This window comes from Streptomyces sp. NRRL S-244 (assembly GCF_000717915.1).
Lineage (GTDB): Bacteria > Actinomycetota > Actinomycetes > Streptomycetales > Streptomycetaceae > Streptomyces.
Genome location: NZ_JOCX01000001.1, coordinates 394,211 through 480,683, shown reverse-complemented (window position 1 = coordinate 480,683; position 86,473 = coordinate 394,211). Strand labels below are relative to the sequence as shown.

Annotated in this window: 76 protein-coding genes, 3 tRNA genes and 1 riboswitch (1 of these 80 only partly in view); of the genes, 38 read left to right on the top strand and 41 right to left on the bottom strand. The window is 71.6% G+C overall.

Going from position 1 to position 86,473, the window contains the following annotated elements:
- Positions 1-92 precede the first annotated feature (92 nt).
- Both IF02_RS0102260 and IF02_RS0102255 read right to left on the bottom strand, forming a co-directional pair.
- Positions 93-165 (bottom strand) — tRNA-Arg (locus IF02_RS0102260).
- A 253-nt stretch (positions 166-418) separates the two neighbouring features.
- Positions 419-509 (bottom strand) — tRNA-Ser (locus IF02_RS0102255).
- A 222-nt stretch (positions 510-731) separates the two neighbouring features.
- Between IF02_RS0102255 and IF02_RS0102250 the strand changes: the two genes are divergently transcribed.
- The 3 genes from IF02_RS0102250 (at position 732) to IF02_RS0102240 (ending at position 5,354) form a co-directional block, all read left to right on the top strand.
- Positions 732-1,178: an SSI family serine proteinase inhibitor gene (locus tag IF02_RS0102250; protein WP_030153349.1), complete on the top strand. Its 447-nt coding sequence runs from the start codon at positions 732-734 to the stop codon at positions 1,176-1,178.
- A gap of 119 nt (positions 1,179-1,297) precedes the next feature.
- A complete protein-coding gene (locus IF02_RS0102245) occupies positions 1,298-4,756 on the top strand; it encodes a PAS domain-containing protein (protein ID WP_030153348.1) in 3,459 nt (1,152 codons plus the stop codon).
- Positions 4,757-4,769: 13 nt separating this feature from the next.
- Positions 4,770-5,354, top strand: coding sequence for an antibiotic biosynthesis monooxygenase (locus IF02_RS0102240; protein ID WP_030153347.1), 585 nt, complete (start codon positions 4,770-4,772; stop codon positions 5,352-5,354).
- A gap of 58 nt (positions 5,355-5,412) precedes the next feature.
- Here the strand turns inward: IF02_RS0102240 and IF02_RS0102235 are convergent, their stop codons facing one another.
- The 9 genes from IF02_RS0102235 to IF02_RS0102195 form a co-directional block, all read right to left on the bottom strand.
- Entirely contained in the window at positions 5,413-7,074 is a 1,662-nt protein-coding gene (locus IF02_RS0102235; protein WP_030153346.1) for a long-chain fatty acid--CoA ligase, read from the bottom strand.
- Positions 7,075-7,235: 161 nt separating this feature from the next.
- On the bottom strand, positions 7,236-7,769 hold the full coding sequence (locus IF02_RS0102230; protein ID WP_030153345.1) for a SigE family RNA polymerase sigma factor: 534 nt from the start codon (positions 7,767-7,769) through the stop codon (positions 7,236-7,238).
- Between the two features lie 191 nt (positions 7,770-7,960).
- Positions 7,961-9,127 (bottom strand): lipid-transfer protein, encoded by a 1,167-nt coding sequence (locus tag IF02_RS0102225; RefSeq protein WP_030153344.1) that lies wholly within the window; start codon positions 9,125-9,127, stop codon positions 7,961-7,963.
- Entirely contained in the window at positions 9,124-9,561 is a 438-nt protein-coding gene (locus tag IF02_RS0102220; protein WP_051695466.1) for a MaoC/PaaZ C-terminal domain-containing protein, read from the bottom strand. The genes IF02_RS0102225 and IF02_RS0102220 overlap by 4 nt, the downstream gene beginning before the upstream one ends.
- Positions 9,558-10,607, bottom strand: coding sequence for an acyl-CoA dehydrogenase family protein (locus IF02_RS0102215; RefSeq protein WP_030153340.1), 1,050 nt, complete (start codon positions 10,605-10,607; stop codon positions 9,558-9,560). The genes IF02_RS0102220 and IF02_RS0102215 overlap by 4 nt, the downstream gene beginning before the upstream one ends.
- Positions 10,607-11,605 (bottom strand): bifunctional MaoC family dehydratase N-terminal/OB-fold nucleic acid binding domain-containing protein, encoded by a 999-nt coding sequence (locus IF02_RS0102210; RefSeq protein ID WP_078621808.1) that lies wholly within the window; start codon positions 11,603-11,605, stop codon positions 10,607-10,609. The genes IF02_RS0102215 and IF02_RS0102210 overlap by 1 nt, the downstream gene beginning before the upstream one ends.
- The gene (locus IF02_RS0102205; RefSeq protein WP_030153336.1) at positions 11,602-12,753 is read right to left on the bottom strand and encodes an acyl-CoA dehydrogenase family protein; all 1,152 of its coding nucleotides are present in this window, start codon (positions 12,751-12,753) and stop codon (positions 11,602-11,604) included. Before IF02_RS0102205 ends, IF02_RS0102210 begins: the two co-directional genes overlap by 4 nt.
- A 184-nt stretch (positions 12,754-12,937) precedes the next feature.
- Entirely contained in the window at positions 12,938-13,243 is a 306-nt protein-coding gene (locus IF02_RS0102200; RefSeq protein WP_030153334.1) for a hypothetical protein, read from the bottom strand.
- Positions 13,244-13,764: 521 nt separating this feature from the next.
- Entirely contained in the window at positions 13,765-14,124 is a 360-nt protein-coding gene (locus tag IF02_RS0102195; RefSeq protein WP_037835372.1) for a DUF6344 domain-containing protein, read from the bottom strand.
- Positions 14,125-14,278: 154 nt separating this feature from the next.
- Here IF02_RS0102195 and IF02_RS0102190 point away from each other — a divergent pair, with 154 nt between their 5' ends.
- Positions 14,279-14,785, top strand: a complete 507-nt coding sequence (locus tag IF02_RS0102190) for a GNAT family N-acetyltransferase (RefSeq protein ID WP_030153330.1) — start codon at positions 14,279-14,281, stop codon at positions 14,783-14,785.
- 164 nt (positions 14,786-14,949) lie between these two features.
- Here the strand turns inward: IF02_RS0102190 and IF02_RS0102185 are convergent.
- The 6 genes from IF02_RS0102185 to IF02_RS0102160 all read right to left on the bottom strand — a co-directional run bounded on the left by IF02_RS0102185 (position 14,950) and on the right by IF02_RS0102160 (position 20,483).
- Positions 14,950-15,034, bottom strand: a tRNA-Ser gene (locus tag IF02_RS0102185).
- Positions 15,035-15,073: 39 nt separating this feature from the next.
- On the bottom strand, positions 15,074-16,033 hold the full coding sequence (locus tag IF02_RS0102180; RefSeq protein WP_030153328.1) for a trypsin-like serine peptidase: 960 nt from the start codon (positions 16,031-16,033) through the stop codon (positions 15,074-15,076).
- A 217-nt stretch (positions 16,034-16,250) separates the two neighbouring features.
- On the bottom strand, positions 16,251-17,309 hold the full coding sequence (locus IF02_RS0102175; RefSeq protein ID WP_030153326.1) for a putative sulfate exporter family transporter: 1,059 nt from the start codon (positions 17,307-17,309) through the stop codon (positions 16,251-16,253).
- Positions 17,309-17,863, bottom strand: a complete 555-nt coding sequence (locus IF02_RS0102170; RefSeq protein ID WP_030153324.1) for a cysteine dioxygenase family protein — start codon at positions 17,861-17,863, stop codon at positions 17,309-17,311. The genes IF02_RS0102175 and IF02_RS0102170 overlap by 1 nt, the downstream gene beginning before the upstream one ends.
- A gap of 99 nt (positions 17,864-17,962) precedes the next feature.
- On the bottom strand, positions 17,963-18,868 hold the full coding sequence (locus IF02_RS0102165; RefSeq protein WP_030153322.1) for a LysR family transcriptional regulator: 906 nt from the start codon (positions 18,866-18,868) through the stop codon (positions 17,963-17,965).
- A gap of 115 nt (positions 18,869-18,983) precedes the next feature.
- Positions 18,984-20,483 carry a S1C family serine protease gene (locus IF02_RS0102160; protein WP_030153320.1) on the bottom strand — a complete coding sequence of 500 codons (1,500 nt, stop codon included), beginning with the start codon at positions 20,481-20,483 and terminating at the stop codon, positions 18,984-18,986.
- A 224-nt stretch (positions 20,484-20,707) separates the two neighbouring features.
- On the opposite strand from IF02_RS0102160, the gene IF02_RS0102155 reads away from it, so the two are divergent.
- From IF02_RS0102155 to IF02_RS0102145, 3 genes are all read left to right on the top strand, one after another.
- Complete coding sequence (locus IF02_RS0102155; protein WP_030153318.1) at positions 20,708-21,505, top strand: glycerophosphodiester phosphodiesterase; 798 nt, start codon at positions 20,708-20,710, stop codon at positions 21,503-21,505.
- A gap of 85 nt (positions 21,506-21,590) precedes the next feature.
- On the top strand, positions 21,591-22,193 hold the full coding sequence (locus IF02_RS0102150) for an ATP-binding protein (RefSeq protein ID WP_078621807.1): 603 nt from the start codon (positions 21,591-21,593) through the stop codon (positions 22,191-22,193).
- A 255-nt stretch (positions 22,194-22,448) separates the two neighbouring features.
- Positions 22,449-23,423 (top strand): DUF5926 family protein, encoded by a 975-nt coding sequence (locus IF02_RS0102145; protein WP_030153314.1) that lies wholly within the window; start codon positions 22,449-22,451, stop codon positions 23,421-23,423.
- 181 nt (positions 23,424-23,604) lie between these two features.
- Here IF02_RS0102145 and IF02_RS0102140 read toward each other — a convergent pair whose 3' ends face one another.
- Positions 23,605-24,228, bottom strand: a complete 624-nt coding sequence (locus IF02_RS0102140; protein ID WP_037835292.1) for a hypothetical protein — start codon at positions 24,226-24,228, stop codon at positions 23,605-23,607.
- Between the two features lie 114 nt (positions 24,229-24,342).
- Positions 24,343-25,041, bottom strand: a complete 699-nt coding sequence (locus IF02_RS0102135; protein WP_030153310.1) for a bifunctional DNA primase/polymerase — start codon at positions 25,039-25,041, stop codon at positions 24,343-24,345.
- 408 nt (positions 25,042-25,449) lie between these two features.
- Between IF02_RS0102135 and IF02_RS32095 the strand changes: the two genes are divergently transcribed.
- Positions 25,450-27,087 (top strand): PP2C family protein-serine/threonine phosphatase, encoded by a 1,638-nt coding sequence (locus tag IF02_RS32095; RefSeq protein ID WP_078621806.1) that lies wholly within the window; start codon positions 25,450-25,452, stop codon positions 27,085-27,087.
- A 105-nt stretch (positions 27,088-27,192) separates the two neighbouring features.
- A complete protein-coding gene (locus tag IF02_RS0102125; RefSeq protein ID WP_030153305.1) occupies positions 27,193-28,659 on the top strand; it encodes an aminopeptidase P family protein in 1,467 nt (488 codons plus the stop codon).
- 156 nt (positions 28,660-28,815) lie between these two features.
- On the opposite strand, the gene IF02_RS0102120 is transcribed toward IF02_RS0102125, so the two are convergent.
- Complete coding sequence (locus IF02_RS0102120; protein ID WP_030153302.1) at positions 28,816-29,307, bottom strand: ATP-binding protein; 492 nt, start codon at positions 29,305-29,307, stop codon at positions 28,816-28,818.
- Positions 29,308-29,526: 219 nt separating this feature from the next.
- Between IF02_RS0102120 and IF02_RS0102115 the strand changes: the two genes are divergently transcribed.
- The 9 genes from IF02_RS0102115 (at position 29,527) to IF02_RS0102075 (ending at position 39,291) form a co-directional block, all read left to right on the top strand.
- A complete protein-coding gene (locus IF02_RS0102115; RefSeq protein WP_030153300.1) occupies positions 29,527-30,351 on the top strand; it encodes a hypothetical protein in 825 nt (274 codons plus the stop codon).
- A 109-nt stretch (positions 30,352-30,460) separates the two neighbouring features.
- Positions 30,461-31,171, top strand: a complete 711-nt coding sequence (locus IF02_RS0102110) for a YcnI family protein (RefSeq protein WP_030153298.1) — start codon at positions 30,461-30,463, stop codon at positions 31,169-31,171.
- A gap of 110 nt (positions 31,172-31,281) precedes the next feature.
- Entirely contained in the window at positions 31,282-31,932 is a 651-nt protein-coding gene (locus IF02_RS0102105) for an SCO family protein (protein WP_030153296.1), read from the top strand.
- Positions 31,929-32,414 carry a copper chaperone PCu(A)C gene (locus tag IF02_RS0102100; RefSeq protein ID WP_030153295.1) on the top strand — a complete coding sequence of 162 codons (486 nt, stop codon included), beginning with the start codon at positions 31,929-31,931 and terminating at the stop codon, positions 32,412-32,414. Before IF02_RS0102105 ends, IF02_RS0102100 begins: the two co-directional genes overlap by 4 nt.
- Positions 32,415-32,436: 22 nt before the next feature.
- Positions 32,437-34,419, top strand: coding sequence for a copper resistance CopC/CopD family protein (locus tag IF02_RS0102095; RefSeq protein WP_030153294.1), 1,983 nt, complete (start codon positions 32,437-32,439; stop codon positions 34,417-34,419).
- Positions 34,416-35,699, top strand: a complete 1,284-nt coding sequence (gene efeB / locus IF02_RS0102090) for an iron uptake transporter deferrochelatase/peroxidase subunit (protein ID WP_106977193.1) — start codon at positions 34,416-34,418, stop codon at positions 35,697-35,699. The genes IF02_RS0102095 and efeB overlap by 4 nt, the downstream gene beginning before the upstream one ends.
- Positions 35,700-35,741: 42 nt before the next feature.
- Entirely contained in the window at positions 35,742-36,677 is a 936-nt protein-coding gene (gene pheA, locus IF02_RS0102085; protein WP_030153292.1) for a prephenate dehydratase, read from the top strand.
- Positions 36,678-37,204: 527 nt separating this feature from the next.
- A complete protein-coding gene (serS, locus tag IF02_RS0102080; protein ID WP_030153291.1) occupies positions 37,205-38,482 on the top strand; it encodes a serine--tRNA ligase in 1,278 nt (425 codons plus the stop codon).
- Entirely contained in the window at positions 38,479-39,291 is an 813-nt protein-coding gene (locus IF02_RS0102075; protein ID WP_030153290.1) for an HAD family hydrolase, read from the top strand. The genes serS and IF02_RS0102075 overlap by 4 nt, the downstream gene beginning before the upstream one ends.
- A gap of 142 nt (positions 39,292-39,433) precedes the next feature.
- Here IF02_RS0102075 and IF02_RS0102070 read toward each other — a convergent pair whose 3' ends face one another.
- From IF02_RS0102070 to IF02_RS0102050, 5 genes are all read right to left on the bottom strand, one after another.
- The gene (locus IF02_RS0102070) at positions 39,434-40,102 is read right to left on the bottom strand and encodes a rhomboid-like protein (protein ID WP_037835291.1); all 669 of its coding nucleotides are present in this window, start codon (positions 40,100-40,102) and stop codon (positions 39,434-39,436) included.
- A gap of 85 nt (positions 40,103-40,187) precedes the next feature.
- Complete coding sequence (locus tag IF02_RS0102065) at positions 40,188-40,907, bottom strand: ABC transporter permease (protein WP_030153286.1); 720 nt, start codon at positions 40,905-40,907, stop codon at positions 40,188-40,190.
- A 14-nt stretch (positions 40,908-40,921) separates the two neighbouring features.
- On the bottom strand, positions 40,922-41,833 hold the full coding sequence (locus tag IF02_RS0102060; RefSeq protein WP_030153284.1) for an ABC transporter ATP-binding protein: 912 nt from the start codon (positions 41,831-41,833) through the stop codon (positions 40,922-40,924).
- Positions 41,830-42,717, bottom strand: coding sequence for an ABC transporter permease subunit (locus IF02_RS0102055; protein WP_030153282.1), 888 nt, complete (start codon positions 42,715-42,717; stop codon positions 41,830-41,832). The genes IF02_RS0102060 and IF02_RS0102055 overlap by 4 nt, the downstream gene beginning before the upstream one ends.
- Complete coding sequence (locus tag IF02_RS0102050; protein ID WP_078621804.1) at positions 42,707-43,690, bottom strand: ABC transporter ATP-binding protein; 984 nt, start codon at positions 43,688-43,690, stop codon at positions 42,707-42,709. The genes IF02_RS0102055 and IF02_RS0102050 overlap by 11 nt, the downstream gene beginning before the upstream one ends.
- A 263-nt stretch (positions 43,691-43,953) precedes the next feature.
- On the opposite strand from IF02_RS0102050, the gene IF02_RS0102045 reads away from it, so the two are divergent.
- The 3 genes from IF02_RS0102045 to IF02_RS0102035 all read left to right on the top strand — a co-directional run bounded on the left by IF02_RS0102045 (position 43,954) and on the right by IF02_RS0102035 (position 47,678).
- The gene (locus IF02_RS0102045; protein ID WP_030153278.1) at positions 43,954-44,811 is read left to right on the top strand and encodes a M24 family metallopeptidase; all 858 of its coding nucleotides are present in this window, start codon (positions 43,954-43,956) and stop codon (positions 44,809-44,811) included.
- 5 nt (positions 44,812-44,816) lie between these two features.
- A complete protein-coding gene (locus tag IF02_RS0102040) occupies positions 44,817-46,598 on the top strand; it encodes an SDR family oxidoreductase (protein ID WP_030153276.1) in 1,782 nt (593 codons plus the stop codon).
- A gap of 165 nt (positions 46,599-46,763) precedes the next feature.
- A complete protein-coding gene (locus IF02_RS0102035) occupies positions 46,764-47,678 on the top strand; it encodes a MerR family transcriptional regulator (RefSeq protein WP_030153274.1) in 915 nt (304 codons plus the stop codon).
- A gap of 138 nt (positions 47,679-47,816) precedes the next feature.
- Here IF02_RS0102035 and IF02_RS0102030 read toward each other — a convergent pair whose 3' ends face one another.
- The gene (locus tag IF02_RS0102030) at positions 47,817-48,605 is read right to left on the bottom strand and encodes an aquaporin (protein WP_078621803.1); all 789 of its coding nucleotides are present in this window, start codon (positions 48,603-48,605) and stop codon (positions 47,817-47,819) included.
- Between the two features lie 144 nt (positions 48,606-48,749).
- Here IF02_RS0102030 and IF02_RS0102025 point away from each other — a divergent pair, with 144 nt between their 5' ends.
- From IF02_RS0102025 to IF02_RS0102015, 3 genes are all read left to right on the top strand, one after another.
- Positions 48,750-49,289, top strand: a complete 540-nt coding sequence (locus IF02_RS0102025; RefSeq protein WP_030153271.1) for an RNA 2'-phosphotransferase — start codon at positions 48,750-48,752, stop codon at positions 49,287-49,289.
- 119 nt (positions 49,290-49,408) lie between these two features.
- The gene (locus IF02_RS0102020) at positions 49,409-51,316 is read left to right on the top strand and encodes an HSP90 family protein (protein WP_030153269.1); all 1,908 of its coding nucleotides are present in this window, start codon (positions 49,409-49,411) and stop codon (positions 51,314-51,316) included.
- On the top strand, positions 51,313-54,351 hold the full coding sequence (locus IF02_RS0102015; RefSeq protein WP_051695458.1) for a hypothetical protein: 3,039 nt from the start codon (positions 51,313-51,315) through the stop codon (positions 54,349-54,351). The genes IF02_RS0102020 and IF02_RS0102015 overlap by 4 nt, the downstream gene beginning before the upstream one ends.
- Before the next feature lie 47 nt (positions 54,352-54,398).
- Here IF02_RS0102015 and IF02_RS0102010 read toward each other — a convergent pair whose 3' ends face one another.
- Positions 54,399-55,304, bottom strand: coding sequence for an LLM class flavin-dependent oxidoreductase (locus tag IF02_RS0102010; RefSeq protein ID WP_030153266.1), 906 nt, complete (start codon positions 55,302-55,304; stop codon positions 54,399-54,401).
- 147 nt (positions 55,305-55,451) lie between these two features.
- Here IF02_RS0102010 and IF02_RS0102005 point away from each other — a divergent pair, with 147 nt between their 5' ends.
- Positions 55,452-56,336 (top strand): Cof-type HAD-IIB family hydrolase, encoded by an 885-nt coding sequence (locus tag IF02_RS0102005; RefSeq protein WP_030153264.1) that lies wholly within the window; start codon positions 55,452-55,454, stop codon positions 56,334-56,336.
- Between the two features lie 71 nt (positions 56,337-56,407).
- Here IF02_RS0102005 and IF02_RS0102000 read toward each other — a convergent pair whose 3' ends face one another.
- The 4 genes from IF02_RS0102000 to IF02_RS0101985 are packed head-to-tail and all read right to left on the bottom strand — an operon-like array spanning position 56,408 to position 64,313.
- Entirely contained in the window at positions 56,408-58,144 is a 1,737-nt protein-coding gene (locus tag IF02_RS0102000) for a GAF domain-containing sensor histidine kinase (protein WP_051695455.1), read from the bottom strand.
- Between the two features lie 24 nt (positions 58,145-58,168).
- The gene (cydD, locus tag IF02_RS0101995) at positions 58,169-61,744 is read right to left on the bottom strand and encodes a thiol reductant ABC exporter subunit CydD (RefSeq protein WP_030153261.1); all 3,576 of its coding nucleotides are present in this window, start codon (positions 61,742-61,744) and stop codon (positions 58,169-58,171) included.
- Between the two features lie 43 nt (positions 61,745-61,787).
- Positions 61,788-62,789 carry a cytochrome d ubiquinol oxidase subunit II gene (gene cydB, locus IF02_RS0101990; protein ID WP_030153259.1) on the bottom strand — a complete coding sequence of 334 codons (1,002 nt, stop codon included), beginning with the start codon at positions 62,787-62,789 and terminating at the stop codon, positions 61,788-61,790.
- An 18-nt stretch (positions 62,790-62,807) separates the two neighbouring features.
- The gene (locus IF02_RS0101985; RefSeq protein ID WP_030153257.1) at positions 62,808-64,313 is read right to left on the bottom strand and encodes a cytochrome ubiquinol oxidase subunit I; all 1,506 of its coding nucleotides are present in this window, start codon (positions 64,311-64,313) and stop codon (positions 62,808-62,810) included.
- 190 nt (positions 64,314-64,503) lie between these two features.
- Here IF02_RS0101985 and IF02_RS0101980 point away from each other — a divergent pair, with 190 nt between their 5' ends.
- Positions 64,504-64,872, top strand: coding sequence for a cyclophilin-like fold protein (locus IF02_RS0101980; protein WP_030153256.1), 369 nt, complete (start codon positions 64,504-64,506; stop codon positions 64,870-64,872).
- A 29-nt stretch (positions 64,873-64,901) separates the two neighbouring features.
- Here the strand turns inward: IF02_RS0101980 and hisC are convergent, their stop codons facing one another.
- Entirely contained in the window at positions 64,902-65,984 is a 1,083-nt protein-coding gene (gene hisC, locus IF02_RS0101975) for a histidinol-phosphate transaminase (RefSeq protein WP_030153254.1), read from the bottom strand.
- Between the two features lie 362 nt (positions 65,985-66,346).
- On the opposite strand from hisC, the gene IF02_RS0101970 reads away from it, so the two are divergent.
- From IF02_RS0101970 to IF02_RS0101960, 3 genes are all read left to right on the top strand, one after another.
- A complete protein-coding gene (locus IF02_RS0101970; protein WP_030153252.1) occupies positions 66,347-67,462 on the top strand; it encodes a LacI family DNA-binding transcriptional regulator in 1,116 nt (371 codons plus the stop codon).
- A gap of 216 nt (positions 67,463-67,678) precedes the next feature.
- Positions 67,679-68,896 (top strand): metallophosphoesterase, encoded by a 1,218-nt coding sequence (locus IF02_RS0101965; RefSeq protein ID WP_030153251.1) that lies wholly within the window; start codon positions 67,679-67,681, stop codon positions 68,894-68,896.
- A gap of 150 nt (positions 68,897-69,046) precedes the next feature.
- On the top strand, positions 69,047-69,874 hold the full coding sequence (locus tag IF02_RS0101960) for a hypothetical protein (protein ID WP_030153249.1): 828 nt from the start codon (positions 69,047-69,049) through the stop codon (positions 69,872-69,874).
- A gap of 140 nt (positions 69,875-70,014) precedes the next feature.
- On the opposite strand, the gene thiC is transcribed toward IF02_RS0101960, so the two are convergent.
- Complete coding sequence (thiC, locus tag IF02_RS0101955; protein WP_030153247.1) at positions 70,015-71,802, bottom strand: phosphomethylpyrimidine synthase ThiC; 1,788 nt, start codon at positions 71,800-71,802, stop codon at positions 70,015-70,017.
- Positions 71,797-71,942, bottom strand: a riboswitch (TPP riboswitch). It overlaps the preceding gene by 6 nt.
- 39 nt (positions 71,943-71,981) lie before the next feature.
- Between thiC and IF02_RS0101950 the strand changes: the two genes are divergently transcribed.
- Positions 71,982-73,424, top strand: coding sequence for a YibE/F family protein (locus tag IF02_RS0101950; protein ID WP_030153246.1), 1,443 nt, complete (start codon positions 71,982-71,984; stop codon positions 73,422-73,424).
- Between the two features lie 89 nt (positions 73,425-73,513).
- On the opposite strand, the gene IF02_RS0101945 is transcribed toward IF02_RS0101950, so the two are convergent.
- The 4 genes from IF02_RS0101945 to IF02_RS0101930 form a co-directional block, all read right to left on the bottom strand.
- On the bottom strand, positions 73,514-73,963 hold the full coding sequence (locus IF02_RS0101945) for an SsgA family sporulation/cell division regulator (RefSeq protein WP_030153244.1): 450 nt from the start codon (positions 73,961-73,963) through the stop codon (positions 73,514-73,516).
- A gap of 97 nt (positions 73,964-74,060) precedes the next feature.
- Positions 74,061-74,798, bottom strand: a complete 738-nt coding sequence (locus IF02_RS0101940; RefSeq protein WP_234318064.1) for an IclR family transcriptional regulator — start codon at positions 74,796-74,798, stop codon at positions 74,061-74,063.
- A gap of 292 nt (positions 74,799-75,090) precedes the next feature.
- A complete protein-coding gene (locus IF02_RS0101935; protein ID WP_199809158.1) occupies positions 75,091-75,318 on the bottom strand; it encodes a DUF5326 family protein in 228 nt (75 codons plus the stop codon).
- A 145-nt stretch (positions 75,319-75,463) separates the two neighbouring features.
- On the bottom strand, positions 75,464-75,781 hold the full coding sequence (locus IF02_RS0101930) for a cupin domain-containing protein (protein ID WP_030153240.1): 318 nt from the start codon (positions 75,779-75,781) through the stop codon (positions 75,464-75,466).
- Between the two features lie 89 nt (positions 75,782-75,870).
- Between IF02_RS0101930 and IF02_RS0101925 the strand changes: the two genes are divergently transcribed.
- The 5 genes from IF02_RS0101925 (at position 75,871) to IF02_RS0101905 (ending at position 79,604) form a co-directional block, all read left to right on the top strand.
- Positions 75,871-76,251, top strand: coding sequence for a phage holin family protein (locus IF02_RS0101925; protein WP_030153238.1), 381 nt, complete (start codon positions 75,871-75,873; stop codon positions 76,249-76,251).
- A 10-nt stretch (positions 76,252-76,261) separates the two neighbouring features.
- Positions 76,262-76,753 (top strand): low molecular weight protein-tyrosine-phosphatase, encoded by a 492-nt coding sequence (locus IF02_RS0101920; protein WP_030153236.1) that lies wholly within the window; start codon positions 76,262-76,264, stop codon positions 76,751-76,753.
- Positions 76,750-77,967, top strand: coding sequence for a cystathionine gamma-lyase (locus IF02_RS0101915; RefSeq protein WP_030153234.1), 1,218 nt, complete (start codon positions 76,750-76,752; stop codon positions 77,965-77,967). The genes IF02_RS0101920 and IF02_RS0101915 overlap by 4 nt, the downstream gene beginning before the upstream one ends.
- Positions 77,968-78,144: 177 nt before the next feature.
- A complete protein-coding gene (locus tag IF02_RS0101910; RefSeq protein WP_030153232.1) occupies positions 78,145-79,050 on the top strand; it encodes a LysR family transcriptional regulator in 906 nt (301 codons plus the stop codon).
- A 74-nt stretch (positions 79,051-79,124) separates the two neighbouring features.
- A complete protein-coding gene (locus IF02_RS0101905; protein WP_030153230.1) occupies positions 79,125-79,604 on the top strand; it encodes an NUDIX domain-containing protein in 480 nt (159 codons plus the stop codon).
- A gap of 69 nt (positions 79,605-79,673) precedes the next feature.
- Here the strand turns inward: IF02_RS0101905 and IF02_RS0101900 are convergent, their stop codons facing one another.
- A complete protein-coding gene (locus IF02_RS0101900; RefSeq protein ID WP_420708072.1) occupies positions 79,674-81,005 on the bottom strand; it encodes a globin domain-containing protein in 1,332 nt (443 codons plus the stop codon).
- On the bottom strand, positions 80,999-81,649 hold the full coding sequence (locus tag IF02_RS0101895; protein ID WP_030153227.1) for an HAD family hydrolase: 651 nt from the start codon (positions 81,647-81,649) through the stop codon (positions 80,999-81,001). Before IF02_RS0101895 ends, IF02_RS0101900 begins: the two co-directional genes overlap by 7 nt.
- Before the next feature lie 208 nt (positions 81,650-81,857).
- Between IF02_RS0101895 and IF02_RS0101890 the strand changes: the two genes are divergently transcribed.
- From IF02_RS0101890 to IF02_RS0101880, 3 genes are read left to right on the top strand one after another with little or no spacing between them, the layout of a single operon-like run.
- Positions 81,858-82,751 carry a GNAT family N-acetyltransferase gene (locus IF02_RS0101890; protein ID WP_030153224.1) on the top strand — a complete coding sequence of 298 codons (894 nt, stop codon included), beginning with the start codon at positions 81,858-81,860 and terminating at the stop codon, positions 82,749-82,751.
- A 29-nt stretch (positions 82,752-82,780) separates the two neighbouring features.
- Positions 82,781-83,242 carry a GNAT family N-acetyltransferase gene (locus tag IF02_RS0101885; RefSeq protein ID WP_030153222.1) on the top strand — a complete coding sequence of 154 codons (462 nt, stop codon included), beginning with the start codon at positions 82,781-82,783 and terminating at the stop codon, positions 83,240-83,242.
- A 54-nt stretch (positions 83,243-83,296) separates the two neighbouring features.
- Positions 83,297-84,472 carry a winged helix DNA-binding domain-containing protein gene (locus IF02_RS0101880; RefSeq protein ID WP_030153221.1) on the top strand — a complete coding sequence of 392 codons (1,176 nt, stop codon included), beginning with the start codon at positions 83,297-83,299 and terminating at the stop codon, positions 84,470-84,472.
- Positions 84,473-84,506: 34 nt separating this feature from the next.
- On the opposite strand, the gene IF02_RS0101875 is transcribed toward IF02_RS0101880, so the two are convergent.
- Complete coding sequence (locus IF02_RS0101875; protein WP_030153219.1) at positions 84,507-85,892, bottom strand: serine hydrolase domain-containing protein; 1,386 nt, start codon at positions 85,890-85,892, stop codon at positions 84,507-84,509.
- A gap of 9 nt (positions 85,893-85,901) precedes the next feature.
- Positions 85,902-86,473, bottom strand: partial view of a replicative DNA helicase gene (gene dnaB, locus IF02_RS0101870; RefSeq protein WP_030153218.1) — the 3' portion only. 892 nt of this gene lie beyond the right edge of the window; the window shows 572 of its 1,464 coding nt (coding positions 893-1,464); the start codon falls outside the window, past its right edge; it ends in the stop codon at positions 85,902-85,904.

The window sequence follows — 86,473 nt, the reverse complement described above, 5'->3', positions numbered from 1 at the left end:
CCCCCGAAGAACCCCGAGACCCCCCTCCCCACCAAGAAGGACACCGGACAACGCAAGAGGCCCCCCGGTGAACCGGGGGGCCTCTTCGGCTGTGCACTCGGCAGGATTCGAACCTGCAACCTTCTGATCCGTAGTCAGATGCTCTATCCGTTAAGCTACGAGTGCTTGGGCTTCTCGGGGTTTTGCGCCCCGTTGGCCTTGCGAGAACAACAATACATGGACCTCGGCGGGACGCGAAATCCATTAGCCAAACCGGTCCTGACCTGCGAAAACGCCCCCGATGAAGATCATCGGGATGGGTTCGCACCGATGTCGGGGCGGGGTTGGGGCGGAGGTCGGCCTGGCCGGAACGCGTCAAAAGCAAGACCCCGGAACGCACCGAAGCCCCGGTCCGTGAGGACCGGGGCTTCGGCAGGTGCGGAGGCGGAGGGATTTGAACCCTCGATGGGCTTTAAGACCCAAACCGCATTAGCAGTGCGGCGCCATAGACCGGACTAGGCGACGCCTCCAGCACACCCCCGCGTACGAGGGTGCGTGCAGATGATGACACAGCCACCGGGCCGCTCACCAATCCGCTCCCACGGTACAAGGACAGCCGCCACCAGAGCAAAGCCTTAAGTCTTCCGGCGCGCGCCCTCCCGCGCACCCGTCCGTACGCCCGCCCGTACGCAACGTCGGCGGCCGCGCGTCGTTGGTCAGGCGTACGACGTACGGACGACCTGGAGTGCCCCATGCTGCGTCTCGCCGCCTTCGCCGTCACCTCCGCCCTGGCCGCCTCGGCGGCCACGGCCGCGGGGCCGCTGCCCCCGCTGGCGCCCCTGCCGCCACTGAGCCGGCTGCTGGCCGCGCCCGACCGCCTGACCATCGCCGTGTCCGCCACCGGCAACCCCCGGGCGAACGGCGAGTACCTGCTGGAGTGCAACCCCGTCGGCGGGAACCACCCCGAGGCGGAGCGGGCCTGCGACCGGCTCGACGTCCTCGCGAAGCAGGACAAGGACCCCTTCGCCCCTGACGCCAAACGGCAGATCTGCACCATGCAGGACGGCGGCCCGGCCACCGCTCACATCACCGGAACCTGGCAAGGCCACAAGGTGGACGCGTCGTTCCGGCGGACCAACGGATGCGAGATCGCCCGCTGGAACAACCTGGAACCTGTGCTTCCGGGTGGGCGCTCCTGACCTGGGAGGATGCGAAGGATGCACGGTATCCACCGGACATCCGCCACCTCAGGCCGGGGCCGTGCCCTTAGACTCCTCCCGTGACATGCCGGTAGTTGTGGTCAGGGAGGAAGCTCGTCGTGAGCAGCAGGCCATCCCGAGGCGCTGCTCGCCTCGCAGCAATACTCGACGCTCTTCCGGACGCGCTGTTGCTCGTCAACGCCAACGGCACGGTCGTCAACGCGAATTCGATCGCCCTCGAGGTGATGGAGAGCCCGGGCACCGGGCTCGTCGGCCGCGGCGTGCTGGACCTCCTCCCCGAGTTCGACTCCAAGCTGATCCCCGGCTCCATGCGCCGGCCCGGCGAGGACGAGGGCGGCCGGGCCAAGCCCAAGCGGATGGTGGCGCGCCGCACCGACGGCACCGAGTTCCCCGTCGAGGTCACCGCAGCCCACCTCGACGGCCGTGACGCCTACCGCGAGCCGCAGCCCGCGTACACGGGTGACGAGCTGCTGATGCTCGTCGTACGCGACCTCTCCGAGACCGTGGACACCGAGGCCGAGCTGGCCCGCTCGCAGCGGCAGACCGAGATGATCCTGCGGGCCGCCGCCGAGGGCGTCGTCGGCACGGACACCGACGGACGGGTCGTCCTCGTCAACCCGGCCGCCGCCCAGATCCTCGGGTACCGCGCCACCGACCTCGGCAACCGCGAGCTGCACGGGCTGATCCAGCACTCGCGCGCCGACGGCTCGCCGTTCCCCTTCGAGGAGTCCCCGCTCGCCGACACCCTGCGCAGCGGCCGCAAGCACCGGGTGCGCGGCCAGGTGCTGTGGAACAAGGCCGGGCAGCCCGTCTCCGTCGACCTGACCACCTCGCCCGTACGGGACGGGGAGCTGCTCGTCGGCGCCGTCATGACCTTCACCGACCGGCGCCCCTACGACGCCCTGGCCGCCCGGCACGCCCAGCTGCTGGCCGTCCTCGGCGAGTCCCTGCGCGGGCCCCTGGAGGAGCTGCGCGGGGAGCTGGCCACGCTGGCCGCCGACGACGCGGGACAGCTGTGGCCCGAGGCCAACCAGCTGCTGCACCACCTGGCCGCCGGATACTCCCGGATGACCGCGCTGGTCGACAACGTGCTCGGCTTCCAGCGGCTCGACGCGGGCGCCGAGAAGCTCAGGAAGAAGAAGGTCCTGATCGACGGGGTCGTCGCGGCCGGCATCGACGGCGCGGTCGAGCTGATCGGCCCGGGCCGCGTGCAGTTCGCCGTCCACGCGCCGACCATCGAGGCCGAGGTGGACGCCGAGCGGATCGCGGGCGCCCTCGCGCACCTGGTCGCGGACGTCGCCGGGGTGGACGCCACGGGCAAGACCCGTCAGGGCAGCGGGTACAGCGACTCGACGATCGTCGTGGCCGCCGCGCAGCGGGGCGAGGTCGTACGGATCGAGGTGCGCGGGCCGTACGAGGGCGGCAACCCGGTGCACGAGCCGATCGTGCGGGGCGTCGTGGCCGCGCACGGGGGTGTGCTGCAGACGGTGGAGGTGCCGGGCGCGCCCGGCGGTGCGTACGTACTGGAGCTGCCGCTGGGCGCGGGAGCCGGAACGGTGACGCTGCCGGAGCCGGAGCCGGAGCCCGAGCCCGCGAAGGAGCCGGCGGCCGCCGAGGGCGCGGGCAAGGGCCCCGCCGGCCGGCGGGCCCGGCGCGGTGTGGACGCGTTCCTGGAAGACGCGGCCGAGGAGTCGAAGGCGAGCGGCGCCGCCGAGGGCGGGAGCGCGCTGGCGCTGCCGTCCGGGCGGCGGCGGGCGGGCGAGGCCGGTGCCGTCGACGCCGCGGCTCCCGAGCTCGCGCAGTCCCCGGTGAACCCGGCGGGCTTGGGCACCGGACGCCGGCGCGGCCGGGACGGCGACGGCAGCGGAACGGGCAGCGGCGAGGGCGGCCCCGGCCGGCCCGTGCCCCCGCAGGGCACCGCCATGCCCGCGCTCCCGCCGGTGCCGCAGGGGCCCGCCGGCTCCGGCCGCGGTCCCGGTGTGGCCCCGATGCCGCCGGGCTCCCCGGTGCAGCCGGGCGCGCCGGTGCCGCCCGTACCGCCGATGCCCGCCGTGCCGCCGGTTCCGGTGACCGAGCATCCCGCCGGGCGGCGGCGCGCCCTGGGTGCGGCCTCCGCGCCGCAACCCGGCGGTCCCGTGCCCGCGACGGGCCTCGGCCCGGCTCCGGCCGCCGCCCCGCAGGCCCCCGTACGGCCCATCGCCCCCGAGGGCGGCTTCGCGCTGCCCGCCGGCCCGACCCCGGCAGCGGCTCCGGCGTCGGCTCCGGCCGCAGCCCCCGCGCAGAGCCCCGCCATGGCCGGTCCGGCCCCCGCTCCCGGTGAGGCCGAGGGCGACGCCCCGGCCGGGCGGCGCGGGCGCCGGGTGCTGGGTGCGCCCGCCGCCGAGCCCTCGGCCCCCGCCGCGCAGCCGGCCGCGGCCGACGAGGAGCCCGTACCGCCGACCGGTCGGCGGCGTGCGCTGCCCGCCACTCCGGCCTGGCCGGTCCCGGCGGCCCGTACCGCTCCCGAGGACGAGGAGGCCGCCGGCCCGGTGGCCGTGCCCGGGGCCCGGCAGCCCAAGGACGCCCCGGCGGAGGCCGCGCAGCCGATCAGCGTGCGCGCCCTCGGCACGCTCGGCCAGGGCATCTCGGTCGACTCCGGAAGCACCAATGGCGCGGGCGGTACGGGTGGCTCCGGCCGCCGTCGCCGGCTCGCCGAGCCCGCGCCCCCGGGACGGGCGTTCGCGATAGGAGCCCCCGAGGCGGGCGCCGACGAAGGCCCCGAGCCGTTGGACGGGCCCGGGGGCGCCGTCGAGGTCGTCAACCGGCCCGTACCGCAGCCCGTGGACGACGAGCTGCCTCCGGAGCCCCTGGACAACCCGCGCCGCCTGCTGGTGTGGCCGGCGCCCGATGTCCAGACCCAGCAGGCGCTCAGCGACCGCGGCTACCGCCCGGTGATCGTGCACTGCCGCGAGGAGGTGGACGCGCAGATCGCCGCGTTCCCCGCGGCGCTGTTCGTGGACCCGCTGACGGGGCCGATCACCCGGACCGCCCTGCAGTCCCTGCGCCAGGCCGCGGTGGCCGCCGAGGTCCCCGTACTGGTCACGGCCGGGCTGGGGCACGCCACGCGCGAGGCGGCGTACGGGGCCGACCCGGCCGTCCTCCTCAAGGCGCTCGCGCCGCGCGACAGCGAGCAGCACCCTTCCCGGGTGCTGCTGATCGAGGAGCACGACGAGATCGCGACGGCGCTGACGGCCGCCCTGGAACGGCGTGGCCTCCAGGTCGCACGGGCGGGCGCGGACACCGACGCGGTGGAGCTGGCGACGCGGATGCGGCCCAACCTGGTGGTCATGGACCTCATGCAGGTCCGGCGCCGGCGGGCCGGGATCGTGGACTGGCTGCGCGCCAACGGGCTGCTCAACCGGACCCCGCTGGTGGTCTACACGGCCACGGGGATCGAGCCGGCCGAACTGCCGCGGCTGGCCTCCGGGGAGAGCGTGCTCTTCCTCGCGGAGCGGGCCACCACGGCGGACGTCCAGGGCCGCATCGTGGATCTGCTCGCCAAGATCGGCACGAACTAGTCATCCTGGCCCGATGGCCATCATCGACACGAGCGAGCAGACCGTCCCCGCCGACAACGGGGAGGTGAACCTGCTCATAGCCCGGCAGGTGGAGCCGGGCCACGAGGAGGCGTTCGAGGCCTGGGCCCACGGCATCCTGGAGACGGCCGCGACCTTCCCCGGGCATCTGGGGTACGGACTGTTCCGTCCGGCGGCGGACGGCGGGCCGTGGTTCCTGGTCCACCGCTTCCGGGACCACGCGGCCTTCCAGCGGTGGCAGGACTCCGCCGAGCGGGCCCAGTGGTTCTCCAACTGCCTGGGCCACCACCACACCGAGATAGCCCGGCGCGAACTCCACGGCATGGAGACCTGGTTCGCCAAGCCGGGTACGACCCGGCCCGCGCCGCCGCGCTGGAAGATGGCGATCAGCTCGGGGCTGGCCATCTTCCCGATCTCGCTCGCCGGCAACGCGGTGCTCGGGCCGTACCTGGTGAACCTGCACTTCGTCCTGCGGACGGCCGCCTTCGCCGTCGTCTTCAGCACGCTGATGACCTACCTGGCGATGCCGGCCGTCAGCAGGCTGCTGCGGCCCTGGCTGACGAAGGCCGGCCAGGGCTGAGCAAGGCTTCGCGCCTCGGTCGAGTCGGCCGCTTCAGCCGAGCTTGGTGACCTTCGCTTCAGCCGAGCTTGGTGACGTCCAGCTCGCCGTCCGCGTACTGCTTCCGTATGACCTTCTTGTCGAACTTGCCGACGCTGGTCTTCGGGACGGCCGCGACGGTCGTCCAGCGCTCGGGCAGCTGCCACTTGGCGATGGACTGGCCGAGGAAGACGCGCAGCCCGTCGTAGTCCACGGTCGCGCCCTCCTTGAGGACGACGGTGGCCAGCGGGCGCTCGCCCCACTTGTCGTCCGGGACGGCGACGACCGCCGCCTCGGCGACCTCGGGGTGCGCCATCAGCGCGTTCTCCAGCTCCACGCTGGAGATCCACTCGCCGCCGGACTTGATGACGTCCTTGGCCCGGTCGGTCAGCGTGAGGAACCCGTCGGGGCTGATCACACCGACGTCGCCGGTCTTGAGCCAGCCGTCCGCGCTGAACTTGTCCTCGGGGCGCAGCGGTTCACCGGCGGCTCCGCCGTAGTAGGAGCCCGCGATCCAGGTACCGCGTACTTCGAGCTCGCCCGCCGACTCGCCGTCCCAGGGCAGGATGTCGCCCCCGGGACCCACCAGACGCGGCTCGACGCCCGCCGGGAAGCGGCCCTGGGTGATCCGGTACGGCCACTGCTCCTCGGCGCTCAGGCCGGCCGGCGGGTGCGCCATGGTGCCCAGCGGGGAGGTCTCGGTCATGCCCCAGGCGTGGCAGAGGCGGACGCCGAGCTTGTCGTAGGCCTCCATCAGGGAGGGCGGACAGGCCGCGCCGCCGATGGTGACCTGCTTCATCGAGGTCAGGTCGCGCGGGTTGGCGGTGACCTCGGCGAGCAGGCCCTGCCAGATGGTGGGGACGGCCGCGGCGTGCGTGGGCTTCTCCCGCTCGATCATCTCTGCGAGCGGGGCGGGCTGGAGGAAGCGGTCCGGCATCAGCATGTTGATGCCGGTCATGAACACCGCGTGCGGCAGGCCCCAGGCGTTGACGTGGAACTGCGGGACCACGACGAGGGTGGTGTCGTGGTCGGTCAGGCCCATCGACTCGGCCATGTTGACCTGCATGGAGTGCAGGTAGATCGAGCGGTGGGAGTAGACGACGCCCTTCGGGTCGCCGGTGGTGCCGGAGGTGTAGCACATGGCGGCGGCCTGGCGCTCGTCCAGCTCCGGCCAGTCGTACGAGGTCGCGCGGTCCGCGATCAGCTCCTCGTAGTCGTGGACGCGGAAGCCGCGCTCCTGCGCGAGGGCTTCGAGGCCGGAGCGGTCACCGATGCCGGAGACGACCACGTGCTCGACGGTCGGCAGGTGCGGCAGCAGCGGGACCAGCAGCGGCAGCAGGGTCCCGTTGACCAGCACGACCCGGTCGACCGCGTGGTTGACGATGAAGACCAGCTGCTCGGGAGGCAGGCGCAGGTTGAGGGTGTGGAGTACGGAACCCATGGAGGGGATCGCGAAGTACGCCTCGACGTGCTCCGCGTTGTTCCACATCAGGGTCGCCACCCGGTCGTCCTGCTGGACGCCCAGTTCGTCGCGCAGGGCGTTGGCGAGGCGGGTGGCGCGGGTACCGATCTCGGCGAAGCTGCGACGGTGCGGCTCGGCCTCCCCGGTCCAGGTCGTGACCTGGGACTTCCCGTGGATCGTCATCCCGTGCTGGAGTATGCGGGTGACGAGGAGCGGTACGTCCTGCATGGTGCTCAGCAAAGCGTCCTCCCGGTGAGCGCTGCGGCGCTGCGGCGGCTACGGATGCTGCCGATTCTGCGCACGTACCGGTCGGCATGTCACTACCCGGGGGTACAAACACGGCAACCAATCGCCGACGTTTCACGTGAAACACCGATGTTTCACGTGAAACATGGGCCGGTTCAGCGGACCGGGGTGAGCTCCGGGTCCTCGCGGAGCTTGACCAGAGCGCGCGAGACGGCGCTCTTGACCGTGCCGATCGAGACCCCGAGGAGTTCGGCGGTCTGGGCCTCGCTCAAGTCCTCGTAGTAGCGCAGGACGACCATCGCGCGCTGCCGGTCGGGGAGCCGGGTCACCGCTCGCCACATCGCGTCGCGCAGCGCCTGCGCCTCGGCGGGGTCGGATGCGGGTGTCTCCTCGGGTTCCGGGAGCTCGTCGCAGGCGAACTCGTCGACCTTGCGCTTGCGCCACTGGGAGGTACGGGTGTTGACCAGGGCCCGCCGGACGTAGCCGTCGAGGGCGCGGTGGTCCTCGATGCGGTCCCACGCGACGTACGTCTTGGCGAGGGCCGTCTGGAGCAGGTCCTCGGCATCGCACGGGTTGGCGGTGAGCGAGCGCGCGGTGCGCATCAGGACCGAGCCGCGGGTCCGGACGTACGCCGAGAACGACGGGTACGGCGTCGGGTTCGAGGCGAGCGTGCACACAGGCGTGGTCATGGCTCCACGCTAGAAGCGCGGTCCGGACCTGGGATCGGCCGCAAGTGCCGAAGCTGGATCCATCTCAGGTTGTAGGCAGGGGGCCTGCCCCACCTCCTGAAGGTGGAGGAGGGGCAGGCCGAAGGCGGCCTTGGGACAGGCCGCGGGTCCCGGCGCCGGGGTCGGCCGGGGACCGGCGCGCGGCTCCGGGCTCAGCCGTCGGCGCCGAGGATCAGTCCGGACGTCGGTACCCCGGTCCCGGCCGTGACCAGGGCACGGGCGGCGCCCGCCACCTGGTTCACGGAGGTGCCGCGCAGCTGGCGGACCGCCTCGGCGATGCCGTTCATGCCGTGCAGGTACGCCTCCCCGAGCTGGCCGCCGTGGGTGTTGAGCGGCAGCGCGTCCGCGGCCACGAACTCGGCGGCCTCGCCGGGCTTGCAGAAGCCGAACTCCTCGAGCTGCATCAGGACGAACGGGGTGAAGTGGTCGTAGAGGATGCCGACGTCGATGTCCGAGGGCCGCAGTCCGCTGGTCCGCCACAGCTGCCGGGCCACCACGTCCATCTCCGGCAGCCCGGTGAGGTCGTCGCGGTAGAAGGAGGTCATGCCCTCCTGACGGCGTCCGGCGCCCTGCGCGGCCGCGGTGATGACGGCGGGCGCGTGGCGCAGGTCCCGGGCGCGCTCGGTGCTGGTGACGATCAGCGCCTGGCCGCCGTCCGTCTCCTGGCAGCAGTCCAGCAGCCGCAGCGGTTCGACGATCCAGCGCGAGGCGGCGTGGTCGGCGAGGGTGATGGGCCTGCCGTGGAAATACGCGGCGGGGTTGTTCGCCGCGTGCCGGCGGTCGGTGACCGCGACGTGGCCGAAGGCCTCGGGGGTCAGGTTGTAGGTGTGCAGATAGCGCTGTGCGGTCATGGCCACCCAGGAGGCGGGGGTCAGCAGCCCCCAGGGCAGCGACCAGCCGAGCGCCGCGCCCTCCGCCGAGGGCTCGCGCTGCTGCACGCCGGAGCCGAAGCGGCGGCCGGAGCGCTCGTTGAAGGCGCGGTAGCAGACCACGACCTCCGCGACCCCGGTGGCGACGGCGAGGGCGGCCTGCTGGACCGTGGCGCAGGCCGCGCCGCCGCCGTAGTGGATGCGGGAGAAGAAGGAGAGGTCCCCGATGCCGGCGGCCTGGGCCACGGTGATCTCGGGGCTGGTGTCCATGGTGAACGTGACCATGCCGTCGACGTCGGCGGGGGACAGCCCGGCGTCGTCGAGGGCTGTGTGGACGGCTTCGACGGCGAGCCGCAGCTCGCTGCGGCCGGAGTCCTTGGAGAACTCGGTCGCGCCGATACCGGCGATGGCGGCGCGCCCGCCGAGCGTGTCGCGGTGCCGGACGCTCATGCCGCCACCTCCGCGGAGGCCGCGGCCGTGCCCGTGGCCGCGCCCGTGCCCATGCCGGTCACCGTGACCGTGACCGTGCCGGTGACGTGGTGGCCGATGCCGTTGGCGCCGACGACCCGGATCTCCACCCGGTCCCCGTCGACGGCGACCACGGTGCCGGTCAGGACCATGGTGTCGCCCGGGTAGTTGGGGGCGCCGAGCCGGATGGCCACCTTGCGCAGGACGGCGCCCGGCCCGAGGCGGTCGGTGATGTACCGGCCGACCAGGCCGTTGGTCGTCAGGATGTTCATGAAGATGTCCGGGGAGCCCTTCTCGCGCGCGAGCGAGGCGTCGTGGTGGACGTCCTGGTAGTCGCGCGAGGCGATCGCGCCCGCGACGATCAGCGTGCGCGTCACCGGTATCTCCAGCGGCGCCAGTGTGTCGCCGACGTTCATGCGTCGTCCCCCTCGGATGCTGCGTGGTCGGACAGGAGCGCGCCCAGCTCGGCCAGCAGCTCGCTGCCGCAGCCCAGGTACGCGTCCAGCTGGCGCCCCCAGAGGAAGTGCCGGTGGACGGGATGGTCCAGGTCGGCGCCCATCCCGCCGTGCAGGTGCTGGCCCGCGTGCACGACCCGTTTGCCCGCCTCCGAGGCCCACCAGGCCGCGGTCAGGGCGTGCTCGCGCGCCGGAAGTCCCTCGTCGATCCGCCAGGCCGCCTCGTACGCGGTGACCCGGATCGCCTCGGTGTCCATGTACGCGTCGGCCGCGCGCAGCATGACCCCCTGGTTCGTGGAGAGCGGCCGGCCGAACTGCTCACGGGTGGAGGTGTACTCGACCGCACGGGCCAGGGAGCCGGCGCAGACCCCCGCCTGGAGCCCGGCGAAGGCGGTGCGGGCGGTGGCCAGGACCTCTTCGTAGGCCCGGCCGTCCCCGAGCCGTTCGGCCTCGGTCCCGGCCAGGGTGAGCCGCCCCGCCGACCAGGGGGCGGTGGTCTCCACCTCGGGCGTCCCGACGCCCGGTGCGTCCGTCCGTACGAGCCACAGGGCCCGGTCGGCGTCCGGGACCAGCACGTGGGTGGCATCGCGCAGCCAGGGCACGACGGGGGCCGTCCCGGTCAGCCGGCCGTCCGGCGAGGCGGTGATGCAGCCGCGGGCCGGGAAGGCGCCGGTGGCCACCGCCTCGCCCGAGCCCAGGGCGGGCAGCAGCCGGGCGCGCTGCTCGGCGCTGCCGTGCGCGGCGACGGGCAGGATCCCGTACGCGCAGGTGGCGGCGTACGGGACCTGCGCGGTGGTGCGGCCCTGCTCCTCCAGCAGCAGCACCAGGCCGAGCAGGCCGACGTCCTCCACCGCGGCGGTCAGTCCGGCGGCGGTGAGGGCCTTCCACAGCTCGGCGTCGCTGCCGGTGCCGACCGCGGCGAGGCGTTCGTGGGTGGCGAGGTCGCGGAAGATCCGGGCGGCGAGCCCGGCCGCCTCGGCCTGCTCCTCGGTGGGGTGGAAGTCCATCAGCCCTCGCTCCCTCGGAAGACCGGCAGTTCCAGCTCCTCGTCGGCCCGCAGGAACTCCAGGTGCACGGGCATCCCGATGCGGACCTTGTCGTACGGGACGCCGGTGATGTTGCTGACCATCCGGACGCCCTCGGCGAGTTCGACGAGCGCCACCGCGTACGGACCCGCCGCGGCAGCGGCATGTTCATGCGCGGTGAAGGCGGGGAAGGGCGGGTGGTGCATGACGACGTAGCTGAACACCGTGCCGGCGCCGGAGGCCTCGACGGTGTCCCAGTCCAGGCTCGCGCAGGTGTTGCAGCCGGGCAGCCAGGGGAAGCGGAGGGTCCCGCAGGCGGTGCAGCGCTGGATCAGCAGCTTGTGGTCCGCGACCCCGTCCCAGAAGCCCTGGTTGTCTCGGTTGACCACGGGGCGGGGGCGCCGGGCCGCGGGCTTCTTCTCGCGCGGGCCGGCGGGCGCGTACTTGAGGATCCGGAAGCGGTGGGTCCCGGCGAGTTCACCGTCCGCGCGGACGTCCATGCGGGTGGTCACGAAGTGGCCGGTGCCCAGCTTGGTCGTCTTGCGCGGGGACACGGACTCGATGACGGCGTCGTAGGTGACCCTGTCGCCGGGGCGCAGCGGGCGCAGGTACTCCTGCTCGCAGTCGGTCGCCACGACGGAGGTGCAGCCCGCGCCGTCGAGCAGGGCGAGGAGCTCGTCGTAGGCGGAGGAGCGGTCGCCGTGCCCGGAGAGCCCGCCCATCGTCCAGGCCTGGAGCATGGTGGGCGGGGCGATGGCGTCCGGGCCGGTGTAGGCGGGGTCGGCATCGCCCATCGCCTCGCACCAGTGGCGGATCATCGGCTGGTTGACCGGGTCCTTGCCCTGGCCCGCGGTGGCGGCGGGCCGCCCTTCGAAGGACGTGAGCAGTGCGTGGAACCGGGCGGCCTCCTCCGCGTCCGCCCCGGCGCCCGCTCCCGTATTCGCTGCCGTGTCCGCTGCCTGCTCCGGCGTGGCGGTCATCGCTTCCTTCCCTTCATGCCGAGCCGCATCATGGCGACGATCTCCCGCTGGACCTCGCTGACCCCGCCGCCGAAGGTGTTGATCTGCGCCGCCCGGTTCATCCGCTCCAGCTCGCCGCCGGCGAAGGCCGCGGGCCCGCGTACGAGCGCCTCCTCGCCCACCACCTCCTGGCACATCCGGTACACCTCGACGGTGGACTCGGTGCCGAGGAACTTCACCCCGCTGGCGTCGCCGGGGGCCAGGGTGCCGGCGCCCACGTCCTGGACGAGGCGCCAGTTGAGGAGGCGTACGGCGGCCAGCCGGGCATGGGCCTCGGCGAGCCGGGACTGCACCCAGGGCCGGTCGGCGGGACGCTCACCGGTGACCGGATCGGGGGTGCGGGCGTGGCGCAGCGCGCTCGTGTAGAAGTCCTCGGCCTGCATGCCGATGGCGGCGAGGGCCACGCGCTCGTGGTTGAGCTGGTTGGTGATCAGTCCCCAGCCGCCGTGCTCGGGGCCGACGAGGTTCCCGGCGGGCACGCGGAGCCCGTCGTAGTACGTCGACGTGGTCGTGAGGCCTCCGACCGTCTCGATCGGGGTCCACGCGAACCCGGGGGCATCGGTGGGCACCAGGATGATCGAGATGCCCTTGTGCTTGGGGGCGTCGGGATCGGTGCGGCAGGCGAGCCAGATCCAGTCGGCGTTCTGGGCGTTGGAGGTGAAGATCTTCTGCCCGTCGACGAGCCAGTCGGCTCCGTCGCGTACGGCGCGGGTGCGCAGAGAGGCCAGGTCGGTGCCCGCCTCGGGCTCCGAGTAGCCGATGGCGAAGACGATCTCGCCGCTGAGGATCCGGGGGAGGAAGTAGTCCTTCTGCTCCGGGGTCCCGTACTTCATCAGGGTCGGGCCGACGGTGTTGAGGGTGACCATGGAGACAGGGGCGCCGGCCCGGTAGGCCTCGTCGAAGAACACGAACTGCTCTTCGGGGCCGCGCCCTTGGCCGCCGTACTCGACGGGCCAGCCGAGGCCGAGCAGTCCGTCGGCGCCGATGCGGCGCAGCAGTGCGCGCTGGGCGGCGGGGTCCTCGGGGGGCCCGTCCGGCAGCAGATCGTGGAAGTACTCCCGCAGTTCGGCGCGCAGCCGCAACTGGCCTTCGGTCGGGGCGAGGTGCACGGCGCTGGCCTCCCGGCATCACATCATCGAGTGAACCTGACTGTCCGTCAGATTCACCGTGGATGTCAAGGTCGGGAGAGTCCACGAGGGGCCGCGCACGGACGCGCGAGGGCGCCTGCCCCACCGGACCCCAGCCGGTCCGGTGGCACAGACGCCCTCAAGACTCAGAGGACTCGGGGAGCGCCTACCACCAGGGGTGGAAGTTGGCCGCGATGTTGCCCTGCTGGATCGCCGTGAAGGCCGAGCCGTTGACCTGCGCGGTGTTGTTCTGGTTGGACGCACCGGAGCCGGTCGCAACCTGCTGGGAAGTCGACGAGTTGCCGCTGTTGTTCCCGCCGACACCGCTGCCGATGATGCTGGCGACGCTCGCATTCGATCCGTCGTTCGCGAAGGAGCCGTTGTCGGCCGAGGCCACACCGCCGAAGAGGGAAACGGCGAGGGGGAGAGCGGCGACGGCGGCGATGACGCGGGCGGTACGGATGCTTGCCATGGTCTGAATCCTCCAGAAAAGCGAAGTGGGGGTTGCTCCAAGGCAGTTGGCCGACCGCCTCGGTCGTTGCGTGGTGACGACGTCGCGACACCAGAGTTGCCCACCGAATCCCCGGCGAACCAGGCCGGAGTCCACGATTCCCTCGCAAGTATGAGCAACATCGGATAAACCTCATTCGCACGCCAACGCCGCTGGTCAGCGCGCCGGAGGCGGCCGAAACCCCCGCCGGATCTGAGCTGAAACGTTCCCTCAAACTCGTGTGCGCCGGACATGCCGAAAAGGGCCGCTCTGTCCGGGAACCCCACCGTCTCCCGGGCCTGCGGCCCTGCAATGTCAGGCTTCACGCCCCCTGCGCGCCCCCGGCGCACGCCGGGGCCATCTCACCGTGCCCCGCTCCGGGGCACATCACCGGCGCGATCCGCGGCCGCGACCTGCCGACCGGGCTCCAGCGCCTACTGCTGCCGTTACTGCTCTCTCGACTGCCTACTGTGCCGTGCCAAGCGCGTGACGCCGTACGGGCGCTACGCGACCAGGTCGAGCTCCTCGCGACCGACTCCGGCGGTGCTGCCGGCCAGGGACGCGGCGGCGGTCGTCGAGCGGCGGACGGACGGGGCCTTGCCGTGCGCCTCGGCGCGGATCCGCTGCTTGATGGTCGGCGGGAGCGAACCGCCCCGCATCATCGCCCGCCAGCTCCGCCGGCCCATCGGCCGGGCCGGCCGACGCACAGCGGCGGTGGCCGCGCGGCGGGAGGGAGCGGGAGCGGCGGCGGTGGAGGCGACGGCCGGCGCGGCCTTGGCGCCGAACCCGAGGGAGGCGAGGAGCGCGACGACGACGGCGACGACTGCGGTCCAGAGCGACGTGACGGTGATGCGGTGAGCCATGACGAGGTCCTTCGTTTCGCGATGTTCCGACGGGCGGATCTGCATACATTCGTCATGATGTGGTCGCAACCGCAGCGCCCCCACAACGCGCGCCGATCTTCCGACAAACACCACTCAAAGGGCCTAGCGGGTGCCTTGCGCCTACCGTGGCGGCATGGACACCCCCCTGGAACTCGCGCCCTGGACAGAAGGCGATTTCTGGCTGCTGCTGCGCAAGAACGAGCCCGTCATGACCGAACATCTCGGCGGCCCGGAGACCGAAGCCAAGCTCAAGGACCGCCATCAGCGGTATCTGGCGCTGAGCGCCCGCGAGCCGGCGGCCGGACGGGTGTTCCGGATCGTCGCCGAGGGCGAGAGCGTGGGCACGATCGCCTTCTGGGAGCGCATATGGAAGGGCGAGGAGGTCTACGAGACCGGGTGGGGCGTCCTCCCCGAGTTCCAGGGCCGAGGCCTCGCCGCGAAGGCGGCCCGCGCGGTCATCGCCCACGCGGCCGCCCACGGCACGCGCCGCCACCTCCACGCCTTCCCGTCCGTCGAACACGGGGCATCCAACGCGGTCTGCCGCACGGCCGGCTTCGTACTGCTCGGCGAGACCCGCTTCGAGTACCCGCCCGGCCAGTGGCACACGAGCAATGACTGGCGGGCGGTGCTGGCCGGGTGAAACAGGCCGCATGACGAGAGAGGCCAAAGCGGCACCAAACGACGCCGGGTCACTACGATCTGCTCCATTTTACGAGCAGGGCCTCAGCGGATGGCGGGACAAGTCCGTTAGCGCCCACGAGAACGGCCCCTGACCGTCTTGGCTGGTCAGGGGCCGCTCATCTGCGGTGGGTGTGGGATTTGAACCCACGGTGACTCGCGCCACGACGGTTTTCAAGACCGTTCCCTTAGGCCGCTCGGGCAACCCACCTGGCCGGTACAGAGTACCGGCAGGTGGGGGGCGGCTGGGTCAGGAATTCTGGGCCTTGTCGTAGGCCGCCTTGGCCTCGTTGCCGAAGTACGGGCCGAACATCCGGTTCGGCAGGAACGTGTAGCCGAAGCTGTTCACCGAGACCTGGGTGCCCAGGCCCGTGGCCTCGTTGAAGTCCTGGAACCAGGGGCCGCCGCTGGAGCCGCCGGTCATGTTGCAGCCCAGGCCGTGGTCCTTGGTCAGCAGGAAGTCCTTGCCGGTGTTCCCGCTGCAGTAGACCAGCTTGGTGCCGTCGTACGGGGCGGCCGCCGGGAACCCGAAGGAGTACATCTTCTTGTTGTAGCCGCCGTTGAACGCGATCCCCTGGGCGCCGACGACCTGGCTGAGCTTCTGGCCGTTCAGCGGGGCCACGACGGCGAGGCCGACGTCCATGTTCATGTCCTCGCTGGCGGCCCACTGGTCCGTCGCGAAGGTCTTGGTGGCCGACCACTGCCCGTAGGGGGCGTTCCCGTTGTCGTACGCGGGTACGAAGATCCAGTTGGTGTGCCAGGCGCCCTGGTACTTCACGCAGTGGCCGGCGGTGATGACCGTGCTGCCGTTGGCACTGGTGATCGAGTCGCCGGAGCAGGACGCCGTGCGGTCGCCGAAGGTGAAGAAGACCCGGCCCGAGGTCTTGACCACCGCCCCGCCGCCCGTCCAGGCGCCGCCCGCCTGCGGGAACGACGTCGGGGAGGCCGCCGCGGCGGATGCCGCCGTCGGGGCGACCAGCGTGGGCCGTGCGGCGGCCGCGACCGGCGCCCGCCCGGTCCCCGGCGCCGCCGTCACGTCCAGCGGGGTGGCGCCGCGCATCCGCTCGGCGGTCCAGAAACCCTGGGTGTGCTGCTGCCTGAACGAGGCCGGGGAGTCGGCTGCGGCCGAGGGGGCGGCGGCCGTCAGCGCGCCCGCGATCAGGGCGCCCGCCGCCATGAGGACCGATGCTGCCGTGCGATGACGATTCACGCAGGACTCCTTCTGCCGTGCCCGGTCCCGTCGGAACGGGCAGGGTGGGGGTGAAGAGCTGTCGGTGCGGATCGGCCGCAGGGTCGCACGTGCGGCACGAGAAGTCAGGAGACGGTCGGAACGTTCGGTCGGTTCCGGCCAGGAATTGGCCAACTCCCTTCGATGCACCGGATGCACCCGATGGACTCGATGGACCACGGGAGCCGGCCCGCTGACGTCATACCGTCAGCAGCACGCCCGCGTACGAGACCCCGGCCACCACCAGCCAGGCCCCGAGCCCCAGTACCGCGGCCCGGCCGCCGGTCCGGGCCAGCCGGGGGAGGTCCACCGCGCTGCCCAGCCCGAACAGGGCCGCAGCCAGCAGCAGTTCCTGCGCCGTGTGTGCCCAGTCGAGTGCCGCTTCGGGCAGCACCCCGGTGGCGCGCAGCGCGGCTGCGGCCAGGAACCCGGCCACGAACAGCGGGACCGGCGCCGGGCGGCGTCCCGAGGGCATGCGCACACCCTGCCGCCGGGCCCGTACGGAGAAGGCCACCGCGGCGACCAGCGGAGCCAGCAGGGCCACCCGCATCAGCTTGACCAGGACGGCCTCGCCGAGTGCGCCCGGGCCTGCGGTCTGGGCGGTGGCCACCACCTGGCCGACGTCGTGGACGCTCGCGCCGACCCAGCGTCCGAAGGCCGGATCCGAGAGCCCCAACGGGCCCTGGAGGAGCGGGAGGACCGCGATGGCCAGTGTCCCGCACAGGGTCACCAGCGCCACCGAGGCGGCCACGTCCTCCTCGTCGCTGCCCGACACCTGGCTCACCGCGCCGATGGCCGAGGCCCCGCAGATCGAGTACCCGGTGGCGATCAGCAGCGGCTGGTCGCCCGGGAGCCCGAGCCTGCGACCCAGCCAGAGGGTGCCGAAGAAGGTGGCGGCGACCACCGCGGCCACCATCGCCACCGTGGCCCAGCCCAGCCGGAGCACCTGGTCCAGCCCCAGGCCGAGGCCCAGCAGGACGATGCCGATCCGCATCAGCCGCCGACCGGCCAGCGAGAGGCCCGGGCGGGCTGCTCCCCGTACGACTTCCCGTATGCCCGGGAGATGGGCCACCGCGATGCCGAGCACCACCGACGCGGTCAGCATGGGTACCGCGGGCACCAGCCGGTGCACGCACCACGCCACCAGCACTCCGGCGGCCGCCATTCCCAACCCCGGCCAGGACGAGGATGTTTCACGTGAAACATGCCCGGCACCCTCGGTATCCGCCCCGCGTACAGGGCGGTTCAGCAGCGCCATCAGTCTGTGGGAAGCGTGTAGACGCGGCGGACGCTGCTGCCCAGGCGGATGACATCGGCTCCGTAGACGTGCAGGGATATCGCCGTGGTGCGACAGGAGTTGTAGACCTTGTGGATATCGCCGGGCGGGGCGAATCCGCAGACGTCACCGGGGCCGTTGACCACGTGCTCGGTCGCCACCAGCCGGGCGCAGCTGTCCCCCGTCGCGGGGGCCAGCCGGTAGCGGAGCTCGCTCTCCTCGCCCTCGTGCACCCCGGCCACGCACCAGGAGACGTGGTCGTGGATGGCGGTCTCCTGGCCGGGCATCCACACCAGCGCGACCACCGAGAAGCTGCCGTCCGGCTCTGCGTGCAGGACGTGCTGCCGGTACCGGTCGGGGTCCCCCTCGCGCTGCTCGGGAGTGAGCAGATCGGGCGTGCCCAGGTGCGGGGCGACGCGCTCGCCGACGAGGTAGGCGGTCAGGTCCGGGGCCAGCCCCCGGTCCACGACCGTACGGATCTCACTGACGAGGGCGGCCATCCTCGCGGTCGTACGGGCCGGCGTGGTGGTGGTCATATGGGCAGCGTCGAGCAGCCGACCCATCACGTCCAACGACAGTTCTCACCTGAAATCCCAAGCACTGCTTATGGATTCGGGGAAGAGACCACCCGGCGGTCAGCAGCCGACGCGGTTCGAAGCCACGTGCTTGAGCGCGTTGAGGACCGCGGAGGTCGCCGGGATGCGCAGATGGTCGCGGTAGACGTACGCGGCGATGTGCCGGCGGGCGGCGGGCTGGAGCGGCCTTCCGCACACCTTGCTCAGGGAGAGGGAGGGCAGCACGAGCGCGGGCATCATCGCCACGCCGAGCCCTTGTCCGACCATGCTCTGCACGACCAGGTTGTCGTCCGTGGCGAACCGGATGTCGGGCACGAAGCCCAGCTCGGCGCACTCGTGCAGCAGGTTCGCCCGGCAGCGCGGGCAGCCGGCGATCCACCGCTCCTCCGCGAGGTCGGCCAGGTGCACGGCCCGCCGCCGGGCCAGCGGGTGCCCGGTCGGGAGCAGCACGGTCAGCTGGTCCTCCAGCAGCCGCACCTCGGCGACCTCCTCCGGGACCTCCTCGTGGAGCCCGGGATAGGTGAAGGCCAGGGTGATGTCGCACTCCCCGCGCTCCAGTCGGCGCAGCGACTCCGGGGGCTCACCCTCCAACAGCTCGACCTGGATGCCCGGATGGTCCTTGGCCAGGTCACTCAGGGCCTCGGGGACCAGGGTGACGTTGGCGCTGGGGAAGCCGCAGAGCCGGACCCGCCCGGTGCGCAGGCGCGCGTACGCCTTGAGCTGCACCTCGGCGGCGGAGAGACTGCCGAGGATGGACTCGGCGTGCCGGGCCATGGACTCGCCGGCCTCGGTGAGCTGCATCTTGCGGCCGACCCGGGTGAAGAGCGGGGTGCCGACGGCGCGTTCGAGCGCCTTCATCTGCTGGGTGATCGCGGGCTGGGTGTACCCCAGAGCACGAGCGGCCGCCGAGTAGGACCCGGAGGCGACCACCTCGTGGAAAGTGCGTATGTGCCGCGAATCGAACACAAGGGAAGCATAAGCGGACGTTGGGAGGGGCCGTAGGCGTATTCGCGCCCACGGCCCCTCCCCATCAAGCCAGCGGTCCCGGTCCCTCGCGTACCGGGGCAGCCGTCGGCCGTCGTTACTTGTCGCCGACCCGCGAGCCGAGGGTGATGTCGACGGTGTTCGGCTTGCCGTCGCGCAGGTAGGTCAGCTTCACCACGTCGCCCGGCTTGTGCGTCCAGATCTCGCTGATGAGGGTCGGGCCGCTGTCGATCGGCTTGTCGCCGAACCGGGTGATGATGTCGCCGGGCTTGAGGCCCGCCTTGCCGGCCGGACCGTTGGGGTCGACCAGGTCGTTGGCGGGCGCGCCCTGCTCGGAGATCTTGGCGCCGTCGGTCTTGGACTGGAGGTCCACGGAGACCGAGATGATCGGGTAGACCGGCTTGCCGGTCTTGATCAGCGACTCGGCGACGTTCTTCGCCTGGTTGACCGGGATGGCGAAGCCGAGGCCGATGGATCCGGCCTGGCCGCCGCCGAAGCCGCCGTTGCCGGCCGACTGGATGGCGGAGTTGATGCCGATGACCGCGCCGTGCCCGTCGAGCAGCGGGCCGCCGGAGTTGCCGGGGTTGATCGAGGCGTCCGTCTGGAGCGCGCTCATGTACGAGTTCTTGCCGCCGGAGGCGTCGCCGGAGGCCACCGGGCGGTTCTTGGCGCTGACGATGCCGGTGGTGACCGTGTTGGACAGGCCGAAGGGGGCGCCGATCGCGATGGTCGAGTCGCCGACCGCGACCTTGTCGGAGTCGCCGAGCGGCAGCGGCTTGAGGCCGGACGGCGGGTTCTTCAGCTTGAGCACGGCCACGTCGTAGCCCTGGGCCCGGCCGACGACCTCGGCCTCGTACTTCTTGCCGTCGGAGAAGGTCGCGGACAGCTTGCCGCCGTTCGCGGCGGAGGCCACCACGTGGTTGTTGGTGAGGATGTGGCCCTGCTGGTCGTAGACGAAGCCGGTGCCGGTGCCGCCCTCGCCGTCGCCGGCCGAGGCCTCGATGGTGACGACGCTGGGCAGCGCGCCGGCGGCCAGGCCCGCGATCGAGCCGGCCTCCCGCTTGAGGTCCTTGGGGGTGTTGCCCGCGGTGACCGTGGTCGAGCCGACGCCGTTCTCGCTGCGCTCGGCGGCCCAGAAGCCGATGCCTCCGCCGACGCCGCCCGCGAGGAGCGCCGCCACGAGCACGGCGGCGATCATGCCGCCCCTGCCCTTCGGCTTGGCGGGCGGGAAGCCGTCGGTGGTCAGGGGCGCGCCCCAGCCGCCGCCGTCGTGGCCACCGCCCGAGCCGTACGCCGGGACCGCGGGCGGCGCGGGCGGCCAGCCCGCGGCGCCGTGAGCGGCCGGGGCCGGGGCCTGCGGCGCGGGAGCCTGGGCGTAGGCCGGGGCCGGTGCGGGGGCCGGGGTGGGCGGGATCTGCTGGGTCGGCTCCGTGCCGGGTGCGGGCGTCGGCGGGAGCTGCTGGGTGACCGGCTCCGCCGCCGGGGCCGCCGCGGCCGGTGCGGGTGCAGGCGCCTCGGGGGCAGGAGCGGCCACCGGGGGTGTGGACGGGGCCGCGGGGGGCGTCGGGGCCGCGGTGCCCTCGTTCTCGGTGCTCACAGCGCTCTTCTCCTCGTCACACACGGCTTCAGAAAAACTGGCGATTCGGCCCGACTGAACGTTCGACGTGCCGCACAAGTTCCTGGGAAAAGCCTTCCCCATGACCCGTCAGAGCACTGTAAGCCGGACCTGTGCGTCTCCCCCATTCTTTATATCGGGCATTCCGGGCGCATCCGCACGCCGGAGCCCGACACCCGGGGCCTTCTCGGTGGCACCATGACCCGGTGACCCACGCACTGCCGCCCATCCAGGTCGTCGCCCACCGCGGCGCCTCGGAGGATGCCCCCGAGCACACCCTGGCCGCCTACCGCAAGGCCATCGAGTACGGCGCCGACGCCCTCGAATGCGATGTCCGGCTCACCGCGGACGGCCATCTGGTGCTGGTCCACGACCGCCGGGTCAACCGCACCTCCAACGGCCGCGGCGCCGTTTCCGCCCTCGAACTGGCCGACCTCGCCGCGCTCGACTTCGGCTCCTGGAAGGACCGCGAGGAGTCCCCGGACTGGGACGCCGACCCCGAGCGCACCTCCGTGCTCACCCTGGAGCGGCTCCTGGAGCTGGTCTCGGACGCCGGCCGGCCGGTGCAGCTCGCCATCGAGACGAAGCATCCGACCCGCTGGGCCGGACAGGTGGAGGAGCGCCTCCTCTTCCTCCTCAAGCGGTTCGGGCTGGACGCGCCAGCCCCCGAGGGTCCGCACCCGGTCCGGGTCATGAGCTTCTCCGCGCGCTCCCTGCACCGGGTGCGGGCCTCCGCGCCGTCGATCCCGACCGTGTACCTGATGCAGTTCATCTCGCCCCGGATGCGCGACGGGCGGCTGCCGGCCGGGGTGCGGATCGCGGGTCCCGGGATGCGCATCGTGCGCAACCACCCCGGGTTCATCCGCAAGCTCCAGAGCGCGGGCCACTCCGTACACGTATGGACCGTGAACGAACCGGAAGACGTTCAGCTCTGCGCTGATCTGGGTGTGGAAGCAATCATCACGAACAGACCACGACAGGTTCTGTCACAGCTCGGGCGCTGACGTCCCCTTTTGCCCACCCGTCCCGCACGTCACGCACGTGACAGGGTGTGCACCGGCGCATCCGCTCCGCAATCGTTCGAGATGAATGCGTCAGAGGCCTCCGCCTGGTCGGTTTCCGGTCCAGGCCATTGGGGCATCCAGACCATGGCGTGGGGCTAAGGAGGTTCCGGGGGTGGCGTTGGTGGTGGCACAGGAGGTGCCCACGTCTTCGCGCATGGACGTATGCCATGGTCCTGCGGGCGTGGGCGAGGCGAGACGCCGCATGCGTGAGCAATTGCGTATGAGCGGGGTGTCCGAATCGGTCGTGGACGACGCCGTACTGATCCTTTCCGAACTGCTCAGCAACGCCTGCCGGCACGGCAGACCACTGGGCGCCGGAGAGATCGGGGACGGGGAGATACGCGCCGCGTGGCGCATCGACAAGGCGGGGCGGCTGACGGTCGAGGTCACGGACGGGGGCGGTCCCACCCGCCCGGTTCCGGCCACGCCCTCGGTCACCGCGCGCGGCGGCCGGGGGCTGAACATCATCAGCGCCCTCGCCCAGGACTGGGGTGTCCGGGACGGAGCGGCAGGCGAGGTCACCGTATGGGTGACGGTTGCGTGCGGGGCCCGGCACGAGGATTTCGCTACGCGCGTTGCGCCCCCGGCGATCGACTTCACCACGGCCTTCGACGACCTTCATCCGTGACCGGATCCTCGACCCGGATCCCTGACCCATCACGACCCGGATCCCGACCAGGATCCCGACCTGGATGACAACCCGGATGACGACCCGGATCCCTGACCCGGATCCCCGACCGCAACACCGGCCATCCGAACGAGCGGCCGCCGGGAGCGCACGCCGACCGTGCTCCCGGCCGCACCCTCCCGGTTGCGGCGGTACGAACGGCTAGGCTCGCGCCCAGACACAACGCCGTACCGCCGCAACCGGGAGACACCCACGATGGCCAAGAAGCGCCCCGCAGCGAAGACTGCAAAGCCGCAGCTCAAGAACGGGGAGATCCCGGTGGTGGGCGCACGCGAGCCCTGCCCCTGCGGATCCGGGCGCCGTTACAAGGCCTGCCACGGCGCAGCCGCCGCACACGCCGTCACCGAGCACGTGGCGCGCCCCTTCGAGGGCCTGCCCGGCGAGTGCGACTGGGTGGCGCTGCGCGAGCTCGTGCCCGCGGCGACCATCCCGCTCACGCTCAAGGGCGGCCTGCCCGAGGGCGTCCCGTCCGTCACGCTCGTGACCGTACTGCCGATGGCCTGGCCGGCGCTGCGCCGCGAGGACGGGTCCGTCCTGCTCGGCCTCCAGAACGACTCGACCACCGGGGACCTCGCCCGGGACATGGCCGACACCCTGGAGCGCGCGCTCGTCGCGGAACCGGGCACCCCGGTCGCTGCCCGCCGCGTTCCCGCCGAGGGTCCGCGACTTCAGGATCTCTTGGACACGGACGGCGTTTTCGAGCCGGTTGTGCACAGCGGCTTCGAATTCTGGATTCCGGATGCGGAGAGCGCCCAGAACGCCTCTCCGGAGATCGCGGCCTCCCTCGAGCGGGCCAACGCCGCCGCCATCCCGACCGTCAAGCTGGCCGGCGTGGACGCGGCCTACTGGTGCGAGACCCCGGACAAGAACCACCTGCGCTGGGTCATGCCGCACCCCGAGGAGAAGCTGCTCGACGCGCTCGCGCGGCTGCACGCCGCGGGCACCTCCTCGCTCGGCGAAGGCACCCGACTGGTCGGTTCGTTCCGGGCGCACGGTCTGATGGTCCCCGTCTGGGACCTGCCCACCGGAGTGACCGCCGACGACGTGGAGAAGCCCGCGGCGGAGTTCGCGGAGCGGCTGGCCACGGCCCTGGCCGCGGACGCCCCGCTGACCGCGGAGGAGCGCCGGGCGCGCGGCGGACTGACCAACCGCCAGGTCACGCTCAGCTGACCGCCGAGCACCCGCAGGACCGGTGACTGGGGTCACAACTCCCGCTAATCGCCTGCAAATCGGTGTCTGAATATCAGAGATCGAATTTGCGAACAGGCGATCTCTTGTTACCGTTCTTGTAGCCCGGTCGCTGGTGCATCCCCCGTCGCCAGCGACCGGGCCCTTCCTTTTCCGCCGTCGGTCAACCGTCGGCCGGTGCCGGTGAGTTGCTCCCGGACCGCAGCAGCAGCTGGCCTTCATCATCCGGAACTGCAAACTCCGCAACTGCCGAGTAGGCGTCCGGCGCCCCCGCCGAGTCCTCACGCGGCGTCTCGCACAGTCCCGGCTCGTCGCCGGCCCCGACCGCGCAGCGGATCTGCACCGTGCGCCCCGCGGGCCCCATCACCGTCAGAACGGCGTCAAGTGCGCGCCCGCTGGTGTTGCGGTAGTAGCTGCGGCCCCACGTCCGGCCATCGCCCGCCAGGACGCAGGTCTGCGCCTCCAGGCCTTGCGGGGAAGAGAGTTCGGGGCCGCACCGGGAATCCGTACGGGACTGCTCGGGCGGGCCCGGCTGCGGCTGCCGCGCATGCGGCTGCCCCGCCTGCGGCTGCCCGGCTCGCGGCGGCCCGGCCTGCCGTGCGGACCCCGCGCCAGGTGACGACGTACGCGATCCGCCCTCCGGACCGCCCAGTCCGAGCGACGAGAGCAGCCCGCCGCCTTTTCCGTCGTCCTGACCGGCGAAATCCGGTCCGGCGATCGCTCCCGCCAGCGGGAGCGACAAGATGATCAGCACACCGGCGCTGATACCGATCAAGCGGAGATTCATTCGGCGAAGATAGCGATCCGGGAATGGGGCGCGGAGATCCCCGCGCCCAATTCCCTTGGAAACTCGTCGCGCTGACACCCGTACGAGTGATCGGCGGGTGCCCGGAGCACCGGATCAGTACGCGAGCCGGCTGCCGCCGCCGGAGGCCCCGCTGCTCGCCTCGACCAGCGCGTGCACGACGGCCTCGACCTCCGGCAGCCACAGGCCGCCGGCGTCCGCGGGATCGCGCTCCCACCGCACCTGCCCGCCGCCGGAGGCGGGGGAGGGCGGGAGCAACAGGTAGCCGCCCTCGCCGTGGAAGCGCAGCGCGGAGGGCACGTGGTCCTTGGCGTACAGGAGTTCGCCGAGCCGCTCCAGCGAGTACGGCGCGACCAGCAGCGCCCAACGGGTGGGCGTGGCCACGATCGGGCCGAGCCGCATGCCCTGCGCGTCCAGCCGTACGACGGCCCGCGCGGCCGCGTTGGCCGGCAGGCTCACGGCACAGGGCGCGGACCCGCCGGTGGCCAGCAGTACGGGAGCGGTGGGCCGGTTGGTCCACCACCAGGACACCATCCGGGGGTCGGTGGTGGCCGCGAGCAGCCCGGGGTCGAAGGGGTGCGCGCCGGGAACGACGCAGTCGGGGTCGGGGCAGGCGCACCGGTTGCTGTCGGCGCCGGAACGGCCGACGCCGGGCAGCACCGGCCACTGCCAGGCGGTGGCGCAGGTGAGCGCCGCGTCGAGGAGGGCCGGATCACCGCTCTGCCCGGGGGCGGGGCGGAGGGTTTTCAAGCGATTGCGGAGCCGCTGGAGACGCCTTCCGAGGATCTCGCGCATGAGCGCTCGTTCCTTTCCGTTGAACGCCGAGGGCCACATCACACCATGTAACCGGTGTTTCACCACACGTACACGTTTCGCGTCACTGTCCGCCTTGAAGCAGGTTCACACGGTTCGTGCAGTTTTCTTACGGGTCCATGAAACGTCCGGCGGGGGCGGAACGCGACCCGCGCCGATGCCGAGACCGGCTGCCGCCGCTAAGGACGACGGACCGTGCCGGGCGGTTCCCGGCGACCGCCGGGCTGCGCCAACTCTCCCCGGGCACCACCGATTAGGTACCCGGAGCCACTCCGGCGCCCGACCAGTCGATCGCAAAAACCGTCCGCTTCCAGCTTTTTCCAGCCAAGTTCTAGCCTTGGCTGGACAGTGAGTTGCCGTCCCACGGACACCAGGATTCCCACCTGGGCAATGCTGGACATCGATCCTCGTGTGCGTGTAGATGTGGATTCATTGATGGCGGCGCAGCACGATCTGGGGGTTTGCGATGCTATATGGCGAATCGCACCAGGTGGAAAGGCGGACGCCATGAGCGCCCCGCATCTGCCGAAAGTGGCTGGAATCGATCCGGCAGTTACCGCGGTCCCGCAGACTGCGGCGCCCACGCCCGCCCGAACCGCCCCCGCACAGGCTGCGGCAGCGGTCCCCGGACCGAGCACGCTGATCCAGGACCGGCTGGCGGGCATGGTCTCCGACCTGACCACCCTCCACGAGCTCACCGAGCGCCTCGCCCGCGCCAGTGACCTCGACTCCTCCCTCCAGGAGTTCCTGCGCGCCGGAGCCGCCCTCGTCGGCGCCCGCCGCGGTCTGATCGTCCTGGAGCCCTCCGACGGACTCGGCCCGACGACCACGATCGGCCTCGGTCTCGGCCGCGCGGACCTCGGGCACATCGAGACCGTCCCGCGCGCCGCGACCTCGTACGGCCGGATCCTCGACGGACTCCCCGACGCCCGGGGCGGCTCCGAGGTGCTCCCCGAACCCGACGCCGCCCCCGGCTCGAGCGGGTACGGCACCCCGGTCGACCCCCGCCACCGCGAGGTCGCCGCCCGGCTCGGCTACGCCGCGAGCTACGCGCTGCCGCTGACCGCCGAGGCCACCGGCCGGCTCGGTGCGGCCGTCTGGCTCTACGACGAGCAGGCCGAGCCGAGCGAACGCCAGCGCGATCTCGCGGGGCTCTACGTCCGGCACGCCGCCGAACACCTGGCGCGGATGCTGGAGGTGGAACGATCCCGCAGCCGCCTGGCCACGGTCGCCGAGGAGCTGCTGCCCAGCCGGCTCCCCCGGATCCCCGGGGTCCAGCTCGCGGCCCGCCACCACACCGGACCGCGCGGCGGCGGCGATTGGTACGACGCGCTGCCGCTGCCCGAGGGCGCCCTGGGGCTGGCCGTCGGCTCCGTCTCGGGCGCGGGGCCCAGCGCCGTCGCCGCGATGGGACGGCTGCGGGCATCGCTGCGCGCGTACGCCGTCATGGAGGGGGAGGACCCCGTGGCGGTCCTGTCCGACCTGGAGCTGCTGCTGCGCCTGACCGAGCCCGCGCGCTGCGCGACGGCGCTCTTCGCGTACTGCGAACCCGCCGGGACCCCGCACGCGGGCAGCCAGGGGAGGAAGATCATCCTGGCTGGGGCCGGTCACACCCCGCCGCTGCTCATCGGCGAGCACCGCACGGAGTACGTGGAGACCACGCTCTCCGCGCCGCTCGGGATGCTGTCGTGCTGGGAGGCGCCGAGCGTGGAGATCGAACCCGCATCTGGAGAAACGGTGCTGCTGTACACCGACGGGCTGCTGCGGCGTACCGGCGACCCCATGGACCGGGCCTACGCACGGCTGCACGCCGCCGCCGCGGGGTTGCCCCGGGGCATCCGGGACGATCCGGCGGCCATCTGCGACCACATCCTGCGGACGGTGCTGCCCCCGGACGACCCTGCCGTCGCGGCGGTCGGCTCGGCCCCGGTCCCGGCGGCTTCCGCCGCGTCCGCCACCACCGCCGCGATGGCCGCCACGGAGGACGGAGTGGAGGACATCGTCCTGCTTGCTGCCCGTTTTGACTGATTCATCACACCCGCCGCCGGGCGTCTTCCCCTCGCACATACGATGGATGCGGTCCGTACCCGGTCCTGTAGTAGCTGTCGTACGTGTCGTAGCTGAGGAGAAGACGTGGCTGACGAGCTCACCCCGGAGACCCCGGAAGAAGAGCAGCCCCAGAAGAAGCACAAGCAGCGCAAGAACGGGCTGTACCCGGGCGTCAGCGACGAACTCGCGGAGAACATGCGCACGGGCTGGGCCGACACCGAGCTGCACGGGCTGGAGCCGATCGCCCAGGCCGCGCACACCGCCGCCCGCCGCGCCGCGCTGTCCGCACGCTTCCCCGGCGAGCGCCTGGTCGTGCCCGCGGGCCGCCTCAAGACGCGCTCGAACGACACGGAGTACCCCTTCCGCGCCTCGACCGAGTACGCGTACCTGACCGGTGACCAGACCGAGAACGGCGTGCTGGTCCTCGAGCCCTCGGGCGAGACCGGCCACACCGCCACCGTCTACCTGCTGCCCCGCTCCGACCGCGAGAACGGCGAGTTCTGGCTGTCCGGCCAGGGCGAGCTGTGGGTCGGCCGCCGCCACTCCCTCGCCGAGGCCGAGCAGCTGCTGGGCATCCCGGCCAAGGACGTGCGCAAGCTCGCCGACGAGCTGGCCGAGGCCGAGGGCCCGGTCCGCAACGTCCGCGGCCACGACTCCCTCATCGAGACGGCCCTGACCGACAAGGTCACCAAGGAGCGCGACGAGGAGCTGCGCGTCTACCTCTCCGAGGCCCGCGCCGTGAAGGACGCCTTCGAGATCGGCGAGCTCCAGAAGGCCGTCGACTCCACCGTCCGCGGCTTCGAGGACGTCGTGAAGGTCCTGGACAAGGCCGAGGCCACGTCCGAGCGCTACATCGAGGGCACCTTCTTCCTGCGCGCCCGCGTCGAGGGCAACGACGTCGGCTACGGCTCGATCTGCGCCGCCGGCCCGCACGCCTGCACCCTGCACTGGGTCCGCAACGACGGCGACGTCCGCTCGGGCGACCTGCTGCTGCTCGACGCCGGTGTGGAGACCCACTCCCTCTACACCGCCGACGTCACGCGCACTCTGCCGATCAACGGCGCGTACACCGACATCCAGCGCAAGATCTACGACGCGGTGTACGAGTCCCAGGAAGCCGGCATCGCCGCCGTCAAGCCGGGCGCCAAGTTCCGCGACTTCCACGACGCCTCGCAGCACGTGCTCGCCGAGAAGCTCGTGGAGTGGGGCCTGCTGGAGGGCCCGGTCGAGCGCGTCCTGGAGCTCGGCCTGCAGCGCCGCTGGACCCTGCACGGCACCGGCCACATGCTCGGCATGGACGTCCACGACTGCGCCGCCGCGCGCACGGAGGCGTACGTCGACGGCACGCTGGAGCCGGGCATGTGCCTCACCGTCGAGCCCGGTCTGTACTTCCAGGCCGACGACCTGACCGTGCCCGAGGAGTACCGGGGCATCGGCGTCCGGATCGAGGACGACATCCTGGTCACCGAGGACGGCAACCGGAACCTGTCGGCCGGGCTGCCCCGTGCGTCGGCCGATGTCGAGGCGTGGATGGCGCGCCTCAAGGGCTGAGGCCTGCCGGTCCTTCGGCCGGCTTTCGGCCGGCTTTCGGCCGGCTTTGCGGCTGGCCCTTCGGCCGGCTTTCCGGCCGGCCCTGAGTTCGCCTCCGATGGGCGGGATCTCGTACGCGAGTCCCGTCCATCGGCGTATCCGGGAGCCCTTGCGCCGCTACGACACCTTCAGCAGCGCTCCCTCACGCCATTTCAGGATCTTGTCGAAGCTGACCACCGCGCCCTGGCCCGGCCGGTTGCGGAATCTGACGTGGTCGGCGAGCTCCGCGATCAGCCAAAGGCCCCGGCCGTGCTCGCTCTCCGAGGGTTCGGAGGGGCCGGCCGGCGGGGGTCTGCGCCCCGAGACCGTCGCCGCCGGGAAACCCGGGCCCGAATCGGTCACCTCGATGCGGCAGCAGTCCCCGTCCAGGTACGCCGTGACGCGGTACGCCGCGCACGCCTCCGGGACGGATTCCGTGCCGGCACCGGCTTCGGCCGCCGGACCGCCGTGCTCCACCGCGTTCGCGCAGGCCTCGCTCAGTGCCACCGAGAGATCGAAGGAGATGTCCGGATCCACCCCCGCGGTCTCCATCGTCCCCAGCAGCAACCGCCTGGCGAGCGGCACGCTCGCGGCTTCGCGCCTCAAGTGGAGAGACCACCAGATGCTCATACGGTTACGTATTGCCGCCCGCGGCGGGGCGTAAGCGCCTGGCGGCCGCCACAGCCCTCATTCGGCCGATGCGGCACTCCGAAGCAGCGGTGTATGCGGCGGCGTGGGGGCCTGCGCCCCGGCCGGGACAGCCGAGGTGAAGCCCTCGTACAGGGGCACTCACGACCTTCCGGACCTGCCGTATGGACGGTGTGAGGGCAGTGCGATGATGGCCCGGCCATGACTGTCCCCCACGCGACGCCCGCCGGAGCCGGACTCCGGCTGATCCGGGCCGCGGTGTTCACCGCGGTCTGCGTCGTGCTGTCCGCGGCCGGGCACGCCCTGGCGTCCTGCGCCACGGTGCCCTGGTGGGCCCTCGTCATCGCCTTCCTCTCCGTGTTCGCGGTCGCCGCCCCGCTGGCGGGCCGCCGGCGCTCGCTGCCCGGCATCGCCGCCGGGCTCGCCTTCGGACAGCTCGGGCTGCACGCGGTGTTCGGCCTCGGCCAGCACAGCGCCGCCGCGGCCCAGGCACCCGTCCCCGCGGACACCTCGCTCGCGGCGCTCGCCGCCCGGCTGGTCTGCGGGGGCAACTCCGTCCCGCTCAGCCCGGCCGACGCCCGGCAGATCCTGGAGACCGCCGGACTGGACCCGGCCGCCCTGGCCGCACAGGCCGCGGCGCAGGGGGCGGCGCCGGTCCATGCCGGCCACGCGCACCTCGCACAGGCCGTGGCGGCGCCCGCCACCGGCCTGTTCAGCACCGGCATGCTCGTCGGCCACCTGCTGGCCGCGCTGGCCGCGGGCTGGCTGCTGGGGCGCGGCGACGCCGCCCTGTTCCGGCTCGTGGAGCTGTCCCGCAGCTCCGCCGAAGCCGATCCGGTACGTCCGCTGCGCGCCGCGCTGGCCTTCGTACGGGCCCTCGGCGCCGGGCTCGCGGGCACGCCCGCCGGTGCCCCGCGGGTCGTCCGTACCGCTGCCGAACCCGCCGCGCACACCGGCCGGGACGCACTCCAGCACACGGTGATCAGGCGCGGGCCGCCCCGCACGGCGCTCGCCCTCGCAGCCTGACGCGGCACCCCCTCCCCGGAGCACCCGGCGGAAGCACCGGTGCCGCGAACTCCGCGCGCACCCGTGCGCGGAACCACCGTCACCCCTGCCTCTGTGGAGTGTTTCTGCCATGAAGACCTCTCGCGTCTCCTTCGCCGCCGCCGTTGCCGCCGGCGCCGTCCTCGTCCTGTCCGGCACCGCCTTCGCGCACGTCGGCGTGCAGCCCGTCGGCGAAGCCGCCAAGGGTGGTTACGCGACGCTCAACTTCAAGGTTCCGAACGAGCGGGACAACGCCTCGACCACGCAGCTGGAAGTCAACTTCCCCGTCGACCAGCCGCTGACGTCCGTCATGCCGCAGGAGATCCCCGGGTGGACGTCCAACGTCGAGAAGACCAAGCTCGACAAGCCGCTGACCGTGCACGGCAAGCAGGTCAACGAGGTCGTCACCAAGGTGACCTGGAGCGGCGGCAAGATCGAGCCCGGTAAGTTCCAGCAGTTCCCGGTCTCCGTCGGCAAGCTGCCCGACAACGCCGACCAGATGGTCTTCAAGGCGATCCAGACGTACGACAACAACGAGGTCGTCCGCTGGATCGAGGAGACCAAGGCGGGCGCGGCCGAGCCGCAGAACCCGGCCCCCGTCCTGAAGCTGACCGCGGCCAAGGCCGCCGACGACCACCACGACGACGACAAGTCCGCCGCCGCGGCGAAGGACGACAAGGGCCACGACGAGGCCGCCAAGAGCACCACCGACACGACCGCGCGGGCCCTCGGCATCGCGGGCATCGTCGTCGGCCTCGGCGGTATCGCCTTCGGTGTCGCCTCGCGCCGCCGCGCCTCCTGACCCGGCGCGGCCGCAGGCCGTATCCCCGTATCCAGAACGTGCGCGCAGCCGGCCCTCCTTCGAGGCCCGGCCCGCCCGCACCACATCCCCGATCCCAGGGACATCTCTCCATGCGCACCACTCGTGTGACGGTCGCCGCCATCGCGGTGGCGGCCGCGCTCACCCTCACCGCCTGCGGCGGTGAGACCGCCAAGACCGAATCGGTCACCTCGCTCACCGGCCAGTCCAAGGCCGGCAAGGCCACGGTCCTCGACCGCCCCTTCGACAAGCCGGAGCTGGTCCTGACGGACACCACCGGCAAGCCGTGGAACCTGCGCGAGCAGACCAAGGGCAAGCCGACGCTCATCTATTTCGGCTACACCAACTGCCCCGACGTGTGCCCCCTGACGATGAGCAACATCGCCGTCGCCAAGAAGGCACTGCCGAAGGCCGACCAGGACAAGCTCCAGGTCGTGTTCGTCACCACCGACCCCGAACGGGACACTCCCGACTCCCTCGGCGCGTGGCTCAAGGCCCAGGACCCGTCCTTCACCGGACTGACCGGGGACTTCGCCACCATCCAGGCCGCCGCGCGCAAGCTCGGCATCGGTATCGAGGCACCGCAGAAGCTGGCCGACGGCAAGGTCGTCTCCATGCACGGTGCCCAGGTCATCGCGTTCTCGCCCAAGACCGACGAGGGATACCTCCTCTACGGCGAAGGCACCACCGTCGACGACTACACCAAGGACCTGCCGAAGATCATCAAGGGAGAGAACCCGTGAACGCCCGCACCACCCGCACCCTCGCCGCCGCCCTCTCCCTGACGGCAGCGCTCGCCATATCCGGCTGTTCCTCGGACTCCGACGCCAAGGCCGGCGCGGACAAGCCGAAGATGACGGTCAGCGGCGCCTTCATGCCGGAGCCCGTGAACGACAAGATGGCCGGCGCGTTCATGGTCATCAAGAACGAGTCCAAGACGGCCGACAAGCTCACGGCCGTCACCAGCCCGATCTCCGACGATCTGCAGATCCACGAGACCAAGGACCAGAAGATGCAGCAGGTCGCGGCCATGGACGTGCCTGCCAACGGTGAGCTCCGGCTGGAGCGCGGCGGCAACCACGTCATGCTCATGGGGCTGAAGAACCTGCCGAAGGTCGGCGACAAGGTCACCGTCGAGCTGCGCTTCGAGAAGGCCGACCCCATCAAGGTCGAGCTGGACGTCAAGGAGCGGACGTACAACGCCCAGAACACCAGCGCCCACTGACGGACCGAGGTACTGACACGCCATGACGGCCATCGCCCCCTCCCCGGCCCGCGTCCGGGCCCCGGTACTCCTGCCGCGGCTCGCGCTGGTCCTCGCAGCCCTGTTGGCGGCCCTGTTCACCGCGGCCGGCCCGGCCTCGGCACACGCCGCACTCACCGCGAGCGACCCCAAGGACGGGGCGGTGGTCGCCACGGCCCCCGCCCAGGTCACCCTCTCCTTCTCGGAGCAGGTCGCCATGGGCGACGACTCCATCCGCGTCATGGACCCGCAGGGCCGGCGGGTGGACACCGGCGAACTGCGCGACATGTGCAGCGGAACCACCATCCGCTACGGCACCGCGCTGCACTCCGGGCTGCCGGACGGCACCTACACGGTCGCCTGGCAGGCCGTCTCCGCCGACAGCCACCCCGTCTCCGGCGCCTTCACCTTCTCCATCGGCGCCCCCTCGGCGACCAGCGTGGCCCTGCCCACCGCGCAGGCGGGCGGCGGACCGGTCGGCATCGCGTACGACATCGCGCGCTACGCCGCCTACGCCGGTTTCACCGTCCTCGTCGGCGGCGCGGCCTTCATCCTGCTGTGCTGGCGGCGCGGCGCTGCGCAGCGCCCGCTGCAGAAGCTCATCGTGCGCGCGTGGGTCACGCTGACCGCCGCCACTCTCGTGATGCTGGTGCTCCGCACCCCGTACACGGGGTCGGGGAAGTTCGCCGACGCGCTGGACCTCGGCGGTCTGAAGGCGGTCCTGGAGACCAAGACCGGCGCCTCCCTCGTCTCCCGGCTGCTGCTCCTCGGCGCCGCCGCACTGTTCATCGCCGTGCTGTTCGGCGCCTATGCCCGCAAGACCGCCGAGAGCGGGGAAACGGACAAGCGCAAGGGCAAGGAGAAGGACCGCGGGGCGGTCAAGGAGCCGGGGGCGGACAAGGAGGCCAATGACCTCCTCTTCGGCCTCGGCATCGGCGGAACCGTCGTGGCCGGCGGCATCGCCGCCACCTGGGCCCTGTCCGAGCACGCCTCGACCGGCATCCAGCCCGGTATCGCCATGCCCGCCGACATCCTGCACCTGCTGGCCGTCGCCGCCTGGCTCGGCGGACTCACCGCGCTGCTCGTCGCCCTCCACAAGGTCCCCGGGATCGAGCGCGACGCGGTCCAGCGGTTCTCGCGGGTGGCTTTCGTCAGCGTCCTGGTCCTCGCCGTCACCGGCGTCTACCAGTCCTGGCGCCAGGTCGGCAGCTGGTCGGCCCTGACCGGTACCAGCTACGGACAGCTCCTGCTGCTGAAGGTCGGGCTCGTCGCCGTCCTCGTCGCCGTCGCCTACGTCTCCCGCTCGTGGACCGCGCGGCTCACCGACGCCCCTGCCGGGAAGCCGGCCAAGATCGCCCGGCAACGCGATGTTTCACGTGAAACATCGCCGGCCTCCGTCACCGTCCCCGAGGACCCCAAGCGGGCCGCCCAGCTCGCCCGGCAGCGAGCCGCCCGGGAGAGCGCCCGCGAGAAGCAGGTCCGAGACGCCGATCCGGCCCGGGCGGGGCTGCGGCGCTCCGTCCTCGCCGAGGCCGGGGTCGCCATCGCCCTGCTCGCCGTGACCACCGTCCTCACCAGCACCGAACCCGGCCGGACCGCCGAGCAGGCGAGCGGGCGGGACTCCGCGTCCACCGCCGTCCCCAACCGCGCCATCAAGATCACCCTGCCGTTCGACACCGGCGGCCAGAACGGCAAGGGATCGGTCCGGGTCGAGTTCGACCCGGGACGGGTCGGCGCCAACTCCCTCCACGTCTGGGTCGACGACCCCGAGGGGCAGCCTCTCGACATCCCCGAGATCAAGGTCGCCTTCACCCTCCCCGCCAAGGACATCGGTCCCCTGCCGCTCCTCCCGGAGCGCGCGGCCCCCGGACACTGGAGCGCGTCCGGCGTCCAGCTGCCGCTGGCCGGGGAGTGGCGGATCGACGTGACCGTCCGTACCTCCGACATCGACCAGACGACCGTGCAGAAGAACGTGAAGATCGGCTGACCAGCGTGACCGAGAGCAACCCCGACATCGAGATCTCCCGGCGCCGGCTGCTGGGCACCGTCGGCGCCGCGGGCGCCGCAGGGCTGGCGCTGGGCGCCACCGGCGGCGCCCTCGTGCACTCCGCATTCGACGACTCCCCCGCCGGCGCCTCCGGGGCCGGCGGGAGCCTCGCCTCCCTCGGCGCAGCCCACGTCGCCTTCCACGGCGAGCACCAGGCCGGCATCACCACCCCGCTGCAGGCCAAGGGCCATGTCCTCGCCTTCGACCTGGCCCCCGGGGCCGGCCGTAAGGAGGCCGCCGCCCTGATGCGGCGCTGGTCCGACACCGCCCGCCTGCTGATGGCGGGCGAGCCCGCCTCGGGCGAGGACTCCGGTATCGCCCTCGACGCCGGGCCGTCCTCCCTCACCATCACCTTCGGCTTCGGCCACTCCTTCTTCGAGCGCACCGGGCTCGCCGACCGCCGCCCCAGCGCCCTCGACCCGCTGCCCGACTTCTCCGCCGACCGGCTCGACGCCCAGCGCAGCAACGGCGACCTGTGGGTCCAGATCGGCGCCGACGACGGGCTCGTCGCCTTCCACGCCCTGCGCGCCCTCCAGAAGGAGGCCGGTGAGGCCGCCCGGGTCCGCTGGCAGATGAACGGTTTCAACCGGTCCCCCGGCGCCACCGCCGCACCGATGACCGCCCGCAACCTCATGGGCCAGGTCGACGGCACCGGCAACCCGAAGCCCGCGCAGCCCGACTTCGACAAGCGGATCTTCGTCCCCGCCGTCGGCCCCGGGCCCGCCGAGCACGCCTGGATGGGCGGGGGCTCGTACGCCGTCGTACGGCGCATCCGGATGCTCCTCGACGACTGGGACAAGCAGTCCCTGGCCCAGCAGGAGCAGGTCATAGGCCGTACGAAGGCCACCGGAGCTCCCCTCACCGGCGGCACCGAGACCACCAAGATGGCCCTCGACAAGATCGGCCCCGACGGCAAGCCCGTCATCCCGTCCAACGCGCACGCCCGGATCTCCGCCCCCGAACAGAACGGCGGGGCCGCCATGCTCCGGCGCCCGTTCTCCTTCCACGACGGGATCGCCGCCGACGGCACCCCGGACGCGGGGCTCCTCTTCATCTGCTGGCAGGCCGATCCGCTGCGCGGCTTCGTCCCCGTCCAGCGCAAGCTGGACCGCGGCGACGCCCTGTCGGCGTTCATCCGGCACGAGTCCAGCGGGCTGTACGCGGTCCCGCCCGGCCCCCGCGACGGGGAGTACGTGGGGCAGCGGCTGCTCGAAGGATGAACAGCAACCCGGTGGTCGGGGACCCGGCATTAGGCTGATCACATGTCGGCCACCCGCTTCACCTATCTCGGTCCCGAGGGCACCTTCACCGAAGCCGCCCTCCGCACACTGCCGGAAGCCGCGACCCGGGAGCTCGTCCCGATGGTGTCGGTCCCGGCCGCCTTGGACGCCGTACGCAACGGGGAGGCCGCGGCCGCCCTGGTGCCGATCGAGAACTCGGTGGAGGGCGGGGTCACCTCCACCCTGGACGAGCTGGCCTCCGGCGAACCGCTGATGATCTACCGCGAGGTGCTGCTGCCCATCGCGTTCGCACTGCTGGTGCGGCCCGGGACCAAGCTGTCGGACGTCAAGACCGTCACCGGGCACCCGGTCGCCCAGCCCCAGGTGCGCAACTGGCTGCGGGCGAACCTGCCCGACGCGGTATGGGAGTCGGCCGCCTCCAACGCCGACGGGGCCCGGCTGGTCCAGGAAGGCCGTTTCGACGCCGCCTTCGCGGGCGAGTTCGCGGCCGCCACGTACGGACTCGTCCCGCTGGTCACCGAGATCCACGACGCGGAGAACGCCGAGACCCGGTTCGTGCTCGTCGGTCGGCCCGCCCGGCCGGCCGCACCGACCGGCGCCGACAAGACCTCCGTCGTGCTGTGGCTCGGCGACGACCACCCCGGTGCGCTCCTGGAGCTCCTCCAGGAGTTCGCCGTCCGCGGGGTCAACCTGATGCTGATCCAGTCCCGGCCGACGGGTGAGGGCATCGGCAACTACTGCTTCGCGGTCGACGCCGAGGGCCACATCTCCGACCGCCGGGTCAGCGAGGCACTCATGGGGCTCAAGCGCACCTGCCCCCAGGTCCGCTTCCTCGGCTCCTATCCGCGCGCCGGTGTCGCTCAGGGTGACGTGCGCGCTCCGCGGCCCGGAACCTCCGACGGTGACTTCATGGCCGCTTCCGACTGGCTGACGCGCTGCCTCGACGGCCGGGCGTAGCTCTTCCTCCACTGTCCACAGAGTTATCCACAGGCAGAGATGGGGACCTGTGGACTAGTCGACATCGCGACGCGACAAGGTCGACAAATCGGTCGGGGGACCCAGGTTTCGCGCTGGGGAGCGGAAGGTGAACAGCGTCACCCCCGCATCGCCGATCAACTCTTTGGAGCGAGCCATTCCCACCCGAATGAGTGTGTGAGGGTGGTTTGAACCCTGAATCGCCCCGAGGGGCCACGGGTGGGGATTGATCTATTTCCGTGTCCACAGATCCGGCGCACAGCCTGTGGACAAGTCCCCGCAGTGGACAATTCCTGTGGACAAGGGAGGCCTTCCCTCCCTGCTCAGAGGCTGCCCGGATACCGCGCTTGTGCCCCTTTTCAGGGAATGGGCCGCTTTTATTGACCACCCCGGAAGGGTCACTTCCGGCCAGCGGGTTCCGGGTTTTCCATTCTCCACAATTGGGACATAGCGACACGCAGCGTGATATCGGTGTGAGCCCAGGAAGCCCAGCCCGGTAGCCTGGAGGGGTGATTGACCTCCGGCTGCTCCGTGAAGACCCTGACCGTGTCCGCGCCTCGCAGCGCGCCCGTGGAGAGGACGTCGACCTCGTCGACGCACTGCTCTCCGCCGACGAGCGCCGCAGGTCCTCCGGCATGCGCTTCGACGAACTGCGCAATGAGCAGAAGTCGCTCGGCAAGCTCATCCCCAAGGCCTCCCCGGAGGAGCGGGCAGAGCTGCTGAAGAAGGCCGAGCAGCTCAAGACGGACGTCAAGGCCGCCGAGGCCGAGCAGAACGAGGCCGACGAGGCCGCCAAGCGACTGCTGCTCCAGCTGGGCAACATCGTCCACGAGGACGTCCCGGTCGGCGGCGAGGAGGACTTCACCGTCCTCGAGACGCACGGCACGATCCGCGACTTCGGCGCCGAGGGCTTCGAGCCCAAGGACCACCTGGAACTCGGCGAGTCGCTGGGCGCCATCGACGTCGAGCGCGGCGCCAAGGTGTCGGGCTCGCGCTTCTACTACCTGACCGGTGTCGGCGCCCTGCTGGAGCTCGCCCTGGTCAACGCGGCGATCGCCCAGGCCACCGAGGCCGGCTTCATCCCCATGCTCACGCCGGCGCTGGTCCGCCCGCGCGCCATGGAGGGCACCGGCTTCCTCGGCCAGGCCGCGGAGAACGTGTACCACCTGGAGAAGGACGACTACTACCTGGTCGGCACCTCCGAGGTCCCGCTCGCCGCGTACCACATGGACGAGATCATCGACGCCGACAAGCTGCCGCTGCGGTACGCCGGCTTCTCGCCGTGCTTCCGCCGCGAGGCCGGTACGTACGGCAAGGACACCCGCGGCATCTTCCGCGTCCACCAGTTCGACAAGGTCGAGATGTTCTCGTACGTCGCGCCGGAAGACGCCGAGGCCGAGCACCAGCGCCTCCTGGAGTGGGAGAAGCAGTGGCTGACCAGCCTGGAGCTGCCCTTCCAGGTGATCGACGTCGCCACCGGTGACCTGGGCGCCTCCGCCTCGCGCAAGTTCGACTGCGAGGCGTGGATCCCGACGCAGGGCAAGTACCGCGAGCTGACCTCGGCCTCGAACTGCAACGGCTTCCAGGCCCGCCGCCTGTCGATCCGCTACCGCGACGGCAAGAAGACCGCGCCGCTCTCGACGCTGAACGGCACGCTGTGCGCCGTACCGCGCACGATCGTGGCGATCCTGGAGAACCACCAGCAGGCCGACGGTTCCGTGCACGTGCCGGTGGCGCTCCGCCCGTACCTGGGCGGCCGCGAGGTCCTGGAGCCGATCGCCAAGTGAGCCCGGCCCCGTTCCCGTACAAGCTCGTCGCGACCGATCTCGACGGCACGCTGCTGCGTGGCGACGACACCGTCTCGGAACGCACCCGTGAAGCGCTCGCCGCCGCAACCGCGGCGGGCGCGGCGCACATCATCGTCACCGGCCGGGCCGTGCCCTGGACCCGCGGGATACTGGACGATCTCGGCTACGAGGGGCTCGCGGTGTGCGGGCAGGGCGCGCAGCTCTACGACGCGGGGGCGCACCGGCTGCTGACCTCGGTGACGCTGGACCGGCAGCTGGCCGGTCTGGCGCTGTCGAAGCTGGAGGCCGAGGTGGGTCCGCTGGCGCTCGCAGCCAGTCGGGACGGGGTGGACGGCGACGTGCTGTTCGGCCCCGGCTACCAGGTACAGGAGGGCCTGCCGGCCCTCTACCTGGCGGACACCGCGGAGGTGTGGACTGCTCCGCTGAACAAGCTGTACATCCAGCACCCGGAGCTCGGCGACGACGCGCTGGTCAAGACGGCCCGGGAGGTCGTGGGCTCCCTGGTCGACATCGTCATGGCCGGTCCGGGGATAGTGGAGATCCTGCCGCTGGGGCTGACGAAGGCCACCGGCCTGTCGCTGGCCGCGCGCCGGCTGGGTGTGAAGGCGGCGGAGACGATCGCCTTCGGCGACATGCCCAATGACATCCCGATGTTCGGCTGGGCGGCGCACGGGGTGGCCATGGCCAACGCCCACGCCGAGCTCACGGCGGTGGCCGACGAGGTGACGGCCTCCAACGAGGAGGACGGCATCGCGGTGGTGCTGGAGCGACTGCTGGGCGCCGCCTGACGGTCCGCCCGGGAACGGGAAAGGTCCGGAACAGCCCGCGCCGTGAGGCGCGCTCGAAGTGGCTGCTCCGGACCTTTTTGTTGCTCCCCGCAGGACTCACTCTGCCCGGGGCGCAGGTCCCGTACCAGTCAATTTCCGCGGGTCAGCCGTGGTCGGCCCGGTGCTTTGTTTCACGTGAAACATGCCTGGGGTGCGGGTTGCGGGTGAGCGGCCAGGCGAGCAGGCCGACGGAGAGCGCGATGGCGTGCCCGAGGTCGGTGAAGGTGCCGCCGGTCAGGAGCGGCAGCCCGAAGAAGGCCACGACACCGGCGAGGTAGAGCCAGCGCAGCGGGTTCGGGAGCCGGTACGTGAGGACCCCGACGGAGGCCGCGAGGCCGTAGCTGACGCCGACGTCGACGACGTGGACCATGCTGTGCGGGGCCCGGTGGTCCTGAATGGCCATCAGGACCACCTTCTGGCTGACCAGGGTGGCCGTGATGTGGGCGGTCGCGACGATGGCGAGCCAGCGCAGGGTGCCGAGCCAGCGTTCCACGGGCGCGTGGAAGAGCTCGAAGAGGACGGCGTACAGGGCGAGCGAGGCCGGGTCCTCGATCCAGAAGGCGCTGGAGAGCAGGGCCCGCACGGGGTGCCGGGTGAGTTCGTGGATGTTGCTGCTGTGACGGTGGAGCAGGACGTGCTCGAGGTGGTCGGGCGCGATCACGACGATGACGCTCGTGACGGCGAGGAGCAGCAGCCATATGTGCGTACCCGGCGAGGAGCGTATCCAGGACCGTACGGGCCTGGACGGCTCGGGCTCGGGGTGCTCGACCATGCCCTGATTTTGCCCCGTACGGCGGTGCCCCGCCCGGCCTGTGGGCCGGGCGGGGCACCGGGCGTGAAGCCGGTACGGCGGAGGCCTACTCCTCGCCCGCCAGGGTGAGGCGGCGCAGCTTCTGGCCGGCGTAGACGGTGGCGCCCACGGTGACCGCGCAGAGCAGGATCACCGCGGTGGGCAGGCCGACGGTGGCGTCGACGTAGCCTTCGCCGGCGACCTTCTCGGCGAGGGCCAGGGCCCACTGCTGGACGCTGAGGGTCTTCGCGCCGGAGACCAGGCTGCCGAAGAGCGACTCCCAGATCAGGGCGTAGACCAGGCCGAAGACGACCGCGTGCCGGCTGACGGTGCCCAGCAGCAGGAACAGGGCGCTGTAGGCGATCGAGGCGACGAGGGCCGCGACGGTGTATGCGACGGCGATCTGCTGGCCGTTGCCGTTGAGGATGAACCCGGCGATCAGGGTCGGGACGGCGGAGAAGGCCATCGTGACGCCGATCGCGACGATCAGCTTGGTCATGATGATCGTCGGGCGCTTCACCGGCTTGGAGAGCAGGTAGACGATCGAGCCGTCGTCGATCTCGGGGCCGATGGCGCCGGTGCCGGCGATGACGCCGATCAGCGGAACCATGGTGGCGAGGGCGAAGCCGCCCAGCAGGTCGGCGGCGACCTTGTCGTCCAGGCCGGTGAAGGCACGGACGGCGATGGAGATGACGATCAGCAGGACGGGCAGCCCGCAGAGGATCAGAGCGCGGCGGCGGCCGAGCAGCGCGCGGTAGGTGAGCCGGGCGACGGTGGGGTTGTACATGGTTGCCAGCTCCTTCAGGCCGCGACGAGGTAGGAGAAGACCGACTCGAGGGACTCGTCGGAGGGCGAGACCGTCAGCAGCCGGATGCCGTGCGCACGGGCGACCCGCGGCAACAGCTCGGTGAAGCGGCCGAAGTCGACGGCCTGGATGCGCAGGGCGCCTTCCTTGAGGTCGACCTCGATGCCCGCGGTGGAGGGGTCGGCGATCAGGGCCGCGGCGAGGGCCCGGTCGTCGGAGGAGCGGACCACGTAGCGGTGCGGGCGGTCCGTCATCAGGCGGCGGATCTTGCGGAAGTCGCCGGAGGCGGCGTGCCGTCCGGCGACGACCACCTCGATGTGGGAGGCGAGCTGTTCGACCTCCTCCAGGATGTGGGAGGAGAAGAGCACGGTGCGGCCGTCGTCGCCCATGCGCCGCAGCAGCTCCATGAGCTGCATGCGCTGGCGCGGGTCCATGCCGTTGAAGGGCTCGTCGAGGAGGAGCACGGACGGGTCGTGGACGAGGGCCGAGGCCATCTTCACGCGCTGCCGCATGCCCTTGGAGTACGTGGAGATCTTGCGGTCCTGGGCGTACTCCATCTCGACGGTGGCGAGCGCCCGCTGGGCGGCCGCGTCGTCGAGGCCGTGGAGCTCGGCGTTGGCGACGACGAACTCCCGGCCGGTGAGGAAGTCGTACATGGCCTCGCGCTCGGGCACGACGCCGATCTGCTTGTAGACCTGCTCGTTCTGCCAGATCGGCGCGCCGTCGAGGGTGACGGTGCCCGTGGAGGGGGCGAGGAAGCCGCCCATCATGTTGATGAGGGTGGACTTCCCGGCGCCGTTGGGTCCCAGGAGTCCGGTGACGCCGGGGCCGATGTGCATGGTCACGTCGTTGACGGCGACGACGTTCCCGAACCAGCGGGAAGTGTGGTCGATGTCGATGGTGGTCACAGCCCGGCCTTCCGGTAGCGGGCCATCAGGGCGGCGTAGGAGCCGGCGATGAGGGCGAGGACGACGAGCAGGTAGACGAAGCCGACGCCGGCCGAGGGGCCTTCTCCGCCGGGGAACGCGGAGGTGGCGCCGAGGAAGGCCGTCTGCACGCCGTCGATCAGGGTGATCGGGGAGAACAGGCCCATCCACTCGATGGCACCGGACGAACCGGTGTTGTACGCGATGCCCTGGACGGCGGTCACCGCGCCGTAGGGGATCAGGAGCAGGGCGATGATGGCGGCGACGCCGAAGCCGCGGCGCGGGGTGAGCGCGGCCATGATCAGGCCGAGGCCGGCGAACAGCACCGAGAGCAGCAGCACGGAGACCAGTCCCTGGGCGAACCCCTTGGTCTGGTCCGCGAAGTCGAATTTGGCCAGCAGCGCGCCGATCCACATGATCAGCAGCGGGGTGGCGGTGAGGACGAACAGCGCCGAGGCCATCGCCGCGAACTTGGCGAGGACGTAGTCGACGCGCTCGATGGGCCGCGAGAAGTAGAGCGGCACGGTCTTGAAGCGCAGGTCCCGGGAGACCGACTGCGGTGCCTGCGAGGCGAGGTAGAGGCCGATGATCACCTGGGTGGTCAGGGCGTACGTCGTGTACTTGATCGGCAGGCTGGTGGAGCCGGGCACCGCGATGGCGACCGCGACGATGATCAGCGCGGGGACGCACATCACCGCGAAGAGGAGCATCGGGAGGACCTTGGACTTGGCGGACCGGCCGAGTCCGTAGGCGCCGCGCAGGGACTGCGAGAACAGCGACGTGCGGGCGTAGGCGCGGCCGAGCCGGGCTCCCTCGTAGGACCGGTAGCCGATGTTGTGGATCTGGGTCGAGGTGTCAGGCGCCATCGGAACCGGCTCCCTTCCGGACGAGCTGCTGCTGGTCGTTGTCGCGGAAGACCTCCGCGATGTGGTGGCGGCGCTGCTCCATGCGGACCAGGCCGAGGCCGAGGTCGGTGACGGTGTCGCGCACGATGTCGTAGGTCTCCTCGCCGGTGGCTTCCAGCAGCAGGATGTGGCCGGCTCCGGGCAGGCCCTGCTCCTCACCCGCGTGCAGGGTCAGGCCCGCGTCGGCGAGCGCCTTGCGCAGGGCGGCGGTGCCGTCCGGGTGGGTGTCGGTGTCGGTGACCTCGACCGCGAGGGTCGTGGTGATCTGCGTGAAGTCGCTGGTGGAGCTGGAGCGCAGCAGCTTGCCGCCGTCGACGACCACGACGTGGTCGCAGGTCCGCTCCAGCTCGCCGAGGAGGTGGGAGGTGACCAGGACGGAGATGCCGAAGTCGGTGTAGACGCGGCGGATCAGGCCGAGCATCTCGTCGCGGCCGACGGGGTCGAGGCCGTTGGTGGGCTCGTCGAGCAGGACCAGCTGGGGGTCGTGGACGAGCGCCTGGGCCAGCTTGACCCGCTGCTTCATGCCCGTGGAGTAGCCGCCGATGGGGCGGTAGCGCTCCTCGTACAGGCCCACGTGGCGCAGGGTGTCGGCGGTCCGCTCGCGGGCGGCGGTCGGCGGGAGTCCGGACATGCGCGCCATGTGGACGACGAACTCGGTGGCCGAGACGTCGGGCGGCAGGCAGTCGTGCTCGGGCATGTAGCCGACGCGTTCGCGGATGGCGCTGCCATGGGTGGCGACATCGAGTCCGAGCACGGCGGCGCGGCCCTCGGTGGCGGGGGACAGTCCAAGCAGGATCTTGATCAGCGTGGACTTGCCGGCTCCATTGGCACCCACGAGGCCGGTCACTCCGGGCCCGATGTCCAGGGAGAGCCGGTCGATTGCGGTCACTCGGGGGTACCGCTTGCTCAGGCTTTCGGTCGCGATGACAGTCACGGCTTCGACGTTAGTGGCGCGGACCTCGCCGATCGTCAGACCTGGAGCGTCATCCCGTCTCCGCCTTCAGGACTACACGCCCTGACGAAAGGCTGATGCGGACCGGTCAAAGAGGCCCGACGAAGCGGACCGTACGCGGTGGATCGGACAAGTTGTCCACAGGTCCGTGCACGACCCTTGACGTGATCTCCGGTCATTGTCACATTCATCAGTGTCAAGTTACGGGCGCGTAGCGCGTACGGCTCTACGGACGGACGGCTGTCATGGCTGCGGACACCAGGCAACGCACCGCGCAACTCTCGTCGGACCTGCGCGGGTTCAGGGAAGTGCAGCGCCTCTCGTACGAGTGCGCGGAGACCGTCGCGGCGCAGCTGCGGCCGGGGGTGACCGAGCGCGAGGCGGCGCGGATGCAGCGCGAATGGCTGCGCGAGCGCGGGGTGCGGGACTGGTTCCACCTGCCGTTCGCGTGGTTCGGGGACCGCACCGCCTTCGCGAACTTCAAGATCCCGCTCCAGTTCTTCCCGACGAACCGGAAGCTGGAGCCGGGGATGCCGTTCATCCTCGACATGGCGCCCGTGTACAAGGGGTACGCGGCCGACATCGGCTACTCGGGCAGCCTCGGGCTGAACCCCGTACAGGACCGGCTCATGTCCGATCTGCGGGTGCACCGCGAGCTGATCCTGGAGCAGGTCCGCGAGCGCCGCCCGCTGCGCGAGATCTACGAGAACGTCGAGCGGCTGATGATCCGCCAGGGGTATGCGAACCGGCACCGCGCCTACCCCTTCGGCGTGATCGCCCACAAGATAGACCGGGTCAAGGAGCGGCGCTGGTCCCCGACCGCCTTCGGGTTCGGGACGCAGTCCCTCAAGGGGCTGGCCTCCGACGCCCTGCACGGACACCGCGAGGGCTGGTCCCCGCTGTGGAGCCCGTACCGCTTCTCCGACCATCCTCCGCAGCCCGGGCTGTGGGCGGTGGAACCGCACCTGGGGTTCCGGGGCACCGGCGCGAAGTTCGAGGAGATCCTGGTCGTCACCGACTCGCGGGATCCCGGGGAGAGCGCGTTCTGGCTGGACGACGATCTGCCGCACGTGCGGCGCTGGGCCGAGGAGAAGGCAGCATGAGCGGCATGAGCGGGATCAAGGGGTCGGGGCTCGCGGGGGCGCGCGAGCGCCGGGTGAGCACCGGCGGCATCGAGCTGTGCGTCGTCGAGCTCGGCGAGGCGGACCGGCCGACCGTGGTGCTCGTGCACGGGTACCCGGACAGCAAGGAGGTCTGGTCGGAGGTCGCGGAGCGGCTGGCGGCCCGCTTCCACGTGGTGCTCTACGACGTACGCGGCCACGGACGCTCCACGGCTCCGGTGCCCCTGCGCGGCGGCTTCACCCTGGAGAAGCTGACCGACGACTTCCTCGCGGTGGCGGACGCGGTCAGCCCGGACCGCCCGGTGCACCTGGTCGGCCACGACTGGGGTTCCGTACAGGGCTGGGAGTTCGCGACGGTCGCCCGTACGGAGGGCCGGATCGCCTCCTTCACCTCGGTGTCGGGCCCCTCCCTGGACCACTTCGGGCACTGGATCAAGAAGCGGATGACCCGGCCCACCCCGCGCCGGGCCACGCAGCTCCTCGGCCAGGGCGCCAAGTCCTGGTACGTGTACATGCTGCACACCCCCGTACTGCCGGAGCTCGCCTGGCGCGGGCCGCTCGGCAAGCGGTGGCCGCGGATGCTGGAGCGCGTGGAGAAGGTCCCGGCCGGTTCCTACCCGACGGCCTCGCTGCCCTCGGACGCCGCGCACGGAGCCTGGCTCTACCGCGACAACGTACGGCCCCGGCTGCGCCGGCCGCGCCCCGACGCCTACGCGCACGTACCCGTCCAGCTGATCACCCCGACCGGGGACGCCTTCCTCTCCGAGCGGCTCTACGACGACCTGGAGCTGTGGGCCCCCGACCTGGTGCGGCGCACCCTGCCCGCCAAGCACTGGGTGCCGCGGACCCGGCCGGACCAGCTGGCCGCGTGGATCACGGAGTTCGTCACCGCCCGGGAGGAGCCCGCCACCCGGGCGCCGGAGCAGAAGGCTCCGGGCCGGTACGCCGACCGGTTCGGCGGCCAGCTGGTGCTGGTCACCGGCGCCGCCAGCGGCATCGGCCGGGCCACCGCGTTCGCGTTCGCCGAGGCCGGGGCCCGGGTGGTGTGCGTGGACCGGGACGCGGAGGGCGCGGCCCGCACGGCCGACATGGCCCGGCTCGTCGGGGCCCCCGAGGCCTGGGGCGAGTGCGTCGACGTCAGCGACGAGCAGGCGATGGAGAAGCTCGCGGCGAAGACCGCCGCCGAGTACGGCGTCGTGGACGTCCTGGTCAACAACGCCGGTATCGGCCTGTCCGGGCCCTTCCTGGAGACCACCTCGGAGGACTGGAAGAAGGTCCTCGACGTCAACCTGTGGGGTGTCATCCACGGCTGCCGGATCTTCGGCAGGCAGATGGCCGAGCGCGGCCAGGGCGGGCACATCGTCAACACCGCCTCCGCCGCCGCCTATCTGCCGTCGAGGACCCTGCCCGCGTACAGCACCTCGAAGGCCGCGGTCCTGATGCTGAGCGAGTGCCTGCGCGCCGAACTCGCCTCGCAGTCGATCGGGGTCTCCGCGATCTGCCCCGGCATCGTCAACACCAACATCACCGCCACCTCGCGCTTCGCCGGGGTGGACGCGGCGGAGGAGAAGCGCCGCCAGGAGCGCTCCTCGCGGCTGTACGGACTGCGCAACTTCCCGCCGGAGAAGGTCGCCGAGGCGATCCTGCGGGCCGTGGTGCGCAACGAGGCCGTGGTGCCGGTGACCCCGGAGTCCAAGGGCGCCCTGTGGATGTCCCGGTTCGCGCCGGGCGCCCTGCGGCGGCTCGCGAAACTGGAGCCCCGGCTGTGAGCGCGACAGAGCCCCGCACGGCCATATCCCGCTCCTTCCGGCGGTCGTACCATCCCTCGCAGGAGGGCTCGCTGCGCAGGGCGGTCGAGTACCTTGCGGCTTCGCCTGCCGCACGGGCCGCGGCGGCCGCGGGCGGCCGAGCCGCCATGTCGTAGGGAGCCGGGATTGTCAGAACAGGCGGTGGCCGAGTACCGGATCGAGGATCTCGCGCACCACAGCGGGGCGACGGTGCGCACGATCAGGGCGTACCAGGACCGTGGGCTGCTGCCGAGGCCGGAGCGGCGCGGCCGCTCCAACGTCTACCGGGACACGCATCTGGCGCGGCTGCGCCAGATCGCCGATCTGCTGGACCGCGGCTACACCCTGGCCTCCATCAAGGAGCTGCTGGAGGCCTGGGACGCCGGGCGCGGTCTCGGCGGGGTGCTGGGGCTCGTCGCCGAGGTGCACGGACCGTGGACCGACGAGGAGGCCGCCCGGATCAGCCGTGCCGAGCTGAACGAGCGGTTCGGCGGCCGTCCCGACGACGACGCCGTGGGCGAGGCGTGCGAGCTGGGGGTGCTGGAGGCGATCCCGGGGCGCCCGGACGAGTTCCTGGTGCCCTCCCCGCAGGAGCTGACGGTGGCCGCCGAGCTGTACGCGGCCGGGGTGCCGCTGTCGGCGATCACCGGGCACCTGCGGGAGCTGCGCGGGCAGGTGGAGCACATCGCCTCGCGGTTCCTGGAGTTCACCACCGAGCACGTCTTCGCCCGCTACCTCGGAGAGGTCCCGCCGACGGACGCGGACGCGGCGGAGGCGGCGACGATGGTACGGAGGCTGCGGCCCCTGGCCCAGCAGACGGTGGACGCCGAGCTGGCGCGGGCGATGCGGCTGTTCGCCACCCGGCATCTGCAGCGCCACCTGGGGGCGGCGGGAGCCCCGCAGCCCTCGGGACCCGCGCCGGTGGCCCTGCCGGCGGAGACCGTACGGGCGGTGCAGGAACTGGTCGGCGCCGAGCACGTGGGGGAGTTCGTCCGGGCCGCGACGGAGCGGGAGCTCCAGGCCCGGACGATGAACGAGCTGGCCCGCCGGGGCGGCGGGTAACGGCCGGAGGCACTCGGTCAGTAGTCCACAGGGCGGATCACTCGTTTGCCCGCAAATCCGACCCAACCGGCTGTGGACAAGTCGGTGTTGCCTGTGGGCAACTCTGTGGACGGCCCTGTGGAAGCCCGTGCGGGCAGCTCAACCGATGGTCTCGTACGCGGGGTTCACGGGGCTGGCGCTGCCGATGGTGCTGGTGCGGCCGGCGACTCTGACGGGGCCGGCCGGCGCCTCCTGTGCACCGCGCCGGATGCTCCCGTACAGGAGTGTGGCGAGGGCCAGGCCCAGCACCCCGCCGACCACCTGGGCCGCGACGAATCCGGGCAGCGACTGCGGGGCGATCCCGGTGAAGGAGTCGCTGAAGGCGCGCCCGATGGTGCCCGCCGGGTTGGCGAAGGAGCCGGAGGAGGTGAACCAGATCGCGGAGGCGATGTACGCGGCGACCGCGGCCGGGATCAGCTTCGGACGCCCGATGCGCTCCAGGCCCTGGATGACCAGGACGAGCCCGGCGGTGGCGACGATCTCGCCGACGAGCAGGTGGCCGCCGCCGCGGACCTGCGTGGAGAAGGTGCCGGGGGTGCGGCCGAACATCACCTCGGCGAGGACGGCCCCGCCGATGGCGCCGGCGGTCTGGGCGGCGGCGTAGACGAGGGCCTCCCGGCCGCCGAGCCCCTCGCCGCCGGTCCGGCGCGCCCACCAGGAGGTGAGGGTGACGACCGGGTTGAGGTGGGCTCCGGACAGCGGCCCGAAGAGGGTGATGATCAGGCCGAGGCCGATGGCCGAGGCGAGCGAGTTGGCGACGAGGGCGACACCGGTGTCACGGCTGAGGTCGGCGGCTTGGATTCCGGAACCGATCACGACCACGAGGAGGCCGGCGGTGCCGACGAGCTCGGCGACCGCACGGCGTGGCAGGGAAGCGTGGATTGTCATGGGTTCTCCCCCTGGGGCAGCAGTACAGCGGAAAATGTATTCCGTATCTTGGAAACGCGATAGAGGGTGTCCCACGGTGCCCCGGCCCGGCGGAGCGCCGATAAATCCCTGCCCGCCCCCTGCCCGACCGGGCAAGCTGGGCTCATGGACGACAGACGCACCGTGAAGGTGTCCAAATACGTCTCGAAACATCTGCGGCATCAGCCGGAACGCATCGGACTGGTGCTCGACCCCCAGGGCTGGGTGGAGATCGACGATCTCCTCCGCGCGGCCGCCGCCCACCGCTTCCCCATCAGCCGCGCCGAGCTCGACCACGTCGTCGCGGCCAACGACAAGCAGCGGTTCGCCGTCGACGGCACCCGCATCCGCGCCAACCAGGGCCACACCGTTCCCGTGGACCTGGACCTGCCGGAGGCCGAACCGCCCGCGTACCTCTACCACGGCACCGTGGCCGCCGCCCTGGACGCGATCCGCGCCGAGGGCCTGCGCCCCATGGCCCGCCACCACGTGCACCTGTCCCCCGACCGGGAGACCGCCACCCGCGTGGGCGCCCGGCGCGGCCGGCCGGTCGTGCTCGCCGTGGACGCGGGGGCGATGCGCGCGGCCGGGCACGTCTTCCGGGTCAGCGCCAACGGGGTGTGGCTGGCGGACGCCGTACCGCCGCAGTTCCTGCGCTTCTCCTAGCCCGGGAATTCAGGACGAGATTGTCAGATCATCCCCCTACTCTGTTCCTCATTCCGATCCGTGAGGGGGGTACCTCGCGATCGCCGAACCATCCATGCGAGCACGCGAGGTGACGCCCCGTGACGTCCACATCCCCTTCCTCCACCCACTCCGACCCTTCCGCCAACAGCTTTCAGGTCGATCTGCGCGGCCTGGTCGACCTGCTCTCCCACCACCTCTACTCCAGCCCGCGCGTCTACGTCCGCGAGCTGCTGCAGAACGCGGTGGACGCCGTCACCGCCCGCCAGGCACTCGACCCGGAGGCGGAGATCCGCATCCGCCTGTCGGCGTCCGCGGGCCGGGTGACCATCGAGGACAGCGGCATCGGCCTGACCGCCGCCGAGGCGCACTCCCTCCTCGCCACCATCGGCCGCAGCTCCAAGCGCGGCGGTGACCACGGCCTCGAGACCACCCGCCGGGAGTTCCTCGGCCAGTTCGGCATCGGCCTGCTCGCCTGCTTCGTCGTGGCCCGCCAGATCCGCGTCATCACCCGTTCCGCCCGCGACCCCCAGGCCGCGCCCGTCGAATGGCTGGCCACGGACGACGGCTCGTACACCGTCCGCGAGCTGCCCGACGAAGCCCGCCGGGAGCCCGGCACCACGGTCATCCTGCAGGCCCGCCCGGGAGCCGAGGAGTGGACCGTCCCGGCCAAGGTCGAGCAGCTGGCTCGTGACTACGGCTCCCTGCTCCCGTACGACATCACCTTCACCGAAGGCGAAGGCGAAGGCGAAGGCGCGGGCGCGGGGGAGGGCGGCGAGGGCGGCGAGGGCGAGGCGCGGGGCATCACCGACCGGCCCGCCGTGTGGGACCGCCCCTTCCCCACCCCCGCCGCGCGCCGCGTCGCGCTCGCCGGCCACTGCGCGCAGCTCTTCGGCTTCACCCCGCTCGACAGCATCGACCTCGACCTGCCCGTCGCCGGGGTGCGCGGAGTGGCGTACGTCCTCCCCGAGCCGACCAGCCCCGCCCACCGGGCCGGACACCGCGTCCACCTCAAGGGCATGCTGCTCACGGACCACGCCGACAACCTGCTGCCGGACTGGGCCTTCTTCGTCCGCGCGGTCATCGACACGGACACGCTGCGGCCCACCGCTTCCCGCGAGAACCTCTACGACGACGAGACCCTGTCCGCGGTACGCGAGGCCCTCGGCGCGCGCGTCCGGGCCTGGCTCGCCGAGCTCGCCGCGAGCGAACCGGAGCGCCTGGCCGCCTTCCTGAGCGTCCACCACCTCGGGGTGAAGTCCCTGGCCCGGCACGACGCCGAACTGCTCGGACTGATGCTGCCCTGGCTGCCGTTCGAGACGAGCGAGGGCTCGATGAGCCTCCAGGAGTTCACCGCCGCCCACAGCGAGATCCACTTCACGCGCACCGTGGAGGAGTTCCGCCAGATCGCCCCGATCGCGGCGGCCCACGGCCTCGGCGTCATCAACGCCGGATACACGTACGACGCCGACCTGCTCGCCCTGCTGCCCACCGTGCGGCCGGACCTCAAGGTCACGGAACTGGACGCCGGAGCCGTCACCGAGCGGCTCGACCCGGTCCCGACCTCCGCCGAACTGGCCCTCGCGCCCTTCCTGTCCACGGCGCGCACCCGGCTGGAGGCACAGGGCTGCGACGTCGTGCTGCGTGCCTTCCAGCCCGTGTCCGTCCCCGCGCTCTACCTCGACGACCGCCAGGCCCGCCAGGAGCGCGACCGTACGGCGGCGCTGGACAGCGCCGACTCCCTGTGGAGCGGAATCCTCGGCGCCCTGCGCGGCTCCGCGCCGCGCGCCCGCCTGGTGCTCAACCACAACAACCCGCTGATCCGCCGGATCTCGGCCCTGCCCGACGAGGCCCTGACCGGCACGGCCGTCGAATCGCTGTACGGACAGGCGCTGCTGATGTCCCAGCGGCCGCTGCGCCCCGCCGACTCCACGCTGCTCAACCGGGCCTTCCTCGGGCTCCTGGAATGGGCGACCCACTCCACCGACTCCCCGGAGGGCCAGAAGTGACCATGCTGACGCGCGAGGAGATCGAGCAGGGCCTCTCCGAGAACAGGAACTCCCCGAACGGAGCCGCACGCAACGCGCACGCCGAGGTGCTCGTGGGCGCGGCGGAGGCGACGGGTGACGGGGCCCTGTTCCGCACGGCCCTGGACAACCTGGTCAACGCCTATCTCTGGAGTGCCGAGTCCTCGAAGATGCTGGTGCCCTTCGCCCGGCTGCTCCAGGAGTACGACAAGGACCCCGCCGCCTTCGGCCGATGGGACGCCCACTCCTTGTTCTGGCAGTTCAAGTGGGTCGCCACGGCCATCAGCGATTCCCCCGAGATCCCGCTGGAGTCCGCCACCGGCTGGCTGGACGAGATGGAGCGCCGCTACCGGATCGCCGGTTACAGCGAGCGGCCGGTCCGCGAGGCCGAGCTGTGGCTCGCCGACGCGATCGGCCAGGACGACCGGGCCGAGCGGGCCCACCACGCCTGGCTGGCCGCCGACCGCGACGACATGAGCGACTGCCACGCCTGCGAGCTCAACGGCCAGGGTGCGTACGCCGTGCTGCGCGGGGACGACGCCCGGGCCCTGGAGCTCTGGCAGCCCGTCCTGGCGGGCGAGCGGACCTGCGCCGAGGAGCCCCACCGGCTGCTCGCCACCTCGCTGCTGCCACTGCTGCGCCTGGGCCGTTTCGACGAGGCCCGTTCGCACCACGTACGCGGCTACCGCATGGCCCGCGGCAACGAGAGCCTGCTGCCCTCGATCGGCAAGCACATCGAGTTCTGCGCCCTGAGCGGCAACGAGTCGCGCGGCCTGGAGATCCTCGCCGAGCACGCCGCCCACATGAGTCCGCTGGTCAACGTCGACGACCAGATGGCCTTCCACGGCGGCATCCTCGTACTGCTGCGCCGGCTGACGGAGCTGGGGCACGGCCAGAGCCCGGCCGTCCCGTACGACGGTGCCCCGCACACGGTCTCCGAGCTGTACGAGGTGCTGCGCGCGAGCTCCCTCGAGATCGCCCGGCGCTTCGACGCCCGCAACGGCACCACCCGGGTCTCCGACCGCTTCCTCGCCCGGATCGGGCGGGAGCCGCTGGTCGGCGTACTGCCGCTGGGAGTGCGCAGCACGGCGCTGCCGCAGCCGGCCGCCGCGGTGAACGCCCCCGCGACCGCGGTCGTGCCCGCGCCGCCCGCGGCCGATTTCGAGGAGCTGGTGGAGCGGGCCCGACAGGCCCGGGAACAGCGGCATCCGGCCGCGGACGCGCTCTGGGCCGAGGTCGGCGTACGGGTGGACGCGCGCCCGGAGGGCGAGGTGGACCCGCTGCTCGCCGCCGATGTGGCGGACCAGCGGGCCCTGACCGCGGCCCGCGGCGGGGCCGGGAACGCGGCGGAGCTGCTGGAGGCGGTCCGCGACCGCTACCGCGAGCTCGGCCGGGCGGAGCGCGCGGCGCTGGCGGAGCTGCGGCTGGCGAGCGCGGCCGCGCAGTCCGGGGCAGAGCCTCAGCGGATCCGGGAGCTGCTGGCGGTGGCCCTGAAGTCCGCCGAGGCGCTGGACGCGGGCGAGCCGCTGCGCGGGCGCCGGATCGCGCTGGCGGAGCTGTCGTCGATCCGCGTGGAGTCGTACCTGCGCTCGCTGGAGGCCGGCCCCGAGCACGAGCACCTCCACGGGCCCGGCCAGGACCACGGGCACGGCGAGCTGGCGGCCGAACTCGGCGCTTTCGTGGCCGCGTACGCGCAGGACCTGCCCGATCTGGCTGCCGAGGCCGAGGAGATGCTGGGCCGCGTCGCCCTGTCGCAGGGCGAGCCCGAGCGGGCCCTGCCGCTGCTGGCCGCGTCCGCGGCGCGGGCGGTGTCTGCGGGCCTTCCGTGGCAGGCGGTGGACGCGCTGGTGCTGCGGGCCGGAGTGCTGATGTCGGTGGAGCGGCCCCAGGAGGCCGAGGAGGCGGCGCGTTCCGCCTTGGAGCACTCCGCGGAGGTGACGGAGGCCGAAACGCAGGGCGTCGTACGGCTCACCCTCGCGGACATCCTGCTGCGCCGGGCCGACGAGGCGGCGGAAGCGGCCGAGCACGCCCTCACCGCGGCGCACTGGTTCGACCAGGCGGGTCTGACCGCCGACGGCGGGGCGCAGGCCCGGCTGGTGCTGGCCCGGGCGTACGCACGGGAGGGGCGGCACGCAGACGCGGCGGAGGTGTTGCAGTCCACGCTGCCCGATCTGCTGGAGCACGGCGAGGGACAGGCCGTCTCCGTACGGGAGTTCCTCGGCGATCTGCTGCGGCAGCTGAACGACTCCCGGGCGGCGGCGGAGCAGTACCTGCTGGCGGCGGAAGTGGCCAAGGGCTGGGAGGACCCCCGCCCGCAGGCCGCCCTGGCGCAGGCGGCGGCGGAACAGCTGTCCGCCGCACGCCTGGACCAGGAGGCACTCGCCGCGTACGAGCGGTCCCTGGAGCTGTTCCGGGTGACGGGGGATGCCCCGATCGCCGAAGTGCGGATCCTGCGCTCCCTGGCCTGGATGGCTCCGCGCGGAGACACCGGTGCGGCGGCGTGGGCGCGGGCGCGGGACTTGATGGACCAGGCCGCCGGGGTCCTGGAGACCGCGCTGGCCGAGAACGCGGAGAGCGGCGAGGGCCAGGCCGCCCCGCACCTGCGGGCCGAGCTCGCCCAGACCTGGCTGCAGCTGGCGCAGGTGCTCGACTGGCGGGTCACCTCGCACGAGCAGGCCGGGGACGAGGATGGCGACGAGGACGGCCCGGACGACAAGGTCAGCGGGGACGGCGAGGGCTCCCGCCGCGCCGAGGTGGACACCGAGGCGCTGCGGCTGGAGGAGATCGAGCTGACGGCGCGGGCCGGCGACCTGTACGCGGAGCTGGGTCCGGACCATCTGGGGGACCGGCTCCAGTGCGTGCAGTACGCCGCCTGGACCGAGCAGGAGATCGGTCGCGATGAGGCGGGAGCCGCTCGGCTCTCGGCACTGATCGAGGAACTCCGGGCCATGCCCGAGGAGGTCCCGGAGGATCTGCTGGAGCGCGCCCAGTCCGCCCTCGACAGCCTGCGGTCCTGAGTGCGGTGCCCCCGTCGCCCGGCGGCGACGGGGGCATCCTCTCCGTTTCAGCTGTCGAGCTGGGCCAGGCCCTCGGTGGCGATCCGCTCGAAGACGTGCTCGTCGGCCGCGAACTCGGAGTCCGGGATCGGTGCGTGGATCACGATCTCGGTGATGCCGAGCGCCTGGTGGCGTCCGGCGAAGTCGACGAACGCGTCGACGGAGTCGAGCATCGTGTTGCGGTCCGGGGTGAAGCCGGTCAGCAGGATCTTCTCCATCGGCTCGGACGCGCGGCCGATCTCCGCGCATACCTTGTCGAGCCGGGCCAGCTGGCCGCGGATGGCCTCCACCGACTGCTCTGGGGTGCCCTCTTCGAAGAGCTTCGGATCGCCGGTGGTCACCCAGGCCTGGCCGTGGGCGGCGGCGAGCTTCATGCCCCGCGGGCCGTTCCCGGCAACCGCGAAGGGCAGTCGCGGCTGCTGCACACAGCCGGGGAGGTTGCGGGCCTCGTCGGCGGAGTAGAAGGTGCCGCGTTCGCTGACCGCGGTCTCCGTGAGCAGCCGGTCCAGCAGCGGTACGAACTCCGCGAAGCGGTCCGCGCGCTCACGCGGGGTCCAGGGGTCCTGTCCCAGTGCGGAGGCATCGAACCCGTTGCCGCCGGCGCCGATACCGAGGGTGAAACGGCCGCCGGAGATGTCGTCCAGCGACATCAGTTCCTTGGCCAGCGTCACCGGGTGCCGGAAGTTCGGCGAGGTGACGAGCGTGCCCAGCCGCATCTTCTCGGTGGCGGCGGCTGCCGCGGTCAGGGTCGGGATCGCGCCAAACCACGGCCGGTCGCGGAAGGACCGCCAGGTCAGGTGGTCGTAGGTGTATGCGGTGTGGAACCCGAGCCGCTCGGCTCGCACCCACTGGTCACGACCGCCCTCACGCCACGGGCGTACCGGGAGGATCACAGTGCTCAGACGCAGACTCATGTTTCGAGACTACGGCCCCGCTCATGTTTCACGTGAAACATCGCCTGTCCCCGGCTCACCGCGGGCTGCCGCCCACCAGCAGCCGGGGGAGAAACATCGCCATCCGGCACAGGAGCCCGGGCCGCTCTGGTCGGCTGTCGCAGGGCCATGGGTGAAGATGGATCCGTGACCTCGGCTCCCCAGCGCCCGGACGGGCCAACCCCCACTCCCCGCCTCATCGCCACCGACCTCGACGGCACCCTGCTGCGCGACGACAAATCCGTCTCGCTCCGCACGGTCGCCGCGCTCGCCGCCGCCGAGGAGGCCGGGATCGAGGTCTTCTTCGTGACCGGCCGCCCGGCCCGCTGGATGGACGTGGTCAGCGACCACGTCCACGGCCACGGCCTGGCGATCTGCGCGAACGGGGCCGCGGTGGTCGATCTCCACGCGGGCCGGGAGTTCGTACAGGTCCGCGCGCTGCCGCGGGCCACGGCGCTGACGGTCGTGGAGACGCTGCGCGCCGCAGCGCCGGGCACCTCCTTCGCGGTCGAGATGACCACCGGCATCAACTACGAGCCGCTGTACCCGCCCTTCTTCCAGGACCCGGGTGCCCATGTGGCCACCGCCGAGAAGCTGCTGGAGGAAGAGGCGGACGACAGCTCCGCTCCCGTCCTCAAGCTCCTCGCGCACCATGCCGAGCTCGCCCCGGACGAGTTCCTGGCGCTCGCCCGCTCGGCCGCCGGCGCCTACGCGTCGATCACCCGCTCCAGCCCGACCGCTCTGCTGGAGATCAGCGGACCGGGGGTCTCCAAAGCCAGCACCCTGGAGCTGTGCTGCGCCGAGCGCGGCATCTCACCGGCCGAGGTCGTCGCTTTCGGGGACATGCCGAACGACGTGGAGATGCTCCGCTGGGCGGGCACCTCGTACGCGATGGGCAACGCCCACCCGGACGTGATCGCGGCCGCCTCCGGCCGTACGGTCGCCAACAACGAGGACGGCGTTGCCGTCGTCATCGAGCGCATCCTCGCGGACCGCGCAGCGCAGCGGCTCTAGGCGAGCGCCGGGACGAGCCCGGGATCAGCCCGGGATCAGCCCGGGATCAGCCCGGGACGGGCGCCAGGACGTCAGAGCGGGGCCTCCCACACCAGGGTGGTCCCGGTGCCGTCCTCCCCGATACCGGGGCCGTACGAGCTCGACCCGCCCAGCGACTCGGCCCGCCGGCGCAGATTCCGCAGTCCGCTGCGCCGGCCGCCCTCGGGGATGCCCACCCCGTCGTCGGCGACCTCCAGCCGCACCCCGGGCCTGCCGTCGGCCAGCGTGCCGGTGCAGTCCACGACCACCTCGATCCGGGACGCCTCCGCGTGCCGGAAGGCGTTCGACAGGGCCTCGCGCAGCGCCGCGATCAGGTTCTTGCCCACCAGCTCGCCGACCACCGTGTCGATCGGCCCGAGGAACCGGTGCGCGGGCTTGAAGCCCAACGGCACAGCGGCCATGTTGATCTCCCGCAGGACCCGGGTGCGCAGCCCCGACGGGGCCTCGGCCGGTCCCTGCTGGAGCGCGAAGATCGCGGTGCGGATCTCCTGGATCGTCACGTCCAGCTCGTCCACGGCCTTGCCGACTCCGTCGACGACTTCGGGGACGACGGAGCGCCGCTGGGCGCCCTCCAGCATCATGCCGGTGGCGAACAGCCGCTGGATGACCAGGTCGTGCAGGTCCCGGGCGATCCGGTCGCGGTCCTCGAACACCGCGAGCCGCTCCCGGTCGCGCTGCGCCTCGGCCATCATCAGCGCGAGCGCCGCCTGGGAGGCGAACTGGGTGGCCAGCGTCCGCTCCGCCTCGCTGAACGGCCTCTTGCCACGGGCTCGCGGGGTGACCAGCGCGCCCAGCACCCGACCGCCGCTGTGCAGCGGCAGCATCATGCAGGGCCCGTACTGGCTGGTCAGCCGACTGATCATGCGGGGGTCGCTGGCTGCGTCCTCCACGAAGACCGGCTCGCCCTCGAGCAGCTTCGCCACCACCGGGCTCTCGGCCGGGATGACCAGGCCGAGCGAGGTGGCCGCGCTCTCGGCGGACACGGCGACGATCTCCATGCCGCCCTCCTCAGCCGGCAGCAGCACGATTCCGGCGGCGGAGTCCGCCAGGTGCCGGGCCTGCTCGGCCACCACCGAGAGGGCGTCGTCCGCGTCCCCGCCCGACAGCAGGGCGGTCGTGACGGCCACCGAGCCGTCGATCCACCGCTCCCGCTGGGTCGCGGCCTCGTACAGCCGGGCGTTGCCGATGGCGATGCCCGCCTCGGTGGCCAGGACCCGGACCATGTGGACGTCGTAGTCGTTGAACCGGCCGCCGCCGTTCTTCTCGGCGAGGTACAGATTGCCGAAGATCTCCCCCTGCACCCGGATCGGGACGCCGAGGAAGGTCTTCATGGGCGGGTGGTGCGGCGGGAACCCGGCCGAGCGCGGGTCCTTCGTGAGATCGGCGAGCTGGACCGTGTCGGGATGGGAGATCAGCGCGCCGAGCAGGCCCCTCTTCCCGTCCGGCCGGTGCCCGATCTTCCGGGCCGTCTCGGCGTCGATGCCGAAGGTGACGAAGTCCGACAACCCGCGGCCCTCGGTGTCGACGACCCCGATCGCCGCGTACCGGGCGTCCGCGAGCTCGGCCGCCGTCTCGCAGATGCGGTCGAGGGTGGAGTGCAGTTCGAGGCCGGTGCCCACGGAGCGCATGGCCTCCAGCAGTTGCGGCACCCGGGCGGTGAGCTCGGTGGAGAGGCCTTGCAGACTCCGGGTGGCCTGGGTGGCCGCCTCCAGCGGGTCCGGTGTTCCGGGGGGTGACTCCGGCGGTTCCTGCGACTCCTGCGCTGACATGCCCTTGAGAGTAGTTAGTCCCTTTTACCGGGGAAAGTCGGCCAGGGCTCCGTCGGCCGACCGCTCCCGTTCGAGCAGGTTGCGCAGCGGACCCTCGGCCGCGGCCAGCTCGGCGTACGTACCGCGCTGTACGACCGCTCCGCGCTCCAGTACGAGCACTTCGTCGACCGCCTCCAGGCCGGCCAGCCGGTGCGTGATCAGCACGGTGGTACGGCCCTCGGTCGCGGCGAGCAGGTCCGCCGTCAGGGCGTCCGCGGTGGCCAGGTCCAGGTGCTCGGCCGGCTCGTCGAGCACGAGGACGGGGAAGTCGGCGAGCAGCGCCCTGGCCAGGGCCAGCCGCTGGCGCTGGCCTCCGGAGATCCGCTCGCCGTGCTCGCCGACCAGCGTGTCCAGCCCGTCCGGGAGGCCTTCGGCCCACTCCAGCAGTCGGGCCGCCGCCAGGGCCTCCCGCAGCTGCTCCTCGCTCGCCCCGGTCCGGGCCAGCCGCAGGTTCTCCCGTACCGAGCTGTCGAAGAGGTGCGCGTCCTGCGCGCACAGGCCCACCATCCGGCGGACCTCGTCGCTGTCGAGGGTGCGCGCGTCGGTGCCGCCCAGGGTGTACGCACCTTCGTGCGGGTCCAGGAAGCGCAGCAGGACCTGCGCCAGCGAGGTCTTGCCCGCACCCGAGGAGCCGACGACGGCGATCCGCCGGCCGGCCTCCAGGGTGAGGTCCAGCCCGCGCAGCGCGTCCTGTTCCTGTCCGGGATGCCGGGCGGCGAGTCCGGTCAGCCGCAGCGGGAACGGGGAGCCCGGTACCGCGGCCGGCCGCTCCGGCTCGGCGACCGGGACGGGCGCGTCGATGACCTCGTAGATCCGCTCGGCACTGCGGCGCACCCTCTGCCGGTACTGGACAGCCTGCGGAAGCCCGTTGACCGCCTCGAAAGCGGCGAGCGGGGTCAGCACGGCGACGGCCATGGCCACCCCGGACAGCCGTCCGTCGTGCACGGCGTCGGCGGCCAGGGCCGCGGCGACCACCACGGTCAGCCCGCACACGAGGGCGGTCAGCCCGCCCCCGAGCCCGGTGGCGGCGGCCCCCCGTGCGGAGATGCCGGTCAGCGTCCGGTCGCTCTCCTTCGCGGCGTCCTTCCGCCCGGCCAGCGCGCCGGCGACGGTCAGCTCGGCGGTCCCGGTCAGCAGATCGGTCACCCGGGTGGCGAGTTCTCCCCGGGCCGGCGCCAGCCGCCGCTCGGCACGCCGGGCGCAGGCTCCACTGACCAGCGGCACCCCGACCCCGGCCGCGAGCAGCCCGACGGCGAGTGCGGCTCCCGCCCCCGGCAGCAGCCAGGCGGTGAAGGCGACCGAGCCGGTGCCGACGAGCACTGCGGTGCCGACCGGCAGCAGCCAGCGCAGCCAGTAGTCCTGGAGGGAGTCGGCGTCGGCCACCAGGCGGGCCAGCAGGTCTCCGCGCCGCTGCTCGCGCAGCCCGGCGGGCGCGATGCGCTCCAGCCGGCGGAACACCGACACCCGCACGTCGGCGAGCATCCGCAGCACGGCGTCGTGGGAGACGAGCCGCTCCGCGTAGCGGAAGACGGCCCGCCCGATCCCGAAGGTCCGGGTGGCCGTGACGGCCACCATCAGGTAGAGCACGGGCGGCTGCTGCGAAGCCCGCGAGATGAGCCATCCGGAGACGGCCATCAGGCCGACGCTGCACCCGACGGCCAGTGCCCCGAGCAGCAGGCCGAGCCGGAACCGCCCCTGCCATGCCGTGGCCACCGCGCGCACCCGCCGGAGCGGGTCGCCCCCGCCCGAGTCGGCGCCGCCGGCCGTGGCCGCCCTCTCGGGCGCGCTGCCGAGGATCCACTCCCCGGGGCCGGACGGCCCGTTGCCCTCCCCGCCGAGGCCGTCGGAGGCCCCGGTGGTGAACGCGACGGGCCGGACGGCGGACGCAGCCGGCAGGACCCCAGCCGTGGTCGGCAGGACCCCCGGCGCGCCCACCCGCACCACCCGGTCGGCCACGGCCAGCAGCGCCGGCCGGTGGACGACCAGCAGTACGGTCCGCCCCACCGCGAGGCGTCGTACGGCGTCGACCACGGCCGCCTCGGTCTCGCCGTCGAGAGCGGCGGTCGGCTCGTCCAGCAGCAGCACCGGCCGGTCCGCGAGGAACGCCCGCGCCAGTGCCAGCCGCTGGCGCTGTCCGGCGGACAGCCCGACCCCGCCTTCCCCCAGCTCCGTGTCGACACCGCGCGGCAGCGCGGCCACGAACTCCCATGCCCCGGCGTCCTTCAGCGCCTCGGCCACCGCGTCCGCGGAGGCGTCCGGCCGTGCCAGCCGTACGTTCTGCGCGATCGTCCCGGCGAACAGGTGCGGACGCTGCGGCACCCACGCGATCCGCTCCCGCCACTGTTCGAGCGACAGCGAGGCGAGGTCCACGCCCCCGATCCGCACCCGCCCCGCGGTCGGCTCGACGAAGCCCAGCAGCACCTGGAGCAGCGTGGACTTGCCCGCCCCGCTGGGTCCGGTGAGCGCGACGCACTCCCCGGGTCCGACCGCCAGCGAGACCGGTCCCGGCGAGTCCTCGCCCCGGCCCTCGTAGCGGACCGCGACCCCGTCGAACTCGATCCGCAGCCCCGCGGCCGCCACCGGGGCCACGCCGCCGGAGGCGGCGACGGGCGTCTGGAGCACCTCGAAGATCTCCTCCGCGGCCGCCAGCCCCTCGGCGGCCGCGTGGTACTGCGCCCCGACCTGGCGCAGCGGCAGATACGCCTCGGGCGCCAGGATCAGGATGACCAGCCCGGTGTACAGGTCGAGCTCCCCGTGGACCAGCCGCATTCCGATGGTCACGGCGACCAGCGCCACCGACAGCGTCGCCAGCAGCTCCAGCGCGAACGAGGACAGGAAGGCGATGCGCAGCGTCCGCACCGTCGCCTGCCGGTAGTCGTCGGTGATCTTGCGGATCGACTCGGCCTGGGCCTTGGCCCGGCCGAAGACCTTCAGCGTCGGCAGCCCGGCCACCACGTCCAGGAAGTGCCCCGACAGCCGGGACAGCAGCCGCCACTGTCGGTCCATCCGGGACTGGGTGGCCATGCCGATCAGCACCATGAACAGCGGAATGAGCGGCAGCGTGACCACGATGATGGCCGCCGACACCCAGTCCTCGGTGACGATCCGGGCGAGGACCGCCACCGGGACGACCACCGCGAGCCCCAGCTGGGGCAGGTAGCGGGAGAAGTAGTCGTCGAGGGCGTCCACGCCCCGGGTGGCCAGCGCCACCAGCGACCCGGTCTGCTGCCCGCTCAGCCAGCCGGGCCCCAGATCCGCGGCCCGGTCCAGCAGCCGGCCCCGCAGCTGCGATTTGACCGCCGCACTGGCCCGGTGGGCCGCCAGCTCCGTGAGCCAGGCGAGCAGACCTCGCCCCAGCGCGACCGCCGCGAGCAGCAGCAGCGGCGTCCGCAGCGCCTCCCCGTCCAGCCCCTGCTCGAAGGCGCCGACCACGATCTCGGCGATCAGCATCGCCTGACCGACGACCAGCCCTGCTCCGGCAAGTCCCAGGGCCACCACGGCCGCCAGGAAGAGGCGGGTGGAGCGGGCGTACCGAAGCAGGCGCGGGTCGATCGGTTTCACGTGAAACATCTCCCGGAGCAGGGTCAGGAAGCAGGGTCAGGGATCAGTGCGCATCGACGATGTGCTGCGTACCGATCCGCTTGCGGAACACCCAGTACGTCCAGCCCTGGTAGAGCAGGACGAGCGGCGTGGCCACTCCCGCACACCAGGTCATGATCTTCAGGGTGTACGGGCTGGACGAGGCATTGGTGACCGTGAGGTTCCAGGCCTCGTCCAGCGAGGAGGGCATCACGTTCGGGAAGAGCGTCAGGAAGAGCATCGCGACCGCGGCCGCGATGGTGATCCCGGACAGCGCGAACGACCAGCCCTCGCGGCCCGCCAGGTTGAAGCCCAGGGCACCGACCAGTGCGAGGACCGCGACGGCCATGGCGATCAGGCTCTTGCCGTCACCGCGCGAGACCTGCGTCCAGATCAGGAAGACGAGGGCCAGCACGGCGGTGAGCACGCCCAGTCGCGTCGCCAGCGTGCGCGAGCGCTCCCGGATGTCCCCGACCGTCTTGAGCGAGGTGAACACCGTTCCGTGGAAGGTGAAGAGGGTGAGGGTGACGAGTCCGCCGAGCAGGGAGTAGACGTTGAGCAGGTCGAAGAGGCTGCCGACGTACTCCATGTGCTCGTCGATCTTCACTCCGCGCACGATGTTGGCGAAGGCCACGCCCCACAGGAACGCGGGGATCAGCGAGGTCCAGAAGATGGCGTGTTCCCAGTTGGTCTGCCACCGCTCCTCGTCCCGCTTGTGCCGGTATTCGAAGGCGACGCCGCGGATGATCAGGCAGACCAGGATGACCAGGAGCGGCAGGTAGAACCCGGAGAAGAGGGTGGCGTACCACTCGGGGAAGGCGGCGAAGGTGGCACCGCCCGCGGTGAGCAGCCAGACCTCGTTGCCGTCCCACACGGGCCCGATCGTGTTGATCAGCACCCGCTTCTCGGTGCGATTGCGGGCGAGCAGCTTGGTCAGGACACCGACTCCGAAGTCGAAGCCCTCCAGGAAGAAGTAGCCGGTCCACAGGACGGCGATGAGCACGAACCAGACGTCATGGAGTTGCATGGTGCGGTCCCCTCAGCCTCAGTACGAGAAGGCCATCGGCCGGTCGGGATTCTTGTCGTCCCCGCCGATCTTGGTGGGCGGGTTCAGGTCGGCTTCCGTCAGCTCGGGCGGACCGAGCTTCACGTACTTCACCAGCAGCCGGACTTCGATCACCGCGAGCACGGCGTACAGGAGCGTGAAGCCGATCATCGAGGTGAGCACCTCGCCCTGGGACACGTGCGGCGAGACCGCGTCGCGGGTGCGCAGGACTCCGTAGACCACCCAGGGCTGGCGGCCCATCTCGGTGAAGATCCAGCCCCAGGAGTTGGCGATGAGCGGGAAGCCCATGGTCCAGAGGGCGACGATCCAGTACCAGGTGGCGAACCGGGGGCTCAGCGCCTTCTTGAAGAGGACCAGGTGCGGGACCTCGTCCTCGCCGGTGCGCAGCCCCGGAGGCAGCATGAACTTCTTCCGGGTGAGCCAGAGCCCCAGCACGCCGACGCCGAGGGAGGCCATGCCGAAGCCGATCATCCAGCGGAAGCCCCAGTAGGCGACCGGGATGTTGGGCCGGTAGTCGCCGGGCCCGAACTTCTCCTGTTCGGCCTTGTTGACGTCGTTGATGCCGGGGACGAAGGAGGTGAAGTCGTCATTGGCCAGGAAGGACAGCAGGCCCGGGATCTCTATCGCGACCTTGTTGTGGCCCTTTTCGACGTCTCCGTAGGCGAAGACGGAGAAGGGCGCGGGCGCCTCGCCGTCCCAGAGCGCCTCCGCGGCGGCCATCTTCATCGGCTGCTGCTTGAACATCACCTTGCCGAGCAGGTCACCGCTGATGGCGGTGCCCATGCCGGCGATGATCAGCGTGATCAGGCCGAGCCGCAGCGAGGTCCGCATCACGGGGATGTGCTTCTTGCGGGCCAGGTGGAAGGCGGAGATGCCGACCATGAAAGCGCCGCCGACCAGGAAGGCCGCCGTGATGGTGTGGAAGAACTGGGTCAGCGCGGTGTTCTGCGTGAGGACCAGCCAGAAGTCGGTGAGCTCGGCCCGGCCCCGCTCCTCGTTGATCCGGTAGCCGACCGGGTGCTGCATCCAGGAATTGGCCGCGAGGATGAAGTACGCGGAGAGGATGGTGCCGATCGAGACCATCCAGATGCAAGCCAGGTGGATCTTCTTCGGCAGCTTGTCCCAGCCGAAGATCCACAGGCCGATGAAGGTCGACTCGAAGAAGAAGGCGATGAGCGCCTCGAAGGCCAGTGGCGCCCCGAAGATGTCACCGACGAAGCGCGAGTAGTCGGACCAGTTCATGCCGAACTGGAACTCCTGCACGATGCCCGTGACGACACCCATGGCGATATTGATCAAGAAAAGCTTGCCCCAGAACTTCGTGGCCCTGAGGTACTTCTCCTTCCCCGAACGCACCCAGGCGGTCTGAAGGCCTGCCGTGAGCGCGGCGAGCGAGATCGTCAGCGGGACGAAGAGGAAGTGGTAGACGGTGGTGATGCCGAACTGCCAGCGCGCCAACGTCTCTGGCGCCAAAGCTACGTCCACGTCGTCGTCTCCTTCGGTGCGCCGTGGTCACTGCCGCAGTTTGCCTGGCGTGCCCCACCCAATACGGGACGAAGCAGGACACGCTTGTGAACGCGTTCACATTCACAAGCATTATGTCGTACCGGCTTCGACGCGTTTCAGGCGGGGTCCCCCCTAGCCAATACATTCAACAGATTGTTGAATGCGGCTCATGAGGATTCGCATCTCCTGGCCAGCGGGCCAGCTCACGGCAACCCTTGACGAGACCCCGACCAGCAAGGCGCTGGCCGAGGCCCTTCCGATCTCCGCCTCCGCCAACACCTGGGGCGAGGAGGTCTACTTCGACACCGGCGTCTCCGTGGCGCTGGAACACGACGCCCGGCAGGTCGTCGACCCGGGCACGGTCGCGTTCTGGACCGAGGGCGACGCACTCGCGCTGCCCTACGGCCCCACGCCCATCTCGCGCGGAGGCGAGAGCCGCCTGGCGAGCCCGTGCAATGTGCTCGGCTCGTTCGAGGGCGACCCCCGCCTGCTGTCCACCGTCCGCGACGGCGACCCGATCCGCGTGGAACTCGCGTAGCCGCTCAGAGCTCGCGCAGTCCCCGAGGGCTACATCTCCTTGAAGAAGGCCTCCGCCGTGTGCAGGAAGATGTCGTTCGCCTCGGGCTCACCGATCGTGACCCGCAGGCCCTCGCCCGCGAAGGGCCGGACCACCACGCCGGCCTTCTCGCAGGCCGCCGCGAACTCGGCGGTCCGCTCCCCCAGCCGCATCCACACGAAGTTCGCCTGCGTGTCCGGCACCACGGTCCAGCCCTGGCCGAGCAGCGTCTTGTGGACCCGGGCACGCTCGCCCACCAGCGCCCCGACCCGGCCCATCAGCTCGTCCTCGGCGCGCAGCGAGGCGACCGCCGCGTCCTGGGCGAGCTGGCTGACGCCGAACGGCACCGCCGTCTTGCGCAGGGCCGCCGCCACCGGCTCGTGCGCCACCGCGAAGCCCACGCGCAGGCCGGCCAGCCCGTACGCCTTGGAGAACGTACGCAGCACGCACACGTTCGGGCGGCTGCGGTAGAGCTCGATGCCGTCCGGCACCTCGGTGTCGCGGACGAACTCGCGGTACGCCTCGTCCAGCACCACCAGGATGTCCGAGGGCACCCGGTCCAGGAACCGCTCCAGCTCGGCGCGGCGCACCGCGGTGCCGGTGGGGTTGTTGGGGTTGCAGACGAAGATCAGCCGGGTCCGCTCGGTGATCGCGTCGAACATCGCGTCGAGGTCGTGCACGTCCCCGTCGGTCAGCGGGACCTGCACGGACGTCGCACCCGAGATCTGCGTGATGATCGGGTAGGCCTCGAAGGACCGCCAGGCGTAGATGACCTCGTCGCCCGGGCCGGCCGTCGACTGGATCAGCGACTGGGCCACACCCACGGAGCCCGTGCCGGTGGCGATGTGCTCGACCGGCACCCCGAACCGCTCGGCGAGCTCGTTCACCAGGCCCGTGCAGGCCATGTCGGGGTAGCGGTTGAACTGTCCGGCCGCCGCGACCGCGGTCTCCAGCACCCCGGACAGCGGCGGGTACGGGTTCTCGTTCGAGGACAGCTTGTACGCGACGGGCCCGCCCGCGGCAGCGGGCTTCCCGGGCTTGTAGGTGGGAATGCCGTCCAGCTCGGCGCGCAGCTTCGGGCTCTTCTCGCTCACCGCAGGTCCTCCTCGACCGTCCCGTACGACGTCGCCGTCGACTCAATACTGCTCACCTTATGAGGATTCCGCTCTCCCGAAAATGGGCGGCGCCAGGATTGCGGGGGAGCGCACGCATATATGCGCACGCCGGTGGCCCACGCCGTGGCGCGCATCCCTCGTACAGGTGAGTTGAGACCGTCCCGAGACCACACCGCTTTGGCATGCCCGTACCCGCCGACAAACGCCCCGCTCACTCTCCGCGCTCAAATTCCTTCGTTTCCAAGGTCATTGGGGGTGGCGAACCATGCAGAATCGTGCCTGTCAACCGGTGCATATGCACCCGGACCACCCACCCCGCCGAGCCCTACTATCGGCTCGCCATGACAGCAGCAGGGAAGCATCAGGTGAGCCGGACCGAGACCACCCGGCGGGCCGCCGGCCGACAGGGCCGGGCCGGCATCAGGGACGTGGCCGCCGCGGCGGGCGTCTCGATCACGACCGTCTCCGACGCGCTCAATGGCAAGGGGCGGCTGCCGGACGCCACCCGCCGCCACGTTCGCGAGGTCGCCGATCGGCTGGGCTACCGCCCCTCCGCCGCGGCCCGCACCCTCCGTACCGGCAAGTCGGGCCTCATCGGCCTGACCGTGACCACCTACGGGGATGAACCTTTCACCTTCACCGAATTCGCGTACTTCGCCGAGATGGCCAGGGCGGCCACCTCCGCCGCGCTCGCCCGCGGCTACGCCCTCGTCATCCTCCCCGCCACCTCCCGACACGACGTGTGGTCCAACGTGGCCCTCGACGGCACCGTCGTCATCGACCCCTCCGACCACGATCCCGTCGTCAGTGAACTGGTCCGCCAAGGCCTCCCCGTCGTCTCCGACGGCCGCCCGGCCGGCTCCCTCCCCGTCACCGCCTGGGTCGACAACGACCACGAGGCCGCCGTACTCAACCTGCTCGACCACCTCGCCGCCGCCGGCGCCCGCCGGATCGGGCTGCTGACCGGCACCACCACGGACACCTACACCCGGTTGTCCACCACCGCCTACCTCAACTGGTGCGAGCGCGTCGGCCAGGACCCCGTCTACGAGTCCTACCCCGCCCACGACCCGTGCGCGGGCGCCGTCGCCGCGGACCGGCTGCTCGCCCGGCCCGACCGGCCCGACGCCGTCTACGGGCTCTTCGACCCCAACGGCACCGATCTGCTCGCCGCCGCCCGGCGCTACGGCCTGCGCGTCCCCGAGGACCTGCTGCTCGTGTGCTGCAGCGAGTCCACCGTGTACGCCAACACCGAACCGCCCATCACCACCCTCTCCCTCAAACCGCGCCGCATCGGCACCGCCGTCGTACAGCTGCTGATCGACGCCATCGAGGGGGTCGACACCGGGCGGCCGGTCGAACAGGTGGTCCCGACCGAGCTGATCATCCGTACCTCCTCGCAGCGCAGGCAGCCCCGTACGACCGTCAGCCCGCCCCGTTCACCGGCCAAGGACTGACCGCCGCAGCGTGATACCGGCGGGGCAGACGGCTCCGCCGGGGATTTCCGCAACGCCCATTTCGGGAGAAAGCGGCAGGAACTGTTGGTTCCGCCCAGGATTCACCACCCCTGGTGCGTCACAGAGCGCGAGCCGCATTCCTATGATGGGCGCACGACATCACGGACCCTCCGCCCAGGAGGCCAGGAGGGTCCGCAGGTGTACGGCAGCGCGACGGTGGTGGAGGGGTCGATGACTCAGGGGGCCGGTCAGGGACCCGCGATGCGGACGGAGACGCTGCGGGACTTCCGAGTTCCGGTCACCGAGCCCGTCCCGTACGGAGTGCCCGGCGCGCTTCCCGAAGAGGCCCCGGTGTACGGCGAGTACCCCGCGTACTACGGGGAGGGAGCGCCGGTGCCCCCGCACCCGCCCGTGCCCCCGCAGCCCTCCGTACCCCCGCAGCCGCCCATGGGCCAGGCCCCCGCCGCGGGCGGACCGGCCCCGGCCGACGGGGACGATCCCGACGAGGGCTACACCCCCACCCACCGCGATCTGCCGATCATCGGCCGCGGCGGACCGGGCGACACCGTTCAGGTCCAGTACGTTCCCCAGGAGACCCCGGCCGCGGGCCCCGGCCCGCTCTACGTGGTCGGCGACGTGCACGGCTATCTGGACGAGCTCGTCCACGAACTCCAGGCCCAGGGCCTCATCGACGCCGACCGCCGCTGGTCGGCCGGCAACGCCCGCCTCTGGTTCCTCGGCGACTTCACCGACCGCGGCCCCGACGGCATCGGCGTCATCGACCTCGTCATGCGGCTCTCCGCCGAGGCCGCCGCCGCGGGCGGCTACTGCAAGGCCCTCATGGGCAACCACGAGCTGCTGCTCATCGGCGCCAAGCGGTTCGGCGACACCCCCGTCGCCTCGGGCGCGGGCACCGCCACCTTCCAGGCCGCCTGGCTCCTCAACGGCGGCCAGCGCACCGACATGGAGCGCCTGGAGGACGTGCACCTGCAGTGGATGCAGCGGCTGGACGCGGCCGTGCTGGAGGACGGGCACCTGCTGCTGCACTCCGACACCACCGCGTACCTCGACTACGGCGACTCCATCGAGGACGTCAACGACACCATCCACGAGCTGCTCAACCGCAACGACGCCGACATCACCTGGGACCTGTTCCGCAAGTTCACCAAGCGGTTCGCCTTCCGCGACGAGGAGACCGGCCCCCAGGCCGTACGCGAGCTCCTCGACACCTACGGCGGCGGTCGCGTCGTGCACGGGCACAGCCCGATCCCGTACCTGCTGGGCGAGGTGGGCACCGAGGACGGCGACGAGTCGCGCGGACCGGAGGCCGTGAACGGCCCGCACGTGTACGCGGAGGGACTCGCCATCGCCATGGACGGCGGGGTCACGATGGCGGGCAAACTGCTGGTCGTGCAACTCCCGTTGAACGACTGAGGGTTATCAGAACGGGGGTAATTTCAGGAAAGCCCCTGTCACGGCGTGGCATGGGCGCTCTACCATCGCCCTATCCGTAGCAGGCTCTCCTCCGTTTGTGCCGGCGCCCGGGTCTACGCGGGCAAACCGGTCCCTACGGAGCATCGGGGGATGCACATGAACAGCGCTCCGCACCTGCTGACCGAAGACCGACCCGAGTTCGATCGGCTCCTCGACGAGGCGCTGCGCACCGCGCACGAACGGCCCGAGCTCGCCGCCCTCGGCGAGCGCCTGAACGCCGAACAGCTGCGCACGATGGCCATCGGGGCCAGCGCGCTGCTGACGGCCGCGGCCGCGGCCGAGTACGACCACTACGTGAAACTCCGCGGAGAACGGCGCGACGAGGCCCTGTCCACCCCCGGTTCGGCCGGGGACCAGGGTGCCGGGCAGCAGGGCGAGGGCGAGGACGGCGCGGGCATCAGTGCCGTGGTCGCGGTGCTGGCACCGGTCCTGGCGGGCACCGCCATGCTGATCTTCCTGCTCGTGGGCTACGTACTGAAGGCGGTCGATCCCGAACCGGCCTTCGCCGACACGATGCTGACGGCGGGTTGGCTGTTCGGCGCGCTGACCGTGGTCTCGCTGCTGTTCGCGGTGATCGGGCTGCTGATGACGGCCGTCCGCAACCGGGCGACCGAGGTGGTGGCCGAGGACGAGGGCGACGCGATACCCGACGAGGTCGCGCGGGCCCGCGACGCCTGGCGGCATGCCCTGCTGGAACGGGGCATCCTGCCGTTCCTGCGGGACGCTCTGGCCGATCCGAGCGCGGCGCCGGCGTATCCGGCCCCGCACACGCCGAAGGCCGGGCGCATCCCCAACCTGGGATACACCCGGCCCGACTTCACCAGCCCGGGGTCCCCTTCACAGGGCCCCCGCCCCGGCTACACCCCGCCGGACTTCACCAGCCCGGACTTCAGCAGCCCGGACGGCGGCACGCAGTAGCGCCGCGGCCCGCAGTGGGCCGGCCGTCCTTGTTTCACGTGGTTCCACGTGGTTTCACGTGAAACATCGCGTCACGCCGGGACACTGCCCTGGGAAGCCCCCTCAACCTCCCCAGAACAGCGCCGGCCGCCACGGTCGGGTCAGTCGGCCAGCGGGAGGTACACCCGGTTGCCGCTCGCCGCGAACTCGGCGGACTTCTCCGCCATGCCCGCCTCGATCTCATCGGCCTTCAGGTCACCACCGTGCTCACGGCGGATGTCCTGGGAGATCTTCATCGAGCAGAACTTCGGACCGCACATGGAGCAGAAGTGCGCGGTCTTGGCCGGCTCGGCCGGGAGCGTCTCGTCGTGGAACTCGCGGGCCGTGTCCGGGTCGAGGGCCAGGTTGAACTGGTCCTCCCAGCGGAACTCGAACCGCGCGTCCGACAGGGCGTCGTCCCACTCCTGGGCGCCCGGGTGACCCTTGGCCAGGTCCGCCGCGTGCGCAGCGATCTTGTACGTGATGACGCCGGTCTTCACGTCGTCGCGGTTGGGCAGGCCCAGGTGCTCCTTCGGCGTGACGTAGCAGAGCATCGCGGTGCCCCACCAGGCGATCATCGCGGCGCCGATGCCGGAGGTGATGTGGTCGTACGCCGGGGCGACGTCCGTGGTCAGCGGGCCGAGCGTGTAGAACGGCGCCTCCTCGCAGATCTCCTGCTGGAGGTCGATGTTCTCCTTGATCTTGTGCATCGGGACATGGCCCGGGCCCTCGATCATGGTCTGCACGTTGTGCCGCTTGGCGATCGTGTTCAGCTCGCCCAGCGTCTTCAGCTCGGCGAACTGCGCCGCGTCGTTGGCGTCCGCGATGGAGCCGGGGCGCAGGCCGTCGCCCAGCGAGTAGGTGACGTCGTACGCCGCGAGGATCTCGCAGAGCTCCTCGAAGTTCGTGTAGAGGAAGTTCTCCTTGTGGTGCGCCAGGCACCAGGCGGCCATGATCGAGCCGCCGCGCGAGACGATGCCGGTCTTGCGGCGTGCGGTCAGCGGCACGTACGGCAGCAGCACGCCGGCGTGGACCGTCATGTAGTCGACGCCCTGCTCGGCCTGCTCGATGACCGTGTCCTTGTAGATCTCCCAGGTCAGGTCCTCGGCGCGGCCGTCGACCTTCTCCAGCGCCTGGTACAGCGGCACGGTGCCGATCGGGACCGGGGAGTTGCGCAGCACCCACTCGCGGGTGGTGTGGATGTTGCGGCCGGTCGAGAGGTCCATGACCGTGTCGGCGCCCCACTTGGTGGCCCAGGTCATCTTGTCGACCTCCTCCTCGATGGAGGAGGTGACGGCGGAGTTGCCGATGTTGGCGTTGACCTTCACCAGGAACCGCTTGCCGATGATCATCGGCTCGATCTCCGGGTGGTTCACGTTCGCGGGAAGCACCGCGCGGCCGGCGGCGATCTCCTCGCGGACGACCTCGGGCGAGACGTTCTCGCGGATCGCGACGTACTCCATCTCCGGGGTGATCTCACCGCGGCGGGCGTACGCGAGCTGCGTGACGGCGGCCCCGCCACGGCCCCGGCGGGGCTGGCGCGGGCGGCCCGGGAAGACCGCGTCGAGGTTCTTGAGGCCACCGCGCGGCGAGGTGTGCTTGATGCCGTCGTCCTCGGGACGCACGGGGCGGCCCGCGTACTCCTCGGTGTCGCCGCGGCCGATGATCCAGTTCTCGCGCAGCGGCGGCAGGCCGCGCCGCACGTCGGTCTCGATCTGCGGGTCGGTGTACGGCCCGGACGTGTCGTAGAGCGTCACGTCCTTGCCGTTGGTGAGGTGGACCTGGCGGACCGGCACCCGGATGTCGGGGCGGGAGCCCGCCAGGTATCCCTTGTGCCAGCCGGGCTGGCGCTCGGTCTGGCCGTCGGCGTCCTGGCTGACGGCAGGCGTGCGTGCGTCCTGAATGGTCATGAGACCTGATCTCCCTACGCCGGCATTACCCGGTAACAGGTTCGGCGGTCGACGCAGCCTCTTCCCGTACGCATGTGTGCTGCGCGTACGGTGATCAGCGCCCTCTCAGCCCGGTGCTCCGAGCTCCCGCGTTGTGCAAAGGTGCCCCCACGCTAGCGTCATCTGTGGCGTGCTGAACAGTGGGCCCCCTCAACTCTTGCGATGATCTGCCGGTGACGTCCTCGCCGCAGCCTCCCAGCCAGCCCACCGAGCCCACGGGTCACAGCGACCATGCACACGTGGGCCACGGGCATGACCACGGGCATGACCAGAGCCCGGCCCAGGGCCCCTCCCACGGTCATTCCCACGGCCACGGACCGGCGGCCCCCGTCTCGAAGCACCTGCGCAAGGTCATCGCGGCGGTCCTGATCCCGTTCGCCGTCGCCGTCTTCGTCGGCATGGTGGTGCTCTGGCCGGGCGGCGCGCCCGCCCACGAGCGCTCAGGGGTGGGCTTCGACCGGCAGACCCAGCAGGGCGTCGTCACCGCGCTCGAGCAGGTCGACTGCAAATCCGTCAACGCCTCGCAAGTGCCGACCACCGGCAGTGTCTCCACCCCCGAGGGGCGCGAGGCCAAGGCCGCGCAGACCGGCGAGTGCAAGAAGGCCACCATCGAGGTCACCACCGGACCCGACAAGGGCCGCACCTTCTTCGAGATCGTCCAGCCGGGCGCACCACGGCAGTTGGAGGATGGCCAGGAGGTGGTCGTCGCGTACGCGCCGGACGCGCCGCGGGATCTCCAGTACTCCGTGGTCGACGTGAACCGCAAGCTGCCCCTGGCGGTACTGGCCGCGATCTTCGCGGTGGCGGTGGTCGTCGTCGGGCGGATGCGGGGCCTGTTCGCGCTGATCGCGCTGGTCGTCAGCTTCGGCGTGCTGACCCTCTTCATCCTCCCGGCGATCCTGCAAGGCTCGAACCCGCTGGTCGTCGCGGTCGTCGGGGCCAGCGCCATCATGCTCATCGCGCTCTACATGTGCCACGGCCTGAGCGCACGTACCTCCGTCGCCGTTCTGGGCACGCTCGTCTCGCTGCTGCTGATCGGGCTGCTGGGCTCGGTGTTCGTCGACTGGGCGTTCCTCAGCGGCAACACCGACGACAACACCGGGCTGATCCACGGGCTCTACCCGGAGATCGACATGAGCGGCCTGTTGCTCGCGGGCATCATCATCGGATCCCTGGGTGTGCTGGACGACGTGACGGTCACCCAGACCTCGGCGGTCTGGGAACTCCACCAGGCCGACCCGTCGATGGGGTCCCGCTCCTTGTACCGTGCGGCCATCCGGATCGGCCGCGACCACATCGCGTCGGTGGTCAACACCCTGGTCCTGGCCTACGCGGGCGCGGCGCTGCCCCTGCTGCTGCTGTTCTCGATCGCGAACAGCAGCATGGGGTCGGTGGCCAACAGCGAGCTGGTCGCCGAGGAGATCGTACGGACCCTCGTCGGGTCGATCGGCCTGGTGGCCTCGGTCCCGGTGACCACGGCGCTCGCCGCGCTGGTGGTCTCCGCCGACCGGCCGGGATCCCCGGCCGGAGCGGCGGCCTCGGGGCCGGTCCGCGGAGGCCGGGGGCGGCGGCGCAAGCGCTGAGGGACCCGGGTGGCTCGGGGGCCCGGGGCGACTCGGCGCGTACGGTCCGCTCGGCTCGTACGGTCGGTCCGCTCGTACGGCCTGCCCGCTCAGCCCGCGTTCTGCTCGTTCTGCCGCGACTCGGCCAGGATCCGGTCCAGCGCCTCGTCGAGGTTGTCCTCGAAGTCGCCGAGGTTGCGCTCCTGACCGAGCGGAACAAGCCGGTCGGTACGGTCGAGGAACGCGACGAGCGGCGCCGCGCCGGCCCGGAACAGGGCGCGGTCACAGCCGACCTGGAGCCGGATGTGGACGTCGGACAGGTCCTCGGGATCGGTGGGGGCGATGTGCACATCGCCGTCGCCGCACGGTTTGTTGATGCCGTCGAGAAGTAGCTCCCGCCCGAACGCCCAGGTCACGGGGGCGTCTCCGGGAAGGTGGAACGTCAGGCGCACTGCGTAGGGGTCACGGGTGTCGTACCGGAGTTCCACCGGGATCCGGAAGGAGAGCTCCTCGGAAACGAGGAAGCTCATCATGACCTCTGCCTGTACCGACTCGCGCATGGACTACCCCGCTGTAGTGGAAGTGGCCAGGAATGAACCCCCAGGGCCCTCTTGACAAGGGTGGTGGAAGCTCATGCAGATCACAAGGAGTGAGTTTTCAGATACTGATAGAGAACGAGAGGGTGCTCAACAGCGCGCCTACTTCACTCCGTAGTCGATCGACCACACAAAGCAACCGTTCCTCCTGGTGCAAAGGGAGGGAAATCGCCATGGTTGCGGCGGTATCGCCCGCGGTGATGGGGATGGCTGCACAGACCGTGCCCAGCGCGTACTCCTGACGCTCCGTAACCGGCTCCATGCGTCCGAGGGAGGCGATGCGGTGTTCGAGGGCGCTCTGGTCCCGGACGGTGTACTGGGTGACGGCCTCGACCGGGTGCCGCTCGTAGTAGTCCCTGCGCGTCTTCTCGTCGAGCTGGGCCAGCAGGCACTGTCCGATGGCGTGCGCATGGCCGGTCGCGCGGAAATCGGCCCATTCCTCGACGGCGGGGCTGGCCGGGGTGTCCGAGACACCAACGAGCTCGATCTCACCCTCACGGAACACCGCGAAGTAGACGGGGGCCCCGACCGCGTCGCGGAAGTGTGCGAGAGAGTCGACGATCATGCTGCGACGTTTCTGCTGCAGTCCGCCGCCCGCCAGCCGTCCGGCGGCGGCGCCGAGCACGAACACGCCGCCCTCGCGCCGCAGATAGCCCTCGTGGGTGAGGGTGCGCAGCAGGTGGTACGCGGTGGGGAGCGGGAGCCCGGCCTCGCGCGCCAGTTGTTTCGCCGGGGCTCCCTCCCTATGGGAACCCACTGCTTCGAGCAGCCTCAACGCGCGCTGCACCGAACCGATCAGCGTCGGCACACCGGCATTGTGAACCGAAGACAAAGCTCACCCCCAGGCGTGGCGGCGGGCCTGGGGAGGGCCCGCCCTGCGGGGGCCGCCCCCGCACGCACCGCGGCTCCTGGGGGGTCGTACTCGGCCGGAACTGGAGAAAACCGCAGGTCAGGGCGGCACCACCGGCGTCCGGTGCCCAGGGAACGGCACAGATTGCCACTCTATCCGCCGATTCCCGCGGTGTGGGCGGTTTGCCACCTCACGTTCCCCCACCCGGGTTAATCCCCGGGATTGACCCGGGACCGGGGACCTACCAGTCGCGGGAGGAGGACTTCGAACCGCTTCCGGTGAACTTCTTCACGATGAAGACCAGGCCGCCGACGAGTGCGACGAAGAGCAGCAGCTTGAAGACGAACGAGATCAGGGCACCGAGGATGCTGGTGATGACGCCGCCGAAGACGAAGAGCACCAGAAGCGGGATCGCGACCCACTTAACCCACCAGGGCATGCCTGCGAATGTCTGTCGGATCCCGTCCATGTCCTCAACCTCTTCCTGAGCCGTGACTTCCTGCTCTCGATGCTAGGAGGCCGCCCAACCGTCCGGGGGCCGCTGAGCCCCCGGACTCCCCTGATCCGCCCCCTAGGGGAATCGGGGCGGCCGACCCTGGGACGGGGTCGGCCCGCTAGGCCTCCGGCGGGGAGAACACCACCAGGACCCGCAGGTCCTCGGTGATGTGGTGGAACTTGTGCACCACCCCGGCGGGGACGTAGACGACGCTGCCGCGCGCCACCGTCGTCGTCTCCTCCCCGACCGTGATCGAGGCTCGGCCGCTCACCACGAAGTACACCTCGTCCTGGCGGTGTGGCTGCTGCGGGTCGCTCTGGCCGGCGTCGAGGGCGTACAGCCCGACCGACATGTTCCGTTCGCGCAGGAACTGCAGGTAGGCGCCGTCGTTCGCGAGCCGCTCCGCCTCGAGCTCGTCCAGCCGGAAGGCCTTCATCGTCGTTGTGCCCCTTGTTCTCTCACGTTCCCTGGCATCCGCTGATCTGCTGATGTCCCACGGGGATCTTCTCTGCCACGATCAGACACATGACGAATTTCGTAGTCAAGACGCTCGCGAACGCGGCAGCCCTGGCCGTCGCCATCTGGCTGCTCGCCGGCATAACGCTCGACGATCACAGCTCCCTGGGCCGCAGGGCCCTCGCACTGATCCTGGTCGCACTTGTCTTCGGCCTGGTCAACATCATCGTCAAGCCCGTGGTGAAGTTCTTCTCCCTGCCGCTGTTCATCCTCACCCTCGGGCTGTTCACCCTCGTCGTGAACGCCCTGATGCTGATGCTGACTTCGTGGCTGGCCGGGAAGCTCGACCTCAGCTTCCACGTCGACGGCTTCTGGACGGCCCTGCTCGGCGGCCTGATCATCTCCGTCGTCTCCTGGGCCGTGAACATGGCCCTGCCCGACAAGAACTGAGCGGACCGCCATGTACCGCGTGTGCTTCGTCTGCACGGGCAACATCTGCCGCTCCCCCATGGCCGAATCCGTCTTCCGCGCCCGCGTCGCCGAGGCGGGGCTCGACGCCCGGGTCGAGGTGGACAGCGCCGGCACCGGCGGCTGGCACGAGGGGGACAGCGCTGATCCGCGCACCGTCACCGTCCTGGAGGCCGCCGGGTACGAGCACAGCCACCGGGCCCGGCAGTTCCGCGCCTCCTGGTTCGCCGGCCTCGACCTCGTCATCGCGCTCGACGCCGGGCACCTGCGGGACCTGCGGGCGCTCGCACCCACCCCCGAGGACGCCGCCAAGGTACGGCTGCTGCGTTCCTACGACCCCGCGGCGACGGCCGCGGAAGCCGACGTACCGGATCCCTACTACGGCTCCCTCGACGGATTCGAGCAGTGCCTGGAACTCGTCGAGGCGGCGAGCGCGGGCCTGTTGGACGCCGTACGCGAGGCAGTGAAGGAGCACACCGTATGACCGACCACGCCGACGAGCCGACGGCGGCCGGAGCAGGAGCGGCTGCGGGGGCCGGAGCCGCCGCGGGGGCCGGAGCCGCCGCGGACCGGATCGGCGACGGCACCCGGGCCGTGCGCGCCGGGCTCCCCGAGCCCGTCAAGAACGAGCCGCCCCTGCCCGGACCCGTCTTCGCCGCCCACTTCCACCTTCCCGGCGATGTGGCGGGCCCGTACACCTACGGCCGCGACACCAACCCCACCTGGACCCTGCTGGAGCGGGCCATCGGGGAACTCGAAGCGCCCGGCCAGGACGGCGTCGACACCGTCGTCTTCGCCTCCGGCATGGCCGCCGTCTCCGCCGTCCTGCTCTCCCAGGCCCGCACCGGCGACACCGTCGTCCTGCCCGACGACGGCTACCAGGCCCTGCCGCTGGTCCGCGAGCAGCTGGAGGCGTACGGGATCCACGTCCGCACCGCCCCGACCGGCGACGACGCCCAGCTCGCCGTCCTCGACGGGGCCCGGCTGCTGTGGATCGAGACCCCCTCCAACCCCGGGCTCGACGTGTGCGACATCCGCCGCCTGGTCGAGGCGGCTCATGCGGGCGGCACCCTCGTCGCCGTCGACAACACCCTCGCCACCCCGCTCGGTCAACGGCCCCTGGAACTCGGCGCGGACTTCTCCGTCGCCAGCGGCACCAAGGGCCTCACCGGCCACGGCGACCTCCTGCTCGGCTACGTCGTCTGCCGGGACCCGGGACTCGCGGCCGCCGTCCGGCGCTGGCGCAAGATCGTCGGCGCGATCCCGGGCCCGATGGAGGCCTGGCTGGCCCACCGCTCCCTGGCCACCATCCAGCTGCGCGCCCAGCGCCAGTGGGCCAACGCGCTGGCCGTCGCCGAGGCGCTGGCCGACCGCGCGGACGTCACCGGGCTGCGCTACCCCGGGCTGCCCGCGGACCCGTCGCACAAGACGGCCGCCCGCCAGATGCGGGGCTTCGGCTCCGTCGTCTCCTTCACCCTGCCGGACCGCGCGCACGCCGAACGGTTCATGGCAGCCCTGCACCTGGTCGAGGACGCCACCAGCTTCGGCGGCGTACGGTCCACCGCGGAGCGGCGCGGACGGTGGGGCGGCGACCCCGTGCCGGAGGGGTTCATCCGCCTGTCCGCCGGGGCCGAGGACACCGATGACCTGGTCGCTGACGTGCTGCGGGCCCTCGACTCGGCGGGCACGGGCGTCTGAGCAGCCGGAGCAAGAACGGTCCGAGCCTCCCCCCTGGTGGCTCGGACCGTCCCGGGTTCCGCGCGCGAAGAACCACGCGGACAAGGCTAGTTGACTAAGCGTCAGAGTCCAATCACGGTAACGACAGGGGCCTATCGGCATATTTATAGTTGAAGGCCCCCACCGAGAGGGGCCTTCATGGACCTGGCCCTGTTGCGCACCTTCGTCGCCGTGCACCGGGCGGGCTCGTTCACCCGGGCGGCCGCGCTCCTCGGGCTGTCGCAGCCCGCCGTCACCTCACAGATCCGCACCCTCGAACGCCAGCTGGGCCGACCACTGTTCCACCGCAGGGCCCGCGGGGTGACCCCCACCGCCGTCGGCGACGAACTCGCCCACAAGGCCGCCCCGCACCTCGACGCCCTGCTGCGGATAACCGAGGCGGAACGCGAAGCCGCCGGCGCGTTACGCACCCTGCACCTCGCCGGTCCGCCCGAGTTCCTGTGCCTGCGCGTCCTGCCCGCCCTCGCACCGCTCGTCGGCCAGGGCCACACCCTGCGCACCGTGCTCCAGGCCGGAGCCGAGGAGGTCCTCGACGGGCTCGCCGCCGGCCACCACGACCTCGTCGTGACCACCGCCCGCCCGCGCGGCGGGCTCTTCAGCGCGACCGCCCTGTGCGACGAGGAGCACGTCCTGGTCGCCGCGCCCTACTGGGCCGCCCTCGTCGATCCGGACCGGCTGCGCGAGGCCGGCCCGACCGCCCTCGACGGCATTCCGCTCATCGAGGTCCACGAGACGCTGCCGCTCGTCGCCCGCTACTGGGCCGCGGTCTTCGAGACCCGGCCCGGCACCCGGCCCGATGCCGCCACCGTCGTCGCCCCCGACCTCCGGGCCGTACTGGAGTGCGTCCGGGCCGGAGCCGGACTTGCCGTCCTGCCTCGGTATCTGTGCCAGGACGCCCTCGACCGCGGGCAGATCGTCGCCCTGCTGGAGCCACCCGTACCGCCGCTGCGCACCTGGTTCCTCGTCGTACGGACCGGCAGTCTTGCCCTCGCCCACCTCGCCCGTGCGCACGACCGGCTGCTGCGCGCCGCCACCCACTGGTGAGCCTCCGCTTCCGGTGTGCGGCGCGTTTCGCCGACACGCGTTTCAGACACCGCCGTCTGGGCCACTCTTCTCCCATGACCGAACGTCCCGTGGTCAAACGCACCGCCCGCGCGATCCTGCTCGACGGTGGCGACCTGATCCTCATCAAGCGCACCAAGCCCGGCGTCGATCCGTACTGGCTCACCCCCGGCGGGGGAGTGGAGCCCTCGGACGCGACCGTCGTCGACGCCCTCCACCGAGAGCTCCACGAGGAACTCGGAGCGAAGATCACCGATGTGGTGCCCTGCTTCGTCGACACCGTCGAGCACATCGCCGACGGTGGGGTGACCGGAGTGAAGGTGCAGCACTTCTTCGTCTGCCACCTCGAGTCCATGGACCCCAGCCAGCGGCACGGCCCCGAAGTCGACGAGCCGGCGGGCGAGTACGAGATCGTCCGCGTGCCCTTCAGCCGGGTCGGCATCGCCGCCGTGCATCTCGTCCCGCTGTCCCTGCGGCACTACCTTGACGGCAACATCGAGGGCGTCCGCGCCATGCACGCCCCCGACCTGGGCTGATCCCGGCCCGGTCTCCGGTCTGTTCGGCCCGGGTCGCTTCGGCCCGGGCCCCGGCAGGTCGCCCTGGCCTCAGCCCGCCGCGCCCACCAGCTCCTCCACCGCGTCGAAGCGGATCCGGTCGCCGGGTATCCCGATCCGCTTGAGCTCGCTCACACCGCTGCGGATCATCGCCGGCGGCCCCGAGACGAACGCGTCGTACGAGCTCCACGGCCCGTGTTCGCCGACCGCCTGGGGCAGCTGGCCCGCGAGGCCCTCGCCGACCACCGGGCGCACCGAAAGCCAGGGATGCGAGCGCTGCATCCCCAGCAGGGTGTCCTTGTCGTAGAGGTCGCCGTCACTGCGCGCCCCGAAGAACACCTCCACCGGGCGACGCTCGCCGTGCTCCGCCACGTCCTCGATCAGCGCCTTGATCGGGGCGATGCCGGTCCCGCCGCCGAGGCACAGCATCCCGTTGTCGGTGCTGTGGTCCACCACCATCGACCCGCCCGGCGGCCCGAGCCGCAGCACGTCGCCGGGCCGGGCGTGCCGCACCAGCGCGTTGGAGACCCAGCCGGCCGGAACGGCCTTGACGTGGAAGGACAGCAGCCCGTCGGCGCGTGGCGCCGAGGCGAACGAGTAGTGCCGCCACACCCTGGGCCACCACGGGGTCTCCAGGCTCGTGTACTGGCCGGCGAGGAAGGGGTACGGCTGGTCGGGGCGGACCGTCAGCACCGCGATGTCCGGGGTGCGCAGATCGTGCGAGACCACCTCCGCGTGCCACCACGCGGGGCTCTTCACCTCGTCCTCCGCCGCAGCGTCGATCATGGTCTGGGACATCACGGTGTACGCCCGCACCCATGCGGCCTGCGTCTCCGGCCCCCAGGTCTGCTGCGCGTACCGGGACAGCGCGCCGATGAGGGCCTCGCCCACCACCGGGTAGTGCCCGGCCATCGTCCCGTACTTCCTGTGCCCGGTGCCCAGTCGGCGCAGGTACGGGACGAGCACCTCCGGGTCGTCGATGTGCTCGGCGGCGGTCAGCAGTGCCTTCAGCAGCCGGTCTCGCTGTGCGTCCATGGCGACCGGGAACATGCCCCGCACCTCCGGGTGCCCGGTGAACACCAGGGCGTAGAAGTACGAGGTCACCCTGTCGGCGATGGGTGCGATCTCCTCGAGGGTGCGCCGGATGAGCACCGCGTCGGGGGAGGGCTCTACCGCACCGCCCCCGGACGGTATCCGGGCCGTCCGTCTGGCCGATCTGGTGGGCGGAGCGTCCATGCGATGCCTCGCTTCGAACATCTCGGTCGGTAAGCACGCCACGGCCTTCGAATCCGTGGTTCCGGGCCTCAGAGCCTGCCAGCCGCCCCAACTACTCGCGGGAAAACCCGGAAAGACCGCGTTTCGAACCCGCTTTCCTCTTAAGATGCTTGAACTTCCGGGCGTGCCCCCGCAGCCAGCTGATATGCCTCTCGCAGGTCCCGGCCCTCGTAGACGTGTGTCGCCCGCTCCGCCAGATACGGCCGTGCGTTGACCGCAACGGACACCGAAACGGCCTCGAAGAGCACCGCGTCGGTCGACGAGTCCCCGTACGCGACGCAGTCGGCCCGGCTCACCCCGAACTGTGCGCAGAGCCGGTCCGCCACCGTGACCTTGCCCTCGGGCGTCATGATCCCGGCCGCCTCCACGGGCCGGGTGAAGGGCACCTCCGGGAAGACCGAGCCGTGCGCGGCATGAGCGCCCCATTCCAGCAGCAGCTCCACGAAGAACGACGGTGACAGCGAGACCACCGCGCAGTAGTCCCCGCGCTCCCTGATCTCCCGCCACACCTCGCGAATCCCCGCCAGCCACGGGGCTCCGTCGAATGCCGCCCGGACGTGCCCGGGCGTCAGCTCCGCCCACAGCGCATGCGCCGCCACCGAGAACTCGTGCGGCCCCATCTCCTGCGCACCGAAGGCCCGCTCCAGCTTGGCGATCTCCGCGCTCAGGCCGAGCTGTCGGGAGATCTCGACCGGCGCCGCCGAGCCGTACATCAGCGTCCCGTCGAGATCGAAGAGGTGAAGGAGGGTCATGGCAGACGAGGCTAGCCCGTTCATTTCACCGAGGGCACCTCCCGGCGGGGCGAAGCAGATGCAGACGATGTTTCACGTGAAACATCGCCTGGTCCCGCCAAGCCACCTCGTCACGGAAGCCCCCGGGGGGAGGCCTCGCGATGTTTCACGTGAAACATCGACCCCAAATCCTCTGGACGCCCCTCGGCTGATGATCCAGTCTGGGCCCGTGACACCACCACACCTCACCGACCTGCCGATCCGTGCGCTGACCGTGGATGATCTCCGCAGCTGCGCCGACCTTTCCGAAGACCGCGGGTGGCCGCGCGAGGACCACAAGTGGGGGCTGCTTCTCGCCGCGGGCAACGGCTACGGCATCGATGCCCCCGATGGACACGGGCTCGCGGCCGCCTGCGTCGTCACCTCGTACGGGCACACCCACGCCGGCCCGGAGCTGGCCGCCATCGGGATGGTCCTCGTCGCCGAGCGCTATGCCCGCCGCGGCCTGGGTCGCCGGCTGATGGCGTATGTCTGCGACGACCTGCTCAAGGGCGTCCCGCTCACCCTTCACGCCACTCCCTACGGCCGCCCCCTCTACGAGGAGCTCGGCTTCGACACCACCGGCCGTGCGGAGATGCTCCGGGGTACCTTCCGCCGAGGGTCCTCGGACCCGGCGCCTGAGGCGGGCTCCGTGGCCGTCCGGCCGGCGACCGGCGAGGACATCCCGCGGATCGTCCGGCTGGACACCGAGGTCTTCGGCACGGACCGGACGCACATGATCACGCGGCTTCCCGCCTTCGCGGACCGGCTGCTGGTCGCCGAGGACGGCCGGGGTGAGCTCGTCGGCTATGCCGCGATCTGGCCCAACATGGAGACCCATGTGATCGGGCCGCTGATCGCGCGTGACACGGCCGGCGCCCAGGCCCTCGTCACCGCACTCGCCGCCGCCACCGACCGGCCGCTGCGGACCGACATCGACGTACGCCACGAGGAGCTCCTCGTCTGGCTCAAGGACCGCGGCCTCGACTCCGTGGCGTTCAACGCCGTCATGACCCGCGACATCCCGGGACTGCCCGGCGACTGGACCCGTCGCTGGGCCCCGCTCACCGTGGCAGCGGGCTGAGAGCGGCGGACCGAGAAAGGAGCTTCTCCATGACCGATCCCCACGAGCCGACGATCCGCCCCGCCACCGAGGAGGACCTGCCCGCCATCGTCGCGATGCTGGCCGACGACCCGCTCGGCGCCACTCGCGAGTCGCCCGACGATCTCACCCCGTACATCGCCGCGTTCAAACGCCTGGCCGACGACCCCCACCAGCACGTGTTCGTCGCGGTCCGCGAGGGGCGCGTCGTGGGCACCCTCCAGCTCACCTTCGTCCCCGGGCTGTCCCGCAAGGGAGCCACCCGCTCGATCATCGAAGGCGTCCGGGTCCACGCCGACGAGCGCGGCAAGGGCTTGGGTACCCGGTTCATCCAATGGGCCATCGAAGAGTCCCGCCGTGAGGACTGCCGACTCGTGCAGCTCACCTCGGACGTGACCCGCACCGACGCCCACCGCTTCTACGAGCGGCTCGGGTTCACCGCGTCCCACGTCGGGTTCAAGCTCTCCCTCTGATCGCCCGCACGTCAGGCCGGGCCGGCATCGGCGGCCCGGCCTACGATCGGGAGGATGAGCCCCAGCCTCCCCCTCGTCACCACCGCCGAGCGCCGCCACCGGCTCGGGCGCAGACACCGCCTGGCTCCCTCGGCACATGCCACCACGGTGGCCGAGGCCGCGGACGCCGTCGTCGCCCTGCACGCCACCGACGCGGCGACCCTGTTCCTCTCGGCCCGCGCCCGGCTCGTGGAAGGCGGCCCCGCCGCCGTCGAGCAGGCGCTCTACGAGGACGTCTCCCTCGTCCGGCTGCTCAGCATGCGCAGGACGCTCTTCGCCGTCTCCGGCGAACTCGCCCCGTACGTGGACTCCTCCACCGCCCGGGGCATCGCCCTCAAGGAGCGCCGCACCCTGCTCAAGCACCTCGACGAGGACGGCCAGGGCCTCGACGCAGCCTGGCTGGCCGGGGCGGAGGCCGCCGCACTGGACGCCCTCGACGCCCATGGCCCCTGCACCGGCAGCCAACTCTCCGCGGCCGTGCCCGCACTGCGCCGGAAGATCACCGTCGGCCGGGGCAAGAAGTACGAGGCCGAGACCGGCGTCGCCACCCGTGTGATCCGGCTCCTGGCCGCCGACGGCCGGATCCGCCGTGACCGGCCGCGCGGATCGTGGACCTCAAGCCAGTTCCGCTGGGTGCACACCGAGCCCTGGCCCGCCGTACCGCCGGCTGAAGCCCGTGCCGAGGTCGCCCGCCGCTGGCTGCACGCCTACGGACCGGCCACGGAGGCGGACCTCAAGTGGTGGACGGGCTGGACCCTCACCGACGTCCGCAAGGCCCTCGCCGTCGTCGGCCCCGACCAGGTCCGCCTGGACGACGGCAGTACCGCCCTGGTCAGCCCCGGCGACACCGCGCCCGAACCCGCCCCGGAACCCTGGGCCGCGCTGCTGCCCGGCCTGGACCCCAGCGCAATGGGCTGGGCCGACCGGGGTTTCCACCTCGACCCCGCCCACCGGACCGCACTCTTCGACTACGCCGGCAACATCGGCCCCACGGTCTGGTGGAACGGTGAGATCGTCGGCGGCTGGGCCCAGCGTGCGGACGGCGAGATCGTCTGGCGACTGCTGGGCGACCCCGGCTGCGCCGCCGAGGAGGCCGTCGCCGCCGAAGCCGCCCGCCTCGCCCGCTGGGTGGGCGACGCCCGGATCACCCCGCGTTTCCGCACCCCACTGGAACGCGAACTCGTGGCCTGAGCCTGCCGGCCCGGCCCGATCCGAAAGACACGGCCTAGCCGATGCCCCGCCAGCCCTGCGGGTCCACCCCGCCCGGCACCGGGGCCTGTGCGTCGTACGGCTCCCTCGTGAACACGAACGAGCCCAGGTCGAGATGGCTGATCGAGCCGTCCTCGCGCCGGACCGCCCGCAGGCTCTCCCCCGCGTAGTAGCCGGAGAGTCCCGTCCAACTGCCGTCGGGCTCCGCCCGGAACCGGGCCGCCCGACCCATCGCGCCCACCGGTCCGAGCTCCAGCATCCCGTCCGCCTTCAGCCGCAGGACCTGCGCCGACGTACCCCAGTACCAGGGGCCGCACAGGTCCAGGGCGACCGGATCGGCCTCCCGGAACGGCCGCCACGGCTGCGGGAACGGCGGCTCCGCGTCCGCGACGATCGCCACCAGCTCCGCGGCCACCGTCGCGGCGGGCAGCCCCGACGTACAGTTCGCCAGCACCACGGCCGCCACGTCGTCCGCCTCGCTCAGCCACAGCCCCGCGACGAACCCCGGCAGCGAACCGCTGTGGCCCGCGAGCCGGCGCCCACCGGTGTCCGTCAGCTGCATGCCGAGCCCGTAGCCGGGTTCGGCGAAACCGGGCTCCGGCGGCGCGGCCGGCGTCCGCATCTCCCGTACCGACTCGGCGCTCAGCACCCGCTCGTCACCCCGGGCGAGGAACACCGCGAACCGCGCCAAATCTCGCGTCGTGGACCAGAGTTGTCCGGCAGCGGCCATCAGACCCAGGTCCTCCAGCGGCTCGGGCATCATCACATCGGCCCAGGGATGCACCGCCCAGCCGCCCGCGTGCGGAGCCTGCGGCTGCGCCGTCGTACGGTCCAGACCCAGGGGCTCCAGCACCTCGGCCCGGAGCACCTCGTCCCACGGCTTTCCGCGCACGGCCTCGACGAGCGAACCCAGCAGCGTGTAGCCCGGGTTGGAGTAGTGGTGGCGCCGGCCGGGCCGGAACCGGAAGGGCTCCTCGCCGAGCACGTCCGCGAGCTCGGGCCGCAGCGCCGCGGGCGAGCGCTCCCACCACTCGCCCGGCGTCTCCGCCGCCAACCCACCCGTGTGGGACAGCAACTGGGCGATCGTCACCTCTCCGGCGCCCGTCCCCGGCAGGTGCTTCTCCAGCGGGTCCTCAAGGCGCAGCAGGCCCTCGTCCCGCAGGCGCATCACCAGAACCGCGGTGAAGGTCTTGCTGATCGACCCGATCCGGTACTGCACGTTCCCGTCGGGCCCGTGTCCCTCGACCGAGGTCCGGGAGCCCTCCCAGACCACCTCGCCGCCCCGAGCCACGGCCGCCACCACCGACGGCGCCCGCCCCTGGCTCTGTGCGACGGCGATCCGGTGCCTCAGCGCACGCCGGGTTGCGGGAAGCAGGTCCAAGTCTTCAGATACGGCATCCATGATCGGATGCTATGTGTTGGCCATGTCCACGAACCGCGAATAATGGCCCTGGAAGGCGACCGTGATCGTCGCCGTGGGGCCGTTACGGTGCTTCGCCACGATCAGGTCCGCTTCGCCCGCGCGGGGCGACTCCTTCTCGTACGCGTCCTCGCGGTGCAGCAGGATCACCATGTCGGCGTCCTGCTCGATCGAGCCCGACTCACGCAGGTCGGAGACCATCGGCTTCTTGTCGGTGCGCTGCTCGGGACCACGGTTCAGCTGGGACAGCGCGATCACCGGCACCTCGAGCTCCTTGGCCAGCAGCTTGAGGTTTCGGGACATGTCCGAGACCTCCTGCTGGCGGCTCTCGGGACGGCGCGAGCCGCCCGACTGCATGAGCTGGAGGTAGTCGATGACCACGAGCGAGAGGTCGTTGCGCTGCTTGAGGCGCCGGCACTTCGCCCGGATCTCCATCATCGACAGGTTCGGGGAGTCGTCGATGTAGAGCGGGGCGGCGGAGACGTCCGGCATCCGGCGGGCCAGCCGGGTCCAGTCGTCGTCCGTCATGGTGCCGGAGCGCATGTGGTGCAGGGCTACCCGGG

What these genes read in the sequence shown, in the direction of transcription:
- IF02_RS0102250 (WP_030153349.1), top strand. Translation starts at nt 732, where the DNA reads ATGCTGCGTCTCGCCGCCTTCGCCGTCACCTCCGCCCTGGCCGCCTCG.
- IF02_RS0102240 (WP_030153347.1), top strand. Translation starts at nt 4,770, where the DNA reads ATGGCCATCATCGACACGAGCGAGCAGACCGTCCCCGCCGACAACGGG.
- IF02_RS0102230 (WP_030153345.1), bottom strand. Translation starts at nt 7,769, where the DNA reads ATGACCACGCCTGTGTGCACGCTCGCCTCGAACCCGACGCCGTACCCG.
- IF02_RS0102225 (WP_030153344.1), bottom strand. Translation starts at nt 9,127, where the DNA reads ATGAGCGTCCGGCACCGCGACACGCTCGGCGGGCGCGCCGCCATCGCC.
- IF02_RS0102220 (WP_051695466.1), bottom strand. Translation starts at nt 9,561, where the DNA reads ATGAACGTCGGCGACACACTGGCGCCGCTGGAGATACCGGTGACGCGC.
- IF02_RS0102215 (WP_030153340.1), bottom strand. Translation starts at nt 10,607, where the DNA reads ATGGACTTCCACCCCACCGAGGAGCAGGCCGAGGCGGCCGGGCTCGCC.
- IF02_RS0102210 (WP_078621808.1), bottom strand. Translation starts at nt 11,605, where the DNA reads ATGACCGCCACGCCGGAGCAGGCAGCGGACACGGCAGCGAATACGGGA.
- IF02_RS0102200 (WP_030153334.1), bottom strand. Translation starts at nt 13,243, where the DNA reads ATGGCAAGCATCCGTACCGCCCGCGTCATCGCCGCCGTCGCCGCTCTC.
- IF02_RS0102195 (WP_037835372.1), bottom strand. Translation starts at nt 14,124, where the DNA reads ATGGCTCACCGCATCACCGTCACGTCGCTCTGGACCGCAGTCGTCGCC.
- IF02_RS0102190 (WP_030153330.1), top strand. Translation starts at nt 14,279, where the DNA reads ATGGACACCCCCCTGGAACTCGCGCCCTGGACAGAAGGCGATTTCTGG.
- IF02_RS0102175 (WP_030153326.1), bottom strand. Translation starts at nt 17,309, where the DNA reads ATGGCGCTGCTGAACCGCCCTGTACGCGGGGCGGATACCGAGGGTGCC.
- IF02_RS0102170 (WP_030153324.1), bottom strand. Translation starts at nt 17,863, where the DNA reads ATGACCACCACCACGCCGGCCCGTACGACCGCGAGGATGGCCGCCCTC.
- IF02_RS0102150 (WP_078621807.1), top strand. Translation starts at nt 21,591, where the DNA reads ATGCGTCAGAGGCCTCCGCCTGGTCGGTTTCCGGTCCAGGCCATTGGG.
- IF02_RS0102145 (WP_030153314.1), top strand. Translation starts at nt 22,449, where the DNA reads ATGGCCAAGAAGCGCCCCGCAGCGAAGACTGCAAAGCCGCAGCTCAAG.
- IF02_RS0102140 (WP_037835292.1), bottom strand. Translation starts at nt 24,228, where the DNA reads ATGAATCTCCGCTTGATCGGTATCAGCGCCGGTGTGCTGATCATCTTG.
- IF02_RS0102135 (WP_030153310.1), bottom strand. Translation starts at nt 25,041, where the DNA reads ATGCGCGAGATCCTCGGAAGGCGTCTCCAGCGGCTCCGCAATCGCTTG.
- IF02_RS32095 (WP_078621806.1), top strand. Translation starts at nt 25,450, where the DNA reads ATGCTGGACATCGATCCTCGTGTGCGTGTAGATGTGGATTCATTGATG.
- IF02_RS0102120 (WP_030153302.1), bottom strand. Translation starts at nt 29,307, where the DNA reads ATGAGCATCTGGTGGTCTCTCCACTTGAGGCGCGAAGCCGCGAGCGTG.
- IF02_RS0102115 (WP_030153300.1), top strand. Translation starts at nt 29,527, where the DNA reads ATGACTGTCCCCCACGCGACGCCCGCCGGAGCCGGACTCCGGCTGATC.
- IF02_RS0102110 (WP_030153298.1), top strand. Translation starts at nt 30,461, where the DNA reads ATGAAGACCTCTCGCGTCTCCTTCGCCGCCGCCGTTGCCGCCGGCGCC.
- IF02_RS0102105 (WP_030153296.1), top strand. Translation starts at nt 31,282, where the DNA reads ATGCGCACCACTCGTGTGACGGTCGCCGCCATCGCGGTGGCGGCCGCG.
- IF02_RS0102095 (WP_030153294.1), top strand. Translation starts at nt 32,437, where the DNA reads ATGACGGCCATCGCCCCCTCCCCGGCCCGCGTCCGGGCCCCGGTACTC.
- pheA (WP_030153292.1), top strand. Translation starts at nt 35,742, where the DNA reads ATGTCGGCCACCCGCTTCACCTATCTCGGTCCCGAGGGCACCTTCACC.
- IF02_RS0102070 (WP_037835291.1), bottom strand. Translation starts at nt 40,102, where the DNA reads ATGGTCGAGCACCCCGAGCCCGAGCCGTCCAGGCCCGTACGGTCCTGG.
- IF02_RS0102065 (WP_030153286.1), bottom strand. Translation starts at nt 40,907, where the DNA reads ATGTACAACCCCACCGTCGCCCGGCTCACCTACCGCGCGCTGCTCGGC.
- IF02_RS0102055 (WP_030153282.1), bottom strand. Translation starts at nt 42,717, where the DNA reads ATGGCGCCTGACACCTCGACCCAGATCCACAACATCGGCTACCGGTCC.
- IF02_RS0102045 (WP_030153278.1), top strand. Translation starts at nt 43,954, where the DNA reads ATGGCTGCGGACACCAGGCAACGCACCGCGCAACTCTCGTCGGACCTG.
- IF02_RS0102040 (WP_030153276.1), top strand. Translation starts at nt 44,817, where the DNA reads ATGAGCGGGATCAAGGGGTCGGGGCTCGCGGGGGCGCGCGAGCGCCGG.
- IF02_RS0102030 (WP_078621803.1), bottom strand. Translation starts at nt 48,605, where the DNA reads ATGACAATCCACGCTTCCCTGCCACGCCGTGCGGTCGCCGAGCTCGTC.
- IF02_RS0102025 (WP_030153271.1), top strand. Translation starts at nt 48,750, where the DNA reads ATGGACGACAGACGCACCGTGAAGGTGTCCAAATACGTCTCGAAACAT.
- IF02_RS0102010 (WP_030153266.1), bottom strand. Translation starts at nt 55,304, where the DNA reads ATGAGTCTGCGTCTGAGCACTGTGATCCTCCCGGTACGCCCGTGGCGT.
- IF02_RS0102005 (WP_030153264.1), top strand. Translation starts at nt 55,452, where the DNA reads ATGGGTGAAGATGGATCCGTGACCTCGGCTCCCCAGCGCCCGGACGGG.
- IF02_RS0102000 (WP_051695455.1), bottom strand. Translation starts at nt 58,144, where the DNA reads ATGTCAGCGCAGGAGTCGCAGGAACCGCCGGAGTCACCCCCCGGAACA.
- cydB (WP_030153259.1), bottom strand. Translation starts at nt 62,789, where the DNA reads ATGCAACTCCATGACGTCTGGTTCGTGCTCATCGCCGTCCTGTGGACC.
- IF02_RS0101980 (WP_030153256.1), top strand. Translation starts at nt 64,504, where the DNA reads ATGAGGATTCGCATCTCCTGGCCAGCGGGCCAGCTCACGGCAACCCTT.
- IF02_RS0101970 (WP_030153252.1), top strand. Translation starts at nt 66,347, where the DNA reads ATGACAGCAGCAGGGAAGCATCAGGTGAGCCGGACCGAGACCACCCGG.
- IF02_RS0101960 (WP_030153249.1), top strand. Translation starts at nt 69,047, where the DNA reads ATGCACATGAACAGCGCTCCGCACCTGCTGACCGAAGACCGACCCGAG.
- thiC (WP_030153247.1), bottom strand. Translation starts at nt 71,802, where the DNA reads ATGACCATTCAGGACGCACGCACGCCTGCCGTCAGCCAGGACGCCGAC.
- IF02_RS0101945 (WP_030153244.1), bottom strand. Translation starts at nt 73,963, where the DNA reads ATGCGCGAGTCGGTACAGGCAGAGGTCATGATGAGCTTCCTCGTTTCC.
- IF02_RS0101935 (WP_199809158.1), bottom strand. Translation starts at nt 75,318, where the DNA reads ATGGACGGGATCCGACAGACATTCGCAGGCATGCCCTGGTGGGTTAAG.
- IF02_RS0101930 (WP_030153240.1), bottom strand. Translation starts at nt 75,781, where the DNA reads ATGAAGGCCTTCCGGCTGGACGAGCTCGAGGCGGAGCGGCTCGCGAAC.
- IF02_RS0101925 (WP_030153238.1), top strand. Translation starts at nt 75,871, where the DNA reads ATGACGAATTTCGTAGTCAAGACGCTCGCGAACGCGGCAGCCCTGGCC.
- IF02_RS0101920 (WP_030153236.1), top strand. Translation starts at nt 76,262, where the DNA reads ATGTACCGCGTGTGCTTCGTCTGCACGGGCAACATCTGCCGCTCCCCC.
- IF02_RS0101915 (WP_030153234.1), top strand. Translation starts at nt 76,750, where the DNA reads ATGACCGACCACGCCGACGAGCCGACGGCGGCCGGAGCAGGAGCGGCT.
- IF02_RS0101910 (WP_030153232.1), top strand. Translation starts at nt 78,145, where the DNA reads ATGGACCTGGCCCTGTTGCGCACCTTCGTCGCCGTGCACCGGGCGGGC.
- IF02_RS0101905 (WP_030153230.1), top strand. Translation starts at nt 79,125, where the DNA reads ATGACCGAACGTCCCGTGGTCAAACGCACCGCCCGCGCGATCCTGCTC.
- IF02_RS0101895 (WP_030153227.1), bottom strand. Translation starts at nt 81,649, where the DNA reads ATGACCCTCCTTCACCTCTTCGATCTCGACGGGACGCTGATGTACGGC.
- IF02_RS0101885 (WP_030153222.1), top strand. Translation starts at nt 82,781, where the DNA reads ATGACCGATCCCCACGAGCCGACGATCCGCCCCGCCACCGAGGAGGAC.
- IF02_RS0101880 (WP_030153221.1), top strand. Translation starts at nt 83,297, where the DNA reads ATGAGCCCCAGCCTCCCCCTCGTCACCACCGCCGAGCGCCGCCACCGG.
- IF02_RS0101875 (WP_030153219.1), bottom strand. Translation starts at nt 85,892, where the DNA reads ATGGATGCCGTATCTGAAGACTTGGACCTGCTTCCCGCAACCCGGCGT.